This is a genomic window from Cupriavidus sp. 05L411 (assembly GCF_056398045.1).
The window spans coordinates 168,533-277,324 of the sequence record NZ_JBFTOQ010000001.1; the positions used below are offsets into that span (position 1 = coordinate 168,533).

A 108,792-nucleotide genomic window follows, 5' to 3' on the forward strand; every position below is an offset into this window, starting at 1 on the left:
AAGCCAATCTGAATCATTAGGAGCCTGGCCCCACGGTTTTTTCCGGCATACCTCGCTTAATCCAGTCCTCGTATTCCAGGAAGTTGTGTGTATCAATGACCCATACAACTAGGAGGGTATTAATGGCCGCTAGCAGCGTAATCCCCCAAAGCGCTGGACGACTCACACGAAATATCAAGGAAAGAAATATTGAGCAGATTGAGAGGGCATCCAAATAATGAGGGGTTAGGCTGACATGATTGACGTCAATTTGAAAAACGCGATGTGCAAGAAACATCAACGATATGATGGTCGGGGACGCAGCAATAGCAACAAATATATTTTTCATGGGGTTGGCTCAAATGATTGGGATGGATAGCGGGAGCCATTCCCGAATCTTCCGTTCTGCCCTCTGTGAAATGGAAAAAGATAAACGTTCTCGGAATCGGAGTATATTCTAGAATATTTGTCCGGTCTGTTTGAAAAATCGGAGAATGCTGGTTGTCCGGTTGTCTTGACCTTCTGCGTATCGGAAAAAGCTGCGCTGGCGTCCATTCTCTGCGCTCGCCAGTCCGCGATGTATTACAACCATAGAGGACTAGTTCGCCCGTTTTTCGCCACGGCAATACCGGCAGTCGCATCTACTCGGCTTTATCGAGGGTGCCATCGCCTGTGCCAGGTATGGCGGCGAATTCAAGGCCGCTACTCTCGCCGCCCGGTTTGCTTGCGTGCGTGAATAAGTGACCTTCGGCGATAACACGTCCGTCCTGATTGGCGACACTGGCTATGCGATCCCAGGCGGCAAGAAAATCGGCTTCTGTTAGCACTTCTATTGCAATGTAGGTATCTTTTGATTGATCCCATTTGCTAGAATTTCTTATTTCTCGTTCTTTGGTTTCGGCTGCCTTTTTGAAGGAATGGTATTTGTCATAGTAATATATGGAAAAATATAAAAGTGGTGGCCTGACGGGAGCTTTGATGGGGTTTCGATCTTGCGCTGGCGTCATTTTTCCATTTTTTACTGAAATTGCTTCGTTTCCCATTTTTTCCCTAGAAAATTTCCAGTCGTACGGCTTCTGCGCTATCGCTTCCGATTCGCTGCGTAAACCCATGAGAGTCCGTGCGGCCATCGATCCCCCCACCTGAATACGTGAGGCGATAACGCCGATTGGCAAGTGGCTCGCCCGTTTCCTCGTCCTCGATCAGAAAGTGCTGGTCGTAAGCAAAAGGACTGGAGGTGGAATCGTCATAACCAAAGGCGCTAAATGTATCGCTGGCATACTCGCTGCCAGCCATGTCATCGCACCAGCTATTGCCGGAAAGGGTCGCCACGATTCGCGGAGGCCTTGCGCACTTGCACAGCACCATGTCACCGTCTGCGGCTGTTTCGCCCATGAAATTGATTCGACGAGGGCCGCCTGTTTTTGCGATTCTGCCAATGCTCTTACAAGCCTCACAATAGGCATCCCCGCCAATGAGCGCGACCTGATGGCCGCTCCCGAAGGTGCAGACTCGTCCGGCATACGGGAGAATCCTGCCGCCGGTCGAGAGAGCATCACCTACACAAGCAACTCTGCGTTCCACGGTTAAGCCCCTGCGCTTTGATATGACGGATCAAGCAGGCCGAAAATGGGCTCGCCGTCGAGTTCATGACATTCCAATGGCGTGATAGGGCTGGACACTATGGTGTCGCCATTGCTCAGAGGGCTCCCGACAATCGCAACGGGCATGTCTTCTACCTTCATAGCGCTGCCAGCGCCCGCGACAATCACCGCGGTACTGCCGTCTGGATACCGAAATACAGCGCTGAGTGATCGGATTTTCGAGCTGTCGCGGTGGAATCAGGCAGACCAGGACAAGGTGATTCTGTGGTTCGGTCACACGTCTGGCAATACGCGGCAATCACTACGCGATGGGTTGACCAGAATCCGTGACATTATGGGAAGCTTGCGTGAAAGGAACTTTGACCGCCATTCAGAAGAGGGACTCCGGCGCGTGGGGTGTGTACCGCGTGCCCGCGATGGGGAGATTGAAGCTACCGCGAGTGTTTGCAAGCCGGATGGCACTTACCCCATTTTTGTCGGCCCAAAATTCTGCCGTCTGGATCACGAGCAGAATAGCCCAGAGGGAATCCCCTTCGATAAGGATAGTAAGCTAACAGTACTCATTCATGAGGTTTCACATTTCCCGGAGGCGATGAACTCTGAAGGCAAGTGGTACAGCATTCTCCTGTCAAGGCTTCGGGCCAAAGCGCGCAATCAGTTTTGCATCGTCAATGCAGATAACATCGCATACTACGTGACGAACATCCCAAATTGGAGCTACAGGCCGCCAGCATGGAGACCGTGATGAAAAAGCTGCTCGTTGCATTCGTATTGCTCTGTGTGTTGCCTGCCTATGCCTGCCGGCCTGCATTCTTGACGCACGAACCCATTTTCGAGCGTGGGGCGGCGAAGCTCTCCGCTCCCGAAATTGCTCGGCTGGCCGCGTGGCGCAGTGATACGCGGCAAGCGTTTCCCGCGGGCTTTGACGTATTCATGTCGCTCTGGCAGAACGAGAGCGCCGGAATCTCCAGGAAGCTTGCCGAAGCGCGTGCACGTTGGCTTGCCGATCTGCTTGAGCACATGGATGTCAACGGCGCGGACATTCACCAGCCAGAGATTCGCGACATCGACAACCACTACGCTCCATCAGCGGATGCCGCCACGTTCCTGAACACCGTTACGATAGCTGTAAACCCGCGATGCCCGCACGCATGTTGCGACAAAGCGAGTCGGTGAGTTGTTCTCCGTGCCTACGTGGCCGTGTCCCCTGGTGCGGGGGCGCCCTGGGCCGGCTACCCACCTGCAGGCAGTGTCCCTGACGCTCTCTAAATAACCTCAGACAAGGCCTTGGCGAAGGCAGGGAGAAAACCGGCCATGCCGCGGTCTCAGGCGCGCAAATAGCCTTCGGCCAGCGCCACCCAGCACGCAGCGCCAAGCGGAATCAGCTGGTCGTTGAAATCATATCCGTCGTTGTGCACCGAGCAGCCCACCCATTCGCCGGTGCCATTGCCCAGCGCAAAATAGCAGCCCGGCGTCCTCTCCAGCATCCACGCGAAATCCTCGCTGCCCATCTGCATCGACGGCGACACCTGGATGACCTTGTCGCTGCCCAGCACGCTGGCCACGGCCTGCCGTGCGATGGCGGTTTCTTCCACGGTATTGCAGATCGCGGGCGCCAGGCGTTCATAGGCGATGTCTGCCGTCACGCCGCACGAGGCGGCCTGGTGCGTCACCACCTCGCGGATGCGGGTCTCAAGCAGGTCTCGCACCTGCGCCACGGTGGCGCGCACGCTCAGCTTCAGCGTTGCGGTCTCCGGGATGATGTTGTAGGTGCTGCCGGCCTGCATCTCGCCCACGCTGATCACAGCGGCGTCGACCGGTGCCACATTGCGCGCCACGATGCCTTGCAGCGCCACCACGGTCGATGCGAGGGCCAGCGTGGGATCGGTGGCGCGGTGGGGCATGGCGCCATGGCCGCCCTTGCCGCGGAACGTGATCGTGGCGCGGTCCGAGGAGCCGCCCATCGGGCCGCTTTGCACGACCGCCATGCCCACCGGCAGGCCGGGCGCATTGTGAAAGGCGTAGATCGCATCGCAGGGGAAGCGCTCGAACAGGCCGTCGTTCATCATGGCCAGCGCGCCGGTCATGCCTTCCTCGTCGGGCTGGAAGATCAGGTTGAGGGTGCCGTCGAAGTGGCGCGTGGCGGCCAGGTACTCGGCCGCGGCCAGCAGCGTGACGGTGTGGCCGTCATGGCCGCAGGCGTGCATGCGTCCTGCTACCTGGCTGGCATAGGGCAGGCCGGTGCGCTCCTGCAGCGGCAGCGCGTCCATGTCGGCGCGGATGCCGATGGTGCGCGCGCCGTTGCCCACCTTTAGTTGCGCCACCAGCCCGTGGCCGCCCACGGTGTGCACGCTATAGCCCCACTCGCGCAGCAGCGCGGCGGCCATCTCGGCGGTGCGTGGCACGTCGGCGCCAAGCTCCGGGTGGGCGTGGATGCGGTGGCGCAGTTCGGCGAAGCGCTCGGCGGATTCGGTCAGTGCCGGCGGGATGTTTCCTGGGTGCTTGGTCATGGCTGCAGGGTGTGTGTCGTGATGTCGGACGGGTTGGGTTTTGCGCCGCGGGTCAGTCGCGCCCAGGGTGGCTGGGGAACAGCGCCAGCGCGGTCAGGCTGATGCAGGAGGCCGCGATCAGGTATCCGGCAGGCGCCATGTTGCTGCCCGTGGCGCTGATCAGCCAGGTCACGATCAGCGGGGCGAAGCCGCCGAACACGGTCACGCCAAAACTGTACATCACTGACATGCCGGTGGCGCGTTGGTGGCGCGGCAGCGCTTCCATCATCAGGGCGGCCCCCGCGCCGCTGCCGACCGAGCCCAGGGACACGGCCCCGCCGATCAGCGCCATGGTGAGCGCCAGGCTGGGGCCTGCGGAGAGCAGCGTGAAGTTGGGATAGACCAGCGCCAGCGAAGTCAGCCCTCCCGCAAACAGCAGGGGCTTGCGGCTCGGCAGCCGGTCGGCCAGCAGGCCGAACAAGGGCGCCATCACCAGCATGGCAGCGCCTGCCGTGCATGCCGCCAGGAAGGCGGTGACAGATGGCATATGCAGAGCGCTCACCAGGTAAGTGGGCATGTAGAACACCATGATGTACATGGATGCGGTGCTGCCGGTCATCAGCAATGTGCCCAGCAGCAGCGTGCGGCCATGCTCGCGAAACACCTTGCCCACGCCGCCATGCGTGCTGCCGCCTTCGTGGGTTTCTTGCAGGTGCCGGCGGATATACATGCCAACCGGCGCAATCAGCAGGCCAAGCATGAACGGCAGGCGCCAGCCCCACGCAAGCATGGCGTCGGGGCTGAGCAAGGCCGATACCGCAGCACCGGTCAGCGCGCCCAGCAGCGCGGCACCGCCTTGCGTGGCGGCTTGCCAGCTGACCAGGAAACAACGGTTGCGCTTGCTGGCGGACTCAAGCAGCAGGGCCGATGCGGCGCCGATTTCCCCGCCAGCCGACAAGCCTTGCAGCAGCCGGCCGACGACCACCAGCACGGTGGCGGCCACGCCGATGCTGGCATGAGTGGGCGTGAAGGCGATCAGCGCTGTGCCTGCCGTCATCAGCACGATGGTGAGCGTAAGCGCCGCCTTGCGGCCGCGCTGGTCGGCCAGGTTGCCGATCAGCGCGGCGCCCAGGGGACGCATCACGAAGCCGATACCAAAGGTGGCGAAAGACAGCAGCAACGATGCCAGCGGGCTGCTGGATGGGAAGAACAACTTGCCGATGGTGGCGGCAAAGAAGCTATAGACCGTGAAGTCATACATTTCCAGCCCGTTGCCGATGGCGGCGGCAACGATGGCGCGGCGCGAGTGCGGGCGGGCGGCAGTGGCGGGCACGGCGCCGGCCGGATGGCCTGGTGCGGTGTGGGCGATGGTCATGCTGTCCTCCTCGGGTGGGGTAGATGGGCAGCGGGTGCGGCGTGGCCCCGTTACTCTCGGTGTGGGGGCATGGTAGGGGCCGCGCGCTGGATAAGCACTTCGCTTTTTTTCATGGGTATGAGCATTGGGAATCAGGGGTCGGCCGCCGATTGGGCGCGCGGCGTCAGGCAATGGGCTTGTTTTCATTGCCCTTCGATTTGATTGTTACCCGTAACTAATTGATTGTTATGGGTTTTAATCGGGGGTGGGTTTGCGTCATGCCGGGCCAGCGCGTTGCCGGCGCATGCGGGGCCGCTCACTGGGCGGCGGGGTTGCCCGGTGGCGGGTAGTGGTCCGCCAGCGCTTGCAGCACGGCGTCGTGCAGGCGCGCCGCCGCCCATGTCAGCACATGCCGGTCGCGCGTGACCAGGGAGATGATGCGGTCGGGCACGGGCTCGGCGACCTCGATGAAATCCATCCGCTCGGTGATGTACTTGCTGCCAAGCGACTCGCTGGAAAGCAGGATCAGGGTGTCAACCTGCCAGCACAGGTCCAGCGCCAAGCCCATCGATGTGCATTCGACCACCCGGCCCGGCACCGCCAGGCCGTTGCCCGCGAACAACTGATGAAAAGGCGAGCTGGCATCGGACAGTGGGTCCAGCGCGAGCCAGTCCGCCTGCTGCAGCACGCGCACCGAGCGTGCCGCGCGCAGCGCATGCCCGCGCCGGGCACCGATCACGGTCGGCAGCCGGCACACCTGGGTGCAGTCCAGCCCGCGATCCAGCGGCAGCAACTGCGAGGTCACCGCGAAATCCATGGTGCCCTCGCGCAGGTGCTCCAGCAACTGCGCCGGACGCATTTCCAGCACCCGCAGCCGGGCGTTCGGGAACTCGCGGCGGAAGGTGCTCAGGCAGGCCGCCATCGGCCGCATCAGCGCCGTGACCGGCGTCACCCCCACGGTGATCTCGCTTTGCACCGTGCCTTTCATGTCTTCCAGGTCTTCGCGCGCGCGGCGCACATTCTCGCTGATCAGCCGCGCATGCGAGACCAGCCGCTGCCCATAGGGCGTGAGCTGCACGCCCTTGCTGGAGCGCACAAACAAGGTGGCGCCGACGCTGCTCTCCAGCTCCTTGATCGCCTTGCTCAGCGCGGGCTGCGTCAGGTGAAGGATGCGCGAGGCTTCCTGGATGCTGCCGGTTTCGGCAATGGCGGCCAGGGCGCGCAGCTGGTTGAGCTTCATGTGGTGGCCTGCTGGATCGTGGGCGGACATGTTAATGGCAAAGCGGGCGGCGCGAAAGGATGGGAGCCTGGTGCCGTGATCCGCGTGCGAGGTGGCCTTGGGGTGGCCTTTGGGGTGGTCTTGAGGTGGCTTTCAGCCGGGCGCCGGAACCGTTGGCATGCTCCTTGCGCGGGGAACTGCATCCGGCTTGCGCTAGAATGGCAAGCCTAGCCACTGCAAGCAATCATGATGCGCTGCCATCCCGGCGTGCCTGATTCATCTTGCGTTAGTGCGTGCGCACCGATATTGTGCATCGGTGCACCGCCGACGAAGCTGCGCCGCAGTAGCCATCTTTTTCTCGCAGCGCTTCGTCTGCCTTACTCTCAATATCCCATGCAGCTTGACGACACCAACCCGCAAAACTCCTTCCTGAACACCACGCGCAAAGAGCGCAAGCGTGTGCAGGTGTACTTGGTCAGCGGCATCCGGCTCGTCGGCTCCATCGAGTCCTTCGACGCATTCGTGGTGATGCTGAGCACGCCCGGCGGCATGCAGACCATCTACAAGCGCGCCATCTCGACGATCCAGCTGGATACCGGCACGCGTCCTCCCGGCGGCGGTGGCGGCGCACGTCCGCCCGGCGCAGGCCCGCGGACGCCGGGCTCGGGCCCCCGTCCGCCGCGTGTGTCTTCGGAAGGCAACGCCCAGGCACCCCTGGTGGTCACGCGCAAGCGCCGCGCCATGGCGCCAGGCGGTTCAGACGAGTAATGCTGGCTGTCCTGGCCGGGCGGGGCGGCCTGCTACGTTCCGCCTGACCCGCCCATTGCCGGAACTATTGTGTGCCGTCGCGCAGCGCGCCGCGCGCCGCCGCCAAGCAGCATGCCGGCTCTTTCCCTTCTGCCTTCCTTCCGCTAAGAACGCGTGCTGCATCCATGCGCCTTAGCGGCGCGTCCCCGGTCGAAAACAGATGGCTCGCGCTGTGCGCAATGGCCACGGCAGCGCAGGCGTAGCCGTGCGGTGTCTGTCAATTGTGCCAATTGCGTCCCGGCCGGGAGGCCGGGGCCTTGCGAAAGGCGGTGAGACCGCCTTGCGTCAGTTGCCGGCGGTTGCTGTCAGTTGCCGACGCCGAGCAGCTCGACTTCAAAGTTCAGCGTGGCGTTCGGCGGGATCGTGCCGGGCACGCCGCGCGCGCCATAGGCGGTCGGGCCCGGGCACACCAGCTTGGCCTTGCCGCCAACCTGCATCTTCTGCACGCCTTCCGTCCAGCAGGGAATGACGCGGTTCAGCGGGAACGAGATCGGCTGGCCGCGCTTGTAGGAGCTGTCGAACTCGGTCCCGTCGGTGAGCGTGCCGCGGTAGTGCACCTTGACCACATCGGAGGCCTTCGGCGTGGCGCCGGTGCCCTTGACAATGGTCTGGATGGACATGCCGGACGGCAGGGTTTCCGCGGCCGGGGCGGCAGCGTGGGCGATGGACGCCATGCCCAGTGCGGCGAGTAGCAGTGCAATCTTCTTCATGTGTGTGCTGGCAGAGTGGAGGGGGAAATTGGCCGGTCGCGCCGGCCCGAAAAGCAGCATCTTAAACCGGGAATGGGATCCCTCCGGGTTTGTCCGCCGCCGCCGACCTGGCCGCCAGGCCTGCCAAGCCACTCAATGGCAAGGCACCACGGCACCACGGCATCAAGGCATGACAGGCGGCCGGTAAGGCAGCGTCGAAGCAAAGGCCCACAGCATGAACAGCACAAGCGGCGCGTGGACCAGCAACTGGGTGAAAGTAAATCCGACCACGTCCTTGGCCCGGATCCCCAGCACACCCAGCAGCGGCAGCATCCAGAACGGGTTGATCAGGTTGGGCAGCGCCTCGGCGGCGTTGTACACCTGAACCGCCCAGCCCAGGTGGACTTGCAGTTCATTGGCAGCCTGCATCACGTAAGGCGCCTCGATGACCCATTTGCCGCCACCCGATGGCACGAAGAAGCCCAGCACGGCGGAATAGACGCCCATCACCGCGGAGAACGATTCCTTGGTGGCGACCGAGACGAAAGCCGATGCCAGGTGGTGCGACAACGTCTTGCCATCCATGCCGGCCGCCTTGGTGAGGATGAACGCGATGCCGCCGTACGGCGGAAACTGGATCAGCACCCCCGCGGTGGATGGCACGGATCTGGCCACGGCGCGCAGGAAGCGCTTCGGACGCCAGTTCAGCAGCATTCCCAGCATCAGGAACAGGAAGTTGTAGGTGTTGAGGTTGGAGATCGCGAGGATCGGGTCCTTGGTGGTGAACTCATGCACCAGCCAACCGGCGCCGAGGGCGACGATCAGCAGGGTCAGCAAGGGGCTGTACTCCAGCCATTCGCCGGGGCGCGTGGGGCGGCCAATGCCATCGCCGGCATCGTCGATTTCCACGCCCATGTCCTGCGCGGTGCGCGCACGCTCGCCCGCCGGCGCTGAAAAATACGCTACCAGCAAGGAAGCGATGATCAGCACGGCCGTCATCGCCATCGATTGCCACAGGAAAATGGTCTGCGAAAACGGAATCACGCCGGTGATATCCAGCAGCGACTTGGGCAGGCTGGCGGGGTTGGCCTGCAACTGCGCAGCGGACGAACTTAAGCCCAGTGCCCAGGTGGCACCCATCCCCAGGTAGGCGGCGGCGCTGGCTGCGCGATAGTCCACGCGCAGCCCGGTGCGTCGTGCAATGGCCCGCACCAGCAGCCCGCTGAAGATCAGGCTGATGGCCCAGTTGAGCAGGGAGGTCAGCAGGCTGACCAGCGCGACAAAGGCGATGGCGCCGCGTGCTGTGCGCGGCAGGGCGGCTAGCCGCTCGATCAGCAGGCAAGCCGGGGGCGAGGCCGCCACGACATAGCCCGAGATGGCCACCACCGCCATCTGCATGGTGAACGGGATCAGGCTCCAGAAGCCGTCGCCAAATGCGCGGGCCACGCCTTGCGCGGGCGCGCCGATGGCCATCGCGCCAAGCGCCACGACGATCACCGCGATGGCGGCGAAGATATACGAGTCGGGGAACCAGCGCTCGGACCAGTCGGTGACCTTGACGGCCAGGCGCTCCAGTCCGCCGCGGCCCGGGTGGTCCGGGTGTTCAGGCTGGTCCGTTGTGTCCAGGGATAGGGGGGTGCTTTTCATGCTTGTCTCCTTGCATTGCCATGGCTTTCTGCGCGCGGCGTGGTGTGCGGCGAGCCTTCGAATCCTTCGTAGGCCATGACGGCGGCCGCGAGGTCTTCCAGCGCGGTGCCGACGGCCTTGAAGAGGGTGATCTCCGTGTCATCCGCGCGGCCGGGATGGCGCTGCTGGCACAGGTCCGCGAGCGTGGCCCGGATGTCGGCGGCCTTGAGCACGCCAGCTTCGATGGGGTGGAGCAGGTCGCCGGCCTTGAGCACGGCTTCGCTGGTATCGACGAAGACGGAGGTTGACTCGAAGCAGCCGTCGTCGGCCTCGCGCATGGCCGGCGTGAAGCCGCCGATCAGGTCCAGGTGGGTGCCGGGCCTGAGCCACGCGCGCTGCACGAGCGGCGAGGTGGAGAGCGTGGCCGAGGTCACGATGTCAGCGTCTTCGCAGGCGGCGGCGATCGTCGGGACAAAGCGCGCCTCGAAGCCGTCGGCCAGCAGTCTTGCCGCCAGCGCTTCGCCTTGGCTCGCGTTGATATCCCAGACGGCAACGCGCTGGATCGGCCTGATGGTGCGATAGGCATGGGGCAGCAGGCTGGCAACGCGGCCCGCGCCGAGCACCAGCATCGACGAAGCATCATGGCGGCTCAGGTAAGAGGCCGCCAGCGCCGACGCGGCGGCGGTGCGCCTGGACGTGATCTCGTTGCCATCGATCATGGCCAGCGGCTTGCCGGTGCACGCATCGTGCAGCAGGTAGGTCGAGTACAAGCCCGGCAGCCCGGACAGCGTATTGCCCGGGTAGATGGTCACGGTCTTCACGCCGAGATAGGCGCCGGCCTGCCACGAGGGCATCAGCAGCATCGTCCCCGGCGCCGCGCCGTGCGGATCGATGACATGGCTGTGGCGCTGGGGGACCTCGCAGCCGCGGATAAACGCGTCGCGCAGGGCGGGCACGAGTTTGGCGAACGGCAGCAGCGCGCGGGTGGTGTCGGAGTCGAGTATCAGCATGTTGGCTTGGGTGGGGTTGAAAAAAGGGCGGCGGCGGGCGCGATCACGCGTTCAGCACGATGTCGCTGGCGGGCACGGCCTGGCACGCCAGGCACATGCCGGCATCCTCGGGCTCCTCGCCATGCAGGTGCCGGATGCGGCCCGACACGACCGAAACCGCGCAGCTCTCGCACTGGCCGACCCGGCAGCCGCTGGGCAGTGCCAGGCCGAGTTTTTCAGCGAAGCCCAGCAGGGGGCCGTCCGCCGAGCGCCAGGTGCCGATGGTGCCGGACCTGGCGAACACCACATTGAACTGCTGGCCTGGCCCGGCCGCCACGCGCTCGGGCGAGCGGAACACTTCGCGCAAGATGTCGGCGCGCGGCACGCCACGCTCGGCGAGCGCATTGGCGAAGGCGGTCATCATTGGCGCGGGGCCGCACATATAGACGAGCGGGCGCTGGCCGAGCAGTCCGGCGGGGACATGCTCGGCGCTGACGCGTCCGGCCACGTCGTAGTCGACGCCGGGCACGTCGCCTTGCGCGGGACGGTCGTAGAAGTTGACGACCTCCAGCGTCGGCAGGGTGTGCCGCAGCGCCCGGATGCGTGACCGGAACGCATGGGCCAGGCCGTTCTGGTTCGCGTACAACAGCAGCATCCTTGGCGGATCGGCGAGCCCGGCCAGCGATTCGAGCAGGCAGATAAACGGCGTGATGCCGATCCCGCCGGCCAGCAGCACCAGCGGGCGCCGGGTGCGCACCGGCATGACAAAGGTGCCGGACGGCGCGCGCAGCGAGACGATGTCGCCAACCGCAAGGCACAGGTTGATATGCGACGAAGCGCGCCCGAACACGGCCTCGCCGGTATCGGTCAGGCCCGCGGCGCGGCGCACGGAGATCGAGTAGCCGCGCCGCGCCGGCAAGACGGCGGGGCCGGTCAGCGAATACGAGCGCACGATCTCTTCGCCGGCGGGCGGCACGGTGAGCTTGATCGTCACATGCTGGCCCGGCAGGAAGTCCGGCAAGCCGCCACCATCCAGGGGCTCCAGGCATACCGACATGACCTCGCGCGCTTCCTTCGCCAGGCTCGCGACGCGAAAGGCGCGATAGCCGTCCCACCGGCGGCGCGTTACGTCGAAAGCCGGATCGGGCTCGACGTTGCAGCGGTAGGCCCGCAGCGGCACGGAGCCGCTGACCGGATCGATGCTGTCCGCGGCGATCAAGCCGTTGTAGTTGCTGTTGTTCTCGCCCGTGACGCCGAGCGCGGTCTGCGCAAGCGCATCGCAGCGCTGCCACCAGCCAAACTCGCCGACCACCACGCGGGGATGCAGGCCTTCCCGGACCTTGGCGATAAACCTTGCGCTGCCGATGGACGTGGTCACCCGGATCGCATCGCCGCTGGCAATCCCGCGCGCGGCCGCCAGCGCGGCCGGAATTTCCGCTTCGGGTTGCAGTGCGCGGCGCCGCAGCGAGGGCAGCCCGCGATGCTGGCTGTGGCAGTAGTAGCCGCTTTTGGCCGAGGTCAGGACGAAAGGATAGGCGCCGCCGGCAGTGTCGTCCGCTTCTTCGGGGCACTGGCCGGCGCGTGGCAGTGGCGGATAGCCGTGACGCAGCAGCTGTTCCGAGTACAACTCCACCAGCCCCGTTTGCGTATGGAAGGCGCGCTCACGCGGCCGGCCCGCATACTTGCGCTCCACGTCGGCAACGGGCACGCGGATGCCTTCCGGCTGCTCGCGCAGCCTGTCCACCGTCAACCCCGAAGGGGCGAGCATATGATTCCATCCCGCCTCCAGGCTGCCGCCAAAGAACGCCTGCCCCATGCCCAGCCTGACGGCGAGATCGAACACGATGTCGTTGTCCGAGCGCGACTCGCCGCGCGGCGACACCATGCGCTGGCGCAACTGCACCAGTTGCTCGGCCTCGGCGGAGATCTCGAAACCGATGCGCAGTCCCTCGCGCTCCCACGGCGTGTTGACCGGCAGCAGGATATCGGCGTAGCGGGAACTGGGGGTTTCGAATAAATCGCAATGGACATAGAAGTCCAGGCTGCGCAGCGCGCGCTCGCCGTCTTCCACATCGGCTTGCGAGAGCAGGGGATTGGTGCCGAATGCCATCAGCGTGCGCACGGCGTAGGGCTGCGCGTGCAGGATCGCCCGGTAAAGGTCGCGCGCGGTGACCCATCCCTGCGCGGGCGGCCCGAGCGGCCTCGCGTCATAGCCCAGCGCCTTGCTCTTCTGCGCCGGCGGCAGCAGGTCGAAGCTGCTGACCGGGTTGTACGGGGGCTTTTGAAAGATCCGGTTGCCTCCCGGCTTGTCGAAACTGCCGGTCAAGGCATAGAGGCAGGCGATTGCCCGGTCCGTCTGGGTTGCGTTGTCATGCTGGCCAACGCCAGACCAGGCGTGATAGGCCACGCGCCTGGCCGAGCCGAACAGGCTTGCCGCATGGCGGATATCCGCCTGCGCCACCCAGGTGAGCCGCGCGGCTACGTCGACGGGGTAACGGGCGCATTCGCCGGCATACAGGTCGAAGGCGGGACGGCAAGCGAGCGTGGCCGTGGCTGTGGCGTGGCCCACTTCGAATGTGCCTCTTAGCGCGACATGCTCGAAATCCCGCCCGGCCAGCGCCGACGACGGCCGGGCTTGTCCGGCATGGGCGTCCCAGACCAGGTAGGCATCGCCATCGGCCAGCCCCAGGTCGCGGCCCCGCAGGAAGCGCGCGTTGTCGCAGCGCACCAGCAAGGGGCCATTGGTCCATTGCCGCACGAAGGCCAGGTCGAACGCATTGGCTTCGATCAGCAGGTTGGCGATCGCCATGGCGAGCACGGCGTCCGTGCCTGGCCGCACGCGCAGCCATTGCTCCGCCTGGCCTGCCAGCGCTGTCTCCCTGGGGTCCACCACCAGCAGCTTGGCGCCGGCGGCCCTGCCAGCGCCAATCGCTTCGGCTTGCGACAGCCAGGTGTTGGTCGGGTTATGGCCCCACAACACGATGAGTTCGGCGTTGCGGTAATCGGCGGTCGGCATGCCGCAGCCGAAGGTGAAGGCGTGCGCATAGTCCTTGTGCCAGTTGCAGATTTCCGTGGCGTAGCAGGTGTTGGGACTGCCAAAGAGCCGGATAAGCCGCTCGATCCAGTCGATGCTGTCGGACAGCGGCGTGCCGCTCGGCGTGGTGACGGCAAAGGCGACCGATTCGGCGCCGCCCTCGCGCCTGGCCTGGAGCAGGCGCTGCGCAACCTCGGCCAGGGCCTGCTCCCAGCTGATGCGCTGCCAGCCGGGATCCGCATCGGTCTTGGGGGTGGTCCGCCGCATCGGATACAGCACGCGGTCAGCGCTATGGACCAGTTCCGGCGCGGATTTTCCCTTCATGCACATGGCCTTGCCCGTGGGGTGCGCGGTGTCGGGGCGCACTGCGATCAGCGCATCGTTTGCCACCACGTTCACCGTGCCGCATCGGGAGCGGCACAACGTGCAGTAGCCGCGCTTGTCTTCCTGAATCATGGTTGTCACCGCATCTTGTCTCCTGACCGGATGCTAGCTAGCATGAGGAAGTATTTCTAATTCATAATTTCGACATAGCAATATCGGAAGAATCGATGCTTCCCACTTTGAAACAACTGCAGCATTTCGTGGCCATCGCCGAGACAGGACAGGTGTCGCGTGCGGCGCTTCGTTGCCATGTGTCGCAGTCGTCCATGACGGCCTCCCTGAAGAGCCTGGAGGAAGCGGTAGGCGTGCAGTTGTTCACCCGGCACGCCAGCGGCGTGCGCCTCACCGAAGCCGGTACGCGTTTCCTGCGGCATGCGCAGCAGATCGAGGACGCCGTGCTGGATGCGGTGGAAGCGGTCAGCGTGGCGCCGGTAGACATCGCGGGCACGGTGCGCCTGGGTGTGACCGAAACCATCACGGCCTATGTGCTGCCCGGCTTGCTGGAGTCCATCGAGAGAAAGTTCCCCCGGCTGCGGCTTGAGTTGCTGGAGCGGGAACGGCATGACATCGAGCGAGGCATCCTGCGTGGCGAGATCGATATTGCCCTGCTGCTGGTTTCGAACCTGCCTGGGCTCGACCATGTCACTTGCGAAACGCTGCTGCGCTCGCCAAGGCAGCTATGGGGCCATCCCGAGCATCCGCTGATGATGGCGGACCGCATCGGCCTGGCGGACGTGGCGCGGCATGACTACATCCTGCTCGACATGGACGAGCACATTGCCACGGTTGGCAAGTACTGGGGGCAATATGGACTGGCGCCCCAGGTCCGCTACCAGAGCTGCTCGATCGAGGCGGTCCGCAGCTTGGTGGCGGCCGGGCGCGGCATCGCCATCCTGTCCGATCTGGTCTACCGGCCGTGGTCGCTGGAGGGGCAGCGCATCGTGCGGCGCGGGATTGCCGACAAGGTGCCGTCGATGGATGTGGGGCTGGTATGGAAGCGGGCGCCCGCCACCCCGGGCAATGTGGTGGCGCTGGCGGACTACCTGCGCAGCGCGCTCAAGGGCAGCGAGAAAGCGCGCATGTGAGCCGGCGGGCCCATGCCAGGATCAGCGGCCGGCGCCGGATTCCCGAAGTCGCAAGGGCGGGCCCGGTTCGCCGGTCATCGCCGGCTCCCAGTCCTTGCGGAATATCCGTTGGAGTTCCTTTTCCGCAATGATCCCTTTGCTGCACAGGGGGCATTTGAGCACGGTCAGGAGGAAAGATGAACTTAGCTCGGGCGTATCTATCTCGAACGTTGCCACCGACAAATCAGATTTCCTGCAGCTTGGACATAGCATGATGGGAGCGAGGCAATGGCAGATCAGGGGGCACGAGCGAAGCATCGCTTGCGCTCGCCAGGTTCTTGCTGGCGCGGCGGGCAGCGGGTATCGCCATAGGAGCAGAATACGCAGCAGTCCCCGGCCTTGGGTTTCAGCACGGCGTTGCAGTGCCCGCACGTGTAGCACCACAGGCACGCGTCGGTGGGCATGTCCTCGACGCTCCGGTGTCCGCAATGTGGGCAGGTGATGGTCGACTGCAGTAGGGCGGCGCGCATCCCCTTTCCTTAAGGCCGGCTTGCACGTAGTCTAGGTGCGTACTCAGGTACGGAGTCAAGCGATGGAATTGACACTGACGATCGGGCAGGTGGCCAAGGCGGCGAATGTCGGCGTGGAAACGGTGCGTTACTACCACCGGTGCGGCCTCTTGCCGGTGCCAGAGCGAGCGCATGGCGGCATCCGGCAATATTCACGTGAAAGCCTGCAGCGGCTGAGCTTCATCCGCAGAGCCCAGGCGCTTGGATTCACGCTGGATGAAATCCGCGCCTTGTTGCAACTCAATGACGGCAGCACGTGCGGGACCGCGCGTGCGCTGGCTGAACGCAAGCTCCAGGCGGTGGAAGCGCGCCTGCGGGAGTTGCAGGCGCTGCGTACCGATTTGCACAGGTTGATCGGGCAATGCCACGCCAATGGCGGCACTGGCTCGTGCCCCTTGATTGCAACACTGTGCGCGTCCAGCTAGCCGTCCAGCCATGCGACGCCAGTAGCACCCGGCGGCAAACTTGGCTAGAGTGGGAACCTCATACAGTTCGCGTCAAGCATGAGGATACCCATGGAAGCCCAGCGCCTGCAGTTCCCGGGAAGTGATGGTCAGCAACTCTCCGCGCGGCTGGATTTGCCAGTTGGCCCGGTGCGCACCTTTGCCTTGTTCGCCCATTGCTTCACTTGCGGCAAGGACGTGCTGGCGGCGACGCGTATCGCGCAGGCGCTGACGGCACACGGCATCGCCGTGCTGCGCTTTGATTTCACCGGCCTTGGCGGCAGCGGCGGCGATTTCGCCAATACCAATTTCTCGTCCAACGTGGCCGACCTGCTGGCGGCGGCGGACTATCTGCGCCAGCACCACCGGGCGCCGGCCTTGCTGATTGGCCACAGCCTGGGCGGCGCGGCGGTGCTCAGCGCCGCGCACGGCATCCCCGAAGCCAAGGCGGTCGTCACCATCGCCGCGCCGAGCGATCCGAGCCATGTGGTCGGCCTGTTCGGCGACCAGGCCGCGCGCATCGAGGCCGATGGAGAGGCGGAGGTCCGGCTTGCCGGCCGTCCGTTCAAGATCAAGCGGCAGTTCATCGAAGACGTGGCCGAGCAGAAGCTGCTCGATAGCGTAGCCAAGCTGCGCAAGGCGCTGCTGGTCATGCATGCGCCGCAGGACGACACCGTCGGCATCGATAACGCCACGCAGATCTTCATTGCCGCCAAGCATCCCAAGAGCTTCGTCTCGCTCGACCGCGCCGATCACCTGCTCACGCGCAAGGCCGATGCTGTTTACGTGGCCAACACCATCGCGGCATGGAGCCAGCGCTATCTCGACATCGATGCCCTGGATGTGCCGGCCGCGGTGGCCGAGGAAGGGCTGGTGCGGGTGGAGGAAAGCCACGCCGGCAAGTACCAGGAGCGCATCACCGCCGGGCCTCATCACTTGCTGGCCGACGAGCCCGTTTCGTTTGGCGGCCTCAACGGTGGGCCCGCGCCTTACGACTTGCTGCTGGCGGGGCTGGGCGCCTGCACCGCCATGACCATGCGCATGTATGCCGATCGCAAGGGCTGGCCACTGGAGCACGTGGCCGTGACGCTGCGCCACGAGAAGATCCACGCGACCGATTGCGCGGAGTGCTCCACCACCGAAGGCAAGATCGACTGGATCGAGCGGGAGATCACCATGCGCGGCCCGCTGGACGAGGCGCAGCGCGCGGCGCTGCTGGAGATCGCCGACAAGTGCCCGGTCCACCGGACCCTGCATTCGGAGGTGGTGGTGCGCACCCATCTGGCGGAGACTGCCGCCGGGTAGGCCGCCGGCACGAACCGGAAGAGGCGGCCCTCGGGTTGTCCCTTCCGGTTTTTCTTGGGGCTTCTCAGAGGAAGGTTGTCTCGATCCTCGACGCACCCTTGAGGAACAACGTCACCGGCGTGCGCTCGCAGATCTGCGCGAGCCGCTCGCGCTCGGCCTCGCCCAGTTCCACGCCGCTAAGCCGGACTTCGCGCCGGATGAAGCGTGCCTCATCCTTGCCCTGGAAGACCGCCGTGACTTCCACATCGGCCACGGGCCACTGTTTCCTCTGCATATACATTTTCAGCGTGATGGCGGTGCAGGACACCAGCCCGGACAGCACGAAGGCAAAGGGCGGCGGGCCCTGGTCCGTGCCGCCCAGCCCGGCGGATTCGTCACCGACCAGTGCGTGGCTGCCAGCCTGCAGGTGCACCAGGTAGTTGGCATCGACCGAGCCGATCCGGGCGGTGGCTTGGGAGTTTGACATGGTATTTCCTGGGGTTGTTGGTGCAGAGGTTTGTGTGGATTATGCGGGTTGTGCTCAATATTATGCGGGCGCGCGCCGGAGGGAAAGGCTCTTCTCGGCATATTGCCCGCTTGTCATCGGCACAGGGGCCAGGGCACCGTACCCATCCGAGGTCCCCGGTGGCCAGGGCGCCTACACTGTAGCCATCACTTCAAGACCAGGGGCACGCATGGAAGCATCGCAAGTCTTGCCGTTGCTGCTGCATTTCGACCAGCATCTCGGCCCTGCCATCGCGCAATATGGCATCTTGGTCTACGGCATCCTGTTCGCCATCGTGTTCTGCGAGATCGGGCTGTTGCCGCTGTTCTTCCTGCCTGGCGATCCGCTGCTGTTCCTCTGTGGTGCGTTCTGCGCGGCGGGCACGCTCAAGCTATGGATCCTGCTGCCGGTGCTGCTCATCGCCGCGGTGGCCGGCAGCCTGCTGAACTACGCCATCGGCAAGGCCATCGGGGCCCGTGTGTTCACGGGCGGCTACCGATGGATCAACCGCGACGCACTGCGCAGGACGCATGACTTCTACCAGCGCCACGGCGGCCTGACTTTGCTGCTGTCCCCCTTCGTCGCCGTGGTGCGCACCTTTGCCCCGTTCGTCGCGGGCGTGTCCGCCATGTCCGCGACGCGCTTCGCGCTGGCCGCGAGTGCTGGCGCCACGGTGTGGGTGGTGTCGCTGCTGGCCGGCGGCTATCTCTTCGGCAATGTGCCGCTGGTGCGCGACCACATGAGCGCCATCGTCCTGCTTGGGCTTGCGCTTGGGCTGGGGTCGCTGGTGGTGGCGAGTGCGTGGCGGGCTGTGAGGGGGAGGCAGGGGGCGCGGGGGTGAGTCGTTTTCGGTTGGGTTCTTACACTGCGTCCCTCGATTCGCCCGCTTTGCTCGTGCTCCACAAGATGCACACCAGCAACAACACCTGCACCACCAGCCGGATACCCAGCAGGCTCGGCGGAATCTTCGGGAATAGCTCGGGGTGCTGCCACATGTAGACATTGGCCGGCGTGACCGCAAGCGTCAGCAGTGCCAGGCCGTATCCCGCCGCTCGCCGGGTGGGCAGCCACAGCACCCCCAGCGCGCCCAGCAGTTCGAACACGCCGCTCACCAGCACGGCGGGAGCAGGGTAGGGGATCGATGGAGGGACGATGCTGACGAACAATGGCGTCAGCATGAAGTGCCCGAGCCCGCCGAGGGTGAACCATACGAACACAAACAGCAGCCCGGCGCGTTTTGCTTTGCTCATGAACGTCCTTGTCGGTGCGCGTACGCAATCCGGAGGGTTTCATCCGGGGCAATCTCTGGCCGCGCCGCCGGCAGGGACGGCTCGCCAGCGATGGACCAACTGGCGTCGTCGGTCCGGTCGGGCACCCTGTGCTCCCCCACGTAGAAGGTGTCCAAGAAGGATACCTTGCGCTTTGCACCGTTTGAATGTTCCACCTGTTTCAATCCAGGGGCGGGGTCCCGGGGCCGAACGTGGGCACGGTCCTACATGGCCAAGTGCAAGCATCGCGCCCCGTAGCCAATGCGGCCCGGCGGGCCGGCAGCGAGGTCGGTCAGAGGCCACTTGGCGCAGGCGGCTGGCCAGGCAGGCCTCCCAATTCGAGATTGCTCTCCAACCTTCATCGTTTTGTCATCCGCACCACCCAGAATGCGCTCACTGTTGATGCAAGGAGTGTGGGATGACGCATGCGATTGAAGTGCGCGGCCTGTCCAAGTCGTTCCAGGCGGGACGCAAGGCGCTGGATAACGTGAGCCTTGCCGTTGCCCCTGGTGAAATGGTGGCGCTGCTGGGTGCCTCGGGCTCCGGCAAGTCCACGTTGCTGCGCCACGTGGCGGGGTTTATCGCTGCCGATGCGGGCGGCGCTGGCGAGGTGCTGGTCAATGGCCGGGCCATCCAGCAGGGCGGCCGGCTGGCGCGTGATGTGCGTGCGGCAAGGGCAGAGATCGGTTTTGTATTCCAGCAGTTCAACCTGGTGGGCCGCCTGCCGGTGATCACGAACGTGCTGACCGGCATGCTGCCGCGCGTGCCGCTGTGGCGCAGCCTGATCCGCTTCTTCCGTGTCGGCGAGATCGACGCAGGGCTCGAAGCGCTTGCCCAGGTTGGTATAGACGACTATGCCTTTCGGCGGGCATCCACCTTGTCGGGCGGCCAGCAGCAGCGCGCGGCCATTGCCCGCACGCTGGTGCAGAACGCGCGGGTGATCCTGGCCGATGAGCCGATCGCTTCGCTGGATCCGGAATCCGCGCGGCGCGTGATGGAGTTGCTGGCGCAGATCAACCGAGCGCGCCGCGTGGCGGTGGTGGTGTCGCTGCACCAGGTGGATGTGGCGATGCGCTATTGCCCGCGCGTGGTCGCGCTGCGCCATGGCAAGGCGGTCTACGACGGCCCGTCCGCCGCACTGACCCCGGCCATGTTGCGCGAGCTGTATGGCACGGAAGCCGCCGAGCTGCTGCCCGACGGCGCGGGGCTGGAGGTTGCCGCGCCCGCCATGCCGCACGGCGGCCTGGCGGCGGCCTGATTGACCCCGGATTTCTTCGTCATGTTTCCCGCAAGCACCCCCAACAAGGTTTTTCCTCGGAGTTCCCTCATGCTGCGCAGAACCCTTTTCGCCCTGATCGTCACGAGCGCCGCTGGCGCGCTCTCGCTGCCCGCCTTTGCCCAGGAAGGCAAGGTCCTCAACATGGGCTTTATCTCGACGGAAACCTCGTCCAACCTGAAGTCCGCCTGGCAGCCGGTGGTCGATGACCTGAGCAAGCAGCTGGGCGTGCAGGTCAAGCCGTTCTTCGCTTCCGACTACGCTGGCATCATCGAAGCCATGCGCTTCAACAAGGTGCAGATTGCCTGGTTCGGCAACAAGTCCGCCATCGAAGCGGTGGACCGCGCCAACGGCGAGGTGTTCGCCTCGGTGATCGACAAGGACGGCAACCCCGGCTACTGGTCGCTCCTGATCGTCAACAAGGATAGCAACCTCAAGACGCTGGATGACGTGCTCAAGCAAGGCAAGTCGCTGAGCTACGGCGCGGGCGATCCGAACTCCACCTCGGGCACTGCCGTGCCGGGCCACTACCTGTGGGGCGCCCACAAGATCGAGCCGAAGACCTTCTTCAAGACGGTGCGCGTGAGCAATCACGAAACCAACCTGCTGTCGGTGCTGAACAAGCAGGTCGACGTGGCGGTCAACAACACCGAGAACATGGAGCGTTACCGCATCAACACCGGCAAGAATGCCTATGACCAGGTGCGCGTGCTGTGGAAGTCGCCGCTGATCCCGGCGGATCCGCTGGTCTACCGCAAGGACCTGCCGGCCGATGTCAAGGCCAAGGTGCAGACCTTCTTCGTGAACTACGGCAAGGGTGCCGACGCCGCGCGCGAGAAGGAGAACCTTGCCAAGCTGACCTACCAGGGCTTCCGCGCGTCCAACGACAACCAGCTGGTGCCGATCCGCCAGATCGAGCTGGCCCGTGAGAAGACCAAGATCGAGTCCGACACCACGATGGCTGCGCCGGACAAGGAAAAGCGCCTTGCCGACCTGAGCAGCAAGCTGGCTGAGCTGGACAAGATCGCCGCCAGCGCGCAGTAACGCGCCCATCGTCGGCCCGCCCCAAAGCCGGGGCGGGCCGCACACCGTCGCCTCACCTTTGCTTTAGCCCGAGTATTCATGCATCCTTCCGCCAACCCCACCATGATCCCAGCCACTCCGCCTCGTGCCGTCCGTCCGCCGCGTGCCAGCCTGCCTGTCATGTTCGTCTGGGCGGTGGTGCTCGCCTTGCTGGTCATGTCGTGGCAGGGCGCCGACATGCGTCCGCTCGACCTGTGGCGGGACTCCGGCAACATGGCGAAATTCGCTGCCGACTTCTTCCCGCCCAGTTTCCGTGACTGGCGCATCTACCTGGACGAGATGCTGGTGACCGTGCAGATCGCGATCTGGGGGACCTTCCTGTCCATCGTGTTTGCCGTGCCGCTGGGGCTGGCGTGTTCCGCCAATATCGTGCCGGCCTGGGTCTACCAGCCGATGCGCCGCGTGATGGATGCCTGCCGCGCCATCAATGAGATGGTGTTCGCCATGCTGTTTATCGTGGCGGTGGGGCTGGGCCCCTTCGCCGGCGTGCTCGCGCTGTGGGTGCACACCACCGGCGTGCTCGCCAAGCTGTTCTCGGAAGCCGTGGAGGCCATCGACCCGCGCCCCGTCGAAGGCGTGCGCGCCACTGGTGCCAGCGCGCTGGAAGAGGTGGTCTACGGCGTGATCCCGCAGGTGCTGCCGCTGTGGATCTCCTATGCGCTGTACCGCTTCGAATCCAATGTGCGCTCGGCCACGGTGCTTGGCATCGTCGGCGCGGGCGGCATCGGCACCGTGCTGTGGGAGATCATCCGCAGCTTCCAGTATGCCGAGACCTGCGCGGTGATCATCATCATCGTTGGCTTTGTCACGGTCGTCGATTTGCTGTCCGCCCGGATCCGCAAGGCGCTGGTTTGACAGCGGCCTCAAGCCGCCTCAAGCTGCCTCACGACACCAGCCCGCACACACAAATCATCATGACGATCCTCAGGCGCATCGAAATCCTCTTTTCCGGCCACGGTACCGCCTTCTACGGCGGCGAGGCCATCACCCAGACCGAACATGCGCTGCAGTGCGCGCAGCTGGCCGAGCAGGCCGGCGCCCCTGAGCCGCTGATCGTTGCCAGCCTGCTGCACGACCTCGGCCACCTTGTGATGTCCGAGGACAGCACCATCGATCTGCGCCACCAGGAAGTCGGCGCAGACCTGCTCGCGGTCGGGTTTGGGCCGGAGGTGACCGAGCCGGTGCGCATGCATGTGGCCGCCAAGCGCTACCTGTGCGCTACCGAGCCGGGCTACCAGGCCACCCTGTCGCCTGCCTCGCAACACAGCCTGGCACTGCAGGGCGGCCCCTTTGGCGCCACCCAGGCGGAGGCGTTCGTCGCCCATCCCCACGGGCCGGCAGCTGTGCGCCTGCGCCGCTACGACGACCTGGCCAAGGTCGTCGGCCTTGTCACGCCGCCGCTGGAACACTACCTGCCGATGGTGGCGCGCTGCCTGCGCCGCGCGCCCTGACCGGCATCGCACCTAAGCAATCTCACTCGAAACCGATATCCGCATGGACCTGCCAGAAGCACGCCGCACCAGCGGCGGCCCGACCCTGCACGAAGTGACCGGCACCGATGCCGAACTGCTGCAGGTCGCCGCCTTGCTCTCCGAAATGGACAACGAGACGCCGCTGCCTTTGCAGCGCATGCGCGCGCTGTTCGCCCAGCTCAAGGCGATGCCGCACTATCGCTGCTACCTGATGCGCAGTGGCGCCGGCGAAGCGCTCGGCACGTTCTGCCTGCTGGTGTTCCCGGTGCTGGCGCACGACGGCCGCAGCGAGGCCATCGTGGAAAGCGTGGTGGTGACCCACGCCGCGCGCGGCACCGGCGTAGGCACGGCCATGATGCACGCCGCCATGCGGCTGGCCGAAGAGGCGGGCGCCTCCAAGCTGGCGCTATCGTCCAGCGCGCGCCGGCTGCAGGCGCATCAGTTCTACCGGCGGCTTGGGTTTACGGAGCACGGGACCAGTTTTAGCGTCGGGTTGCCGGTGGCGGCGGTGCACCTCTGATTGCATCCCATGCGCCGATAGGCATGGCCGATCAAGCCGCATCTCGAACCGGCTCGCTTACCCGCGAGCCGGGGGCGACCGGCGCAACCACTGAGACGTAGTCGCTCAGTATGACCGTGAAGTCCACATTCTTGGATGTGTAGCGCTTGATCGGGATACCTGCCGAGGCAAGTACCTCGTTCTTTTGCGCATCACGGCGCTTGGCTTTTTCGGAGCCATGCGAGGCGCCATCGAGTTCGATGACGTAGAGCGGGCGCAGTGTCTTGCGCTCGCAAACCAGGTAATCCACATATTTCTGTGAGAACTGGTTGCGCGCTTCCCGAGCCTTTCCCTTGTGCTGCACAAACGCCGACATCGAAACCTGAGGGAAGACATGCGCGTTTCGCAGCGCCATTACCAGCCGGTCATATAACTCAATCTCGTCCTGCCGCATAAACGGCGCCTTTCGAGCAAACTGGAATCCCTTGGACGTTGGGGAGCCGCCTCCGCGTTTTGCTTTGAGCGCAGAATTCACGACCAGTACAATGACGAACAGTATTGCAATGCCGAACAGTGCTTTCATGCGGTCTCCAGCGTAATTGCTATGTCGGAGATTCTATCGCAGCGCCGTTCACACGCTAGCGCGTAGCACTCGCTTGCCGCTTGCCCCCACTCCGCCTCACCGTCTCCCCCCCGGCCCCGGGAGCCTTTTCCGCCGGCGGCTCGATACTTTCGCGAAAACGTTGCGTGACGGCGGTTTCGGCCAGCGCGTGATACGCCAGGGAAATGCCGATCGAGGCATCCGGCGGCAGGTCGGAGATCGGGCGGAACACTACGCGGCCCGATGAGTGGGATGCGTTGACCGATGGCACCAGGGCGACCCCGAGCCCGCTATCCACCAGGCCTACCACGGTCTGCACCTGCACGGCTTCCTGCGCGATGTAGGGGCTGATGCCGGCGCGTGCGAACAGGTGCGACACCGCGGCTTGCAGGCCGCCGACGCGTGAGGGCGTGTAGCCGATCAGGGGACAGTCGGCGAGGTCGTGCAAGGCGACCTGCTTCTGCTTGGCCAGTGCGTGGCCGCGCGGGAGCGCGGCACAGAATACGTCGGTCTGGATCAGCTGGAAGCGGACGTTCTCCGGGCGGGCGGTGGGCACGCGCACGAAGCCCACGTCGAGCGTGCCGTTTTCCACCAGCGATAGCAGTTCGAGGTTGGTGCCTTCGCGCAACTCCAGCTTGACCTGCGGGTGGCGCTTGGTGAACGCCTGTATCAGCCGGGGCAGCAAACCGAACGTGACCGAGCCGATAAACCCGATGCGTAGCCGTCCGGCTTCGCCGGTGGCAGTCGCACGCGCGGCCGCGCTGACTTCTTCCGCATTCTGCAGGCATTTCCTGGCGGCTTGCAGGGCGGCTTCGCCGGGGGCGGTCAGCCGTACCCCGCGGGCAGTGCGCTCGAACAAGGGCGTGCCGAGTTCTTCCTCCAGTTTGCGGATGGCGACGGAAAGCGGCGGCTGTGCCATGAAGAGCCGCTCTGCCGCCCGGCTGAAGCTGCTGGTCTCGGCGACGGCTACGAATTGCTTGAGTTGACGCAGGTCCATCCATATACCTCGTGTATAGCTAGGTGCATGTAAAGTATTGGATTAAGTATATGACATTGCTTACGATTGTTTCTGAAACAGGCACAAAGAAGCCGAGGGCGCCGAACACACGTTTGGCCGCGCCTGACCTCAGACCGGAGACAATCGATGATCAGCACGAAACGCTGGCTTGCCGCTGCCGTTGCGGCCACCGCCGCGCTCACCTTGCCCGCGCTTACCCTGGCGCAGGCTTTTCCTGCCAAGCCCGTCAAGATCGTCGTGCCTTACCCGCCGGGCGGCACCAATGACATCGTGGTTCGCCTGCTGGCGCAGAAGCTGGGTGACAGCATGGGCCAGCCGTTCGTGGTCGAAAACAAGCCCGGCGCCTCCGGCAACCTGGGCGCGGAGCAGGTTGCCCGCGCGGCGCCCGACGGCTACACGCTGCTGCTGGTGACGACGGGCCATTCGATTCACCCTTCGCTCTACAAGAACCTGCGCTACAACATCAAGACCGATCTCACGCCGGTGAGCGAGCTGACGCGCGGCCCGATGCTGGTGATGGTGACCCCGTCGCTGCCTTACAAGACGGTGCGGGACGTGATCGCCGCGGCCAAGGCCAAGCCGGGATCGATCAACTTCGGCTCGGCGGGCAACGGCTCGTCCACGCACCTGGCTACCGAGCTGCTGAGTTCGATGGCCGGCGTGAAGATGACCCACATCCCGTACAGCGGCAGCGCGCCTGCCATGGCGGACGTGATGGCAGGCAATGCCCAGCTGGTGATGGACCTGATGTTCTCGGCGCTGCCGCAGGTCAATGGCGGCAAGCTTCGTGCGATCGCCATCACCGGCGCCAAGCGCTCGCCGCTGCTGCCTAATGTGCCAACGGTGGCGGAGTCCGGCGTGCCAGGCTTCGAGACCCTGGCGTGGAACGGGCTGATGGCGCCGGCAAGCACACCCAAGCCGATCATTGACAAGCTCAACGCCGAGATCCACAAGGCGCTGGACGCGCCGGAGATGAAGGAGCGCCTGCGCGCCCAGGGCTTCGAGCCGTCGCCGGGCACGCCGGAGCAGTTCGGCGCGTTGATCCGCTCGGAGATCGACCGCTGGGCAAAGGTCGTCAAGACGTCCGGCGCCAAAGTCGAATAAGCCAGCCTTGCGAAGGCCGGGGCGGGTGCCGCCCCGGCCCGATCGGCTCCGCTTTCGGTCCTCTTCCGCTCCGTTTTCGCTCCCCTTCCGCCGCCACTGTTTTTCTTGAAAGCGATCTCGCCATGCCAGACCGTCATCCCCTTGTTCGTCTCCTTCGTCCGCGTTCCGTCGCCGTCATCGGCGCCTCGGACGATCCGCTGCGCATCGGCGGCCGGCCTATCGACTACATGCGCAGCAAGGGGTACCAGGGCCGCCTGATGCCGGTCAACCCCAATCGCGCCACCATCCAGGGCCTGGAAGCCTACGCCAGCGTGGCCGACTTGCCGCAGACGCCGGACGTGGCCATCGTGGCGGTGGCCGCCAAGCTGGCGCCCGACGTGGTGGCGGAACTAGCGGCACGCGGCACGGCGGCGGCCATTGTGTTTTCCGCAGGGTTTGCCGAGGCCGGGGACGAGGGCGCGCAGATCCAGCAACGCATGGTGGCTTCGGCGCGCAAAACCGGCATGCGCCTGCTTGGCCCGAACTCGCTGGGCGTGGTCAATCCCGGGACCGGCTTTTACGGCAGCTTCACCTCGGTGGTGGAAATGGGCTTTCCGGTGGCGGGGCGGGTCGGCATTGCCAGCCAGTCCGGCGCGTATGGCAGCCACATCCTGGGCATCGCGCGCGATGCAGGCATCGGCGTGTCGGCCTGCGTGATGAGCGGCAACGAGAGCGACATCAGCCTGGGCGACATCGTCCACGCCATGGTGGACGACGACAACACCGATGTGATCGCGGTCTACTCCGAGGGCATACGCGACGGGCAGCGCCTGATGCAGGCGCTGGAGGCCGCGCGCAAGGCGCGCAAGCCGGTGGTCATGATGAAGGTCGGCACCAGCGCGGTGGGCAGCGCTGCGGCGCAGTCGCACACGGCCTCGCTGGCCGGCAACGACGCGGTGACCGATGCCGTGCTGGCCGAGTTCGGCGTGGTGCGGGCGCGCTCCACCGAGCATATGCTCGACGTGGCACGGCTGGCCACGCGCCGCATCTATCCCGCCAACAATTCCCTGGGCGTGATTACCGTCAGTGGCGGCGCCGGCGTCATCATTTCCGATGCGGCGGAAGTGGTTGGCTTGCCGATGCCGGAGATGCCCCCGGCGACCCAGGAGCGCCTGAAAGCGTTGCTGCCCTTTGCCGCGCCGCGCAACCCCGTGGACTGCACGGCGCAGTTCCTGAACGACATGACCATCGCGGGCCGCTTCACGCAAGCGGTGGTGGCCGAGGGCGGCTACCAGTCGGTGCTGGGTTTCTTTACCTACACAGGCGGCGCCGACTCGATCGCGCCGCGTCTGCGCGAGCAGCTAAAGGGCGTGCGCGACAAGCATCCGGACCGGCTGTACCTGCTGTCGGTGCTGGCCTCGCCCGAGCGTGTGCGCGAGTACGAGGCCGACGGCTTTTCCGTGTTCGAGGATCCCACCCGCGCGGTGGTGGCCATCGAAGCCATGGGCCGTTTTGGGCAAGCGTTTGAGCGCGCTCCCGGCTTGCCGCCGCCCTCGGTGCCCGCGGTGGCGCTGCCCGACAGCATGCCTGGCGAGGCGCAGGCCAAGCGCGTGCTGGCACAGGCTGGCATCGCCGTGGCCCCGGAACGCGCTTGCGCCACGGCGGGCGAGGCGGTGACGGCGGCCGAGGCGTTGGGCTATCCCGTGGTGCTCAAGATCCTGTCGCCGGACATCCAGCACAAGTCGGAGATCGGCGGCGTGCTGCTGAACGTCACCGATGCCGAAGGCGTGCGGGCTGGCTTCGACCTGTTGATTGCACGCGGCAAGGAGGCCGTGCCGGGCGCGCGCCTCGAAGGCGTGCTGGTCGCCAAACAGCTCAGCGGCGGCGTGGAATGCATTCTTGGCATCCAGCGCGATCCCGTCTTTGGCCCGGTGGCCATGTTCGGGCTGGGCGGCATCTTTGTGGAAGTGATGAAGGACGTGGTGCTGCACCGTTGCCCGTTCGGCGAGGACGTGGCCGAGCAGATGATCCGCTCCATCAAGGGCGCGCCGCTGCTGCTGGGCGCGCGCGGCAAGCCGCCAGTGGATATCAAGGCGCTGGCGGGCACGCTGGCGCGGCTGTCTGTGTTTGCGCACCAGGCCGGCCCGCGCCTGCAATCGGTGGACCTGAATCCGGTGTTTGCGATGCCGCAAGGACAGGGCGCCTTTGCCGTCGACGCCGTGATCGAGGTGACGGAGCTGCCCCGATGATTCGCGACGCCGAAACCCTCAACGCCCTGCTCGACAGCATCCGGCGCTTCGTGCGCGAGGAACTGGTGCCGGCCGAGCGCCAGGTCGACGAAACCGACGAGATCCCGCCGCGCATCGTGCAGGGCATGAAGGACCTCGGCCCGTGCGGCATGACCATCCCGGAGGCGTACGGCGGGCTGGAGCTCACTACCGAAGAGGAGGCGCTTGCCGCCATCGAACTGTGCCAGACCTCGCCGGCGTTCCGCTCGCTGATCGGCAACACCCAGATCCAGCAGATCGTTATCGCCCGCAACATGATCCGCGGCGCCGCGGCGCAGGCCTGACGCCGTCACCATCGAGCAGACAACACGCCATGCCACTCGACCCCAAGCATCTCCTCAGCCGCCAGTTTGCGCCCGTGGAGCAAGCCTACAGCGCGCGCGACAGCATGCGCTACGCGCTGGGCATCGGCCTGGGCGCCGATCCGCTGGACGTTGGCCAGTTGCGCTACGTCTATGAGCACGCGCGCGGCGGCCTGCAGGCGCTGCCCACGCTGGTCAACGTGCTGGGTTACAGCGGCTTCTGGGCCGACCAGCCGGACACCGGCATCACCTGGCGCAAGCTGGTGCACGCCGAGCAGGCATTCATGCTGCACCGGCCGTTGCCGGCGCAGGGGCGGGTGGTTGGCCGGAACAAGGTCACCGCGCTGTACGACAAAGGCCCGGATAAAGGCGCGTTGATGATGCAGGAGCGCCAGGTGCATGACGCGGCCACCGGCGAGCTGCTGGCCACCGTCACCCAGACCACCATGCTGCGCGCCGATGGCGGCTTTGCCGCCGGCGGCGCCACGGCGGGCACGCCGCCGCCGCCGCATGCGATGCCCGAGCGCGAACCGGACGCCGTGTGCGATCTGGGGACGCTGCCGCAGGCTGCGCTGCTGTACCGGCTCAACGGGGACTTCAATCCCTTGCACGCCGACCCGGCGGTGGCGCAAGCGGCCGGGTTCTCGCGGCCCATCCTGCATGGCCTTTGCACCATGGGCATTGCCATGCACGCCGTGCTGAACACCGTGCTGGCCTACGACGCCGCAACGGTGCGCGGCATGCGGGTGCGCTTTACCGCCCCGGTATTGCCCGGCGAAACGCTGCGCACGGCGATCTGGGTCGATGGCCCGGTGGTGTCGCTGCGCACCACGGCGTTGGAACGCGGCGTGGTGGTGCTCAACGCCGGGCGCGTGGACCTGAGCCAGCCGCCGGCTCCAATCTGACGCTGCTCGCGCAGCCATCCCAACACACGTATTCCGAGGAGAACCGAATGGATCTGCAGATCAAGGACAAAGTCGCCATCGTCACGGGCTCGGCCCGCGGGCTGGGCGCGGCTACGGCACGCCACCTGGCACAAGAGGGCGTCAAGGTGGTGATCACGGACATCCTGCGCGAGCAGGCCGAAGCCACGGCCGCCGCGCTGCGCGCCGATCGCTTGCAGGCGCATTGCATCGTCGCCGACATCACCAAGGGCGCCGATGTGCAGCGGCTGGTGGATGAAACCGTCGCGCATTTTGGCGGGGTGCACATCCTGGTCAACAACGCCGGTTTTCCGCGCGACAAGTACCTCGTCAAGATGACCGAGGAGGACTGGGACCTGGTGATGGAGGTCATGCTCAAGGGCGCCTTCCTGGCTACCAAGGCCGTGATGCCGCGTTTGATCGAACAAGGCTGGGGGCGGGTCATCAATATCAGCTCGCGCGCGCACTTCGGCAATCCCACGCAAGCCAATTACGCGGCGGCCAAGGCCGGGCTGATCGGCATGGCCAAGGCGCTGGCGCTGGAGGAAGGGCGCTACGGCGTGACGGTCAATTGCGTGGCGCCTGGCTTCATGGAAACCGAGATGGTGCAGGCCTTGCCCACCTACGAGGCCATCAAGGAGCGGGCCGTCGCCGCGCAGCCGATCAAGCGGGTTGGCCGGCCGGGCGACATCGCCGATGCGGTGGCCTTCCTGGCGTCGGAGCGCGCCAGCTTTATTACCGGCGAGGTGCTGCACGTCACCGGTGGGCGCTATGGCTGAGATCTCGGCAGGGCCGGTGCGTTGCTCCGCCAAAGACGGCATTGCCACGCTGACGCTGGACAACCCGCCGCTGAACGTGGTTTTCCGTGGCCTGACCGAGGCGCTTGACCGTGCGCTGGACGCGCTGGAACGCGATCCCGCCGTGCGCGCCGTGGTGCTGACCGGCGCCGGCACCCGTGCCTTCTGCGCGGGATCCGATATCGCCGAGTTCCGGCCGCTGATGCGGCCCGGGCAGATCGTGCCGGGCAAGCTTGCGTTGCAGCATGCGGTGTTCGGGCGGCTGGACGATTTCCCGAAGCCGACGGTGGCGGCGGTCAATGGCCTGGTGTTCGGCGGTGGCCTGGAGATCGCGGTCTGCTGCGACCTGATCGTGGCGGACGAGACGGCGCGCTTCGCGCTGCCCGAGATCAAGCTGGGCGTGTTCCCCGGCAGCGGCGGTCCGGTGCGCGTCACGCGGCGCGTGGGCGAAGGGCGCGCCAAGGAGCTGATGTTCCTGGGCGAACCCATCGATGCAGCCACCGCGCTGGCCTGGGGCCTGGTCAACCGCGTGGCCCCGCCGGGCCAGGCGCTGCAAGCGGCATTGGCGCTGGCCACAACACTGGCGCAGCGCCCGCCGCTGGCGCTGGCGCTGTGCAAGCAGGCCATCGACCTGAGCTTTGACACTACCGAAGACGAGGCCATGCGGCGGGCGCTGCCGCTATCGGACCGCGTTTTCAGTTCCAAGGAAGCGCAGGAGGGCGTGCGTGCCTTCTTCGCCAGGGAAACCCCGCGGTTCGGCACTGACGAACTGCACCAAGAAGAGAGGATGCCATCATGAAACGAGCCGCCATTGTCTCTCCGCTGCGCACGCCCATCGGCGCGTTCGGCGGCAGCCTGCGCAGTATCGCTGTCGAAGAACTCGGCGCCACCGTGGCGCGCGCCGTGGTCGAGCGCACGGGCCTGGATCCGGCCCGTATCGAGGATGTGGTGTTCGCGCATTCCTACGCCAACGGGGAAGTGCCTTGCACCGGCCGCTGGGTGGCGCTGCAGGCCGGCTTTCCGATCAGCGTTGCCGGCATGCAGCTGGACCGCCGCTGTGGCAGCGGCCTGCAGGCCATCGCCACGGCTGCGATGATGGTGCAGACCGGCGCCGCCGATGTCGTGATGGCCGGCGGCGTCGAGAGCATGAGCAACGTGGAGTACTACACCACCGACATGCGCTGGGGCAAGCGCGCCGGCACTGTGAAGTTCCACGACCGTCTGGAGCGCGGGCGCGAGCGCTCGCAGCCCGAAGCCCGCTTCGGCCGCATCTCCGGCATGATCGAGACCGCCGAGAACCTGGCACGCGACTACGGCATCTCGCGCGAGGAGGCCGATGCCTTTGCGCTGCGCAGCCACCAGCGCGCCGCCGCCGCTTGGTCCAGCGGCAAGTTCGCGCAGGAGGTGGTGCCGGTCAGCGTGCCGCAGCGCAAGGGCGAGGCGCTGATCGTGAGCGAGGACGAGGGCATCCGTGGGGATCTCACCATCGAGCAGCTCGCACGGCTCAAGCCCCTGATGAAGGACGGCATCGTCACTGCCGGCAACGCCTGCCAGCAGAACGATGCCGCCGCCGCCTGCCTGATCGTGGCCGAAGACAAGCTGGCAGCGCTTGGCCTGGCGCCCATCGGCTACCTGCATAGCTGGGCCGTGGCTGGTTGCGAGCCGTCGCACATGGGCATTGGCCCCGTGCCAGCCGTCAAGAAGCTGTTCGGCAAGAACGGGCTGGGCTTCGACGACATGGGCCTGGTGGAACTGAACGAAGCCTTTGCCTGCCAGGCGCTGGCCTGCGCCAAGGGCTGGGGCTGGAACGATCCGGATCGCTTCAATGTGAACGGGTCCGGCATCTCGCTGGGGCATCCGGTGGGCGCCACCGGCGTGCGCATCATGACCTCGCTGATGCACGAGCTGGGCCGGCGCGGTGCGCGCTACGGCCTGGAAACCATGTGCATCGGGGGCGGGCAGGGCATTGCCGCCGTATTCGAGCGCGCCTGACGCCGCCACTACGCCACTACGCCATTACGGACCGGACCGCTCCCATGACCTACCCATTCCTCAACCGGCTGCGCGTGATCGAAAGCTCGGCCTTTATCGCGGCGCCACTGGCCGGCCTCACGCTGGCTCAGTTCGGCGCTGACGTGATCCGCGTGGACATGATCGGCGGCGGCATTGACTACATGCGCATGCCGCGCATGCCGCAGGCCGGCGGCAAGGGACGCAGCCTGTACTGGACCGCGCTGAACAAGGGCAAGCGAAGCATCGCGGTCGACCTGCGCAAGCCCGAAGGGCGTGAACTGGTGCAGGCGCTGGCGACGGCGCCCGGGCCGGATGCGGGCGTACTGCTGACCAATATCGGCACGGCGTGGCTCGCGCACGAGGCGCTGGCCGCGCGGCGCGCGGACATGATCAGCTGCACCATCCAGGGCAACGGCGATGGCAGCACGGCGGTGGACTACACCGTCAATTGCGCCACCGGGTATCCGGCTGTCACCGGCGGCGGGTCGCGCGAGCGGCCGGTCAACCATGTGCTGCCGGCCTGGGACATTGCCTGCGCCTACCAGGCCGCCTTTGCCGTGGTCGCCGCGGTGGAGCAGCGCCGGCGCACGGGCGCAGGCGCGCAGCTGAAGCTGGCGTTGTCCGACATGGCCTTCACCATGCTGTCGCATCTCGGCCTGCTGGCCGAGGCCGAATTGCTGCAGCAGGAGCGGCCGTCGATCGGCAACCACCTGTATGGCGCCTTCGGCCGCGACTTTGGCACGCTGGACGGCGGCCGCCTGATGGTGGCGGCGATCTCGGCGGGGCAATGGAAGGCGCTGGTGGAGGCTTGCGGCATCGCCGGGCAGGTGACTGCGCTGGAGCAGCGCACCGGCCTGAACCTGGGCGACGAGGCCGATCGTTTTGCCTGCCGCGAGGCCATTGCCGAGCTGGTCGCACCCTGGTTTGCCACCCGCACGCAGGCCGAGGCAGAGCGCCTGCTGGAAGCGCGCAAGGTCTGCTGGGGCCGCTACAGCACGGTCGGCGAGTTGCTGGCCGGCGATCCGCGTGTCAGCCTTGCCAATCCGGTGTTCGAGCGCATTGTGACCCCAGGGATCGGCGAGCATCTTGCGGCCGGCGCGGCAGTACGGGTTGCGTCGATGGAGCGCGAGGCAACGTTGCCGGCCGCGTTGCTGGGCACGCATACCGACCAGGTGCTGCATGAGGTCCTGGGGCTGGATGGTGCCGCCGTCGGCCGGCTGCATGATGCCGGGGTGGTGGCGGGCCCGGAGCTGGACCCTACGGTTGGTGCTGATTCTGGTGCTGGCGCGTGCGCTCGTGCGTGAGCCGCATCAACGCACTTGCCGCATCCTCCAGCGCGCCGCTGTTGTCGATCACCGTCAGCCGGCACCCCGCCGGCACTGCGAACGGCTCGCCCGCGCGCTGCAGGCGCCGCACGATGGCTTGCTCGTCCTCGCGGCCGCGCAGCCGCAGGCGCTCTCCCAGCACATGCAGGCGCACGCTGACCTGCACGGCGTGCAGGGCCGGATAGCGCGCGTGGGCGGCGGCCAGGTGCTCGCGTGACCCGTTCACGACCACGCACAAGCCCTGCGCCAGCCAGTCGTCAAGCTCGGTCCCAATGCCGTAGCACAAGCCGTGGCTGCGCCAGTGCAGCGCAAAGCCGCCTTGCGCCACGCGGTGCTCGAACGCCGCGGGGGTGATCGCCACGCTGTCTTCATCGGCGCTGCTGGCGCGGGTGATGCAGCGTTGCGCCACGCGTACGCTGGCATCATCCTGCAACTTGTCGCGCATCACGCGCAGCAGCGAGTCCTTGCCGCTGCCGGAGGGGCCCATCAGGTAAACCAGGCCGCTGCCGTCCGGGGCTTCGGCACAGGGCGCGGCGATGTCGGCGCGCGCCGTGGTGCGCATGGCCTTGGCGCTCATGCCGTGGCTTCCAGCAGAGCCGCTCCGGCGGCATCGGTGGTGCTGCCGTCAAAGCCATAGTGGCGGGCGGCCAGGAAGGGCGCATCCGGCGCGCTTTGCACGAACAGGCTGACGTCGCGTACCGTCATCGGCTGCAGCAGCAGCGGGCCGCTCGCGGCCTGCAGCATGGCGATGGCGCTGTCCTGCTCGGTTTCGTCGAGCAGCCCCGTGAGCGTGATGTGGAAAATAAAGGTCTCGAACGCGTACGGGTAGCCCCACGCTTCCAGCATGCGCCGGGCTGGCTCGCTTAGTTGCCCTGGCTTGCGGCGTGCCAGCTCGGCAGGGGTGGGCGGCGCGCGGAAGCTGTCGAACTCGCGCACCGCTGCGTCTGCCAGCTCGTGCATGCGCGCATTGGCGCTGGCGTCGCCGCCGAGGCACCAGGCCAGGAAGCCCCGCAGGTTATGCAGCACTAGCGGTACGGCGAAGGGCTGGCGGTCCAGCGCGAAGGCGCGCATGGCGGCGTCCAGCCCGGCCGGCGTCTGGCTATCCGCCAGCCGGAACGGGGCCTTGAGCGTGGCATGCAGGCCATAGTGGGCCGGTGCTTCAGTCCAGCGGGCGATGTGGGCAATGTGGCGGGCATCGTCGGGTACGGTACGCGCGATCGCCGCGCCTGTTTCGGCGCTGCGGCCCAGCCATTGCTCGCCTACCAGCCGAAAGGGCGCGGCGGGATTGAGGTAGATGGCGTAGCGGTAAGCCTGTGGCAGTGGATTGTTCGACATCGGGCTCGGCATCCTGGACATGCGGGTCAGGCCGCGCGCCGCTCGCCGCTGGCCTGCACCAGCGGGAAGGCACGCGTGGCGTGGTGCAGCACACCGCCGACAATGGCGGCGCAGACCTGGGGCAGGGCGGGATCGCGGTCGTCGACGATGATGGCGTCGGCACGCAGGCCGGGGCTGAGTGCGCCGCGGTCGTTCATGCCGGCGGCGCGCGCCGGGTTGCGCGAGATCAGGTCCCAGGCGGCCGGCAACGGCAGCACGCCGAGCTGTGCTACGCGGAATGCAGCTTGCAGGGGCGCCGGGTAGTAATAGTCGGAGGCCAGCACGTTGCACAGCCCGGCGGCGATCATCTCGGTGGCATCCGGGGCGCCGGTGTGGCTGCCGCCGCGGATCACGTTGGGCGCGCCGAATACAGCGTGGTTGCGCAGCGCGTGGGCGGCGCGGGCCACATCCACGGTGAGCGGGAATTCCGCCACGGTGCAGCCTTGCTGGTGGTAGCGCTGGCGGGTGGCGGCGTCGCCGTCGTCGTGCGAGGCGACCTGCAGGCCGGCGGCGCGGGCGGCGGCAATCAGCCGGGCCACGCCTTCGGGCACCTCGCTTGCCTGCGCGGCGGCTTGCTCCAGGCGCTGGCGGAAGATGACCGTGTCGCACTCCGCGCGGTCCGCGTACTGCGCCAGCTTGCGCGCATCGTGCAGGCGGGTGGCCATCAGCGGCAGGTGGTCGTTGATGGCCAGGAAACGCACCTTGCCGCTATCGATCCAGGCCAGCGCGGTTTCCAGCCCGGCCAGGTGATGTGCCTCGAAGCGCAGGTGCACATGGTGTTGCGCGCCAAGGGTGCCGCGCATGCGCTCCAGGCCGTCGAACATGCGCTGGGCGTAAGCCTCGCCGCGCAGGCCGCCTTCCCACGATAGCGTCACGCCGTGCAGCTCCGTGGTGATGCCATGCGCGAGCAACTGGCGGTCCACGTCGAACAGCGCGCTGGTGTACGGAAAGCTCACGCCGGGGCGCGGCATCACGGCACGCTCGAAGGCGTCGCCGTGAATGTCCACAATGCCGGGCAACACCAGCAGGTCGCCCGCATCGAGGGCAGGTCCTGCCGTGTTGGCCGGCCCCGCCAGGCAACCGTCACGGAACGCGAAGGCGGCCGGCGCAATGCCGTTGGCGGTGAGAACGCGGCGGCCGCTCAGGCCGGCAAGGGTGGGGTGAGATGCGTGATTGGTATTCATGCTGGCGACCTTAGCGCGGGCAGATGACAAACAGATGTCTAGACCAATTTGATCGGTAGGGCGTGTGTTCCAAACGGCGGGCGATTGCGCATTTTAGTCCTGGTCGGCTACGGTCAGCTGGACCCAGTCGCCGGCAAAGCGCACCACGCTGTATTGCAGCGGCGCGCCCTCCAGGTCGACGTTGAGCGCCTCCACCTGCAGGATCGGCCGCGTCTTGGGCTGGTTGAGCTGGCGGGCCACCGGCGCCGTCGGCATGGCGGCGGTGATGCGCGACCACTTGCGCGTGTAATCGGTAATGCCGTAATGGGCGAACGCCTTGGAGATCGACAGGCGCGCGCGCAACTCGGCGTCCATGTCGGGAAACCGCGTGGCATCGAAATAGTGCTCGGCCACGTCGATGGTGCGGGCTTCAGCCTTGCCCAGCATCTGCACGCGCAGGATGGGCGCGCTGCGCGCCAGGCCCAGGTGCTTGGCAATCTCGGGCGCGCGCAACGTTTGCGATTCCAGCACCTCGATGTGCCCGCGCATGCCCTGGCTGGCCAGGTTCTGCGAAAAACGCGTGCGCCGCCCGATGGCGTAGTCGATGGCGTGTTCCTGCACGAAGGTGCCGCGGCCTTGCTCGATGCGCACCAGCCCGTTTTGCTCCAGCTCGCCCATGGCGCGGCGGATGGTATGGCGGTTGACGGCGAAACGCGTGGCCAGCTCCGGCTCGGGCGGCAGGCGCTCGCCCGGGACATAGAGCTTGTTGCGGATGTCGAGCGCCAGGGCCTCGCCGATCTGGCGCCATACCGCAACTCCCGAACCCCGCTCGACTTCCTGTTCCACCATCGTGCCCTGCCTTTTCGTCATCCTGCGTTAATCATTTGCATGCTTCAATAGGATGCGATTGTGCCTCAACCTGGCCATGCCGTGCACGGGGCCGAAGCGCACGGCAGGGCGTCATGAAAGCTTCATCTGGCTGTGTTGTAGTTCGGCCATGGATGGTATTCTACATCTAAACGTATAGACGTATAGGGGATGTGAAATGGATCGAACCGATACCGAAGCCGGCACGCAGGCAGGGGCGGCGGCCCAGCAGCAAGCGGCTCAAGCGGCTCAAGCAGCCCGCGCCGCCTGGCTGCGTGTGCTGGCTCTGGCCGCTCCGGATGCCCTGGCGCAGGCCGTGGGCCGCCTCGGCGCGCTGCCGGCCCACCGCCTGCTGCGCAAGCCGGAGAGCGGCATGGCCATGGTGCGGGGGCGCGCCGGCGGCACGGGGGCGCAGTTCAACCTCGGTGAGGTCAGCGTGACGCGCTGCGCGGTGACGCTGGAGCCGGGCGTGGTCGGGGTGGGATACGTGCAAGGCCGCACCCACGCCCAGGCGGAGCAGATCGCCGTGCTGGATGCGCTGCTGCAGTTGCCCGATTGGCATGCGCGCGTGCAGGCCGAAGTGGTCGCGCCGCTGGCCCGGGCGCGCACGGCGCAAGGCGAACACAAGGCCGCCGTGGCGGCGCAGACAAAGGTGGAGTTTTTTACCATGGTGCGTGGAGAGGACTGAGATGCCAGGCCAAACGATTGCCGCCCAGACGGCTGGATACGACAACGTGCCCCCGGCGCGGCACGGCGCGCTTGCGCCGATGCTGTTGCCCGGCTTTGACGATGCGGTGCAATCGGCGCAGCGGACCTTCCGCGCCGCGCTGCATGCCATGTCCCACCCTGGCAGCATCGGCGAACTGGCCGAGGCGTGCGGTGTGCCGCAGGGCTTGTCCCCGGCCTTGAGCGCGCTGCTGCTCGCGCTGGTCGACAGCGATACGCCGCTGTGGCTGCCGCCCGAGACGCCCGAAGGCGTACGCGCCTTCCTGCGCTTCCATTGCGGCTGCCCGCTGGTGGCGCAAGTGGCGCAGGCGGCCTTCGTCGCGGTGCCGGCCGGCCATGCCATGCCCGATCTGGTGGCTTGCGCCCAGGGCGATCCGGCGTACCCGGATCGCTCCGCCACGTTGCTGATCGAGGTCGCATCGCTGAGCGGCGGCCCCGAGGTCACGCTGCGCGGCCCGGGCATCGAGACCCACGCCACGCTGGCCGTGCAAGGCTTGCCGGCCGATTTCTGGACCCAGTGGCAGGCTAACCATGCGCGTTTCCCGCTCGGCGTGGACGTGCTGCTGACCAGTGGCGGCGCCCTGTGCGCGCTGCCGCGCACCACCCAAGCGGAGGCTTGACATGTACGTTGCCGTCAAAGGGGGCGAGCGCGCCATCCTCAATTCGTACCGCATGCTGGACGATTACCGCCGCGGCGACCGCAGCGTGCCGGAGCTGACACTGGCGCAGGTGCGCGAGCAAATGCCGCTGGCCGTGTCGCGCGTGATGGCCGAGGGCTCGCTGTATGACCCGCACCTGGCCGCGCTGGCGATCAAGCAGGCCGCGGGCGACCTGATCGAAGCCGTGTTCCTGCTGCGCGCCTATCGCACCACGCTGCCGCGCTTTGGCTATTCGGTGGCGCTCGATACCGGCGCCATGCGCCTGCAACGCCGGATCTCGTCCACCTTCAAGGATGTGCCGGGCGGGCAGGTGCTGGGGCCAACCTACGATTACACCCAGCGCCTGCTCGACTTCACGCTGGAGGCCGAGCGCGACAATGCGCCGCTGCCGGCTGCGGCAACCACGCTGGATGCGCGCATGCCACGTGTGACGGATCTGCTGCGCCAGGAATCGCTGATCGAGCCGGAGACCGTGCCCGAGCACGATCCCGCGCCGCCCGACCTCACGCGCGAGCCGCTGGCGCTGCCCGCGGCGCGTCCGGCGCGCTTGCAGAACCTGGCCCGCGCCGATGAAGGCTTCCTGCTGTCGATGGGCTACTCCACCCAGCGGGGCTACGGCAACTCGCACCCGTTCGCTGCCGAGATCCGCTACGGCGAGGTGGAAGTGGAATTGTTCGTGGAAGAGCTGGGCTTTGCCGTGACCATCGGCGAGATCGAGGTCACCGAATGCCAGATGGTGAGCCAGTTCGCTGGCAACGCGCAGGAAGGGCCGAGCTTTACGCGCGGCTACGGCCTGGTGTTCGGCTATGGCGAGCGCAAGGCCATGTCGATGGCGCTGGCCGACCGCGCCATGCGCGCCGCCGAACTGGGCGAAGCCGCCGACGCGCCCGCCAACGACGTGGAGTTCATGCTCTACCACAGCGACAACGTGGAGGCCTCCGGCTTCGTGCAGCATTTGAAGTTGCCGCACTACGTGGATTTCCAGACCAATCTCGAACTGCTGCGCCGCCTGCGCGCCGAGCGCGGGCAGGGCGTGCCGTCCCCGGCGCCCACGCCGCCCGGGCAAGACGATGCCGTCATCTCCCAAGTGCTGGCGCAGGAGGCCATCGCATCATGACCGACACCAATGCCAACACCGTCGTGCGCGACGAACACTACAACTTCGGCTACCTGGACGAATCCACCAAGCGCATGCTGCGCCGCGCGCTGCTCAAGGCGGTGGCGATCCCCGGCTACCAGGTGCCCTTCGGCAGCCGGGAGATGCCGCTGCCCTACGGCTGGGGCACCGGCGGCATCCAGGTCACGGCCTCCATCATCGGCGCAGACGATGTGCTCAAGGTGATCGACCAGGGCTCGGACGACACCACCAACGCCATCAATATCCGCCGTTTCTTTGGCCGCGTGACAGGCGTGCAGACCACCGAGCGCACCGCACAAGCCACGATCGTGCAGACCCGCCACCGGATTCCGGAAACGCCGCTGGCCAAGGGCCAGATCATGGTGTTCCAGGTGCCCATCCCGGAGCCGCTGCGCTGGCTGGAACCGAGCGAGACCGAAACCCGCACCATGCACGCGCTGGCCGAGTACGGCGCGATGCATGTCAAGCTGTACGAGGACATCGCCCGCCATGGGCGCATTGCCACCACCTACGACTACCCGGTGATGGTCAACCAGCGCTACATGATGCGGCCGTCGCCGATCCCCAAGTTCGACAACCCCAAGCTGGACTACAGCCCGGCGCTGATGCTGTTCGGCGCGGGGCGTGAGAAGCGGGTCTATGCGGTGCCGCCCTTTACCAGCGTGAAGAGCCTGGACTTCGACGACCATCCGTTCGCGGTGGAGACGTGGGATGGCTGCTGCGAGCTATGCGGCTCCACCGACAGCTATCTCGATGAAATCATCACCGACGACGCGGGCGGGCGCATGTTCGTCTGTTCCGATACCGAGTACTGCGTCACCCGCCAGGAGCAGGGTGAGACCGGGCCCGGCGGCACGGCCGCCAACGCACGCAAGGAGGCCGCATGAGCCGCTCCGATCCGCACCAGCCGCTGTTGTCCGTGCGCGGCCTGACCCGCACCTGGGACGGCGTGCACGGCTGCCACGATGTCAGTTTCGATCTGTTCCCCGGCGAAGTGCTGTGCGTGGTGGGCGAATCCGGCTCGGGCAAGAGCACCTTGCTGCAGGCGGTGTCCTGGCAGGCCGCGCCGGAATCCGGCAGCGTTTGCTACGACACCCGCGAGCAAGGGCTGGTTGACCTCGCCACGCTGTCCGACGCCCGGCTGCGCCTGCTGGCGCGCACCGACTGGGGCTTCGTGCGCCAGAACGCGCGCGATGGCCTGCGCATGCGGGTGAGTGCTGGCGCCAATATCGCCGAGCGCCTGATGGCGGTGGGCGGGCGCCATTATGGCGAGCTGCGCGAAGTGGCTGGCACGTGGATGGAAAAGATGGAGCTCGACCTGGGCCGCCTGGACGATGCGCCGACCAGCTTCTCCGGCGGCATGCAGCAGCGCTTGCAGATCGCCCGCAACCTGGTGACGCATCCGCGCCTGGTGTTCATGGACGAGCCCACCGCCTCGCTCGACGTCTCCGTGCAGGCCCGCCTGCTCGACCTGCTGCGCCGGCTGGTGGCGGACCTTGGGCTGGCTGCCATCATCGTCACCCACGACCTCGCCGTGGCGCGCCTGCTGGCGCACCGCACGCTGGTGATGCAGGGCGGGCGCGTGGTGGAAAGCGGCCTGACCGACCAGATCCTCGACGACCCGCACCATCCGTACACCCAGTTGCTGGTGTCTTCCATTCTGCAGGGCTGATCATGACGCAAGACGCCTACCACCATCCAAGCACGGCCGCCGACGCCCAGCGCATCCAGGTGCGCGGCCTCGGCAAGACCTTCATCCTGCACAACCAGGGCGGCACGCGCCTGCCCGTGCTGCAGGCCATCGATTTCGACGCTGCCGCCGGCGAATGCCTGGTGCTGGCCGGCAGTTCCGGCGCGGGCAAGAGCACGCTGCTGCGCTGCCTGTACGGCAACTACCTGGCCACCGAAGGCAGCATCCGCATCCGTGACAACGACGCGTGGGTGGAGCTGACCCGCGCGCCGGAGCAACGCATCCTGCAATTGCGGCGCGAGGTGATCGGCTATGTCAGCCAGTTCCTTCATGTGATCCCACGCGTGAGCACGCTCGATGTGGTGGCCGAGCCGCTGCAGCAGCGCGGCGCCAGTGCCGACGAAGCGCGCGAGCGTGCCGCGGTGCTGCTGGCGCGGCTGCAGGTGCCGGGCCGGCTGTGGAGCCTGCCGCCCGCGACGTTCTCGGGCGGCGAGCAGCAGCGCGTGAACATTGCGCGCGGGCTGATCGGCGGCCATCCGGTGCTGTTGCTCGACGAGCCGACCGCCTCGCTCGACGCGGATAACCGCGCGGTGGTGGTGGCGCTGATCCGCGAAGCGCTGGCCGAGGGCCGGTGCCTGGTCGGCATCTTCCACGACGAAGCCGTGCGCGAGGCGGTGGCCACCAGGCTGCTGCCATTGCACCCGCCGACTGTCATGGAGGCTGCGCCGGCGGGCAAGCTTGCGGCTGTCGCGGGCTGAGCCATTCATCCTTCTCGTATTCACTCGTTCCCAATCGTTCCCAATCGTTCCCAATCGTTCCCGGAACCGACCATGCTTCCTGCTTACCTGACTCATGCACGGATCGTCCTGCCCGACGGCGTGCTAGCCGACAGCGCCTTGCTGATCGACAACGGCCACATCGCGGCCATCGAGCCCGATGCCGCCGCCGTGCCGCGTGCCGCCCAGGTGATCGACCTGCGTGGCCAGACACTGCTGCCCGGCCTGGTCGACCTGCATTGCGACGCCATCGAGAAAGAAGCCGAGCCGCGCTCGCGGGTGATGTTCCCGCTGGATTTTGCCGTGGCGCAGATCGATCGCCGCAACGCCGCCGCGGGCATCACCACGCCTTACCACGCGGTCTCGTTCGCCGGTAACTCGTTCGGCGTGCGCAACTTCGACACGGCCGGCGAGCTCGTGCGCGCCGTCGCCGCCTTTCGCGGCCACAGCCTGGTGGATAACCGCATCCATTGCCGTTATGAAGTCACCGACGCCAGCGCGTTGCCGGTGCTGGAGCAACTGGTGGAGTCCGGCCTGGTGGACCTGGTCTCGGTGATGGACCATTCGCCCGGGCAGGGCCAGTTCAAGACACTGGAGGCCTACCTGGCCTACATGATGGGCAACCACGCCATGAGCCGCGAAGAGGCCCATGCCGCCGCCGCCAAGAAACTGGTGGAGAAGGACGGCGCACTGGATCGGGTTGAACGCCTGCTGGCACTGGCCGCGCGCACAGGGGTGCCGGCCGCGAGCCATGATGACGACTCGGCACAGCGTATCGCCACCATGCATGCGCTGGGCGTGCGCATGAGCGAGTTCCCGATCAACCTAGAGACGGCGCAGGCCGCCAAGGCAAAGGGGCTGCCGACCATCCTTGGCGCGCCCAACGTGCTGCGTGGCCAAAGCCAGAGTGGCTCCATGCGTGCCATCGACGCCATCAACGCCGGGGTGGCGGACTGCCTGTGCTCGGACTACCAGCCGTCCACGCTGATTGCCGCTGCCTTCGCCGCGGAACGCCTCGCTGGCCTGAGCCTGCCGCAGGCTGCCGCGCTGGTCAGCGCCAACCCGGCCGCCGCTTGCGGCTTGTCCGATCGCGGGCGCATCGGGGCCGGGCTGCGTGCCGACCTGGTGGCGGTCGCCATGGTGGCCGGCCAGCCGCTGGTGACGCATACGTGGTCATCGGGCCGGCTGGTATTTGCCGCGCGCTATCCGGCGGGCGCCGTGGTGCCTGACAGCGCGGGCGTGGTCCAGATGCCGGCGCCCGGCGCACCAGGCGAACCAAACCGCGCGGCGGCATGATCATGGCGGCTGATATTGGCAACGTGTGGGCCGAATCGCCGCAGGCGGGCGGCGTGGCCGCGGTAAGCCTGAGCGCCACGCACACCTTCAGCAAGACGGTTACGCCGGTCATCCGCCTGCTGGCCGGGCTGGGCGTGGAGGGTGACGCGCATCTGGGGGAAACCGTCAAGCACCGTTCGCGCGTGGCGGTGGACCCCAGCCAGCCGAACCTACGGCAGGTTCACCTGCTATCGGTGGAACTGCAGGCGATGCTGCAGGCCGCCGGCCATGCAGTGGCGCCCGGCGCGCTCGGCGAGAACATCACCACGCAGGGCATCGACCTGCTGGCGCTGCCAACCGGCGCGCGGCTGCACCTGGGCGAGACCGCGCTGATCGAGATCACCGGGCTGCGCAATCCCTGCGCGCAGATCGAGCGCTTCCAGCCGGGCCTGCTTGCGCGGGTGTTGGGTCGTGACGATGAAGGCAAGCTGGTGCGCAAGGCCGGCATCATGGGCATTGTCCTGGCCGGCGGACTGGTGCGCGCGCACGACGCGATCCGCGTGACGCTGCCGCCCGAGCCTCACCGGAAGCTGGATCGGGTTTGAGCAGGACGCGAGGATGAGGGTAGGGGTGAGGGCGGATCAGCCCTAGCGATGCGACGCGCGGACGGTTCCGTGGTGGGAGCCGTGCCAGTCGCCCGGTATGTCGGGGAAGATCTCGCACTCGCCGCGCACGATCAGCTCCACCGTCGCGCAGACGCCCTTGACGCCACGCGGGCCTACGCAGACCAGGCTATGCGGATGTTCCGAATGATTGGGAATGGCGTACACGCGCATCCCTTCCTGATACAGGGGATGGGCGGGCAGCCTGGCGTTGAGCAGTTCGACAAAACGCAAGGGGCTTACAACCGGCTTTTCCATCTTGCTCTCCCATGGAGCATGGGCGCGACCTCCGGCGGGCTCCGGATGGGCCGAAAGTGCTTAGTGAACGGATTGGACGGGAGGCGGGGGGAGCCTTCCGTCCACGTCACCTGCACAAACCAGGAATGTGGCCAGGACGCCGCGGCAGGCGCGGAATGCGGCGCAAAAGCCGCTTGCCGCGGCGATCGATTCAAGGGGCCACGCCGTAAGGTTAGGCGATTTATTGGCGGGATCAAGCTTGCCGTCGGCGTAAAAGAGCTAGTGGGATGAAGGCGGCACTCAGTGGCCGCCACCGCCGCTCGGGAAGCCGGGCTGGCGGGCTGAGGTATATTCCACGGGTGGCAGATACGCGCCTCCTACCGATTTCCTTTTCCGCATGAACGTTACGCCACCCCTTGCCACCGCTGGTGCTGATCCCAAGGCCGCTTCCTTCGCCGCATTGCGCGCGCACTACGATGGCGTGGTCCTGCCGCTCTGGACCGGGCCGGGCTGGAACGCCACGATGCAGCTGCCCTATGAGGCGCTGTCCGGCACCGACCAGCAGCCATTGCCGGTGACGCGTTACCGCGCCATGGCCTGCGCGCGCCAGCTCTATGTATTTTCGCAGTGCGATGGCGCCGATGGGGCCGCCCATGCCGCGCGCCTGTTCGCATCGCTCGGGGGCCGCTTTGCCGATGGCGGGCAGGGTGGCTTCATCTACAGCATCGATGCGCAGGGACAGCCTCTGGATACCACCAAGGACCTGTACACCCACGCCTTCGTCGTCTTTGCCTGCGCGGCGTACTTCAAGCGTTCAGGCAGCACGCAGGCGCGTGCTTTGCTGGACGGCACCACACGGCTGATCGAGGCGCGTTTCGCCACCGCGGATGGCCTGTACCATGCCGCGCTAGCGCGAGACTTTCGCCCGCTAGGCGGGCCGCCCCAGCAAAACCCGATCATGCACCTGACCGAGGCCTACCTGGCGGCGTTCGAGGCCACCGGGGAGCGCTTTTACACGGACCGGCTGGCGGGCATTGCCACCGCCGTGCTGGCCACCTTTGTCGATCCGGCGACGGGTTGCATTGCCGAGTTGCCGATGTGCACCGATCGCGCTGGCAACCGGGTCGAGCCCGGCCATCAGTTCGAGTGGTTCTCGCTGCTTGCCAGCGCGCCCGCGTTGTTCGAGGGCTCCGGGCTCGCGCAAGCGCTGGCACGCGCCTTCGGCTTTGCCATGCAGCATGGCGTTGACACCAGCACCATGGGCGTAGCCGCGGCGCTGCATCTGGATGGCTCGCCCAGAGACCCGATCCAGCGCATCTGGGCGCAGACCGAATTCGCGCGGGCGCTGGCGGTGCGCGGCGACAGCGTGGCGCTGGCGCACCTGCAGGCCTGGCTGAAAGCCTACCCGGCGCGATTCCTGCACGCGGGCGGCTGGCATGAGTGCCTCTCGCCTGCCGGCAAGGTGGAGCGCGCGGAGATGCCTTCGACCACCCCATATCACCTTGCCACGGCTTACCAGGCGCTGCCGCGGGATTGACGCCCTGGCCGGTCAGCCGGCCGCGCGGCTGAGCAAGCGGTCGAACTCGCTGCGCACGATACGGTAAGACTCGCCGGAAAAGCCTTCCAGCCCGGCTCGGTCGATCACGGTGATATGGCCGCGGCTGTGGCGGATCATTTGCAGCTCCGCCAGCTTGCCCACCGCCTCGGTCACGCCCTCGCGGCGCACGCCGAGCATGTCGGCAATGGTCTGCTGGGTCACGTCGAGCTCATTGCAGGGCGAGCGGTCCAGCGCCAGCAGCAGCCAGCGGCACAACTGCGTGGTCAGGGAGTGGTGGCGGATGCAGACGGCCGTCTGCGACACCTGCGTGAGCAGCGCCTGCATATACAGCAGGGTCATGCGCTGCAGTGTGGGCAGCTCGGAGTAGATCGCGCGCAGCTCGCTCGCGGCAACGCGAAACCCGGCGCCGCTCCTGCGCACTTCGATCCGGTTGGGCATGGTCTCGGCGCCGGTCAGCGCGGGCAGCCCCACCAGTCCCTCGCGGCCCACGGAGGCCAGTTCCACGGTGGCGCCGCTTTCCTGCAGCGACATCATCGAGATCACCGCCGTGCTCGGAAAATAAAGATGCCGGATGCGCTGGCCGGAGTCGCTCAGCAGTTGCCCCGTGCGCAGGTTGACGCTGTCCAGGCGTGGCAGGAGCAAGCGGCGCTCGTGTGGTGGCAAGGCGCCCAGCAAGTGATTGCCGGACAAATCCAGTTCGGTGTTGGTCATCCCGTTGTCTCCCCAAGTCGAAAGGTCGCGGCTGCTGCGCCAGCCGTTTGGTTTTTTCTCTGTTCGGTATGCCACGCAGCCGGGGCTTGACCCGTTAACGTATTAAGCTTCATGCGTGCGCTTGCCGACAGTGGCCGGAGGTTGGAGATCGCCTCGGTATTGGGGGGATATGCTTTTGGCTGGATTCAACCCTGGGTTCATACTTTTGACGTAGGCGGGTTTAAGTGGGCTTAGGTGGCCCGGGCGCCGCACGGGGAGGTGGCGGACGGATCGGCGCAAACAATCTGAAAAAAACCTGTAAGTTCCTGTGGGTGGCGGCGACGAATGGGCACATTCACCCAGTTGGAGATTGCCATGTACCCGAACCTCACCAAGTCGTTCACCAAGTCGCTCACCAAGTCTCTGTTCGCCGCGGCCATCGCCGGCGCCGTGCTTGCCCTGGGCAGCGCCCAAGCTGCCAGCCCCTCTGCCCATGGCACCGCCAGCGTGCGCGACGTCTACAGCGACGGGGCGCGCACTGCGCCCGTGAACGCCTTCACCGATGGCGCACGAGGTGGGCGGTTCGATGCGTTCACCGATGGCGCCCACGCCCGCATGATGGATCCCTTTACCGATGGCGCGCGCATTGCTGGCCTGGACCGCACTGGTCCCTCCGCAGATCCTGCGCGCAGCATCGACCCGTTCGTCGATGGCGCGCGCAAGCTCGATACGTTCACCGATGGCGCCCGCATCGCCGGCCTGGATCGCGCTGGCGTATCCGCAGATCCGGCGCGCAATATCGACCCGTTCGTCGATGGCGCGCAGAAAGTGGCTGGCATGGATACCCGCGGCGTTTCGGCGTCGCCGGCCCGCAGCTTCAACGTGTACCAGGATGGCGCGGATGCGTGAGCCGCGCGCGGCCCAATGCGCCGGGGCCGGCTACTCGTCCAGCCAGGACCCGCGCAGATCGCTCTTTTGCAGCAGTTGCAGCAACGTTTCGGCGGGCCGGCTCAGGCGGCCCGCGCGCAGCGAGATGAATTCCACCTCCGGCAGCGCCGGCAGGCTGTCGCCGTTGACCAGCGGCGACAGCCCGCGCCCGGACAGGTATTGCGCGCGCACGGTAATGCCCAGCCCGCCGCGCGCGGCGGCGATGCAGCCTGAGTGACTGCTGCTGGTGCAGACGATCTGCCAGCGCATCCCGGCCTTGGCCAGCGTATCGAGCACGATGGCGCGCGTAACACTGGGCTCGGGCACCAGGATCAGCGGCAGCGGCTGGCGCAGGTCCGCCACCGTGCCGGGCCGGGCTAGCCACTCCAGCTTGCCCCTGAACAACGGAGACCCGCGCCGGTCGCCTTCGCGGCGCTTGCCGATCATCAGGTCCAGCGCGCCGGCATCCATCAGCTCGTAGAGCTTGCCGGTCATGCCGATGGTGATTTCCAGTTCCACATCTGGATGCGAGTTGCGAAATGCCGCCAGCACATTGGGCAGGGGGCCCAGCGCGAGGTCATCGGAAGTACCCAGGCGCACGCGGCCCTGCAGGCGCGGCGCATTGAACTGGGACTCCGCGCGCGCAATGGCATCCAGGATCAGCCGCGCGTGCGCCAGCAGCGCCTCGCCGTCGGCGGTCATGGTCAGGGTGTGGGTATCGCGCACAAAGAGCCGGCGCCCGACGTGCTGTTCCAGGCGCCGGACGTGGTCGCTGACGCTGGATTGGGAGAGGCCGAGCTGGCGCCCCGCGTCGGTAAAGCTGTGCGCGGCGGCTACGGTGGCGAAGGTCTTGATCCAGACAGGATTGAGCATGCCGCATTGTCATCGGATTTTCCGATGACAGTCAATATACCTAGCAGGGTTCCCGATTGGCATGGCCGGTATTAACATCGGCTGCATTCCTGGCACTGGATTTGCCCCGACCGCTTCTTGCACGGTCCATTCCAGATGCCGCGCCGGTCATTGTCCCTGATTGCCGGCACTTGCCTCGAGACGTACCAGATGACCCGCCAAACCTCGCAAAAGGCCATGTTGTGGATCGTCGCAGCGGGCTTTTTCATGCAAACGCTCGACACCACCATCGTCAACACCGCGTTGCCCGCGATGGCGCGCAGCCTCAACGAAACCCCCCTCGACATGAAGCCCGTGGTGGTGGCCTACACGCTGACCATGGCCATGCTCACGCCGGCCTCGGGCTGGCTGGCCGACCGCTTCGGCACCCGTCGCGTGTACTTCGCCGCGATCCTGATCTTTGTGCTGGGCTCGCTGTTCTGCGCGGGTGCGCAGAGCCTGGACCAGCTCGTGATTGCCCGTGTGATCCAGGGCGTGGGCGGCTCCATGCTGCTGCCGATCGGCCGGCTGGCGGTGCTGCGCAGCGTCTCCGGCGAGCATTACATCGCGGCGCTGGCCTTTGTCTCGGTGGCGGGGCAGGTCGGGCCGATCTTTGGCCCGGTGCTGGGCGGCTGGATCGTGCAGTCGGTGGCCTGGCACTGGATCTTCCTGATCAATGTGCCCGTAGGCGCCATCGGGATGCTGGCGGTCTTGCGCTACCTGCCCGACCACACCGTTGGCCGCGCGCCACCGTTCGACTTTGTTGGCTGCGGCTTGTTGTCGCTTTGCATGGTGGCGTTCTCGCTGGCGCTGGACACTCCGCACGAGGCAAGCCATGCGGCATGGAGCGGCAGCCTGTTCGCGCTGAGCCTGCTGTCCGCGCTGCTTTACATCCCGCATGCGCGGCGCCGTCAGAACCCGCTGTTCCGGCTGGCGCTGTTCCGCGAGCCCAATTTCACCGTGGGCCTGGCCGGCAACCTGGTGTGCCGCATCGGCTCGGGCGCGGTGCCGTTCCTGATGCCCTTGCTGCTGCAGTTGCAGATGGGGTATTCCCCGCTGCATTCGGGGCTGATGCTGCTGCCGGCCGCACTGGCCGGCGTGGTTGCCAAGCGCTGGATCGTGCCGCTGGTCAAGCGCTTTGGCTATGACAGTTTCCTGCTGGTCAACACGGTATTGGTAGGTGGCTCGATCGCTTCGTTCGCCGCGATTGCGCCGGGCTGGCCCGTGGGCCTTGCCATTGCGCAGCTCGCCCTGTTCGGGGCCACCAACTCCATGCAGTTCGCCGCCATGAACAGCGTGACGCTCAAGGGCTTGAGCGTGGAGGACGCAGGCAGCGGCAACAGCCTGTTCTCGATGGTGCAGATGCTGGCAATCGGCCTCGGTGTCACCATCGGCGGCGGGCTGGTCAGCATGTTCACAGCCCAGCTGGGCGTGGCCGGCACAGCTTACCGGCTGGCGTTCTTTGCCGTGGGCATGATCACGCTGCTATCGGCGCTGGTGTTCCGCCGGCTCGATGCCGAGCCATTCGACAAGAGCCGAGGTCCGGCCAGGGTCGCCAGCCGCTGATGCGCCATGGCGGGACGCGACGCGTCGCGCGCCGGCTTGCCCCGTCATCACTCAGTCACGCCGTTCTCATGCAGCAGCCGCTCGCACTCGTCGAGCAGGTCATGCGCAAAGGCCGACTGGTAATTGGGGTCCAGCGCTTCCATCATTTCGTGGGCGGTGTACAGCCCGGCCTCGCGCGAGAGCGTGCCGGCGAGCTGGCGCGCGAACTGATCGCTCAGTTGCGACAGCAAGCGCCGCTCGGCCAGCGCCAGTTGCAGCTTGGAGCGCGACAGCCACAGGCTCGCCAGGGTGGCGCCCTGGGCATCGGTCATCCATTGGCGGTGTTCGTAGAATGCCGACAAGCGCTCGGCGGCGAGCGCAAACAGCAAGGCCTTGCGGGTATTGAAGTCGAGCTTGAGCGCGGGCGCTGGCGTGGGTGCGGAAGCAGAAGCAGAAGCGTCGGGAGGAGAGGTTTTCATGTTGACTTGCAAATCGTGCGGTGGGGCGCGAGCCTACCACGCTATCCGATGTCGGGGCGACGTCCGTGCGGGTCAGGATTTCCCGGCCGCCGCGAAGCGCGCATTCAGCCAGGCGCCGATCGCCTTGATCTCTTCCATGCAGACCGAGTGCGACATGCGGTAGGTGTGCCATTCCACCTTGCAGCCCAGTTTTTCCACGGTCTCGCGCGCCAGCAGGCCGAGCTGCACGGCCACCACATCGTCCTCGGTGCCGTGTCCGGCAAAGATCGGCGTGGCGCGGTTGGCTTCGCTGAACTCGGCGGCAAGCATTGCCGGCGCGGGGATATAGGTGGAAAGGGCAATGATGCCGCCCAGCGCTTCGGGATGCGTCAGGGCTGTGGTATAGGCCACGGCCCCGCCTTGCGAGAACCCCGCCAGCACCACGCGGTGGCTGGGCACACCGCGCTGGTTCTCCCGCGCGATCAGGGCGCGGATGGCGTCGCGGGAGACCCGGATGCCGGCCTCGTCCGCATGGCGGCGGGCGTCATCGAGCGACTGGATATCGTACCAGGCCGGCATGACGTAGCCGCCGTTGCAGGTAACCGGGATGGCCGGCGCATTGGGAAACACGAAACGCACGCCGGGCGCGGACGCCAGGCCCAGCTCCGGCACCACGGGCACGAAATCGCTGCCGTCGGCGCCGAGCCCGTGCATCCAGATGACCGACCACGTGGGTGACGGCGTGGTTTCGATTTCAATGGCTGGCAGCAGTGCGCTCATTTCGATGTTCCTTGTTCCCGGATCCTGATCGGGCCCCCTTGCCGGCACGGCGAGCGCGCTGGGCGCCACTGCCCGGTGCGGGGCAATGTGTCTGTGCGGATGGCATGGGGGTGGCCGCGTGAGGCGGCAAGTATCGCACAGCGCCGGCGCGGTGCCGGCGGCTGGGCAATCGGGAACGCTTCAGCAAGCGCCGCGTGTCATGCGAGCGGATAGCCGCGGCGGCTTCAAGCCGCGCGGCACGGCATGACGGCAAACCGTCAGGCTGCTGAAGGTACGGTAGGCACCGTGATGAGGCCGGGCGCGGAGCGGGGCGCTTGTGCATGCTCCGCGGCGACGGGGGCGCGCCGCTTGTCCACGACGCTCTCGACGCCGGAGGCGGTCACCTCCTCCAGGAAGGCGACCAGGTCGCGGTAGTAGTCGACCTGCATCTGTGCCTCCAGCAGGCGACGCTCGGCTTGGAATAAGGTAAGCCGCATTTGCTGCAATTCCCTTGCTGCGATTTTCTCCGGGGTGGGCGGACTAAACATGTCTGCAAGCGAACGCATGGCAACCTCCCGCTATCGACGGCTTCGAATTGAAGCTCCTGCCATGCAACCAATATAGTAAATAAACGCGCATTTCAGGCCCTGTCGCGCGCCGTCCACACAGTCGATTGCCGGCGCGCGGCGGCAGGAGTAAATTGATCGCCCGGTGTTTGCAAGGCAGCTGGCAATGCTTACATGGCAAGCGTTCCCGGCTCCGGTTGTTTGATTTTTTCCAGGTAGCCGTGGATCTGCGCGACCACTGCCGCGCCTTCGCCCACGGCCGCCGCAACCCGCTTGGTGGAACCCGAGCGCACGTCCCCGATTGCAAAGATGCCTGGCACACTGGTCTCCAGCGTGGATGCCGGCATGGTGCCTTCATGCGCCGTGTCTGTGCCGGTCAGCACGAATCCCTTCGCGTCCACGCGCACATTGCAGCTGGCGAGCCATCCCGTATTGGGATCGGCGCCGGTAAACAGGAACAGATGCCGGACCGGCACCTCGGTCACGCGATCGCTATCGCGCGAGCGGTAGCCGATGGTGGCCAGGCGTTCTTCCCCGCCCAGGGCTACGATCTCCGTTCCGGTATGCAGTTCGATATTGGGTTGGGCCGCGATGCGCTCGATCAGGTAGCGCGACATGCTGGCCTCCAGCCCCGATGCCCGGATGAGAATGTGCACGCGCTTGGCGTGCGCGGCCAGGAACACTGCGGCCTGCCCTGCGGAATTGCCGCCGCCCACCAGCACGACTTCTTCGCCGCTGCACAGGCGGGCTTCCACCGGGGACGCCCAGTAGTAAACGCCGCGTCCTTCATAGCGATCGAGTGCCGCGATGGCGGGGTGGCGATAAGCCGCGCCGCTGGCAATGACCACGGTCCGGGCCGCAATCTTGCGGCCATCGCTCAATTCGATGCGCTGCGGATGCGCGCCGCAATGCAGCGCGCTTACCTGCAAGGGGATGGCAAGGTGCGCGCCGAACTTCTGGGCTTGCACAAAGGCCCGGCCGGCCAATGCTTGACCGGAAATACCCGTGGGGAAGCCCAGATAGTTTTCGATGCGCGAGCTGGCGCCGGCCTGGCCGCCTGGCGCAAGGCTGTCGAACACCGCAACGCACAGGCCTTCGGAAGCGGCATACACCGCGGTGGCCAGACCCGCCGGACCGGCACCCACCACGATCACGTCGTAGATATAGTCCGGGTCGAATTCGGGCAGCAGGCCCAGGCAGGTGGCAAGCTGGCCCGCGTCCGGGCAGCGCAGCACCGCGCCGCCGGGGCAGATCACCAGCGGAAAATCGCCGGGCGCGGCGCCGGTGAAATCGAGCAGGGCGCACGCATCGGGATCGGTATCCGCGTCGACCACGGTATGGGGATAGCCGTTGCGCCGCAGGAACGCCTGCAGGTGCAGCAGGCGCGCGTCGCTGCCGCGGCCCAGCAGCGTCGGACCATTGCCGCGCTCGATCAGGCCAACGCGGCGCAGGATCAGCGCACGCATGATGCGCTCGCCCAGTTCGGCTTGCGCGACCATCAGCGCGCGCAGCCGGTCGGGTGGAATCGAGATGGCCTCGATGTCCTCCAGCGCCAGGCCGTCGACCAGCGCGGGCTTGCCCGATAGCTGCCCCACTTCGGCAAGGAAGCTGCCCGGTCCGTGCTCGCCGACCACAGACGCACGGTCTCGCGCGTCGCGCTGCAAGACGCGCACGCGGCCCCGCAGTACCACCACCATGCCGTGGGCAGGGTCGCCGGTGCGAAACAGGTATTCATTGGCGCGCCACTGCCGCGGTGTGCCGAAATGCTGGAGCCGCACGATCTCGGCGGCGGTAAGCAGGGGCCACATCTGGTGGCGCCGCGACTCCATCGGCGAGAACGCCGCGGTGGCTGCCTCCTGCTCGATGGCCAGGCCTGCCGCAACAATGGCTTGCGGGTCAGGGGGTTCCAGGCTTCCGATAGCGTTGTCTGCGCTCATGGCTGTAGGGCCTCTCCCGGTGGCACCGCGCTGGCGCCGGTGCGGATGAGTCGAGTGCTGCTGGTGCGTGCGCGGGGACGCCCGGAGAGTGTGCTCGTGATGCCGCGATGCGGCAATCCTTCGTTGTCCGCGCACCCCAAAAGCGTAGTACACGCGGGGCATCAAAGGGCCATGGTGCAAAATAGTGATCTATGAGTTTCTTTGTGGTTGGCGCGGCTTATGCGGTTGGTGGATATCGTCAGTACAACCTAGTAAAAACCCTTGACTATCTACTTACAGGTAGATAAGATGTGTTCCATGGATGCCGCAGCAAGGTAACGCTAAACAGACATGGCCCAGCCAGCCGGTTTCCAATGCAGCAAACAAGTAACAAAGACGAAAGTCATTTTTTTTGCTCCGCTTCTCTACCTAGTGATAGGTAAGAAGGCAGAAAAAACGACGAACCAGCTAAAACCCGGTCCCCGCGGCCAAAGCAGACCCCCGGACCCATGCTTCGATTGGAGAACATCATGAACACCAAGCTTTTTGCCAAGTCCCTGCTCACCGCCGCCACCCTCGCCGCAGCATTCGCTGCTGGCCATGCCCAGGCCGCCGCAACCGTTACCGCCGACAAGTACGGCTATGAATACCGCACCCGCGACGTCTACAGCGACGGCGCCCGCAGCGGCAAGTTCGATACCTTCACCGAAGGCGCACGCGCCGGCAAGGCCGATCCGTTCACCGATGGCGCCCGCGTTGGCAAGACCGACCCGTACACGGATGGTTTCCGTACCGTCGCGGGCCTGGATCGCAGCGGCGTGTCGTCTGAACCCAGCCGCAAGTTCGACCCGTACACCGACGGCGCCCGCAACGACAAGCGCAACCCGTACTTCGACGGTGCCCGCAGCGGCGCACGGGACGTCTACACCGACGGCGCAAGGGCCTGAGTCAAAGAGCCGGTACCTCTCAGGTCTCAATGACCGAGGTGCCGGACTGCATGCATCACCCCGTGGCGTCACCGTAACGACGCGCGGATACCAGGAGCGCATCATGAACCGTTGGCAGAGTTTCCGGATGTTGGCAGGCTGGGCGCTGGTTTGCGTTGCCAGCGGCTCCATGGCCACCGTAGTGGCACAGGCACTGCCGGCCTGAGGGTTCCCCGGGATCCACAGCATCCGTGGTAAAGAAGGCATATCGCAGCGTCCCACGCTGCCTGCGAATCGGCGCGCCCACTGTGGCGCGCCGAAGCTTTTTCCAGTCCCCGTGAATCCAGTCCGCATCCCTGCGCCTCGCTAGCTTGCCAGGCGCTTGCTCCATCCGCGCACAACGCCCGTTGTCAGGGCGGTGCCGGCCAGGATCACGCCGCAGCCCAGCAGCATCGAGGTGGAGATGCGCTCTCCCAGGAACAGCGCACCCCACAACACACCGAAGGCCGGGATCAGGAATAGCGCGGTCATTGCCCGCGCGGGTCCCGCCTTGGCGATCAAGCGAAAGAAGAGCACATAGGCCAGCGCGGTGCAGGCGACAGTCAACGCGCCCAGCGCCAGCCACGCGTGCGCGCTTGGCTGCGTGGCCGGCCACAGCCAGGCTGCAGGCGCGCACAGCAGCAGAGCCGATGCGAACTGGCTGCCCGCTGCCACCGTCAGCGGCGGCACGTCCGCCAGGTACTTGCGGGTGAAGTTGGCGGAGAAGCCATAGAGCAGGGCAGCGGCCAGGCAGGCCAGCGCAGCCAGGCCGGCGGCCTTGCCCGCGGCGCCGTGCTGCAGTCCGGCCTTATCCCACACGAGCCACAGCACGCCGGCGAAGCCCAGGGCCAGCCCGGCTATGCGCGGCGCTTCCAGGCTTTCACGCAGCCACAGCCAGCCGATCAGCGCGGTAAACAGCGGCGTGGCCGCGGTGAACATGGCGGAAAGCCCGGCGGGAATGGTCAGCGCGGCAAAGCTGAACAGCACGAAGGGCAGCGCGGAATTCGTGATCCCTACCACGGCGATCGCCCACCAGCGGCGGCGCAGGCAGGCCAGCCCGCCACGCCAGGCCAGCAGCGGGAGCAGCAGCAGGGCCGCACCGCCGGCGCGCGCGCCCGCCAGCGGCACGGCGCCGAACTCACCCGCACCCAGACGGATAAACAGGTAGGAGGCGCCCCACAGGGCGGCCAGCGACAACAACATCGAAAGCTCGGAGCGTTTCATTTCCAGGCACCTCATGGGGGATGACAGGGCCAGGATAAGACGGCAAACTGGTACCGGAAAAGAGCCAGAAATTATGAAATTGATGGATCCAGAGTTCGCCTTCCCGATCCGCTTGCCGGCACCCGGCTCGCGCCATTTGCTGCGCGGCCTGCACGGCCAGCTCAAGGAGGCAATCCTGGACGGGCGCCTGCGCCCCGGCTTGCGCCTGCCTGCTACGCGCGCGCTGGCCCAGGCCTGTGGCGTGTCGCGCAACACCGTGGTGGCCGCCTACGACCTGCTGCTGAGCGAGGGCTATGTGGTGGCGCGCGACCGCGGCGGCACCTATGTGGCGGGGCTGTTGGCGCCCACGCGCGAGCTAGCCCCGCAGCCTGGCGCGCCCGAGGATGAGCGCCGGCTAGCCGCGTTCTGGCGCACGCCGCCCTTGCCGCCTCGGGAAGCTTCGCCGCTGGTGCCGCGCTTTGATTTTCGCGTAGGCGTGCCCAGCCTGTCGGCATTCCGGGCAGACCTGTGGGGGCGCCTGACGGCGCGCGCAATGCGGACGATGGCCCATGCGCCGGTGGCCTATGCCGACCCGCAGGGGCAGCCCGCGTTGCGCGAGGCCATTGCCAGCCACGTCTCGTTCGCGCGCGCGGTCGCCTGCCAGGCTGGCGACGTGGTGGTCACGGCGGGCGCGCAGCAGGCCTTCGACCTGCTGGCCCGCGTGCTGGTGACACCCGGGCGCACCGTGGTGGCGATGGAGGACCCGGGCTACCCGCCGGCCCGCGCAGCCTTTGCCGCCGCCGGCGCCAGGATCGTGCCGGTGCCGGTGGACGCGCAAGGACTGATGGTGGACCGGCTGCCCGCCGATGCGCGGGTGATCTACGTCACGCCATCGCACCAGTTCCCCCTCGGCCATGCCATGTCGGCGGCGCGGCGCGCGGCCTTGCTTGCGTTCGCGCAATCGCACGGCGCGGTCATCGTCGAAGACGATTACGATGGCGAGTTTCGCCACGCAGAGCGCCCGCTCGACGCCCTGCAGACCCTCGATCGCGCCGAATCCGTATGCTACGTCGGGACATTCTCCAAGAGCCTGTTTCCCACGCTGCGGCTGGGCTTCGTGGTGGCCCCACGGTGGGCCCGGCAGGCGCTCACGCTGGCCAAGCAGTGCAGCGACTGGCATTGCGCTGCCACCGCGCAGGACACGCTCGCCGCCTTCATCGCCGAAGGGCACCTGGCGCGCCACGTGCGCAAGATGCGCCGGCTTTATGGCGTGCGCCGCCAGCTGCTGCTGGATACGCTGCGCGCGGATTTCAGCGGCCGGCTCGATCCGGTGCCCTGCGCCGCCGGGCTGCATCTGGCCGCGCTATGCGTTGGTCATGCCGATCCCGAGCCGCTGGCGGCGCGCGCCAGGGAGCAGGGCATTGGGGTCTGGACCACGCAGGAGTACTACCTTGGCCCGCAGGATCGCGCGGGCTTGCTGTTCGGCTTCGGCGCGATTGACGAGGCGGGCATCGCGGCGGGGCTGAAGGCGCTGCGCAAGCTTTGGTGAGGGCCGGCGCGGTCGAGGCCAAGTGCCGCCTCCACACGATCGGTGAGCCACGGCAGCGTCGGTTCCGTTGAGCCCTGTGCGATGGCATCTGTGTTGGTCGCGCCCAAATACATCACCCGCGGCCTGCCAGGTATTCTTTCAATGCATCCCTTCCAAGCTGATACGTTGCCTGCTCCCGGTGCACAGAGAAACCCAGTTGCCGGTTAATCGAGAGCATGGCCGCGTTGGCATTCGCGTTGTTGGTGGCGACCATCCGCACCTCGGGATGGCGTTGTCGAACAAGCTTGAGCATGCGGGCCTTGACCGCCTTGGCCAAGCCGTGGCCTCGCCAAGGCCGCGCGACGGCGGTCAGGTCCTGGCGAACACGATCCGGGAAGCGTTGGTCCCAGCTGGCATCGCACACGGCAACCACTTCGCTGGCATCGCGCAACATCACCATGAAGTGCTCGCCGCCGCGCCGGTCCATCTCGGCATACCAGGCCGGGTAGCTTGCAAGCTCGTAGCGCAAAGGGGGCATGTCAAGGGTCCCTAGCGGCTGTTCGTTCAGCAGCGACGTCAACGGTTCCATCAGCGGTTCGAGCGTAGCCATTGGCACGCGCCCCGCATGGATTTCCCAGGATAGTTTCGGGGAGCGTAAGACGGGAGGCTCGACCCATCGATCTAGTTCATCCCAGTCCACCTGGTCGAACAACAGGCGATTCTCGACATGGCGCAGCTTGCAATCGGCACCAATCCGCGCCATGAATGCGTGCCCGTCGGGCAAGTGAACCTTGGCTGTCGCGATGCCCTTGGCTTGCCGGTCCATGAAGTGCGCCAGCCCTTTGAGAAGGGCCCTGCCGATGCCTTGGCGCCGCTGATCGAGCAGCACCCCGCCCGCAACGTCCACGTGGTCGAGGTAATCCTCGCTGCCGGGTGACCCTGCGCGACGATGAGAAAGGGTCAGGATGCCAACCGTCTCGCCATTGCGCAGGGCAAGCAAGCGCTGGGTTTCGAAGATCGGGTGCTGCTGGCGCAGGACATCTTCTGCCTCGTGGTCCGGCATGACCGGATCTTCCGGGAAGTCTTGACCTAACCGAAGCCGCCGAAACGCGTGAAACTGCTGCCATTGCGCAGGGGTTGCGGCTGTGGGGTCAAGGCGATGGAGTTCCACGGGTGCACGATCGGAGGAGAAATGGGACATGGGCCGGAATCCGACTTCGAGGCGATATGCTCGGCACGCGAGCCTATCACAGCGTGAGCATGATCACCCCGATGGTGCGTACTCCGCGCTAACTCCGCGGTGACTGCGGCGCCTTCTTCGGCGGCGCGCCAAGGGCGCCGGACGCAGCGGCTTGCACGATGCGGCGGAAGGTGGGGCATTCCATGTGGCTAGGCGCCGGGCAGGCGGCGGCGTGGCGCAGGCCGTCGCGCATGGCGCTGAGCTTCTTGATCGTCCTGTCCAGTTCATCCGCCTTGGCCGCGAGCATCTGCCGGTCGATACGCGGCTGCCCCTGCGGCGCGAACATGAGGGCAATTTCGTTGAGCGAGAAGCCGGCGGCGCGCCCCAGTGCGATCAGCGCCAGCCGTTCCAGCACGCCGGCATCGAACAGGCGGCGCAGCCCGCGCCTGCCGGCAGAGGCAATCAGCCCCTTTTCCTCATAGAACCGCAGCGTCGATGCGGGAACGCCGGACTGCTGCGCCACTTCGGCTATGTCTAGGCTTTTCACCCTCTTGACCTCAAGTCGACTTGAACTGGCACAGTCTAGCTTCCGCTCCCTGGGGCAGCAAAGGAAAACGATCATGGACGTCACACAACAGGCCGAAAGCGAGCAGGCGGCGCTCTGGAGGGGCCGCTCCGGGCGCGCCTGGGCCGAGGCGCAGGCGCCGCTCGACCAGATGTTCAAGCCCTTCGAAGACCTGCTCGTCAAAACGGTCTGCGCCGGAGCCGGGCACCGGGTGCTGGATGTGGGCTGCGGTACGGGCGCCACCACGCTCGCCATAGCGCGGCGGCTCGGCGCGAAGGGCCGTTGCACCGGTGCCGACATCTCGGATCCAATGATCGCCGCTGCGCGGGCGCGCGCCGAACGCGAAGACATCACCGCATCCTTCATCCGCGCCGACGTGCAGAACCATGCCTTCGAGCCCGCAAGCTTCGATTTGATCATCTCGCGCTTCGGCGTCATGTTTTTCGACAACCCGGTCCTGGCCTTCAAGAACCTGCGCCACGCCGCACGGGACGGCGCAGATCTCTGCTTTATCGCGTGGCGCAGTGCCGCGGAAAATCCGTTCATGACGACGGCCGAGCGCGCCGCTGCGCCGCTGCTGCCGAGCATGCCCGCCCGCCGGCCAGGTGCGCCAGGGCAGTTCTCCTTCGCGGACGGGCATTGGGTCTCTTCCGTGCTGGAAGAGAGCGGCTGGGCCGAGATCGACATCCGGCCGCTCAACGTGGAATGCACCTTCCCCGAGAGCGAACTGGTCGGCTACCTCTCCCGGCTCGGCCCCGTTGGCCTGATCTTGCAGCAGGCGGACGAGCAGACGCGCGCGCAAGTCATGGAAACGGTCCGCGCCGCCTTCGATCCCTATGTGCACGGCCCCGAGGTTCGCTACACCGCGGCTTGCTGGATGGTCGGCGCCCGGGCGCCTGCGTCAGCCGCCCCGATGGAGGCAGCCAATGCCTGAAGCAATCGACTATCTGATGTTTGCGCTGCTGATCGGTGCGGGCGCAACGGTGGTGATGGACATCTGGGCGGCCGCCCGCGAGCGGCTGCTCGGCATTCGGCCATTGGACTATGCGCTGGTGGGCCGCTGGCTCGCCCATCTGGTGCGCGGGCGCGTTTGTCACCACCCCATTGCGGCTTCCCCGTCCGTGCAGGGCGAGCGCCTGCTTGGCTGGATCGCCCACTACCTGATCGGCATCGCATTTGCGGCTACGCTGCTGGCCTTTTGGGGCCTTGGCTGGGCGCGTCATCCAACGCTTGGCCCGGCGCTGATGGTGGGAATCGGCAGCGTGGCGGCACCGTTTTTCGTGATGCAGCCAGCCATGGGGGCGGGCATTGCCGCCAGCCGTACTCCGCGCCCGGGCGTCGCGCGCTTGCATAGCGTCGTCACGCACGGGATATTCGGCCTGGGCCTTTATGGGGCCGGCTGGGTGGCAAGTTGGCTGGACACGCTTGCATGGCGGAGTTTCTGGTAGCGCTTGCGTGCTCATCTGGTCCCCAATCCGATGGGCGCTGCCAAAAAGCGATTCAGCGGTTTATCCGCATAATCCATCGAAACTATCCATTTACCTTATATTGCCGCGCTCCCTACACTTTGCGCCAACGCCCCCCTTAGCAGGGCGTACGACAAGAGAGGAGCAAGTATGGAGACCACCTTGGCGCGCCGCACGGCGGCGCTGGCGCTAGCTTTGCCGTTGCTCGCCTGCGGCGGCAACGACGAGAGCGCAAACACGGGCACCGCCGTCACGTCCACCGCGGCGGCCACCCCGGGCATGACGCTGACCATCACCGCGCGGGAAGACATGCCCGGCACCTACGGCAACGTAGGCGCCTACGAAAAGCTCACCGGCACGCTCAAGGGCGAGGTCGATCCCGCCGATGCGCATAACGCCATCATCCAGGACCTGGCGCTGGCCCCGGTGAATGGCCGCGGGCTTGTGGAGTACACCACGGAATTCGTCATGCTCAAGCCCAAGGACATGAGCAAGGCGGGTGGCGTGCTGCGCTACGACGCGCCCAATCGCGGCAATATCCTGACCATGCCGAACCCCACCGCGGTGCCCGGGGATTCGCTCTACTTCGAGCGCGGCTACGTGCTGCTGTACTCGGCCTGGCAGGGCGATGTGCCGAAGAGCTCGGCGGCAAGGCTCACGCTGGCGGTGCCGGTGGCAAAGAACAAGGACGGCAGCAGCATTACCGGCCCGTATGCGGCGGAGCTGATCCCGAGCGTGGCCAGCCCGTCGATGAGCCTGCCGGGCGGTGTGTTCAACAGCACGATGATTCCCTATGCGCCGGCCAGCCTCGACAACACCTTGCCGGGCTACACGCTGACGCGGCGCGTAAACGAGACCGACCCGCGCGTAGCGATTCCCGCCACGGACTGGAAGTTCGCCACCTGCGATAACGCAGGCAACCCCTTCCCAGGCAAGGCCGACGCTGCGAACATTTGCCTCAAGGGCGGCTTCGTGCCGGGCTACCTCTACGAGATCACCTACGTGGCGAAAGACCCGAAGGTGATGGGTGTGGGCCTGGCGGCGCTGCGCGACACCATCACGTTCTTCCGGCACCAGGCCGCGGATTCGGCGGGCACGCCCAATCCGGTGGCGGGCGCGGTGCGCTTTGCCATCGGGCAGGGCACCTCGCAATCGGGCAACGCGATGAAGACCTTCCTGCATCTTGGCTTTAACCAGGCGCTGGATGGCAGCAAGGTGTTCGACGGCATCTACGCGCATGTGGCCGCGCGCCAGACCAATATCAACACGCGCTTCGCCGTGCCGGGCGGCGGCGGTGGCCTGCGCACCGACCATCGCGCCTTCGGGCAGACCGCGCCGCGCGGGCTGGCCGCCGACTACCAGGACACGCTGGCGGGCCGCAGTGGCGGCGTCATGCAGCGCTGCACCGCTACGCAGACTTGCCCGAAGTTCTTCCTCGGCCTGTCGGGCACGGAGTTCTGGCAGTTGCAGGGCTCGCCGGTGCTGACCGATCCCTACGGCTTTGCCGACCTGAAGCAGCCTGACAACGCGCGCATCTACTACTACGCCAGCACGCAGCACGGCGGCAAGTCGCCTGTGATCAGCTACGCGCCAGCGTCGACGGTGTACCCGGCGGGTTCCATGGTCGATTTTGCCGATACCTTCCGCGCGCTGTTCGTCGCGCTGGAAGACTGGGTGGCTCGTGATGTCGCGCCGCCGGCCAGCCAGGTTCCGGCCATCGCCGATGGCACGCTGGTGCGGCCCGATCAGCTGACCTTCCCCGTGACCAAGGGCATTACCTGGGCCGGCGCGGGCAGCAATGCCGCGATTCCCGCGCTGCAGTACCTGGCGCGCTATAACGGCTTCCCGCTGCTCGACTACGGCCCGACCTATCGCCCGCAGGATGAGTCCGGCATCCCGACCTTGCTGCCGCCGTCGTACATGGGACGGGACTACGCCATCATGGTGCCGCAGGTGGACGCGCAGACCGGGCTGACCAAGGCCGGCATCCACGGCGTCGACGTGGACGCGCCAGTGGGCACCAGCCTGGAGTTCAACTACGTGGCCACGCCGGGCATTGTGGATCTGGTCAACCTGAGCGGCAGCTACATTCCCTTCCACAAGACCGAGGCCGCGCGCATTGCGGCTGGCGATACGCGGCCCTCGCTGGAGTCGCTCTACACCGACCAGGCCGGCTATGTGGCCAAGGTACAGAGCGTGGCCGCCGGGCTGGTGGCCAGGCGCTTCTTGCTGCAGGCGGATGCCGACCGGCGCGTGGCGAACGCGCAGGCGAATCCCGTGTTGCCCTGAGCGAAGGGGCCTTTGAAGGGGCTTTTGAAGGGGCTGTGATGCGGCGGGCGGGGCGCTCCGCCCCGCCTAGCCCGGAAGCCTCGCTGCGGTTCCTGCGCCTTGCCATCCGGGGTCCGCGGCAAAGCGCTCCGCAAGGAAGTCCAGCATGGTGCGCAGGATTGCCGGCATTTGCCGGCGCGATGCGTAGACGCCGTGGATGCCAAGCGCTTGCGGTTGCCACCCGGGCAGCAGGGCCACCAGTTGTCCGCTGCGCAGCAGCGGCGCGGCAGAGTAGAGCGGCTGCATGGCAATGCCGGCGCCCGCCACCGCGGCGGCCAGCAGCACGGTCGATTCATTGGCGCTGAGGTTGCCCTGCACCGGCACCGCCAGCGTTTCCCCCGCGCGTTCCAGTTGCCACAGGCTCTTGCCGAAGTACGAGTAGGTGAGGCAGTTGTGCATGGCGAGGTCCCGCGCCTGGCGTGGCATGCCGTGGGCGGCGATGTAGGCAGGCGCGGCGCAGATCACCGAGGCGCAACTTGCCAGCGGGCGTGCGATCAGGTTGGGGTCGAGGTCGTTGGTGATGCGGATCGCCAGGTCGATGCGTGCCTCCACCAGGTTGACTGCCTGGCTGCCGATATGCAGGTCGACGGCGGTTTCCGGATAGCGCTTCAGGTAGGCCGTGACGGCCGCGGCCAGCACGGACTCGGCCAGCGATTGCGCGCAACTGATGCGCAGCATGCCGCGCGGCATGCCCGCGCGCTCATGCTCGGGCCGCGCCATCTGCGCGGCGATCTCCAGCATCTGATGGCAGCGCAACAGCGCTTGCTCCCCGGCGGGTGTCAGGCTCAGGCTGCGCGTGGAGCGGTGCAGCAGGCGTTGCTCGGCCCAGGTTTCCATCTGCGCGAGATAACGGGTGACCATGGCGCGCGACATGTCCAGCGCCTCGGCGGCGGCCGTCATGCTGCCGCGTTCGGCAATGGCGACGAAGACTTCGGCGGCGGTGATGCGGTCCATGGGATGGGTTGGCGGGCGGCGTTGGTGTAGCTTGTCGCCCTATTTAATCGATTAATGCAACAAAGATGTCCATTCTATGGGGTTTTTGTACCGGTCTGTGCAAATTAAGCTGGCGGCTTCCTTGATCCCAGCCATGTGAGACTCCCGATGCCCTCCAGCCTGACCCTGAACCGATTCGTGCGCGGCCTCGCCACCGCCTTGTGCCTGGGCATCGTCGCCAGCACGCCCGCAGTGGCCGCATCCACGCTCAAGCTGGAGGTCTACAACCCCGGCACCAAGAGCATTTTCCCGGTCTCGTCCGAACTCGTCACCGGCGCGCACGACGCGGTGCTGATCGACGCGCAGTTCCAGCGCAACGACGCCGAGGGGCTGGTTGCGCGCATCCGCGCCAGCGGCAAGAACCTCACCACCATCTACATCAGCCACAGCGATCCGGATTTCTACTTCGGGCTGGACGTGCTCAAGGCCGCGTTCCCGGCGGCCAGGATCGTCGCCACGCCGCAAACGGTGGCGGCCATCCAGGCATCCATGTCGGGCAAGCTGGCTTACTGGGCCCCGATCCTGAAGGACAATGCGCCCAAGGCGCTGGTGCTGCCCGAGCCGCTGGCCGGCAAGGCCATCGAGCTCGAGGGCAGCAAGCTGGAAGTGCTGGGCCTGGACGGCCCGGCGCCGGAGCGCACGGTGGTGTGGATTCCGTCGCTCAAGACCGTGGCCGGCGGCGTGGTGGTCTTCGGCAAGAGCCACGTCTGGGTGGCCGATACGCAAACACCGGCCTCGCGCCAGCACTGGATCGCCATGCTCGATCGCATCGCGGCGAAGAAGCCAGCGCGGGTCGTGCCCGGGCACTATCTGGACGATGCGCCGCAGACGCTGGCGTCGGTGCGCTTCACGCGGGATTACCTGCGCACGTTTGAGCAAGAGGCGGCGCGCGCGCCGGATGCCAAGGCGCTGAGCGCGGCGATGCAAAAGCACTATCCGCAGCTGGGCGGCCTGGACTCGCTCGATCTGAGCGCCAAGGTCATCAAGGGCGAAATGCAGTGGCCTGCAAAATAACGGCGGTGCGCCAAGCCGCGTTTCGCGTTTCGCGATGCGCATGACGCCAGCATCAAATCTCAGGAAGCATTGATCATGTCCGGTCTCACCCTGCATTACATCTACGATCCGCTGTGTGGCTGGTGCTACGGCGCCGCGCCGCTGGTGCGTGCCGCGCGCGACGTGCCTGGCCTCGCGCTCGCGCTGCACGGCGGCGGCATGCTCACCGGCGCCAACCGCCGCCGCATCACGGCGCAATGGCGCGACTACGTGATGCCGCACGACCGCCGCATCGCCGCGCTCACCGGCCAGCCGTTCGGCGAGCGCTATTTCGAAGGCTTGCTGCGCGACGAGAGCGCGATGATGGACTCCGCGCCGCCCACCACCGCGATCCTGGCCGCGCAGGCGCTGGGCGGCGTCGAGGCCGCCGCCGGCCTGCTGGCGCGCCTGCAGCATGCGCACTATGTGGACGGGCTGCGCATTGCCGATGCGCAGGTGCTGGCCGATCTTGCCGGGCAGGCCGGACTGGACTCGCAGCGCTTTGCCGGCCTTTGTCTGGACATTGGCGGTGACAAGACGCAGGCGCATATGGCTGCCAGCCGCGCGCTGCTGAACCGTCTGGGCGGGCATGGCTTTCCCACGTTTGCGCTGCAAAACGGCACCGGTCAATTTGCGGTGCTGGACGTGGGCCCGTTCCTTGGCGACGCGGGGGCGTGGCAGGAGAGCCTGGCGCGGGCGGTTGCGCAGCAGGGCGGGCGCATGGAGGCGGGCAGCCAGGATGGAGCGGGCGGTCCGGCTTGCGACGCGCAGGGTTGCGCTTTGCCGGCGCAAGGGTAAACTTCGCGGCCGCATTGCCGTTATACCAATCGACGTCCCGGCACACAGGCTGCGCCGGTTCCGTCGATTGTCGTTTGCACGCGGCTTGTCCTTTCGTCGGGACGAGCGCTGCACGAGACGGCATCGACCCTACACCCGCACCCTACATGCCGCACATCCAAGGCCCTCCCGGAGAGACCGAACTTTTTCGCACGCTTGTACTCGGAGTGACCGATTACGCGATCTACGCGCTGGATCCCGCCGGAACCGTGAGCAGTTGGAACCCCGGCGCGCAGCGGGCCAAGGGATACACCCGGGATGAAATCCTGGGTGCGCATTTCTCGTGTTTTTACACGCCGGAGGATCGCGCCGCAGGGCTGCCCGAGCAGGCGTTGCGGCAGGCGCGCGAGACAGGCCGCTTCGCGGTGGAAGGCTGCTGGCGCTTGCGCAAGGATGGTTCCCGCTTCTGGGCCCACGTGCTGATCACGCCGATCTTCGATCGCAAGGGCAAGCAGCTTGGCTATGCCAAGGTCACGCGCGACATGACGCAGCAAAAGGCCGACGCCGAGCGCATTGCGGAGGTGACGCGCACGCTGGACCTGGCTCTTGCGAACATGTCGCAGGGGCTGTGCCTGTTCGATCCGCATGGCACGATCATCCTGACTAATCGCCGCATGGAAGACATCTTCCGCGGTGCGGGTGCGGCGCTGGTGCCAGGCGCGGATTTTCTCGCCCTGTGCCGTACCATGGCTGGCGTGCGCGAGAGCGAAATCGCGGCACCCAGCGTGCTCGCCAGCCGCCTTGGCGGCGATATGCAGGCCGAGGCCCGTCAGTCCGACGACCGCGCGGAGCAATACGCGCAAGCGCTTTGCGAGCGGCACCGCGAGATCCTGCGCCGCCACCAGCAATGGCGCAGCGTGGAAGCGTTGCCAGACGGGCGCGCCATTGCGCTGTCGCACAGCGCCATGGCCGACGGCTCGTGGGTGACCACCTGCGAGGACGTGACCGAGCAGCGCCGCATCGAAGCCAAGATCCAGTATATGGCGCGCCACGACGGCCTTACCGGCCTGCCCAACCGCAGCTATTTCAACGACTACCTGGACGAAGAACTGCAGCGCGCGCAAAGGCAGGGCAGCCGGGTGGCAACGCTTGGCATCGACCTGGATCGCTTCAAGGAAATCAACGACCTGCACGGGCATGCGGCCGGCGACACCGTGCTGCGCGCGGTGTCCCAGCGCATCGCCAGCCAGCTGGAGCCGGGCGAGTTCATCGCTCGCATCGGCGGCGATGAGTTTATTGCCGTGAAGCGTTTCGAGCGGCAGGCCGAGCTGAGCGACTTCAGCGCGCGCCTGGTGACATGCCTGAGCGAGCCGGTGCGGCTCGATGGCTTTGACCTGACCACGGGCGCGAGCATCGGGATTGCGATCTATCCCGGCGACGGCACCCATCGCGACCAGCTGGTCAGCAATACCGACCTGGCGATGTACCGCGCCAAGGGCAGCTTGTCCGAATCGATCTGCTTCTACGAAAGCCGGATGGACGAGGCCGAGCGCGAGCGGCGTGCGCTGGCAGGCGAGCTGTGGACCGCCATTGCCGCCAACCAGTTCGTGCTGGACTATCAGGTGCAGACTGCCATTGCCAGCGGTGAGGCCATCGGCTGCGAGGTGCTGTTGCGCTGGCATCACCCCGAGCGCGGGCTGATCGCGCCCGACAGCTTCATCCCCCTGGCTGAAGAATGCGGCGCCATCCTGCCGATCGGCGAGTGGGTGCTGCGCACCGCATGCCAGGAAGCCGCGCAGTGGACGTTCCCGCGCAAGATCTCGGTCAACCTGTCGCCGGTGCAGATCACCCACGGCAACCTGGTCACGCTGGTGGCGCAAGTGCTGGAGGAGACCGGGCTGGCGGCGGGACGGCTGGAACTCGAAATCACCGAATCGACCATCATCGGCGACAAGGAGCGGGCGCTGGACATATTGCGCCGCATCAAGGCGCTGGGCGTGACCATTGCCATCGACGATTTCGGTACGGGCTACTCGTCGCTCGACACGTTGCGCTCCTTCCCGTTCGACAAGATCAAGCTGGACCGCACCTTTATCGCGGAAATTTCCGACAGCCAGCAGGCCAAGGCCATCATCCGCGCCATTCTGGCGCTGGGCCAGAGCCTGGCGATCCCGGTGCTGGCCGAAGGCGTGGAGACCGACGAGCAACTCAGCCTGCTGCAGGCCGAGGGCTGCGACGAAGCGCAGGGATTCCTGCTCGGGCGCCCGCAGCCGCTCGAGCATTTCCGCCGCGCCCACGCCGTGGTCGGGCCGCGGCTGGTGACGACGCAGACACCGGAACGCTAGGCGGCGCATCCGGCGCATGCGATGCATCCTGTGCGCGCATGTTGCGATCCGTGCGCTTGACGCGCGGTCCGGGCCGCACGCGGCGCCTTTGCGCGGCGGTGGAACTCGCCCGCCCGCCAGCCACTCTCATTGCTTGTCGGCAGCCTCCCGCGCTGCCACACGGGTAAAAACCGGGAGTGGCCGTGGCACCACGCATCACCGTCGAAGGCGGCCAGCCGGCCGGCCAGCCTCATGTGCGCGAGGTGGGCGACCCCACCGGTGGCCAGACACTCGCCCCGCACCGCCTGGCAGGCTGCGCCCACGCCGATCCGCTCACGCCCGCCGATCGCTACCAGGAGTTGTTCGTGGCGGTGCAAATGGGGCGCATTTTTCCCGACAGCAAGACCTTCACCGACGCCATGCCCCGGCAGGACCCGGCCACCATCCTGGCCGCCTACCGCGCTCGCGCCGGCGCTCCCGGCTTCGACCTTGCCGCCTTTGTGGACGCGCATTTCGTGCTGCCCGAGGTGCCGCGCAGCTGCTACGAGTCCGACCCCAACCAGCCGCTGGCCGACCATATCGACGGGCTGTGGGCGGTGCTGACCCGCCATCCCGCGCAGCACCCGCCGCAATGCTCGCTATTGCCGCTGCCGCATGCCTACGTGGTGCCGGGCGGGCGTTTCTCCGAGCTCTACTACTGGGATTCGTACTTCACCATGCTGGGCCTGGCCGCCAGCGGGCAGGGCGGCTTGCTGCGCGGCATGGCGGACAACTTCTCCTACCTGCTCGACACCTATGGCGTGATCCCCAACGGTACCCGCAGCTACTACCTGAGCCGCTCGCAGCCGCCGGTGTTCGCGCTGATGGTGGAGCTGTTCGAGGACCAAGGCGTGCAGCCCGAGCTGGATTTCCTGCCACAGTTGCGCAAGGAGTACGCCTTCTGGATGCGGGGCGCCGACTGCCTTGCGCCGGGGCAGGTGTGCCGGCGCGTGGTCAGGCTGGCCGACGGCAGCCTGCTGAACCGCTACTGGGACGAGCGCGACACCCCGCGCGAGGAAGCCTATATCGAAGATATCCGCACGGCCGCATTGGCGGCGCGGCCGGCCGCCGAGGTATTTCGCGACCTGCGCGCCGCGGCCGAATCGGGCTGGGATTTCAGCTCGCGCTGGCAGGAACCCGGCGGCGGGCTGGAGTCCGTTCGCACCACGGCGATCCTGCCGGTGGATCTCAATTGCCTGTTGTTCAAGCTGGAGCACAAGCTCGCCGAACTGGCCCAGGCCGCCGGCGATGCCGACGCACCGGTCTTCGCCCAGCGCGCGCAGGCCCGCCGGGAGGCCATCGACCGGCTCATGTGGCGCGAGGCCGAGGGCGCCTACTTCGATTTCGACTGGCAACGCCACCGCGCCCGCGCCAACCTGACGGCGGCGACCGTGGTGCCGCTCTACGTCGGCGCGGCCACCCCCGAGCAGGCAGCGCGGGTGGCGCAAACCGTGGCCGCGAGGCTGCTGCAGCCCGGCGGCATTGCCACCACGGAGCACGTCAGCGGCCAGCAGTGGGACTTGCCCAACGGCTGGGCGCCGCTGCAATGGCTGGCGATTGGCGGGTTTGCGTGTTCCGGGCAAGCGGCGCTTGCGCACGAGATCGCCCATCGCTGGCTGGTGACCGTGGCAAGCCTTTACCAGCGTGAGTACAAGCTGGTGGAGAAATACGCCCTGCAGCTCACAGAGGACGGCGCCGTAGGCGGCGGGGGCGGCGAGTATCCGCTGCAGGATGGCTTTGGCTGGACCAACGGTGTGGTGCGCAGGCTGCTACAGGAGCACCCTACCCATGTGGCGTGCCGCTGCCGCGCAGGCGTGAAGTCCGTGCATCCATGAAGGCATGAAGGCATGAAGGCATGAGGGCATGAGGGCATGGCTTCAGCGATGGCTGGCACTGGTTGCCGCTTGCCACCGCGCCACCGTGCCAGCCAGCCAGGCTGGATCATCGTGCGGCAAATCGTGCCCCGCCCAGGGATGGCGGCGGTGCTGCGCACCCCAGGCTTCGGCCAGGCGCGCAGAGCACACCGGATCGACCAGATGATCCGCCGCCGACGACAGTACCAGCGTCGGGCAGGCCGGCGGCGCACCCGGCGCGTGATAGCGTGCCGCGGCCCATAGCTGGCGCAGGGCATTGGCCCGGCTTACCGGTGCGCTGCTGCGAATCGCGCACCATTGCGCCACATCCGTCGCGAAGGCCGCGCTTGCGTTGCAGGTCAGCCGGTAGATGATGCGCTCGCAGTAAGAGGCGTGGTGCCAGCGCAGCGCCATGCCCAGCAGTGCTGGCCAGTTGCGCGGCGGCAGCCGCTCGGCCACGCTGCAAAAGGGCCGCATGCTGGTGTTGACCAGCACCAGCGCGCCGATCTCCTCCGGGTGCTGCTGCGCCCATTGCGCCGCCACCATGGCGCCCAGCGACATCGCCAGCAGCCGGTACGGCCGCGCCAGCCCCTGCCTGGCGGCACGCTCGCGCAGGAACGCCACCATGGCAGCTACGTTGGCTGGCGCGCGCCCGGCCGCCTCAACGCCATTGCCAGGCAGGTCCAGCATGGTGACGGGCCCGATGCCGGCGTGGGTCTGCAGCACGCCCGGCAAGACGCCCCAGTGGCGGGTTTCGCGTGTCAGGCCGCGCAGCAATATCCAGTCGCTCATCCGGGCGGCCCCCAGGGCCACTGCGCGTTGGCGCGGTCGAGCAATTCCTGGCGGCGTTGCCCGCGTGGCAGCCAGCGCTCGGGCGCATAGGCCACGCGGGCCAGGAAATCCAGCAGGTTGGCATGCCGGCGCAGCACGCGGGCGGTGCGGTGCGCCTTGACCGGGTTGAAGAATCCCTGGCGCGAGAACAACTGGCGGGGATTCTTCTTGATCCACAGCCAGGAACCCAGCTCAAGCGTCATCGGCAGGAAGATATTGCCGGGCGGCGTGTGGTCGTAGGCCCAGTCCCACAGGTCGCCGTGCAGCAGGTATTGGCGGCTCTGCGGCTCGAAGGCATAGCCATGGTGGGGATGCGCCTGCTCGAACATGGTCTTGAGGGCAAACATTTCGGGCAGGTGCGGCATTGGCGCGGCGGTGCGCGCGTAGGGAAACCAGATGCTGTCGCCCCAGCCGTAGCCCGAGTGGCAATCCAGCGCGAAGCTCAAGGGCCGGCCCTGCAACTGCTGCGCCACCACTTGCAGCATGGCTGTGCTTTCCACCTCCATGGGCGCACCGCGCTTGCCTCGGTACCACGGCAGCCATGCCCCCACGCGCTGGCCGCCAGCCAGCGGCGGCACCCGGCCAACCGCGTCCTGCGGCGCGTTGCGCATCAGGTCCACGCCATTGGGGTTGGCGCGCGCGCCCGCCCACATGCCGCCCGGGTTGACGATCGGCATGAACAGCAGCCGCACGGATTGCAGCTGGCGCTCCAGCAGTTCGTCCCACTCCAGGCGCCACAGCAGCATGCGCATGTAGTCGAGCAGCAGATGCGTGCCGATGCGCTCCAGGCCATGGATGCCGGCAAAAAAGCCGATGGCGGGCGCGTGCGGATCGTTCGACCCGATGCTGGCGGTGTACAAGGGAAAGCACTGGCCGCCTGCCTGCACCTCGCCAACGCGGCAGGCATCCAGGCGGCTGGCGCCGGCTTCCAGGATGCTCTCCAGTTGCTGCATTTCAGCAAAACTGCCTGCGTTGGATGGCTGCGCCATGGGCGAGGGCGGCTCCTTGGGGGGGGGCGATGCGATGGTCGATTGTCAGGGCGTCAACGTCAATATAGGCGCTGGCGGCCAGTCAGGTTACAAAAGCGTGCCCGCCATGATCCCCCGGTTTTGTGAAAGCCCCGTGACTGGCGCCGGGTGTCACGGGTGTCACGGGTGTCAGGCCGTGGCCAGCGCCGGCTCGGCCGAAGCAAACAGCATCAGCAGGGGCCAGCCGCGCGTGTTGGCCAGCGCGCGCAGCGCGGCGTCCGGGTTGGTGGCCACTGGGTGGCTCACGGCTTCGAGCAGCGGAATGTCGTTGCGCGAGTCGCTGTAGAACACGGTACGCTCGAACTGCGCCCACGCCATGCCGAGCGATTCCAGCCACTGCGCCACACGTGTGATCTTGCCCACCCCGAAACTCGGCACGCCGTCTACCGCGCCCGTGAAATTGCCCGACGCGTCGCGCCCGGCGTCTACCGCCAGCAGGTGCGCCACGCCCAGCGCCTCGGCGATCGGCTCGGTGACGAAGCGGCAGGTGGCGGTGACGATGCAGCAAAGATCGCCGGCGTCCTGGTGCGTGGCCAGCAGCGCGCGCGCCTCGGGGCGGATGGCCGGCGCGATCACGTCGCGCATGAAGCCGCTGCGCAGGCTCTCCAGCTGTGCGTGCGGATGACGCGCCAGCAGGCCCAGGGCGAAGGCGGCGTGGCGGTGGAAGTCCAGGTGTCCGGCGCTGTACTCGGCCAGCCACAGCGCGTTGTTGGCCTCGACTTCGGCGGCATCCGCCGCGCCGGCCTCCACCAGGTAGCGTGCCCATTCATATTCGCTATCCAGCGGTAGCAAGGTGTGGTCGAGGTCAAACAAGGCAAGGCAGGACATGCGCCGTCTCCGGTCGGAAAAGCGGCAAGGATGCCCACTGGCAATGACCCACGGATGAAGCGCGGCGCAAGAATCCCGATGCGGCTATCAGGGATTTTTGCCGCCTTTGGCGAAGTTGCCGGAGTTGCCGGAGTTGCCGGAGTTGCTGAGGTTGCCGATAGCGCCTACGCCGCCTTGCGCGGCGCGAGGCAATCCAGGAAGGCCCCGATCAGCCGCGTATGCGTGCGGCCCTGCAGGCAATAGAGGTATTCGTGCAGCACGGGCGGCTGGCTGGCAAACGGCACAACGCACAGCGCCGGGTCGCGCGGCACTTCCCCCAGCGGCACCACGCTTGCGCCAAGGCCCTGGCGAATGGCTTCGTAGATGGCTTCGCGGCTACCGATGACGGTGCTGGCCGGCAGCGGCAAGCCGGCGTCGTCCAGCGCGGTCTCGGTGGCCTTGCGCGTCATCGAGCCGTGCTCGCGGATCAGCAGGTGGCAGGTTGCCAGCTGCGCCAGGCTGACGCTGGGCGCGCGCGCCAGCGGGTGGGCGGGGTTGACCACCAGCACCATTGGGTCGGTAGCCAGCGTAATGCGGGCTAGCCGATCGTCCTCCACGGCGTGCGAGGAGACGGCGACGTCGATGCGGTACTCGATCAGCGCATCCAGCATCTGCTGCGAGTTGCCGATATCGATGCTGATCTCGATGGCGGGATAGCGTTCGCGAAACGCGGCTACGCTCTTCAGGATGTAGTAGGGGCCGGTAGCGCCGATGCGCAGATGGCCGAGATGCAGGTTGCCGGCGTTGCGCAGCAGGAAATCCGCGCTGCCTTCGTGCTGCATCAACTGCTCCACCACCGGCATCAGGGCCACGCCGACGTCGCTCAGGTCGACCCGGCCAGCGCGCCGGTAGAACAGCTCCACGCCGTAGTTCTCTTCCAACTGGCGGATGCGGCCCGTGACCGTGGGCTGGCTTACGCGAAGTTGCTTGGCGGCGGTGGTGATGCTGCCTTGCCGTGCCACTTCATAGAACGTCGTCAGCAGGTCGCCGAGCATGGGGGTTTTCCGTGGGAATAAGGCAAGCACGCCAGTCTAGCGGCGTTTTATGACAGTTCATGTGACAGCACACCATCGCGCTGCCGTTGGCGCGGCAGTGCGATGGTGCAAAGGATGGAAAGCGCGCGGGCGTCGGCAGGAGCAGGTGTTCCTGCCGACGCCCGGCTTCGCTCAGGGCACAGCCCGTGCTGGCTTGCCCAGCGCGGGGTCGGACACCCCGTCGGCGCCGGTTTCCAGGCGGCCGGCAAAGCGGCGCCGGAAGCTGCCCTGGGTGGTGGTCACGACGAAGTCGTACCAGTTGCCCTGTAGCCCGACGGGCCAGTGCTGGTCGAGCTGCTTGCCCGCCGGGATGTCAAAGGTCCAGGGGCCGTCGTCGCGGTAGGCGGCGGGCGTGACGGTGAAGGTGCAGGCCTTGGTGCCGGTATTGATCATGGTCAGGTAGACGGCGGCATTGGCGATGTCGTAGCACACCCGGATTTCCGGCGCGGTGCCGCCCGCGGCGACCACGGTGCTCACGTCGCCCTGGAAGGCGCGGTGGAAGCCGTTCGGGCCCAGCACCCACAGGTCGTATTTGCCGTTGTCGGCGGTGAAGACGTCCCAGCTGTCATTGACCTGTTTGCCCGGCTCCACCGCATAGCGGCGCGGCACGCGGTCCAGGTGCAGGCGGTCGTACACGTGGAAGACGGCGGCGGCCGTGCCGGTGTTGCTCAGCAGCAGCCACATGGCCTTGGCGCCCGGATCCTCGCGGCCGCTCACATGCAGCTCGTAGGGCAGCGCGCGCGAGGGCCGCGTGCCCACCGTCTGGGTGGCAGGGTTGGCGCTCTGGAATGCCACAGTGGGCAGCGCAACCGGTGCCAAGCCTTCCTGAACCGTGCGCACGCTGTCAGCAGCGGTCTTGGTGCGGTTGGGGATGTTGGGCAGCGCCGCGCTGTTCGGGCTGACGAAGTTGAACGCCGACAGCATGTCGCCGCAGATGGCGCGGCGATATGGGCTGATGTTGGTCTCGGCGACGCCGAAGCGTGCCTCCAGGAAACGCAGCACCGAGGTGTGGTCGAACACCTGCGAGTTGACCCAGCCGCCGCGGCTCCACGGCGAGACCACATACATCGGCACGCGCGGGCCAGGGCCGTAGGGGTGCTTGTCCGTGTGGTACTCACCGTCGGTAGCGACGGTGGACTTGCCGGCGAGCACGCCGTTGGTGTCATAGGCAGGCGCGCAGGGCGGCGGCACATGGTCGAAGAAGCCGTCGTTCTCGTCGAAGTTGATCAGGAGCACGGTCTTGCTCCAGACGGCCGGGTTGGCCGTCAGCGCATTGAGCACTTCCTGCGTGTACCAGGCGCCTTGCACCGGGCTGGAAGGCCCCGGGTGCTCGGAGTAGGTTGCCGGTGCCACGATCCACGATACCTGCGGCAGGCTGCCCGCGGCGATGTCGTCCTTCAGCGCTTGCAGGAAGCCGCCGTCCGGCATGGTGTTGCCGATGCCCTTGATAAGCGGGTTGATGACGTCGTCGGCGATGGTATAGGCCGGGTAGGGGCTGCCATTGGACGTATTGCCCCGCGCCTCGTTGGCCTTGCGGTACTGCACGAAGCCAGCCAGCGGGTTGTCGGTGAAGTTGTCCGGCATGTTCTGGTACAGCTTCCAGCTCACGCCCGCCGCCTGCAGGCGTTCCGGATATGTGGTCCAGCGGTAGCCGCCGGTGGAAGCGCCCATGGAGTCGCCGCTGTTGTCGATCACCGGGCCGCCATTGGCGCCGGTGGGGTCGTTGGTGCCGGTCCAGTGGAACAGGCGGTTGGTGTTGGTGCCGCCATGGAAGCCGCAGTGGTAGGCGTCGCACAGCGTGAAGGCGTTGGCGAGTGCGAACTGGAAGTCCAGCTCGGTCTGGGTGTAGTAGCCCATCGACTGGGTGTTCTTGTAGGTGGGCCACTTGTTCATGCGGCCCAGGTCCCAGGCGTTCTGGGCGTCGGGGTAGCTGTGCGGCGTGCCGCTGACGCGTTGCGCATTGCCGGCCGTGCTGTCGAGGTGGTACGGCTGCACGATGCGGTTGGTGTAGGCCTGCTGCCAGACATTGAGGCCGCCAGCCAGCGGGATCGGGAAACGATCGCCAAAGCCGCGCACGCCCTGCAGGGTGCCGAAGTAATTGTCAAAGGAGCGGTTTTCCTGCATCAGGATCACCACGTGCTCCACATCGCGAATGGTGCCGGTGGCGTTGTTGGCGGGAATCGCCAGCGCGCGGCGGATCGACGGCGGGAAGGCGGCCAGCGCCGCGGTGGCAGCGGCGCTGCCGCCGGCCATCTTGAGGAATTTGCGTCTGCTGTGAAGGCTCATCTTGGTTTTATGCTGGACTGTTTGGTTCGTGCGGTGCGCAGGGCCGGTGCCCTGCGGTGCGCTGCTGTTAGGGACGAGTCGCCGCTGTTCTCGGCTGCTCGTTAAGGCGCGCAGCGCAGCTGCGGCGTGGCTGCGGGCGGCTGCCCGGGCTGCGCAGGATCGGCGGGCTTGCTGTCGGTGGAGTCGCCGCCGCAGGCGGCAAGCGCGGCGCACAGCGCCAGTGCCGCCAGCCAGCCTGGCCGGGCAAAGAAGGAGATCGAAGGCTTCATGATGATGTTTGCTCTCGGGGTAAATGGGTATCAAGGGTTGAGCGTGGACAGCGGCTGGCGCGAGCCGGTGATGGTCTGCAGCTCGGCCAGGCTGAGCTGGCGCGTCCACATGGCCAGGTCGTTGAACTCCATCACGCCCTTAAGCGCGCCGCCGTTGTTCGGCACATAGGCATGCGTGGCATCGTCATTGAGGCCCCAGGCCTTGGTGGCCAGGCCGTTGAGCTTGGTCACGTCGGTGTTGGCGATGGCCTTGTTTTCAGCCTTTTGCAGCCCGAGCACCGGGTCGATGACGTAGGCGCTGAACGTCTTGGCCGTGGCGTTGATCGACAAGGCCAGGTAGGTCCACTGGTTGGCGCTGAACGTCATGCCCGTGATGTCGTCGCGCTTGCCGCCGCTGCCGATGTTGAAGCTCACCGAGCAGTTGCCCCACAGGCCGATCGCGATGCCCGGGTTGCTGCCGGAGGTCCAGTCCTTGTTGGACAGGATCGGCTCGCCGGTGCCGTTGCCCTGGGTGCAGTCGGACCTGAACCAGAAGCCGATGGTGAATTGCGGGGCGAGTGCGATATCGGCGCCGCTCTGCGTGAGCCGATAGGCATCGATTCTCGAATCGACCTTCAGCGCCTTGCCGCCGAAATTGTCGCTGCTCAGCGAGCCGCCATCGGTGCCGGGGACCCAGGGGCCGATGGTGGTAGTGCCCTTGCTGTCGGTTGCCGGCAGCGTCTCGAAGCTGTAGTAAGCGGCCAGGTTGTTGCGCAGCGTGTCGGCCAGCACGACCGGCTTGGCGTAGTTGATCTGCGCCAGCAACGCGGTGGGCACACCGTTGCGCACCAGCGTGTAGTTGAAACGGTACACGCCGCTGGCCGGCGCGGTGATGGTCTTGTCCTCATAGGTGGACGTGCCGGCCGGCAGCGTGGCGATCTGCACGCCGTCGCGCAGCAGCGTCATGTCGCCGCTGGCGGTGGTGGGGTTCTGCCATGACAGCACCAGCGAGGTGTTGGTGCTGCCCACCACGGACTGCAAGGCCCGCACGCCCGCAGTGCCGGCCAAGGCCGAGCCGTCGATCTGGTACGAGGCGGCGGGCAGGGCCACGCCGACGTGCGCGAGCATGGTGGGCAGCAGGTCGGCCTCGGTCGGCAGTGCCGCCAGCGCGTCCGCATTGGCGGGCGCGGCCGGCAGGTTGCTGGCCACCGCCGTGTTGAAGGGCTTGTTGAGCGCGATGAAGGTGGTGCGGTTTGGCACCGTCGGCAGCGTGGTGGTGGAACCCGTCGCGTCCAGACCATGACTGGTGGTCACGGCGACCAGCCAGTCTTCGTTGGCATTGGCCGCGCGGCGAGCCTGCACGGCGGCCAGCAGCTTGCCGAGTGTCTGGTCGAAGGCGGACAGCGCGGTAGCGTAGCTGCCGCCCTGGAAGCCTTGGGCGGCAGCGGCCAGGCCGGGTGCGCTGAACTGGGTGAAGACCACGTCGTAGCCGGACTGCACCAGCTTCACGCCCTCTTGCGCCACGCAGTTGTCGTCAGCGGTGCAGTCGCGCACGGAGTCGAGATTGCCCGCGGCCACGTCGGCCTTGAGCAACGCCGGCAACACGGGCGCGCTGGTAGCGGCGCCGCGGCGCAGCGCGCTCGAGCCGGCGCTGGCGCGCAAGTACTGAAACAAGCTCGGCGTGCGCAGGCCTGCGGCCGCGGCTACGTCGTCGCTGACGCCGTGGCGGTTCGCCCAGTTGCCGGCGAGGACGGTGGCCCAGCTCGGACCGGCAAGCGGAACCTGCTCGGTGGTGGTGCCGAGCCGGCCGCCGGTCGATGCTGGCGTGATCGACAGCGTGGCCAGGTTGGGCAACGTGCGCTGGGCGATGCCGTTTTGCAGCTGGCTATAAGTGGCGCCGTCCACGCCGACCAGCAGCACTTTCTTGCTGGCAACTCCACTGCCGCCCGTGTTGTTCTGATCGGGGGCTACCACTGCCGGCGAGTCGCTGCCGCCGCCGCATGCCGCTACCGTGCCCGCCAGGGCCAGGCCACATGCCATGCGTGCCTGCTGTTTCCATGCCATATCCGGTTCCTCTTTTCTGTTATCCAACGCGGCGCGCCGCTCCGGCGGCGCGTCCGATCACGCTCCCCGTGACGCGTTGGCAGAGTAAGAAAAGGGGTTGTCATGCGGGTGACAGGGAGGCAAAGAATGCTGATGCGCCCATTTGTATTCTTGATGGGACAGGCACGCAGAAGCACAGACCCTGCCTGGATGGCGGGTTGGGGGACAAAAAAACGAGGAAAGCGCGGCGCCAGGAATGGCCGCAGAGCACGACGAAGGGAGAGGAAGCGAGGCGTAAGGTGAGGCGTAAGGCGGGAAGTACCGCGAGGAGCGAGGATCAAGCGTGCCGCGTCGCCCTTGTCATGGCGACGAGGGCAACGCGGCGGCGGCGAGCGCCGCGAATGTCAGGCCTTGGCTGCTTGCGAGGCCGCGCCGCTGGGCTGCGTGCCGGGGCGCCGGACCATCAACGCCAGCAGCGCAGCCACCACGCACGCCGCGCCCGCGGCGTACAGCGCCGGTGTGTAGGTCAGCAGCAAGGTACGGGTAAGGCCCGCGCCAAATGCAGCCGTGGCCGCGCCGACCTGGTGGGCGGCAAAGATCCAGCCGAACACCATCGGCGCGCGCTCCTTGCCGAATACCGAGCCTGCCAGCCTGACCGTGGGCGGCACCGTGGCGATCCAGTCCAGGCCATAGAACATGGCAAAGATGGACAAGCCGTACAGCGTGAACGTGGAGTGGGGCAGCCAGAACAGCGACAGGCCGCGCAGGCCGTAATACCAGAACAGCAGCTTGCGGCAGTCATAACGATCCGACAGCCAGCCCGAGAGAATGGTGCCGACAAAGTCGAACGCGCCCATCATCGCCAGCGCGCCGGCGGCCGGCACGGCGGCCATGCCGAAGTCCGCACACAGCGAGATGAAGTGCGTCTGGATCAGGCCGTTGGTGCTCAGCCCGCAGATGAAGAAGGTGCCGGCCAGGATCCAGAAGGTCTGGTTGCGGGCGGCGTCGCGCAGCACCACGAAGGGCCCGCGCAAGGTCAGCGGCGCGGGCGCGCTGGGCGGTGCCGTGGCGGCTTGCACGTGCACGGGCACTTCACCGAACGCAGCCAGGCCCACGTCGGCCGGACGGTTGCGCATGAAGCAGAACACCAGCACGGCCAGCACCGCGCAGGCGCCCAGCACCGGCAGCACCGCGATGCGCCAGCCCATGTGCTCGATCAGCCAGGCGGCCACGGGCAGGAACGCCAGCTGGCCGGTGGCCGAACTGGCGGTCAGGATACCGATCACCAGCCCGCGGCGCGCGCTGAACCAGCGGCTGGCGACCACGGCCGCGAGCACCAGCGCGGTCAGGCCAGAGCCAACGCCGAGCATCAGGCCCCAGGCAATGAACAATTGCCACAGCTCGGTGGCCACAGTGGCCAGCGCCATGCCGCCGGCAATCAGCGCCAGCGCCGCCCACACCACGTTGCGCACGCCGAAACGCTCCATCAGGATCGCTGAGAACGGGGCCATCAGGCCGAACAGTGCAAAGCGAAACGCGAGGATGGATGAGATCTGATCCGTGTCCCAGCCCATCTCGCGCGTCAGCGGCTTGAGGAAGGCGCCGGGCAGGCCGAGCGCGGCCGAGGTGGTCAGCATCACGCAGAAGGTGATGGCGGCGATCAGCCATGCGTAGTGGATGCCGCGCCGATCGAGCCGGCTGGAAAGTGCTTGAGCGAACATGGGTCGGGTTCCGGGGGGCGTTTGGTTTGTCTTGGGGCGTTGGCCCTTGCTGTTACTGCGGATTCGGGCTCAGCAGCATGTCGCGCGCCGCGGCCAGGATGTCTTCGGAAAGGGCATCGCCCTCCGTGGCACGTGCCAGCGTCATGGCGCCCACCAGCATGGCCAGCTGTCCCAGCGCCAGCTTGCGGCGCTCGGCCGGGTCGGCGTGCTCGACCGTCTTCATCCAGTCCTCGACCATGACCTTGAGGCCGTCAATATAGACCTGGCGCACCGGCTTGTCCGCCGGCTCGCGGGCAATGTCGCCGGCGAGTGCCACCGCCGCGCAGCCATCGCCGCGGTTGGCGCAATGCGCCGTGGTGAGGTAGGCCTCAACCAGGCTGGTGCGCATCGCTTGCTTGTCGCCTTTGGCGCGCTCGATGCGGCGCGACCAGCGCCGCGCGGATTCCTCGAAGGCGCGCTTGCTCGCCAGCGCGGCCAGCGCGTCCTTGGACGCGAAGTGCCCATAGAAGCCACCGTGCGTGAGGCCGGCGCTGGCCATCAGTTCGGCCACGCTCACGCCGTTCAGGCCGCGCTCGCGGAATAGCTTGGAGGAAGCCTGCTCGATGGCTTCCCTGTGCTTGTCTGCCTGCTCTCGTGATGCGCGCGCCATATCGGGCTCTCCTGTTGAAACTTTGCTTGACCGGATTTTATATGACGACCATAATTTATTCAATAGATGTTGCCATCATTTAAACCGGCGTCGCCGCGCGGCATCGCAGATGCGGGCGGCGTCGCTTTTCTGTTCCTCTGTATCAGGAGAATCCGTCATGCAGAACCTGTTCGATCTCACCGGCCGCGTTGCCGTCATCACCGGCTCCACCAAGGGCATGGGCCTGGAAATGGCCCGTGCGCTGGGCACCTCCGGCGCCGCGCTCGTGGTATCCGGCCGTGACCAGGCCGCTTCCGAGGCGGTAGCGGCCGCACTGGAGGGCGAGGGCTTCAAGGCCAAGGGCATCGCTTGCGATATCGGCAACGTTGCGAGCGTCCAGGCGTTTGCCAGGCAAGCGCTGGATGCCTACGGCCGCGTGGATGCGCTGGTGCTGAACGCGGCGGGCAGCGGCACGGCGGGCGCGCTGCTGAGCCAGGGCCCGGAAGTGTTCGAGCAGGCCATGGCGGGCAATGTGCGAGGCAACCTGGTGCTGGTCAATGCGTTGGCGCCGCAGATGGTCGAGCGTGGCGACGGTGCCGTCATTTTCATGTCGAGCATCGCCGCCAAGCGCGGCTCGGCCATGCTCGGCATGTACAGCATCACCAAGGCCGCAACGGACGGCGCGGTGCGCAGCCTGGCGCTGGAGCTCGGGCCGAAGGGGATCAACGTGAATGCGATCAACCCCGGGCCGGTGCGCACGGAGTTCTCGCGCGAGGCGCTATGGGGTAACCCGGAACAGGAGGCACGCCTGGCCGCCGCGATTCCGATGCGGCGGATCGGCGAGGCGAAGGATGTAGCGGGACTGGCGGTGTTGCTGGCATCGCCAGCCGGGCGCTTTATCCACGGCCAGAGCATTGGCGTGGATGGTGGACTTTCGGCGTGAGCCGCTGAGGGTCAAAGGTCAAAGATAAACGGTCAAAGGACCGCGCCCCGAAGATGCCGGGGCGCCGGGCCGCAAACGCCCCTCAGCTATGCATGCCTGCCAGCCGCATCAGCAGGCGCAGCAGCAAAGCCGCCACGCCTAGCGCAGCCACGCTGGCCACCCAGATCAGCGCCATCCAGCCGACCCGCTTGAGCCACGGCCTGGGCGCATCATCCGGCGGTCGCCGGCGGTGCTGCGTCGCTGGCATCAGTGATACCCCTCGCCGTGTTTCACCTTGCCTCGGAACACGTAATAGGCCCACACCGTGTACATCAGGATGAAGGGAATGATGAACAGCGCGCCCACCAGCGCAAAGCCCTGGCTTTGCGGTGGCGAGGAGGCGTCCCAGATCGAGATATCCGGCGGCACGATATTCGGCCATACGCTGATCGCCAGCCCGCTATAGCCCAGGAAGACCAGCGCCAGCGTGTACATGAACGGCGCGAGGTGCGCATGCTGCTGCAACGAGCGGATCAGCCGGTACATGGCAAACGCCACCAGCAGCGGCACCGGCGAGAACCAGAACAGGTTGGGCAGGCTGAACCAGCGCTCGGCAATGCGCGGCTGCGACAGCGGCGTCCAGACGCTGATGACCGCAATGACAGCCAGCAACACCCAGGCCAGCTTGCCGGTGAGTTCCAGCATGCGCTCATGCAGCTTGCCTTCGGTTTTCATGATCAGCCAGGTGCTGCCCAGCACGGTGTACGCCACCACCACGCCAATGCCGCAGAACAGCGGGAAGGGCTGCAGCCAGTCCAGCGGGCCGCCCGAGAAGGTGCGCCCGGTCACCTTGATGCCGTCGATATACGCGCCCAGCGAAACGCCCTGGAAGAATGCCGCCACCAGCGAGCCGCAGATAAACGCCTTGTCCCAGACGTGGCGCTCGCGGTCATTGGCCTTGAAGCGGAACTCGAACGCCACGCCGCGAAAGATCAGCCCCAGCAGCATAAAGATCAGCGGCAGGTAGAGCGCGCTGAGCACCACCGAGTAGGCCAGCGGAAACGCGGCCAGCAGGCCCGCGCCGCCGAGCACCAGCCAGGTCTCGTTGCCGTCCCACACAGGTGCCACCGTGTTCATCATGACGTCGCGGTCATGGCGGTCCGGCACGAAGGGATACAGCATGCCGATGCCCAGGTCGAAACCGTCCATCACCACATACATCATCACGCCAAAGAAGATGATGACGGCCCAGATCAGAGAGAGGTCGATGCCCATGATGATCAGCTCCTGCTATCGGCCAGGCGGTTGGTGGAAGCGACCGCGCCAGGTACATCGCCCGGATCGTCCACCGCGGAGAGCGGTCGCGCCGGCGTGCCTTCCACGGCGTGTCCGCCGTCGGGTTCCGGATCGCCCTCATGCTCGACCGGGCCTTTGCGCACCAGCCGCATCATGTAGGCGATGCCCACGCCGAAGACGAAGAAATAAGCCACCACGAACAGCGCGAGCGAGAACGCCAGTTCCGGCACGCCGTGCGGCGAGACCGCGTCGGCGGTGCGCATCACGCCGTAGACGACCCACGGCTGGCGCCCGATCTCGGTGGTGAACCAGCCGGCCAGGATCGCGATCAATCCGGTCGGGCCCATCCACAGCGCCATGCGCAGGAACGCGCGCGCGTGGAACAGCTTGCCGCCACGGCGCAGCAGCAGGCTCCAGAGGCCGAGCAGGATCATCAGCATGCCCAGCCCCACCATCAGGCGGAAGCTCCAGAAGATGATGGTGGAGTTGGGCCGGTCTTGCGGCGCGAACTCTTTCAGGCCCTGGATCTGGCCATCCAGGCTATGGGTGAGGATAAGGCTGCCCAGGCGCGGGATTTCCACCGCAAAGCGGGTTTCCTCGCGTGCCATGTCGGGCCAGCCGAACACGATCAGGGGCAGCGGCTCGTCGCCGTGGTTTTCCCAGTGGCCTTCGAGCGCGGCGATCTTGGCCGGCTGGTGCTTGAGCGTGTTGATGCCGTGCATGTCGCCAATGACGGCCTGGATCGGGGCCACGATCAGCAGCATCCACATGGCCATCGACAGCATCTTGCGGATGGCCGGGTTATCGCGCCGGCGCAGCAGGTGCCAGGCGGCGGAGGCGCCCACGAACAGCGCGGTGGCGAGGAAGGCCGCCACGCTCATATGCAAGAGGCGGTACGGGAACGACGGGTTGAAGATCACCGCCAGCCAGTCCACCGGCACCACGCGGCCATCGACGATCTCGTAGCCCTGCGGGGTTTGCATCCAGCTATTGGAGGCCAGGATCCACGTCGCCGAGATCAGGGTGCCGAGCGCCACCATCAGCGTGGCGAAGAAATGCAGCCCTGGGCCGACCCGGCTCCAGCCGAACAGCATCACGCCCAGGAAGCCGGCCTCCAGGAAGAACGCGGTCAGCACCTCGTAGGCCAGCAAGGGGCCGGTCACGCTGCCGGCGAAGTCCGAGAAGAAACTCCAGTTGGTGCCGAACTGGTACGCCATCACCAGCCCCGAGACCACGCCCATGCCGAAGTTGACGGCAAAGATCTTGGACCAGAAGTGATAGAGGTCGCGGTAGACCGTGTCTTGCGTGCGCAGCCAGCAGCCTTCCAGCACGGCGAGGTAGCTCGCCATGCCGATGGTGATGGCCGGGAAGATGATATGGAAGGAAATCGTGAAGCCGAACTGGATCCGTGCCAGGTCGAGCGCGCTCAAGCCAAACATGTCGTGATCTCCTTGGGGCATTGGGAACAGGCTTGGCCGGCCAGTTCGGGTGCGGTCCATTCACGTTGCGTTTCCGGCGCACGCGTACATAGAGTAGACCACAGGCCGAGCGCATAGAGGTGCCCTTTTTCGTGGGCTGACTGGCGTGGCGAAAGGCCGAGGGAGGTTGCTCGCAAAAGGAAACCCGCCGAGGCGGCCGGGTTTGATGCAGGGATGTCCATGGATGGGGCAGCAGTGAGGCTGGGAGATTGGCGGCATGCCATGGACAACATGCTACCGGTAGCTTGCGGTGGATAACAGAAGCAACGGCTCAGAAAAAGACCGGATCAGATTTGAGGGGGCGATGCAGGTACGGTGAGACGCAGACGCCACAGCCAGCATGGCATGTCCCAAACAGACGGATTCACTGTCCGGGGTCTCATGCATTGTCAACCCTGACTACGCCGGCAACCTGACAGTTCCATGCGCGTTCAGACCAGCCAGTCCCGACCTGGTGAAGCGTTGGACCAAGGTCCCATTGTCTTCGCCTGCCATGGAACCCACTCTTAGGGGAGGCACTACTGGTGTGTCAAGGAGAGCGGAATGAACAGCAAGCATTTTCTGGTCGCGGCCGCGCTGGCGGTGATGGCGGGTTCGGCGCTGGCCCAGCCCGAAACCCAGGTGGAGGTCAAGAAAGCACCGGGCCAGGTGACCATGTCAGGGACCGCCAGGGTCACGGCCACGGTGGTTGCCATCGAAGCGGCCACCAGGACAGTTTCGCTGAAGGACAAGAAGGGCAAGGTGGTCAGTCTGGTGGTGGGTGAGGACGCCCGCAATTTCGACCAGTTGAAGGTCGGCGACGTGGTGACCGCTGAGTACAAGGAAGCCATCACCCTGACGCTCAAGAAGCAGGGCGGCGGCAAGAGTGCGGTCAGCGAGCATGAGTCGATGGACCGGTCCGCACCGGGTGCCAAGCCGGGTGGCACAGCCGGGCGCGAGGTGACGATCCTGGCCGATGTCGTTGCGATCAATGCCAAGACCAAGATGGTTACCCTGAGAGGACCTAAGGGCAATACGCTGGACCTGATGGTTGAAGACCCCGAGCAGATGAAGAACATCAAGAAGGGCGACCAGGTCCAGGCCGTGTACACCGAAGCCGTAGCGGTATCCGTGGAGCCTGCAGCCGGAAAGTAGCGCTGGCGCGCGGGCTGCGGGGGCTGCGCTAGACGGCCGATACCGAAGCGGCACCACCCGGCGAGCCATCCAGCACCGGCGGCGCGGTGACGATCGACTTCAGCCCGGGCTGCGCCGCGCGCAACTGGTCCAGCCGCGGCAGCGGACGGCGCAGCGCATCCGACCCTGCAAAGGCTTGCTCCATGGCATGCGCCACGGCCAGCGTATGGTGATCGGCGCGGAAGCGGCCCACCACCTGCAGCCCGAACGGCATGCCGGCATGGTCCAGGCCGCAGGGCAGGCTGATGGCGGGGTGGGTGGTGAGCGTGACCACGTAGGTAGGGGCCAGCCAGCGGTAGTAGTTCTCCTGCTTTTCGCCGTTGATGGTCTCGGCGTAGAGGCTGGTCCACGGGAACGGCGACACCGGCGTGGTTGGCGACAGGATCACGTCGTAGTCTTCAAAGGCGGCCTGGAAGCGGCCCAGGATGCGCGTCTGCTCGGCTTGCGCCCAGGCGCTGTCGACCAGCGACATGGCCGCGCCCATCTCATAGTTGGCGCGCGTGTTCGGGCCCAGGCTCTGCGGATCGCGCTGATAGGCCTCGTGCATGCCGGCGACAAAACTCTCGGCGCGCAGCACGTCGAAGCAGCGGTGCGCGTCGCCCAGGTCGAACTGGATCTCGTCGCAACTGCGGAACAGGTGCCGCATGGCGGCAATCTTGTCGCGAAAGACCTGCCGGATCTGGTTGTCGACCGCGCACACGCCGAAATCCTCGGTCCAGCCCACCCGCAGCGAGCCCAGGTCGACATTGGCGGGCAGCAGGAATGACATCGGGTCGAGCGCATAGGTGAGCGGGTCGCTGGCCGAGACGCCGGCCGAGGCCGCCAGCTGCAGGCAGGCATCGGCCACGGTGCGGCCCATCGGGCCGACTACGGAAATGGGCGTCCAGCCCAGCAGCTTGCGCGAGCTCGGCACCACGCCAGGCGACGGGCGGAAGCCCACCACGCCGCATTTGGCGGCGGGGATGCGCAGTGAGCCGCCGGTGTCCGAGCCGGTGCAGACCGGCAGCATGTCGGTCGCCAGCGCGGCAGCGGAGCCGCCCGAGGATCCCCCTGCATTCAGGTTGGGGTTGAAGGGGTTGCCGGTGGCGCCCCACACCGCGTTGCGCGAGTTGGCGCCCGCGCCCATCTCCGGGATGTTGGTCTTGCCGGTGACGATGGCGCCGGCCGCGCGCAGCCGGGCCACCAGCACGTTGTCGGCGCTGGGCACGTTGTCGCGGTACAGCGGCGAGCCATAGGTGGTGAGCAGGCCGGCCGTGGCTTCCAGGTCCTTCACGCCCAGCGGCAGGCCGTGCAGCAGGCCCAGCGGCGCGCCGTCGAGCACGGCGCGCTCGGCCGCGCGGGCTTCTTCGCGGGCGCGTTCATAGCAGGTGGCGGTGATGGCGTTGATAAAGGGGTTGACCGCCTCGATGCGGGCGATGCACGCCTCAAGCAGCTCAACGGGCGAGATCTCCTTGCTGCCGATCAGGCGGCGCAGCGCCACGGCGGATTGGGCAAGCAGGTTATCGGTCTGGGTCATGGTGAATTCTCTGGCAGGTGGGGGGAAGCGCCGCGTCGGCATGGCAGGTGCGGCGGCGAGGCATCCGGATCGCGCTAGCGGCTCAGCCCGCGCGCCGACACCGGCCACAAGCAGGCCACGGCCTGCCCGCGCACGCCAACGATCTCGTCGTACAGGTTGAGGGTGGGGTCGCAATGGCCGGGCACCAGCAGCACCTGGCTGCCGAGGCCCGGCAGGCCCGCCGCATTGGTGCCGGGCACGGGCTCGACGATGCCGTGCTCGTCGTTGGCCGCCACATAGGCCAGCGCGTGGTCCTGGCCATTGGCGCCCCACACCAACGGCAGGCCAGAATCCACCGCCATCGATTTCAGGCCCGCGTCCAGCACAACGCGCGGCGAGGGCCGCGTTGCCGCCGCCACGCTCATCACGGTGGTGGCGATAAACAGGCTGTGCTCGAAACGCAGCGCGCCGCCGTAGTCGTTGCGGCCGTAGTCGGCGTCCATGAAGATATAGGAGCCGGGCTGGATTTCGGTATAGACGCCGCTCTTCAGGTCGAACTCCACGCTGCCGCTGCCGCCGCCCGTCACTGTGGCGCAAGCCACGCCGGCCTCGGCTAGTTCGGCGACGATGGCGGCGGTACGCGCCGCGGCGTCGGCTGCAGCTTGCCGGCGCGCAGCGTAATCGCGCACATGCTGGATGCCGCCGTGATACGCCTGCAAGCCGCGGAACGCTAGTTGCGGGTGCGCGCCGATGGCTTGAACGAGGCGCAGCGCGGCAGGCGCGTCGGCCACGCCGCAGCGTCCCTGGCCCACGTCGATCTCGACGAACACTCCGATGCTGCTGCCGGCCTGCGCGGCGGCTTGCGCCAGCGCGGCGACCTGGCGCGCGTCATCCACGCAAACGCTCATCCGTGCATGCCGCGCCAGGCGGGCCAGCAGCGCGGCCTTGGCCGCCCCGGCAATCTCGTTGCTGATATGGATGTCCCTGACCCCCGCCTGCACGAACGGCAGCGCCTCGCTGACCTTCTGGCAGCAGATGCCGGCCGCGCCGCGCGCGATCTGCGCCAGCGCTATCTCCGGGCATTTGTGCGCCTTGGCATGCGGGCGCAGTTGTACGCCCGCGCGGTCGGCGGCCTGCTGCATCTGCGTCAGGTTGCGCTCAAAGGCATCGAGGTCGAGCATCAGCGCCGGCGTGTCGATGGCCGCCGCAGGCTGGCCGACGACGGCGCAGGCGCCAAGCTGCAGGGTGGCGGAAGTGGAGTCGGGGAGCGTCATATGTCGGGCTGTCTTGGGCTGTCTCGGATCGTTCTGGAGGGCGTGGCGCCGCCTCGGGGGCGGCGGTGCTTGCGATGATGTGGGCTGGAGGCGGGCGCTGTCAAACCGAGCCCGCCACGGGCCATTTGCGTGCGCTCAGTCCGCGGTGATGTTGGCACGCTGCGCAATGGCGCGCATGCGCGGCAGTTCCTTGGTGATCAGCGCGGTCACCTCCGCGCCCGTGCCATAGGACGGCTCGAAGCCATTGTCCAGCAGCTTCTTGCGCGTGTCCGGGTCGGCCATGGTCTCGGCCAGCGCCTTTTCCAGCTTCGCCTTCACCTCGGGCGCCAGGCCGCGCGGCGCCACCACGGCCAGCCAGGTATCCATATCGGTACCCGGGTATCCGCTTTCCGCCACGGTGGGCACGTCGGGCAGCAGGGATGAGCGCCTGGCGGTGGTGACCGCGATGGCCTTGACCTTGCCGGCGCGGATCTGCGGCACCGCGGCCGAGACGGTATCGACGGAGAATGGGATCTGGCCGCCGATCAGGTCGGTCATGGCCGGCGAGCTGCCACGGTAGGGCACGTGCAGCATCTTGATGCCAAGATCGTTCAGCAGCATCTCGCCGGCGAACTGCGCGGTGGTACCCGTGCCGAACGAGCCGTAGGAGAATTTTCCGGGTGTCGCCTTCACCGCCGCCGCGAGCTGCTTGAGGTTGTTGACCGGCACATCGCGGTTGGCCAGCAGGATCAGGCCTGTGCGCCCGGTCAGCCCGATCGGCTCGAAGCTCTTGAGCGGGTCATAAGGCAGCTTGGGATGGATGGCCGGATTGACCGTGAATGTGGTGCCCGAGCTGACCAGCAGCGTGTAGCCATCCGGCGCGGCCTTGGCCACCAGGCCGGCGCCCACGATGGTGCCGGCGCCCGGCCGGTTGTCGATCACCACGGTCTGGCCCAGGTGGTCACCGAGCTTCTTGGCCAGCAGCCGGCCGATCACATCGGTCGCGCCGCCGGGTGGGAAGGGGATCACCATCTGGATCGGGTGCGTGGGGTAGGCCTGGGCCAGCGCGCTGCCGGCGGGCACCGCCAGGCAACAGGCGGCCAGGCATGCAAGCTTGAAGGTATGGACGGGTTTCATGCTGACTCTCCTGCGTGCGACGATGGGGGGATGGATGCTGGCGGCGGGCGGCTCAGGCGGCGAGCGCGGCAGCCTTGTCCAGAAAGCCTTGGTACTCCGCTGGCGGCACGAACAGCCCGCCGGTGGTCCACACCAGATGCGTGGCTTGCGGCATCGTGGCTTCGAGCTGGTGCCGGGCCAGGTAGTCGCGCCCCGCCGGGCTCTCGCACAGCATGCGCGGCCCGCTGAAGCCGGCCGCGGCCGAGGGCTCGATGCGCAGCCCTTGCGTGCGCCATGCCATGGCCAGGTGCTCGAACAGGGTATCGTCCGCCACCGTGAACACGCCGGACAGCAGCGGGCGCATGACGGCAGCGGCCAGCTCGGACGCGCGCGGCACGGCTAGCCCGTCGGCCTGCGTGCTGTTGCTCAGGCCAAAGTCATAGACGGACGGATTGCCTGCGCCAGCCATCATCTGCACCAGGAAGCAAGGCGACTGGGTCGGCTCGGCAAACACACAGTGCACGTGCGGCCCAAACAGTTGCCGCATGCCGAAGGTGATGCCGGCCGGCGCGCCGCCCACGCCGCAAGGCAGGTAGACGAAGAGCGGGTGCGCGGCATCGACGCGGATCGCCTGCGCGGCCAGTTGCTGGCGCAGGTGCAGCGCCGCGGCGCTGTAGCCGAGCAGCAGCGACAGCGAGCGCTCGTCGTCCACGAAGTAGGTGAACTCGTCCTGCTGCGCCTGGCGGCGGCCGGCGGCGACGGCGTCCTCGTAGTCGCCAGCATGCTCCACGACTTCCACGCCACGGTTGCGCAGCCGCGCCTTCTTCCATGCCTTTGCATCCGACGACATATGCACGGCCGCGCGAAAACCCAGCGCCGAGGCCATCACGCCAATGCTCAGGCCAAGGTTGCCGGTGGAACCCACCGCCACCTGGTAGCGCCCGAACAAGGCGCGCGCCGCCGGCTCCCTCAGTGCCAGGTAATGCTCCGGCCCGTTGCAGCCAGGGCCAAGCAGGCCATGGCGCAGCGCCAGGTTCTCGGCAAACTCCAGCACCTCGTGGATGCCGCCGCGTGCCTTGATGGAGCCTGCCACCGGCAGGCTGTGGTCTGCCTTGACCCACAGCCGGCCCTGGCTGTGTGGCAGCCCAAGGGCCGCCTGCATCGATGCCGCGGCCACCAGGGGCGACTCGATGACGCCATGGGTCTCGGCCAGCTCGGGAAACAGCGCCGATAGCAGCGGGGCAAAGCGGGCAAAGCGCGCCTGCGCGGCCTCGACATCAGCTAGACTAATGCTGTGTTCGCCGGCGGCCTGGACGGGCGGCGGCGTCCCGGCGCGCGCCGGATTGCACCAGAGCAACGGCGTGGCGGCGGCCAGGCTGGCGCGCAGCGCTGCGGCATCGTGCGGGCCGGTTGCGGTTGATGGGTTCGTGGCTAAAGGCTGGTTCATCACAAAGGGATAGGCTGCTGCGGGTTCCTGGGTGACTTCATTGTTGGCCTGCGCGGATTCGCTGGCAATCCATTTATATTTAGCGAGGCATTAGTTTGACTAATGGTTGGCTGAGAGCAGACATGCGTATCGGCGGCCACTTATGAACCCCTTGTTATGAATTCCTTGTCATGAGCACCTTGTTATCGTCTTCCTTGCTGAGCTGGCTGCGCTGCTTCGAGGCGTCGGCGCGCCATTGCAACTTCACCCACGCGGCCACGGAACTGTGCGTGACGCAGGGCGCGGTCAGCCAGCAGGTGAAGCAGCTGGAGCAGTGGCTGGACCGGCCCTTGTTCCTGCGCACGCCGCGCGCGCTGGTGCTGACGCCCGAAGGCGAGCGGTTGCGCTTTGTGCTGCGCGAGTCCTTCCAGGCTATCGAAGGCACGCTTACCCAGCTACGCAAGCCGCGCGAGGCCGGCCCCATCGCGCTGAGCTGCGCACCGTCGTTTGCCATGCGCTGGCTGACGCCGCGGCTGGGCGATTTTTTCCGTGATCACCCCGAGGTGGGCCTGCGCGTCTACGGCGAGTTCCACGCGCTGGATCGCACCCGGATGGTGCGCGACGGCATTGACGCCGCCGTGCGCTTCGACCTGGGTGGCTACGAGGACCTCAAGGCCCGGCTGTTTCTCGACGAATGGCTGCTGCCGGTGGCAAGCCCCGCCTTCCTGGCCGCGCATCCCGAGTTGCGCAGGCCACAGGACCTGAGGGGTGCCTGGCTGCTGCACGACGTGAGCCCGTGGGACGGCGCGCAAGCCTTCGAGGAATGGCGCCACTGGCTGCAGATGGCGGGGGTGGAGGCAGAGGTGGGCGAACTTGACGCGGGCCAGCGCTTCAACCTGTCGCAGCTGGCCGTGGGGGCGGCGCTGGCCGGGCAGGGCATCGCGATGGGGCGCTCGGCGCTGGTGCTGGAAGATATCGAGGCAGGCCGCCTGGTCGACCTGTTCGGCATCCATGCGCGCTCGCAGGCATCTTACTTCTTCGTCTGCGCGCATGGGCAGACGCCGCCTATCGCCATGGTGGAGGATTGGCTGGCTGCCGAGGGCGCGCGCTTCGAAGCGGCGCGGGCCAAGGTGCTCGACGTGCAGGCACGCGGCGCGAAGGCCGCCGGAAGGTGACAAAGCGCTCAATCCCCGGCATAGTTTGCGGCTTTCGTGCCGCATAGCGCGGCTTTCCGTCTTTCCGGTTTTCGGGCGTTCGAGTTACCGATGGAATTTCCTGTCCTGATCCTGGCGCTGGGCGCCGTCGTGGCCGGCTTCGTGCAAGGCTTGTCCGGGTTTGCCTTCGGCATGGTGGCCATGTCCTTCTGGGTCTGGACCGTGGAGCCGCGCCTGGCCGCGACGATGGCGGTGTTCGGCTCGCTGACCGGGCAGGTGGTGGCGGCGGTGACGGTGCGGCGCAGCTTTTCGCCTCGGCAGCTGCTGCCCTTCGTGGCCGGCGGCATCCTGGGCATTCCCATCGGCGTGGCGATCCTGCCAGCGCTCAATCCCAGCGTGTTCAAGGCTTGCCTGGGCGGGCTGCTGGTCATCTGGTGCCCGTTGATGCTGATGTCCAGGCAACTACCCCACATCCGGGCCGGCGGGCGGGTGGCTGATGGCGTGATCGGCGCGGCCGGGGGCATCATGGGCGGCATCGGCGGCTTTACCGGCGTCATCCCCACGCTGTGGTGCACCCTGCGCGGGCTGGCCAAGGACGAGCAGCGCGCCATCATCCAGAACTTCAACCTGGCCACGCTGGCGGTGACCATGGCGACCTATGTCGGCACCGGCATCGTCACGCGCGACATGCTGCCCATGTTCCTGGTGGTGGGGCCGGCCATGCTGGTGCCCAGCATCCTTGGCACGCGGCTGTACATCGGCATCAGCGAGATCGCATTTCGCAGGATCGTGCTGAGCCTGCTGACCGCATCCGGCGTGGCGCTGCTGTCTGCCTCGCTGCCGAAGCTGCTGGGGACGTTGCACTGATTGACCACTGAGCCCTGGGCCCTGGGCCTGTGTGCGCAGCGGCTCAGGTGTGAAAGGTCTCGGTTTCGGTTTCCGCCTCCGCCTGCTCTTGCGCATCGAGGCTGCTGCGCTCGAACTCCGCGATCACCTGCGCGCCGAGCAGCAGCAAGGTGGCGGCAATCTCCAGGCTCAGCAGCACGACGATCGCGGTGGTGAGCGAGCCATACACCACGCTCACCTGCGACAGCGTGGCGAAGTACCAGACCAGCACGTGGCGCGAGACCTCCCACAGCAGCGCGGCGCTCACCGCGCCAATCAGCGCATGGCGCACCGACAGGCGGCCCACCGGCATCACCAGGTAGAGGGAGGCCAGCAGCAGGATCTCCCCCGCCAGCCCGAGCAGGTAGAGCAGGGTGCCGGAGACCCGGTCCAGCGACAGGTCATGGCCCAGCACTTCCACATGCCGCTCGCCAAACGCCTGCAGGCTGCCCGAGACCACCGTCACCAGCAGCAGGCCGACGCTGAGCACGACGATGTAGCAGTACGGCAGCACCGCCGATACCAGGAAGTGCCGGCGGCGGATCGCCACCCGGTGCACAAAGATCACCGACATGGCGTTCTCCAGTACCGTGAACGCCAGCGAGCTGAAAAAGATCATGCTCGCCAGCAGCACCCAGCCGATCACCCCGCGGTTCGCCAGGAAGTTGGCCAGCTCGCCCACCAGCGCGCGGGATTGCCCCGGCAGCAACCATTCCAGGTAGCGCGACAAGGTGGTAGCAGCGATTGCGGCTCGATCACATGGGACAGCGCGATCACCATCAGGATCAGCAAGGGCACGATCAGGATCAGCAAGGGCACGATCGACAGCAGGGCGTAGTACGCCACCGCGCCCGCGAGCAGCAAGCCCTGGTTGGCTCGGAAATGCCGGAGCGTGCGCAGCACGAAGCGCCCTGGGTGCTTCAGCATCAGTCGGGCACGCGCGTCGAGTATCTGCATGGCAGAGGATGGGTCAGCAGTTCGTCATGGCAGGGACAGCAGGAAAAAGCGCGGGCCACGGCGCATTGCGGGTTGGGAGGTCTGGTAGGTCTGGTAGGTCGGTCTGCTAGGCAGGTCTGGCAGGTCGGTCTGGCAGGGAGGCCACTTTCGCGGCGCATCCGTGTTCTCTCAATGTGGTGCATCGCGCGCTGCACGGCAAGCCGTGGTTGTCCTACACAGGCTTGCGGCATTCTCCGACAGAAACGCCGGCGGGCAAGACTATGCTTGGATGAGGCATGGCGCGCGCCGCGCGCACATGCCTGTTGCATCGCCGGCATTCACGAGACACGCACGCGACCATCACGACAGGAGCCGCAACCCCATGGCTGATCTGAACGCCGGCCCCGCTGCGCAAAGCCAGTCGTCCGTCTCCGCGGATGGCGTTGGCGGCGCCGGCGAAGCCCGGCAGGCTGCTGCTGCCAGCCAGCCGCCGGCGCCTGACGCCGCAGCTGAGGGCGCATCGGCGACCCAGCCTGCCCTGGCCGCAACCCTTCCCGTCGTCCCGGCCAGGCGCGGCGACCTGGCACTGACCATCCTCGCGGTGCTCGCGTCGCTCTACACGCTGCACCTTGCCAGCGCTTTTGTGATCCCCGTGGTGCTGGCGGTGGTCGTCGCCTACATGCTCGATCCGCTGGTCACCCTGCTGTGCGGACGGCGCATCCCGCGCGTGCTCGGCGCCTCGCTGGTGCTGCTGGCGCTGCTGGCCGGCGTGGTCTGCTGCGCATACCTGTTGCAGGATCAGGTTGCCGGCCTGATCGACCGTTTGCCGGAAGTGGCCACCAAGCTGTCGCGCTCCGTGGGCGCCTTGCTCAGCGGCGACGACTCGATGGTGCAAAAGATCCGGCGGGCGGCCACGGTGCTGGGAGGCACCGGGCAAGCGCCGCCCGTGCGTGGGTCCCAGGTCGTGGTGGAGCGCGCCGGGGATTCGCTCAACAATATCCTGCTGGCCGGTTCGGTCGGCGTCTTTGCCATCGCCGGGCAGGCCGCGGTGGTGTTGTTCCTCGCCTTCTTCATGCTGGTGTCCGGAGACATGTTCAAGCGCAAGTTCATCAAGATGGCGGGTACCACGCTGTCGCAGAAGAAGATCAGCGTGCACATGCTCGACGAGATCAACCGGCAGATCCAGCGTTATATGGTGATGCTGCTGGTCACCAACGCCATGGTGGGCGCGCTGACCTGGTTCCTGCTGAAATGGCTGCAAGTGGATAACGCCGGCACGTGGTCGCTGGCCGCCGCGGCGTTGCACCTGGTGCCTTACTTCGGTGCGGTGCTCATTGCGGTTTGCATCGGGCTTGCCGCCTTCATGCAGTCAGGTGACTTCGCGCTGGCGGCAATGGCGGCAGGCGGCTCGCTGCTGGTCGCCACGCTGATCGGCGCGCTGGTGACCACCTGGATGACGGGGCGCATGGCCAAGATGAACGCCGTCGCGGTGTTCGTCGTGCTGCTGCTCTTCACCTGGCTATGGGGCACCTGGGGCGTGCTGCTGGCGATTCCCATCGCCGTGATCGCCAAGGTGGTGGCGGACCATGTGGAGGGGCTGGAAGTGGTGGCGGAGTTTCTGGGCGAGTAAGGATTGGCTCAATCCGCAGCCACAAAGCGCGCCACCAGGGCCGCCACATCGGGCGGGACCGCATCCGCCGCGCACGCCCGCAGATGCAGCGTCTGTCCCGTCGGCAGCGTCATGGCCGCATCCCGCTCGCCAAAACGCAGCGTGCCTTCGGCAAACACGCGCTCCTGGCAATCTCCCTGGCTCATCGACACAAACTGCAACGGCAGCGCTTGCTGCGGGCCATCGCCCGCGGCTATCCACAGCCACTGGTATTTGCGCGAGCGCGGCGCGTCGGCGGGCAAGCCGAGGTGCTTGATTTCCAGCACTGCGCCCGCGGCTGCGGTGAAGGCAAAGAGAATCTGGTAGGGGGGAGAGGCTGCAGGGGGTTGCGTCATGGCTGGCTGGGTATCTGCAGGAAACTGGAGCGTGATTCTACCCGCAGCCGAGCGCGCCAGCGTCGCGCAACCCGCGCATATCGATAGGCGAACACCTTCATTCCCTGCCCATGGGCGCGGCGCTAACATCGCTGCCAAGCGAGCCGGTATCACAAGTGCCGGTCGCGCCTTGATAACAGCGGCCAGCTTGCGCCCCGCCGCGCATCGGCGCGGCGCGCGAAGAGCCGCAACCCTGAGTGTGGAGCCTGCATGCAACGCCGTAGTCTATTCAAATCCATCGCCCTGGCCGCCGCCATGATCGTGTTGCCCGCCGCGCACGCCGCCGACCAGGTGGTGCGTCTTGGCACCATGAGCGGCCCCGACGCGCAGATCTGGGAGGTCGTGCGGACCGTGGCCAAGCGCAGCGGCCTGGAAGTGAAGATCATCGAGTTCAACGACTATGCGCAGCCGAATGCGGCGCTGGATGCCGGGGACCTGGACGCCAACAGCTTCCAGCATCGGCCCTTTCTCGACAGCCAGATCGAGGCGCGGCACTACAAGATCGCCAATGTCGGCCTGACGTACGTGGCGCCAATGGGCTTTTACTCGAAGAAGCTCAAGTCGCTGAAGGCACTGCCGGACGGCGCCAAGGTGGGCATCCAGAACGATCCCTCCAATGGCAACCGCGCGCTGCTGCTGTTGCAAAAAGAAGGCCTGGTCACGCTGCGCGATGGCGCCGGCAAGAACGGCAAGAACGCCACGCCGCTCGATATCAAGGCCAATCCCCGCAAGCTGAAGATCGTGGAGCTGGACTCGGCCATCCTGCCGCGCTCGCTCGATGACCTGACCGTGGCTTCCATCAATACCGACTACGCGGTCAAGGCCGGCCTCAGCCCGGCCAAGGATGCGATTGCCACCGAAGACCTGCGCGGCCCCTATGCCAACCTGATCGCGGTGCGCACGCAGGACAAGGACAAGCCGTGGGTTAAGCCGCTGGTGGCGGCCTACCAGTCGCAGGAAGTGCGCGACTTCCTGGCCACGCAGTTCAAGGGCGCGATCCTGCCGGCGTTCTGACGGCGCGCGCGTTCGAGGATAGCGCCGGCTATGCGGCCAGCGCTTCCTCGACAAACAGCAGGCGGTCATTGCCCCAGAACAATTCGTCGCCGACGAAAAAGCTCGGGACACCGAACACGCCGCGTGCTACCGCGGCCTCGGTGGCCTGTTTCAGCGCGTCCTTTACCGCCGGGTCATCGATCATCCCCAGCACCTGGCGCGCGTCGAACCCGGCGGCGGTGAGCGCGGCGCCAATCTCGGCGGGGTCGTTCAGGTTACGTTGCTGCTCCCACATGGCGGCGAAGATCGTCTCCACATAGCGGTGGAATGCGGCTTCGTCCTGCAACTGGAAACCGATCGCGGCGCGCATCAGCGCCAGCGTATTGACCGGGAAATGCGGATTCTGCTGCAGGTTGGCACCGTACCGGCGCGACCAGCGCGCGGTGTCGGTCTTCGACCAGCGGCCCTTGGCGGGGATCTCCGCGGGGCTGTGGTTGCCGGTGGCCTTGAACACGCCGCCCAGCAGGATGGGCCGCCATACGATCTGCGCGCCGGTGCGCTGTGCCACGCGCGGCAATTCCTTGTAGGCCAGGTAGGAATACGGGCTGCCGAAGTCGAAATAGAATTCCACTTGCTTGCTCATGTCGTCGTCTCCGCTTGTTGTGGTGTTTTGTTGTTGATGGCTTTCATGGTCTTGAGGCTTTGGCCCGCAGGGCTTACCACGGCTCGATCCACGGGCGGATATCCAGCTCGTGCGTCCACGCGTCGCGCGGCTGCTGGTGCAGCATCCAGTAGGTGTCGGCGATGTGTTCCGGGTTGACGATGCCGTCGTCCTGCTTGGTGGCGTAGCGGTCGGGGAAGTTCGAGCGGATGAAATCGGTGTCGATGGCGGCGTCCACCACCAGGTGCGCTACGTGGATATTCTTCGGCCCCAGCTCTCGCGCCATGCTCTGGGCTAGCGCGCGCAGGGCATGCTTGGCGCCCGCAAAGGCGCTCATGCCATCGCGCCCACGCAGGCTGGCGGTAGCGCCGGTGAAGAAAATGGAGCCGTGCCCACGCGGCAGCATCACGCGGGCGGCCTCGCGCCCCATCAGGAAGCCGCCGAAGCAGGCCATCTCCCAGACCTTGAAGTACACGCGGGAGGTGGTTTCCAGCACGGAAAACCGCACATTGGCGCCGATATTGAAGATCGCCACCTCCAGCGGCGCGATCTCGCGCTCGATGCGCTCGATCAGCGCCACCGTCTCGTCCTCCTTGCGGGCATCGCAGGCAAAGCCGTAGGCCTCGCCGCCCTCGGCGCGGATCTGCTCGACCAGCGGCGTGAGCTTGTCGGCGCTGCGGCGCGTCACGCAGGCGATATAGCCCTCGCGGGCAAAACGGCGCGCAATGGCGCCGCCAGTGGCGTCGCCGGCACCTACCACGAGGATGGCTTTCTTGTTGGACATGAATTGTCTCCAGTATTGGAATGATCCGCCGGCCATGGCCGGGCGGGCTTTCTGCGTTCGCGCCCACGCTGGCCGCTTCCATTGGAAGTGGATCCGGCATAAGATAAACGATCGTTTAGTAAACGAACGTTATGGTATGAATGCGGGTCGCGTCAAGCGGCATCTGCCCCAGGACAATCTCAGGAACTGCAATGCGTTATTCCGCAACTCACAAAGCTGCCACCCGCGAGCGGGTGCTGGAGGCCAGCGGCGCGCTGGTCAAGCGCGAGGGCTTTGCGTCGACCGGCGTTGACCAGCTGATGGGCGCCGCCGGCCTCACCGGCGGGGCGTTCTACAGCCATTTCGATTCCAAGCAGGCATTGCTGCGCGAAGTGATCGAGCGCGAGCTGCAGCGCAGCCGGGAGCTGTTGCTGCCTGACGGGGAGGGCGGCGATGGCGCCTGGCTGGCAAGGATGCTGGATTGCTACCTCACCATGGGCCATGTGCGGCATCCGGAGACGGGTTGCCCGTTGCCCAGCCTGGGCGCGGAGATCGCCCGCGCCGATGCGGACACGCGCCAGGCCTGCGAGGACGGCATGGTGGCCATGCAGCTGGAGCTGGCGGTAAGGCTGGGGAGCGGGGAGGCAGCCTGGGGCGTCATGTCCCAGTGCGTCGGGGCGCTGATGCTGGCGCGCACGGTGGCCAACCAGGATGTGGCCAGGGAGATATTGAAGGGGGCACGGACGATGTTGGAGCGTGCTGGCGGTGCCGCGGGTGACTTGCGGGTGTAGCGCAACGCGCTTTGTTTTAACATGCGGGCTGCACATTCAGACAGGACCCCCGCCGATGAGGAACGTCATCCTGATTCCCGTTGTTTCGGCCTTGCTTGCCTTTGGCAGCGTGGCCTGCGCCCAGGTCGATGACAAGTCCAAGCCGCAGGCGCTGATCCAGACCGTGACGCAGCAGTTGTTGCGTGAGGTGCGCACCCGCGCGGTCGCGCCGGGCGATATCCAGCGCATCACGACGATCGTGAACAAGGACATCCTTCCGTACACCGATCTGAACCGCACCACCCAGCTCGCCATGGGCCGTTACTGGCGCACCGCAACGCCGGTGCAGCAGCAACAAGTGGTGGAGCAGTTCAAGCTGCTGCTGATCCACACCTATGCCGGCGCTATCGCGCAACTCCGCCCGGACCAGCAGATCGAGTATCCGCCGTCGCGCATCGAGCCGGCCGAGACGGACGTGGTGGTGCGCACGGTCGCCACCAATATGAAAAGCGGCCAGCCTGTGCAGATCGACTACCGTCTTCACAAGACGCCGGAAGGCTGGCGCGTGTATGACCTGAACGTGCTGGGCGCCTGGCTGGTGCAGACCTATCGGCAGCAATTCAACGACAGGATTCAGCAAAGCGGGGTGGATGGGCTGATCCAGTCACTGACTGAGCGTAATGAGCGGCTTGTGTCTGGCAGGCAGTAGGGGATGCCAAGGGGCCTGCGGGCTGTATGCCTTGGATCCGGAACGACGGTCCGGCTGCTCGCAGCACCCGTCCGCCCAGTCAGGGTAAATCGCCGCATGACCCCGGCGATTCGTCGGCCCGGCACCACCGGCCAGAATCCGGGCACACAGCGGCCCTTGCACCGTTCAGCCAGACTTGCTCGTCATTCCGTTGCGACGAGGTCGAAGGGGCGGTGTCGAAGGCAACCTGAAGTGCGTGCGCAACATGGGTATCTTCGATGGGAAGCTCCCAGGTCAGGAATAGCTGGATGCAATCCTGGTCGGGCGGAAAGTCGGCCGCGTTAAAACTGCCGCTGTGGCGTTGAATCACGCCATGGGGCTGGCAAGTATCGAATATCACCGCCGTACCCCGGGACAGGGGAATTCGAAGACCCAGCGAGGGAAAATGCAAGTCCTGGTCCCTGTCTTCGCTCAGGAAGAGATTGCAAAAGGCCGCACCGCCATACTGCGCACCATCATGGTGGTACCTCGCGCCGCGGCAGGCCATGAGGGCGACGTCGCTGCCGGCAAGCACCCCGGGCAGTCCAAGCGCGCACGCCCAATCGGACGCCGCCTGCACGCAGTGCACGTAGTCCGGCCAGCGCGCCCGCGCTCGTGCCAAAGGCATTGCCTCGACATCCCCGGGTTCCAGGACCAGCCGGGACGATATCTCCCGTGCCCAATCTGCAAGCAGACGTGTAGGGGGTACGGGCACGTCGACCGTGCCGGATAGCACGATGTCACTGACGCATCGACTGCGGATGGCATCGCCACTCCAGAAAAAGGAAGTGAGGAGGTCTTGTGCTCGATGCGGTTGAAGGTGGTGGTTCATCTGTACCCGTGTCATGCGGCTGTCTCGATACTCTAGCGGATCGTAGCGCGTCGGCCGCTGTTGGCCACTGATGTGTACCCTGGCGATAAGAACACGGGTCACGTCATCCGCTTGTGTGCCTTGCCATTTTCCTTGTCGTGCAAGTACGGGGCTTGTGCACACTGCTGCGTTGTGAGGTGCGTGACCGGAAGGGCCGAACTTCGGGCCTTGCTCTGGCTCTATTGGCCGGGCGAAATGGGGCGAGAACGCGCCGGTTGGGACGGCTGTAAGCGGTTCCAGCTCGTTCGCCACTCGTGACTTCTCCGGCCCGGGGCTAGCCGATTACATGGCCATCGGCGTCATAAACCTCGCAATCGTCGCCTTGTACTTTCGCGTTGAGCCTCTGCGCCAACTGCCACATCTTGCCTAGAATCTCGCCATCCGGATTCTTGACTACCACGTTGCCCTGCTGGAAATCGAGCCAAGCCATGTTTCCACCATTGCCGTTTCCCGAATAGGTGCTCCAAACAGCCAACCCATCGCCCTCTACCCGCAAGGTGCTCCCATCTTTGAGGGCCACACTCGCGTTGCCATCCAGGCGCATATCCGGATCGGCCTGAACCAGGTCCTGCCACTCCTCAATATCAATATCGGAGCCCCTCTCGTCAAACCAATTTGACTTGCGGGTGATGTAAACGTCGTAACCCATAATGCAGCCTCAATTTCCGCAGTCTTCAGTGGTCGCATTATCAATGATCTGGCGAGTTCGGTCGAGGTTGCCGCCAGGCAGAGAGAGACAACAGAGCAGTCAAGCGCCCTGCGGCTCGCCCAGGGCTTTGTCAATCGCAATACCGATCGTGACGTCAACTTTCCGGATGGCGGCCCGGTGCACGCCTACGGCCTGAACATGCAGGACGTCTCCATTCAGCCAGAAACAGCTGCCCAAAAATGCCAAGCTCACCAGCATGCACGCCTGCTGCCGGGCGAGGGGACGGTCGAAGCCGTATGGTAGTGTCCCGCTATATTTCCCTCCACACGCCTATCGAGGTCGCAATGAAAGTCAAACGCATCGTTGCAAATATCAGCACGCAAGCCGTAGGCGACGCGAAGGACTTCTACGGGAGAGTATTTGGCCTCGACCTGCTGATGGATCATGGCTGGATTGCCACGTACGGGTCGTCGGAAAGGATGGAGGCGCAGATTAGTTTCGCTTCGCAAGGCGGATCGGACACGCCAACGCCGGATCTATCGATCGAAGTGGACGACATTGCCGCTGCACTTGAGCGCGTGAAGGCGGCAGGGATTCCCATCGAGTACGGGCCGGTCGACGAACCATGGGGCGTACGGCGCTTCTATGTTCGCGATCCATTTGGCAAACTGATCAATGTGCTCGCTCACGCCTGACGCGGAGGTCTGCTACGGGGGCGGGTGCGCTGGCAATGGCAGGCAACCGCCAAAGTCAGCCAATTCCCGCCAGCCTTCGGGCGTCGAGCATCATGTTCGCGCCCAGCACAAGCAGAACCGCGCCCATGGCCCAGCGCTGGGCCAGCAGGAGTCCCGGCCGGCGGGACAGGAGGGTTGCCATGCTGCCAGAGCAGATTGCCACGGCGCCGTTGACGGTGGCGAACGCGATAATCAACGAGGACCCGAGCACGAGCGATTGCTCGAGGACGTTGCCGTTCCGATAGTTGATGAACTGCGGCAGAACTGACAGGAAGGTCATCGCCAGCTTGGGATTCAACAGGCTGGTGGTGGCGCCCATCGCGAACAGCCGTCGGGGGCGTTCGTGGGGCAGGTCGCGGACTTCCAGCGGGGAGCGGCCACCAGGCTTCACGGCCTGCCACGCCAGATAGAACAGGTAGGCAGCGCCCACCGTGCCCAGGATGCTGCTGGCGTAGGGCACGCTCAGGAAAAATGCCGTGATGCCAAACGCCGCGCCAAACATATAGAAAAGGTATCCGAGCATGACGCCAGCCAGGGACACAAGCCCGGCCTTGCGTCCTTGCGCAATGGAGCGTGACATCACGTAGACCATGTTCGGGCCCGGCGTCACGGCTAGCATGCCCCCAACCGCTAAAAATCCGTAGATCGATTCCGTACCGTGCATTTTCGGGGTTCCCCAGTGGACATCGACTGCAGTATCCACTTGGTGAGTGGCCAAGTAAAACGGGTTAAACTGAGGTTTTTGTTCAGATTTTCTGATTAATATGAAAAAGCTCGATCTGGACGTCATTGAGATGGTGGTGGCGGTTGCCGACACCGGCTCGTTTGCGCGGGGGGCGGAGACCGTACACCGGTCCGCGTCGGCGGTGAGCATGCAGATCAAGGCGCTTGAGGAGTCGCTCGGGAAGCCGTTGTTTGTGCGGACCACGCGGCACGTGACGATTACCGCCGAGGGAAAGACGCTGCTGGACTATGGCCGTCGCATGCTCGCGATGCGGGAGGAGGCGTGGGCGTCGATCGTGCGCCCGGAGATGAAGGGGCGCGTCACCATCGGCGTGCCTGACGACTACGCATCATCGTTGCTGCCGTCGGTCCTCAGACAGTTCGCGGTGGCGCACCCGCGTGTGGAAATCCGGGTGATCGGCATGCCTAGCAGTGCGCTCGTGCCATTGCTCAAGGACAACACGCTCGACCTGGCCTGCCTGACCAAAGCCAAGGGCATCGCCGGCGAATTCATCCGGTTCGAGCCGATGGTCTGGGTCGGGTCGGCCGTAAGGAAAGTGTGGAACGAGCGCCCGCTGCCCATCGCCGTTTTCGCCCATGGCAGCACGGCGCGCGCCAATGCCATCAGCGCGCTGCAGCGGGAGAACATCAAATACCGCATGTCCTACGAAAGCCCGAGCCTGCTGGGCCTTGTCAGCATGGTCGAAGCGGGGCTTGCGGTGGCCCCCCTGGCGAGATGCAGCGTACCGGGGCATCTTGTTCAGCTATCCCAGAGCGATGGCTTGCCGCCACTGGCCGAACTCGAAATCGTCCTCGCCCGCAGTTCCCGGTCCGCTCGACCTCCCTGCGATTATCTTGCCGAGCAGATCCTGGTTGAATTGAGAACCTGAGGAAGACCTGAGCGATCACGCATGGTGAAGCGTCCATCGACGCATGGAGAGGGGCAGGTCAGTCTGTGGCGGGTGTCAACGGCGGCAGCTTCCACGTGCCATTCATCGCCGCCTCGCTTGGCCCGCAGGCTTGGCCATGGTGCTGCAGTTTTGTGTTGTAGTTCTCGATCATCGGGAATGCATAGATATAGGCATCCCTCGCGATGGCACGGGTTTCGTCCTGCAGTTCTCGCCGTGTGAATTAAGCCTTGTGGCGAGCGCGATATCCGGAATGGGTGAGTCAGGCGGCACTTTCGGCTGATTTCACTTTCTACCCCGTCCGATATGAAATCTTTCAACAGGCATGCCGCGCGGCGCCATTGCGCGCTATGTTCAACTCCGAAGTACCGCTGCGTGCCGCGTGCCGCGTGCCGCGTGCCCCGGTGGCCTCCGAGTTATTTCGCATCCACGCTTTTTCACTTGTCAGGACAGCCATGCCAAATCGTCGGTTGATTTCCCGTTCCCTGCACGCGCAGAGCCTCCTTGGCGCGGCCATGCTTTTCGCACCGCTCGTCCACGCCGCGCCGCCGGGCTCCGTCGGCATGGCAGAGGAAACCGTGATCTCCGGGCGCATCGTCTCGATCGACCCGGAATCGAAGGCGGTGCTGGTGCAAGGCCCGCGCGGCAATGTCGCCGAGTTGATCGGCGGCGACGAAGTCAAGAATTTCAAGCAGATCAAGAAGGGCGACATGGTCACGCTGACCCGCGCGGCGGCCGTGGTCACCACGCTGGAGCCGGTCGATAGCAAGGACACGCCGCTGGCGGAGTCGGTGGAGCGCACCGCGCGCGCTGGCGAGGGCGACAAGCCTGGCTTTGCGCGCGAGATCACAACCACGGTGACGGCGGAGATCACAAAGGTCGATGCGAAGAACCGTACCGTGACCTTCCGTGGTCCGCGCGAGACGCTGCGCACGGTGAAAGTCCAGGACCCCAACATCGACCTGGGCAAGCTCAAGGCGGGCCGCCTGGCCAAGCTCGTCTATCGCGAGGTCATCTCGATTGTGGTGACGTCGGCGCCGAAGTCGTAAGGCGCGCTGACAAGCCGGCTGGTCTGGCCGACTTGCGCATCGGTGCGCCACTCGGCGCCGAGCGAATTGATCCACATGCGGCGGTAGCTGGCGTTCAGGTTGAAAAAGGCATCCCCGCGAAAATCCGTGCTCAGCCCCAGTCCGAAGCGCAGGTAGTTGGGGTCGTAGGACTTCTCGATCGCGTCGACCGAGAGAACGCGCTTGCCCGGCTCCTCGAGAAAACGGTAGTTGACGTGCTCGAAGTCGCCGGTGCCGAACAGGCGGCGCATGTCCTGGTCAAGCTGATCCTGATGGATTGGCTCGCCGGGCTTAGTTGCCTACGCCTCCACAAGCGCCTCGAAGCGCAGGGCAAGAAAGTCGATCAGAGCACGCACCGCAGGCAGCAGGCCCCGGCGCGAAGGGTACACGGCATGAATGACGCCGCCCTTTGGCCGCCACTCTGGCACCAGCATGACCAGCTGGCCTTGTTTCAACTCGTCCTCCACCACCATGCTCGGCAGCGCCACCGCGCCCACCCCGGCCAGTGCGGCCAGGCGCAGGGCCAGCATGTCGTCGGTGACCAGCCGCGGGCTATGGCGGATTTCCACGCTGGCGCCCTCCGGCCCCTGCAGCCGCCAGCTATGCGTGGGCTGCGGCGGGCCCCAGTCCAGCGTGGGCAGCTCGGCCACGTCGGCCGGCACGGCGGGCATGGTGCGGCCCGCCAGCAGCGCGGGGCTGGCCAGCAGGCACCACGCGCGGGTGGCCAGCGTGCGCATCACCAGGTCGCTGTCGCTCAGAGGCGGCACCCGCACCCGGATCGCCACGTCGATGCGCTCGGCAATCACGTCCACGCGGCGGTTGGTCGCCTCGAGATGCACGATGACCTTTGGGTAGGCCGCCATGAATTCAGCGATCATGGCGCCGATCCGAGCGTGCAGCAGCGCCACCGGGCAGGTCACCCGCACGATGCCCTGGGGCTCCGAGTGCGTCAGGTCGATGGCCTGCTGCGCGGCATCGGCCTCCACCAGCATGGCCTTGCAGTGCGTGTAGTAGCTCTGCCCGATCTCGGTCACGGAGAAATGCCGCGTCGAGCGCTGGATAAGGCGCGTGCCCAGGCGTTCTTCGAGTTCGCCCACGCGGCGGCTCAGCTTGGACTTAGGGATGCCCAACGCACGGCTTGCCGGCGCAAAGCCCTGATGGTCCACCACCTGGGCAAAGTAGAAAAGGTCGTTGAGGTCGGGATGCATCGGGTCATCGTCCTATCAATAGGACACTGAGGATAGCGCATGGAGGCTACCGGCGTTCCTGCCGCAGGCCTAAGCTGGTCTTCGTCAGGGGCAAAGCCAGCCCGCCACCGTTCAGGAGTTCCCATGAAGAAGATCAGCGGCACCTACCGTGCCCCGCATGCCCATTGGGTGGGCGACGGCTTTCCCGTGCGCACGCTGTTCTCGCAGCAAAGCCTTGGCAGTCACCTGAGCCCCTTCCTGATGCTCGACCATGCGGGCCCGGCTGAGTTCTCGCCTGCCGCCCGGCGGCGCGGCGTGGGCGAGCATCCGCACTGCGGCTTCGAGACGGTGACCATCGTCTACCAGGGCGAGTTGGAGCATCGCGATTCCACGGGGCAGGGCGGGCGCATCGGCCCCGGCGACGTGCAATGGATGACGGCAGCGTCCGGCATCCTGCATGAGGAGTTCCACTCGGAGGCCTTCACCCGCACCGGCGGCACGCTGGAAATGGTGCAGTTGTGGGTGAACCTGCGCGCCAGCGACAAGATGGCCGCGCCCGGCTACCAGACCATCGTGTCGGCGCAGATCCCGTCGGTGCAGTTGCCCGGCGGCGCCGGCCAGGTGCGCGTGATTGCGGGCGAGTATCGGGGCACAGGCGAAAGCGCACGCGGGCCGGCACACACCTTCACGCCAATGGACGTATGGGACGTACAACTGCGCCACGGCGCGGACGTGGACCTGCCTGCTCCCGAGGGGCGCACCGTGGCACTGGTGGTGCTGCGCGGCAATGTGCTGGTCAACGGCAGCGAGGCCGCCCAAGCCGGGCAGATGGTGCTGCTCGATCGCGCGGGCGCCGGATTCGCGCTGGCGGCCACAAGCGACGCGCTAGTGCTGGTGCTGCATGGCGACGCCATCGACGAGCCGGTGGCGACCTACGGGCCGTTCGTGATGAACACCGAGGAAGAGATCAAGCAAGCGCTGCTGGATTTTCGCAGCGGCCGCTTCGGGCAGATCGAAGCGGCGTAGTCAGCGTCGGACGCTAACCCGTTCGACGTCAATCGCAAATCGTGAGTCAATGAAAGGAGATTCTCATGGCAACCCCCTACAAGCGCCTGGACAAGAGCCAGGCCGCCGTCCTCCTGGTCGATCACCAGGCCGGCCTGCTATCGCTGGTCCGCGATATCGAGCCGGACAAGTTCAAGAACAATGTGCTCGCGCTGGCGGATCTGGCCAAGTATTTCAACCTACCCACCGTCCTCACCACCAGCTTCGAAGATGGCCCGAACGGGCCGCTGGTGCAGGAGCTCAAGCAGACCTTTCCCGATGCACCCTACATTGCGCGCCCCGGCCAGATCAATGCCTGGGACAACGAGGATTTCACCAAGGCGGTCAAGGCCACCGGGCGCAAGCAGTTGATCATCGCGGGCGTGGTGACCGAAGTCTGCGTGGCTTTCCCGGCATTGTCGGCGATGGCCGAAGGCTACGAAGTATTTGTGGTCACGGATGCATCGGGCACCTTCAACGAGATCACCCGCAACGCCGCATGGGCCCGCATGGAGCAATCCGGGGCGCAGATGCTGAGCTGGTTCGGCGTGGCCTGCGAACTGCACCGCGACTGGCGCAACGATATCGAAGGGTTAGGCACGCTGTTCGCCAATCACATTCCCGACTATCGCAACCTGATGGCGAGCTATAGCACGGTGAAGGCTGGCAAGTAGCGTTGGACATACAGCCCCGCCCAAAAGGGCGAACCGGGTCGGGGCTGGGACGGGCCCCGCTTCTTGGTCCATGGCGCACGCATCTGCTGCTCACATTGCGCTACACAATGCAAAATTCTTGTTAAAAGTGGTGCGATTTCGGACTTGTCCGATGTGAATGGCGAACATTCTTCGGTGGCCTGACCCGCTACCCCGTGTTTGCGTTGGTTGACGTGTTGTCGCTCGCGGGCCCCTCACCTTTATCATTGCCGCGCACTGCGGCCCAGACATGGCAAACGAATCGACCGGCAAGGGCGGTCAGCAATCCTATTTCCTCGAGGTGCCCGGTGCGGCCAGTGCGGCCGAGCTGTCGGCGGAGTCAGGGATTCTGGTAAACAAGCCAACATCAAGGCGCCGCCTGGATACGAGCTTGCACACCGTCCCTGGTTCGAGAATGATGCTGGTCTGCAAAAATGCCAAGCTCCAGTTCTCCTGGTACGGGAGAGCTTAGTCTGCCGAAACCGGGCGCACTTCCGTAGGTGAGGAGCGATGTCTAAAGCGCGCGTAATTGGAACATCAATAGATGCTATCCGTGCTGCTGAGGCTGAATTGGGATGCACGCTACCCAGATCTTTCTCGGATTGGCTCTGAGTGAACAATGGGAGATCTTTGGTTCCACGACGCACATGCTCGTGCCGCTGGCGCGGCCGGACGAAATGCTGGTCGAAGCCGCGTTCCTGGCCACCGGGACCGACGGGCGGTTTATGCAGGTGCCAGCCAAGACCCGCCACGCCCGTCAACGGTATGTCGAAAATGGAGAGAATTGAATGATGGCAAAAGATTATTCGGTCTGGGACATTGATGAGTTGGTGGCGGCGTACGCCAACGTCCCTGACCTAGTCGAGACCGTGAGAGCGGGTATGGAGGCGTTGTTCAAGTTTATGGAGACCGAGGGTTTGCTTACATGTCGTGTCACCGACGAGCAAGGTCAGGTGGTTAAACGGCAGATCATGGCAAGCCAGATAACAGAGGAAGGCAACCGACTCAGCAGTGGCCCCAAAA

109 protein-coding genes and 3 pseudogenes (1 of these 112 running past the window's edge) are annotated in these 108,792 nt (G+C 66.3%); 56 read left to right on the forward strand and 56 right to left on the reverse strand.

What is annotated here, in order from left to right; all coding sequences use genetic code 11:
* Positions 1-16 precede the first annotated feature (16 nt).
* The 3 genes from AC1DQR_RS00760 to AC1DQR_RS00770 all read right to left on the reverse strand — a co-directional run bounded on the left by AC1DQR_RS00760 (position 17) and on the right by AC1DQR_RS00770 (position 1,374).
* Positions 17-328, reverse strand: a complete 312-nt coding sequence (locus AC1DQR_RS00760) for a hypothetical protein (RefSeq protein ID WP_416052346.1) — start codon at positions 326-328, stop codon at positions 17-19.
* A gap of 292 nt (positions 329-620) precedes the next feature.
* Entirely contained in the window at positions 621-1,022 is a 402-nt protein-coding gene (locus AC1DQR_RS00765) for a hypothetical protein (RefSeq protein WP_416052347.1), read from the reverse strand.
* Positions 1,023-1,029: 7 nt separating this feature from the next.
* Positions 1,030-1,374, reverse strand: a complete 345-nt coding sequence (locus AC1DQR_RS00770; RefSeq protein WP_477132338.1) for a hypothetical protein — start codon at positions 1,372-1,374, stop codon at positions 1,030-1,032.
* A gap of 333 nt (positions 1,375-1,707) precedes the next feature.
* Here AC1DQR_RS00770 and AC1DQR_RS00775 point away from each other — a divergent pair, with 333 nt between their 5' ends.
* Together AC1DQR_RS00775 and AC1DQR_RS00780 are read left to right on the forward strand one after the other, a co-directional pair.
* A complete protein-coding gene (locus AC1DQR_RS00775) occupies positions 1,708-2,328 on the forward strand; it encodes a M35 family metalloendopeptidase (protein ID WP_416052349.1) in 621 nt (206 codons plus the stop codon).
* Positions 2,328-2,759, forward strand: a complete 432-nt coding sequence (locus AC1DQR_RS00780) for a hypothetical protein (protein ID WP_416052350.1) — start codon at positions 2,328-2,330, stop codon at positions 2,757-2,759. The genes AC1DQR_RS00775 and AC1DQR_RS00780 overlap by 1 nt, the downstream gene beginning before the upstream one ends.
* 149 nt (positions 2,760-2,908) lie before the next feature.
* Here the strand turns inward: AC1DQR_RS00780 and AC1DQR_RS00785 are convergent, their stop codons facing one another.
* From AC1DQR_RS00785 to AC1DQR_RS00795, 3 genes are all read right to left on the reverse strand, one after another.
* Entirely contained in the window at positions 2,909-4,093 is a 1,185-nt protein-coding gene (locus tag AC1DQR_RS00785; RefSeq protein ID WP_416052351.1) for a M20 aminoacylase family protein, read from the reverse strand.
* 52 nt (positions 4,094-4,145) lie between these two features.
* Complete coding sequence (locus AC1DQR_RS00790; RefSeq protein WP_477132339.1) at positions 4,146-5,447, reverse strand: MFS transporter; 1,302 nt, start codon at positions 5,445-5,447, stop codon at positions 4,146-4,148.
* 295 nt (positions 5,448-5,742) lie between these two features.
* Entirely contained in the window at positions 5,743-6,666 is a 924-nt protein-coding gene (locus AC1DQR_RS00795) for a LysR family transcriptional regulator (protein ID WP_477132340.1), read from the reverse strand.
* Positions 6,667-7,038: 372 nt separating this feature from the next.
* On the opposite strand from AC1DQR_RS00795, the gene hfq reads away from it, so the two are divergent.
* Positions 7,039-7,413, forward strand: a complete 375-nt coding sequence (gene hfq / locus AC1DQR_RS00800) for an RNA chaperone Hfq (protein ID WP_006163828.1) — start codon at positions 7,039-7,041, stop codon at positions 7,411-7,413.
* Positions 7,414-7,757: 344 nt separating this feature from the next.
* Here hfq and AC1DQR_RS00805 read toward each other — a convergent pair whose 3' ends face one another.
* The 4 genes from AC1DQR_RS00805 to AC1DQR_RS00820 form a co-directional block, all read right to left on the reverse strand.
* Positions 7,758-8,162, reverse strand: a complete 405-nt coding sequence (locus AC1DQR_RS00805; protein ID WP_416052354.1) for an FKBP-type peptidyl-prolyl cis-trans isomerase — start codon at positions 8,160-8,162, stop codon at positions 7,758-7,760.
* A gap of 162 nt (positions 8,163-8,324) precedes the next feature.
* A complete protein-coding gene (locus AC1DQR_RS00810; RefSeq protein WP_477132341.1) occupies positions 8,325-9,788 on the reverse strand; it encodes a short-chain fatty acid transporter in 1,464 nt (487 codons plus the stop codon).
* Positions 9,785-10,777, reverse strand: a complete 993-nt coding sequence (gene lhpI, locus AC1DQR_RS00815; protein WP_477132342.1) for a bifunctional Delta(1)-pyrroline-2-carboxylate/Delta(1)-piperideine-2-carboxylate reductase — start codon at positions 10,775-10,777, stop codon at positions 9,785-9,787. Before lhpI ends, AC1DQR_RS00810 begins: the two co-directional genes overlap by 4 nt.
* 43 nt (positions 10,778-10,820) lie before the next feature.
* A complete protein-coding gene (locus tag AC1DQR_RS00820) occupies positions 10,821-14,246 on the reverse strand; it encodes a molybdopterin-dependent oxidoreductase (protein WP_477132439.1) in 3,426 nt (1,141 codons plus the stop codon).
* A gap of 95 nt (positions 14,247-14,341) precedes the next feature.
* On the opposite strand from AC1DQR_RS00820, the gene AC1DQR_RS00825 reads away from it, so the two are divergent.
* On the forward strand, positions 14,342-15,259 hold the full coding sequence (locus tag AC1DQR_RS00825) for a LysR family transcriptional regulator (protein WP_477132343.1): 918 nt from the start codon (positions 14,342-14,344) through the stop codon (positions 15,257-15,259).
* Between the two features lie 275 nt (positions 15,260-15,534).
* Here the strand turns inward: AC1DQR_RS00825 and AC1DQR_RS00830 are convergent, their stop codons facing one another.
* Positions 15,535-15,768, reverse strand: coding sequence for a GDCCVxC domain-containing (seleno)protein (locus AC1DQR_RS00830; RefSeq protein ID WP_416052358.1), 234 nt, complete (start codon positions 15,766-15,768; stop codon positions 15,535-15,537).
* A 62-nt stretch (positions 15,769-15,830) separates the two neighbouring features.
* Between AC1DQR_RS00830 and AC1DQR_RS00835 the strand changes: the two genes are divergently transcribed.
* Positions 15,831-16,232, forward strand: a complete 402-nt coding sequence (locus AC1DQR_RS00835) for a MerR family transcriptional regulator (protein WP_416052359.1) — start codon at positions 15,831-15,833, stop codon at positions 16,230-16,232.
* A 90-nt stretch (positions 16,233-16,322) separates the two neighbouring features.
* Positions 16,323-17,555: a bifunctional alpha/beta hydrolase/OsmC family protein gene (locus tag AC1DQR_RS00840; RefSeq protein ID WP_416052360.1), complete on the forward strand. Its 1,233-nt coding sequence runs from the start codon at positions 16,323-16,325 to the stop codon at positions 17,553-17,555.
* Positions 17,556-17,619: 64 nt separating this feature from the next.
* On the opposite strand, the gene AC1DQR_RS00845 is transcribed toward AC1DQR_RS00840, so the two are convergent.
* On the reverse strand, positions 17,620-18,021 hold the full coding sequence (locus AC1DQR_RS00845; protein ID WP_253929250.1) for an OsmC family protein: 402 nt from the start codon (positions 18,019-18,021) through the stop codon (positions 17,620-17,622).
* A 208-nt stretch (positions 18,022-18,229) separates the two neighbouring features.
* On the opposite strand from AC1DQR_RS00845, the gene AC1DQR_RS00850 reads away from it, so the two are divergent.
* On the forward strand, positions 18,230-18,880 hold the full coding sequence (locus tag AC1DQR_RS00850; RefSeq protein WP_416052361.1) for a VTT domain-containing protein: 651 nt from the start codon (positions 18,230-18,232) through the stop codon (positions 18,878-18,880).
* Positions 18,881-18,899: 19 nt separating this feature from the next.
* Here the strand turns inward: AC1DQR_RS00850 and AC1DQR_RS00855 are convergent, their stop codons facing one another.
* Positions 18,900-19,289, reverse strand: a complete 390-nt coding sequence (locus AC1DQR_RS00855; protein WP_416052362.1) for a DoxX family protein — start codon at positions 19,287-19,289, stop codon at positions 18,900-18,902.
* 436 nt (positions 19,290-19,725) lie between these two features.
* On the opposite strand from AC1DQR_RS00855, the gene phnC reads away from it, so the two are divergent.
* The 5 genes from phnC (at position 19,726) to AC1DQR_RS00880 (ending at position 23,658) form a co-directional block, all read left to right on the forward strand.
* A complete protein-coding gene (gene phnC, locus AC1DQR_RS00860) occupies positions 19,726-20,565 on the forward strand; it encodes a phosphonate ABC transporter ATP-binding protein (RefSeq protein WP_477132344.1) in 840 nt (279 codons plus the stop codon).
* 69 nt (positions 20,566-20,634) lie between these two features.
* Positions 20,635-21,627, forward strand: coding sequence for a phosphonate ABC transporter substrate-binding protein (gene phnD / locus AC1DQR_RS00865; RefSeq protein WP_416052363.1), 993 nt, complete (start codon positions 20,635-20,637; stop codon positions 21,625-21,627).
* Positions 21,628-21,729: 102 nt separating this feature from the next.
* Entirely contained in the window at positions 21,730-22,521 is a 792-nt protein-coding gene (gene phnE, locus AC1DQR_RS00870; RefSeq protein WP_477132440.1) for a phosphonate ABC transporter, permease protein PhnE, read from the forward strand.
* 59 nt (positions 22,522-22,580) lie between these two features.
* Entirely contained in the window at positions 22,581-23,117 is a 537-nt protein-coding gene (locus tag AC1DQR_RS00875; protein WP_416052364.1) for a phosphonate degradation HD-domain oxygenase, read from the forward strand.
* A gap of 43 nt (positions 23,118-23,160) precedes the next feature.
* A complete protein-coding gene (locus tag AC1DQR_RS00880) occupies positions 23,161-23,658 on the forward strand; it encodes an N-acetyltransferase family protein (protein ID WP_477132345.1) in 498 nt (165 codons plus the stop codon).
* A gap of 31 nt (positions 23,659-23,689) precedes the next feature.
* On the opposite strand, the gene AC1DQR_RS00885 is transcribed toward AC1DQR_RS00880, so the two are convergent.
* Positions 23,690-24,220, reverse strand: coding sequence for a DUF2726 domain-containing protein (locus AC1DQR_RS00885; protein WP_477132346.1), 531 nt, complete (start codon positions 24,218-24,220; stop codon positions 23,690-23,692).
* 55 nt (positions 24,221-24,275) lie between these two features.
* Entirely contained in the window at positions 24,276-25,235 is a 960-nt protein-coding gene (locus AC1DQR_RS00890) for a LysR family transcriptional regulator (RefSeq protein WP_416052367.1), read from the reverse strand.
* Positions 25,236-25,382: 147 nt separating this feature from the next.
* On the opposite strand from AC1DQR_RS00890, the gene AC1DQR_RS00895 reads away from it, so the two are divergent.
* The 8 genes and pseudogenes from AC1DQR_RS00895 to AC1DQR_RS00930 all read left to right on the forward strand — a co-directional run bounded on the left by AC1DQR_RS00895 (position 25,383) and on the right by AC1DQR_RS00930 (position 33,966).
* Positions 25,383-26,360, forward strand: a complete 978-nt coding sequence (locus AC1DQR_RS00895) for a tripartite tricarboxylate transporter substrate binding protein (RefSeq protein ID WP_477132347.1) — start codon at positions 25,383-25,385, stop codon at positions 26,358-26,360.
* Positions 26,361-26,482: 122 nt separating this feature from the next.
* A complete protein-coding gene (locus AC1DQR_RS00900) occupies positions 26,483-28,588 on the forward strand; it encodes an acetate--CoA ligase family protein (RefSeq protein ID WP_416052369.1) in 2,106 nt (701 codons plus the stop codon).
* Positions 28,585-28,851: pseudogene (locus tag AC1DQR_RS00905) on the forward strand (acyl-CoA dehydrogenase family protein); the annotation flags it as partial. The gene AC1DQR_RS00900 and the pseudogene AC1DQR_RS00905, both read left to right, overlap by 4 nt.
* A gap of 89 nt (positions 28,852-28,940) precedes the next feature.
* Positions 28,941-29,834 carry a MaoC/PaaZ C-terminal domain-containing protein gene (locus AC1DQR_RS00910; protein ID WP_416052370.1) on the forward strand — a complete coding sequence of 298 codons (894 nt, stop codon included), beginning with the start codon at positions 28,941-28,943 and terminating at the stop codon, positions 29,832-29,834.
* 47 nt (positions 29,835-29,881) lie between these two features.
* The gene (locus AC1DQR_RS00915; protein WP_416052371.1) at positions 29,882-30,631 is read left to right on the forward strand and encodes an SDR family NAD(P)-dependent oxidoreductase; all 750 of its coding nucleotides are present in this window, start codon (positions 29,882-29,884) and stop codon (positions 30,629-30,631) included.
* Complete coding sequence (locus AC1DQR_RS00920) at positions 30,624-31,448, forward strand: enoyl-CoA hydratase/isomerase family protein (RefSeq protein ID WP_416052372.1); 825 nt, start codon at positions 30,624-30,626, stop codon at positions 31,446-31,448. The genes AC1DQR_RS00915 and AC1DQR_RS00920 overlap by 8 nt, the downstream gene beginning before the upstream one ends.
* Positions 31,445-32,641, forward strand: a complete 1,197-nt coding sequence (locus AC1DQR_RS00925; protein WP_416052373.1) for an acetyl-CoA C-acetyltransferase — start codon at positions 31,445-31,447, stop codon at positions 32,639-32,641. The genes AC1DQR_RS00920 and AC1DQR_RS00925 overlap by 4 nt, the downstream gene beginning before the upstream one ends.
* A gap of 44 nt (positions 32,642-32,685) precedes the next feature.
* Positions 32,686-33,966, forward strand: coding sequence for a CoA transferase (locus AC1DQR_RS00930; protein ID WP_416052374.1), 1,281 nt, complete (start codon positions 32,686-32,688; stop codon positions 33,964-33,966).
* Here AC1DQR_RS00930 and phnN read toward each other — a convergent pair.
* The 4 genes from phnN to phnF all read right to left on the reverse strand — a co-directional run bounded on the left by phnN (position 33,920) and on the right by phnF (position 37,373).
* Positions 33,920-34,549: a phosphonate metabolism protein/1,5-bisphosphokinase (PRPP-forming) PhnN gene (phnN, locus tag AC1DQR_RS00935; protein WP_416053248.1), complete on the reverse strand. Its 630-nt coding sequence runs from the start codon at positions 34,547-34,549 to the stop codon at positions 33,920-33,922. The two genes, AC1DQR_RS00930 and phnN, sit on opposite strands and share 47 nt — an antisense overlap.
* Before the next feature lie 11 nt (positions 34,550-34,560).
* The gene (locus AC1DQR_RS00940) at positions 34,561-35,322 is read right to left on the reverse strand and encodes a DUF1045 domain-containing protein (protein ID WP_416052375.1); all 762 of its coding nucleotides are present in this window, start codon (positions 35,320-35,322) and stop codon (positions 34,561-34,563) included.
* Between the two features lie 26 nt (positions 35,323-35,348).
* Positions 35,349-36,545: an alpha-D-ribose 1-methylphosphonate 5-triphosphate diphosphatase gene (locus AC1DQR_RS00945; protein WP_477132348.1), complete on the reverse strand. Its 1,197-nt coding sequence runs from the start codon at positions 36,543-36,545 to the stop codon at positions 35,349-35,351.
* Positions 36,546-36,638: 93 nt separating this feature from the next.
* Positions 36,639-37,373, reverse strand: a complete 735-nt coding sequence (gene phnF, locus AC1DQR_RS00950) for a phosphonate metabolism transcriptional regulator PhnF (RefSeq protein WP_477132441.1) — start codon at positions 37,371-37,373, stop codon at positions 36,639-36,641.
* 196 nt (positions 37,374-37,569) lie between these two features.
* Between phnF and phnG the strand changes: the two genes are divergently transcribed.
* The 8 genes from phnG (at position 37,570) to AC1DQR_RS00990 (ending at position 44,260) form a co-directional block, all read left to right on the forward strand.
* A complete protein-coding gene (gene phnG / locus AC1DQR_RS00955; protein ID WP_477132349.1) occupies positions 37,570-38,079 on the forward strand; it encodes a phosphonate C-P lyase system protein PhnG in 510 nt (169 codons plus the stop codon).
* A gap of 79 nt (positions 38,080-38,158) precedes the next feature.
* Positions 38,159-38,737, forward strand: coding sequence for a phosphonate C-P lyase system protein PhnH (gene phnH, locus AC1DQR_RS00960; RefSeq protein ID WP_477132442.1), 579 nt, complete (start codon positions 38,159-38,161; stop codon positions 38,735-38,737).
* Between the two features lies 1 nt (position 38,738).
* Entirely contained in the window at positions 38,739-39,893 is a 1,155-nt protein-coding gene (locus AC1DQR_RS00965; RefSeq protein WP_416052378.1) for a carbon-phosphorus lyase complex subunit, read from the forward strand.
* Positions 39,890-40,801 carry an alpha-D-ribose 1-methylphosphonate 5-phosphate C-P-lyase PhnJ gene (locus AC1DQR_RS00970; RefSeq protein ID WP_477132350.1) on the forward strand — a complete coding sequence of 304 codons (912 nt, stop codon included), beginning with the start codon at positions 39,890-39,892 and terminating at the stop codon, positions 40,799-40,801. The genes AC1DQR_RS00965 and AC1DQR_RS00970 overlap by 4 nt, the downstream gene beginning before the upstream one ends.
* Positions 40,798-41,586 (forward strand): phosphonate C-P lyase system protein PhnK, encoded by a 789-nt coding sequence (gene phnK, locus AC1DQR_RS00975; protein WP_416052380.1) that lies wholly within the window; start codon positions 40,798-40,800, stop codon positions 41,584-41,586. Before AC1DQR_RS00970 ends, phnK begins: the two co-directional genes overlap by 4 nt.
* A gap of 2 nt (positions 41,587-41,588) precedes the next feature.
* Positions 41,589-42,362: a phosphonate C-P lyase system protein PhnL gene (gene phnL, locus AC1DQR_RS00980; protein WP_477132351.1), complete on the forward strand. Its 774-nt coding sequence runs from the start codon at positions 41,589-41,591 to the stop codon at positions 42,360-42,362.
* A gap of 72 nt (positions 42,363-42,434) precedes the next feature.
* Positions 42,435-43,676, forward strand: a complete 1,242-nt coding sequence (locus AC1DQR_RS00985; RefSeq protein ID WP_416052381.1) for an alpha-D-ribose 1-methylphosphonate 5-triphosphate diphosphatase — start codon at positions 42,435-42,437, stop codon at positions 43,674-43,676.
* A 2-nt stretch (positions 43,677-43,678) separates the two neighbouring features.
* On the forward strand, positions 43,679-44,260 hold the full coding sequence (locus AC1DQR_RS00990) for an MOSC domain-containing protein (RefSeq protein ID WP_477132352.1): 582 nt from the start codon (positions 43,679-43,681) through the stop codon (positions 44,258-44,260).
* Between the two features lie 42 nt (positions 44,261-44,302).
* Here the strand turns inward: AC1DQR_RS00990 and AC1DQR_RS00995 are convergent, their stop codons facing one another.
* Positions 44,303-44,575, reverse strand: coding sequence for a hypothetical protein (locus tag AC1DQR_RS00995; RefSeq protein WP_174423701.1), 273 nt, complete (start codon positions 44,573-44,575; stop codon positions 44,303-44,305).
* A gap of 376 nt (positions 44,576-44,951) precedes the next feature.
* Here AC1DQR_RS00995 and AC1DQR_RS01000 point away from each other — a divergent pair, with 376 nt between their 5' ends.
* Positions 44,952-46,091, forward strand: a complete 1,140-nt coding sequence (locus AC1DQR_RS01000) for an AGE family epimerase/isomerase (RefSeq protein ID WP_416052383.1) — start codon at positions 44,952-44,954, stop codon at positions 46,089-46,091.
* Positions 46,092-46,103: 12 nt separating this feature from the next.
* On the opposite strand, the gene AC1DQR_RS01005 is transcribed toward AC1DQR_RS01000, so the two are convergent.
* Entirely contained in the window at positions 46,104-46,823 is a 720-nt protein-coding gene (locus AC1DQR_RS01005; RefSeq protein WP_416052384.1) for a Crp/Fnr family transcriptional regulator, read from the reverse strand.
* A gap of 354 nt (positions 46,824-47,177) precedes the next feature.
* Between AC1DQR_RS01005 and AC1DQR_RS01010 the strand changes: the two genes are divergently transcribed.
* Complete coding sequence (locus AC1DQR_RS01010; RefSeq protein WP_477132353.1) at positions 47,178-47,711, forward strand: copper resistance protein CopQ; 534 nt, start codon at positions 47,178-47,180, stop codon at positions 47,709-47,711.
* 30 nt (positions 47,712-47,741) lie between these two features.
* Here AC1DQR_RS01010 and AC1DQR_RS01015 read toward each other — a convergent pair whose 3' ends face one another.
* On the reverse strand, positions 47,742-48,602 hold the full coding sequence (locus AC1DQR_RS01015; RefSeq protein ID WP_043354809.1) for a LysR family transcriptional regulator: 861 nt from the start codon (positions 48,600-48,602) through the stop codon (positions 47,742-47,744).
* 135 nt (positions 48,603-48,737) lie between these two features.
* On the opposite strand from AC1DQR_RS01015, the gene mdtD reads away from it, so the two are divergent.
* Positions 48,738-50,186 (forward strand): multidrug transporter subunit MdtD, encoded by a 1,449-nt coding sequence (gene mdtD / locus AC1DQR_RS01020; RefSeq protein ID WP_477132443.1) that lies wholly within the window; start codon positions 48,738-48,740, stop codon positions 50,184-50,186.
* A gap of 47 nt (positions 50,187-50,233) precedes the next feature.
* Here mdtD and AC1DQR_RS01025 read toward each other — a convergent pair whose 3' ends face one another.
* From AC1DQR_RS01025 to AC1DQR_RS01040, 4 genes are all read right to left on the reverse strand, one after another.
* Positions 50,234-50,644 carry a hypothetical protein gene (locus AC1DQR_RS01025; RefSeq protein WP_416052386.1) on the reverse strand — a complete coding sequence of 137 codons (411 nt, stop codon included), beginning with the start codon at positions 50,642-50,644 and terminating at the stop codon, positions 50,234-50,236.
* A gap of 72 nt (positions 50,645-50,716) precedes the next feature.
* Positions 50,717-51,403: an alpha/beta hydrolase gene (locus tag AC1DQR_RS01030; RefSeq protein ID WP_416052387.1), complete on the reverse strand. Its 687-nt coding sequence runs from the start codon at positions 51,401-51,403 to the stop codon at positions 50,717-50,719.
* 257 nt (positions 51,404-51,660) lie between these two features.
* Positions 51,661-51,948, reverse strand: a complete 288-nt coding sequence (locus AC1DQR_RS01035) for a hypothetical protein (protein ID WP_253929278.1) — start codon at positions 51,946-51,948, stop codon at positions 51,661-51,663.
* A gap of 170 nt (positions 51,949-52,118) precedes the next feature.
* Complete coding sequence (locus AC1DQR_RS01040; protein WP_477132354.1) at positions 52,119-53,885, reverse strand: FAD-dependent oxidoreductase; 1,767 nt, start codon at positions 53,883-53,885, stop codon at positions 52,119-52,121.
* A 509-nt stretch (positions 53,886-54,394) separates the two neighbouring features.
* On the opposite strand from AC1DQR_RS01040, the gene AC1DQR_RS01045 reads away from it, so the two are divergent.
* The gene (locus AC1DQR_RS01045; protein WP_416052389.1) at positions 54,395-54,811 is read left to right on the forward strand and encodes a hypothetical protein; all 417 of its coding nucleotides are present in this window, start codon (positions 54,395-54,397) and stop codon (positions 54,809-54,811) included.
* 345 nt (positions 54,812-55,156) lie between these two features.
* Here the strand turns inward: AC1DQR_RS01045 and AC1DQR_RS01050 are convergent, their stop codons facing one another.
* Entirely contained in the window at positions 55,157-56,053 is an 897-nt protein-coding gene (locus AC1DQR_RS01050) for a DMT family transporter (RefSeq protein ID WP_416052390.1), read from the reverse strand.
* 82 nt (positions 56,054-56,135) lie between these two features.
* On the opposite strand from AC1DQR_RS01050, the gene pdxR reads away from it, so the two are divergent.
* On the forward strand, positions 56,136-57,581 hold the full coding sequence (gene pdxR / locus AC1DQR_RS01055) for a MocR-like pyridoxine biosynthesis transcription factor PdxR (RefSeq protein WP_416053252.1): 1,446 nt from the start codon (positions 56,136-56,138) through the stop codon (positions 57,579-57,581).
* Positions 57,582-57,693: 112 nt separating this feature from the next.
* Here pdxR and AC1DQR_RS01060 read toward each other — a convergent pair whose 3' ends face one another.
* Positions 57,694-58,761 (reverse strand): GNAT family N-acetyltransferase, encoded by a 1,068-nt coding sequence (locus tag AC1DQR_RS01060; protein WP_477132355.1) that lies wholly within the window; start codon positions 58,759-58,761, stop codon positions 57,694-57,696.
* A gap of 88 nt (positions 58,762-58,849) precedes the next feature.
* Positions 58,850-59,287 carry a helix-turn-helix domain-containing protein gene (locus AC1DQR_RS01065; protein ID WP_416052391.1) on the reverse strand — a complete coding sequence of 146 codons (438 nt, stop codon included), beginning with the start codon at positions 59,285-59,287 and terminating at the stop codon, positions 58,850-58,852.
* Between the two features lie 73 nt (positions 59,288-59,360).
* Here AC1DQR_RS01065 and AC1DQR_RS01070 point away from each other — a divergent pair, with 73 nt between their 5' ends.
* From AC1DQR_RS01070 to AC1DQR_RS01080, 3 genes are all read left to right on the forward strand, one after another.
* A complete protein-coding gene (locus tag AC1DQR_RS01070; protein WP_416052392.1) occupies positions 59,361-60,239 on the forward strand; it encodes a class I SAM-dependent methyltransferase in 879 nt (292 codons plus the stop codon).
* Complete coding sequence (locus tag AC1DQR_RS01075) at positions 60,232-60,753, forward strand: DUF2938 domain-containing protein (protein ID WP_416052393.1); 522 nt, start codon at positions 60,232-60,234, stop codon at positions 60,751-60,753. Before AC1DQR_RS01070 ends, AC1DQR_RS01075 begins: the two co-directional genes overlap by 8 nt.
* A gap of 168 nt (positions 60,754-60,921) precedes the next feature.
* Positions 60,922-63,060 carry an alpha/beta hydrolase domain-containing protein gene (locus AC1DQR_RS01080; RefSeq protein ID WP_416052394.1) on the forward strand — a complete coding sequence of 713 codons (2,139 nt, stop codon included), beginning with the start codon at positions 60,922-60,924 and terminating at the stop codon, positions 63,058-63,060.
* Positions 63,061-63,126: 66 nt separating this feature from the next.
* On the opposite strand, the gene AC1DQR_RS01085 is transcribed toward AC1DQR_RS01080, so the two are convergent.
* Entirely contained in the window at positions 63,127-64,053 is a 927-nt protein-coding gene (locus AC1DQR_RS01085) for a LysR family transcriptional regulator (RefSeq protein ID WP_416052395.1), read from the reverse strand.
* 147 nt (positions 64,054-64,200) lie between these two features.
* On the opposite strand from AC1DQR_RS01085, the gene AC1DQR_RS01090 reads away from it, so the two are divergent.
* The 4 genes from AC1DQR_RS01090 (at position 64,201) to treF (ending at position 70,099) form a co-directional block, all read left to right on the forward strand.
* Positions 64,201-65,106 (forward strand): MBL fold metallo-hydrolase, encoded by a 906-nt coding sequence (locus tag AC1DQR_RS01090; protein WP_416052396.1) that lies wholly within the window; start codon positions 64,201-64,203, stop codon positions 65,104-65,106.
* 75 nt (positions 65,107-65,181) lie between these two features.
* The gene (locus AC1DQR_RS01095; RefSeq protein WP_477132356.1) at positions 65,182-65,922 is read left to right on the forward strand and encodes a DsbA family protein; all 741 of its coding nucleotides are present in this window, start codon (positions 65,182-65,184) and stop codon (positions 65,920-65,922) included.
* A 206-nt stretch (positions 65,923-66,128) separates the two neighbouring features.
* A complete protein-coding gene (locus tag AC1DQR_RS01100) occupies positions 66,129-68,246 on the forward strand; it encodes a sensor domain-containing protein (RefSeq protein WP_477132357.1) in 2,118 nt (705 codons plus the stop codon).
* A gap of 182 nt (positions 68,247-68,428) precedes the next feature.
* Complete coding sequence (gene treF, locus AC1DQR_RS01105; protein ID WP_416052399.1) at positions 68,429-70,099, forward strand: alpha,alpha-trehalase TreF; 1,671 nt, start codon at positions 68,429-68,431, stop codon at positions 70,097-70,099.
* A gap of 42 nt (positions 70,100-70,141) precedes the next feature.
* Here the strand turns inward: treF and AC1DQR_RS01110 are convergent, their stop codons facing one another.
* The 9 genes from AC1DQR_RS01110 to AC1DQR_RS01150 form a co-directional block, all read right to left on the reverse strand.
* On the reverse strand, positions 70,142-70,909 hold the full coding sequence (locus AC1DQR_RS01110; protein WP_416052400.1) for an alpha/beta fold hydrolase: 768 nt from the start codon (positions 70,907-70,909) through the stop codon (positions 70,142-70,144).
* Positions 70,906-71,937 carry a M14 family zinc carboxypeptidase gene (locus tag AC1DQR_RS01115; protein ID WP_416052401.1) on the reverse strand — a complete coding sequence of 344 codons (1,032 nt, stop codon included), beginning with the start codon at positions 71,935-71,937 and terminating at the stop codon, positions 70,906-70,908. The genes AC1DQR_RS01110 and AC1DQR_RS01115 overlap by 4 nt, the downstream gene beginning before the upstream one ends.
* A 168-nt stretch (positions 71,938-72,105) precedes the next feature.
* Positions 72,106-72,804, reverse strand: coding sequence for an HAD family hydrolase (locus AC1DQR_RS01120; RefSeq protein WP_477132358.1), 699 nt, complete (start codon positions 72,802-72,804; stop codon positions 72,106-72,108).
* A 164-nt stretch (positions 72,805-72,968) separates the two neighbouring features.
* Complete coding sequence (locus AC1DQR_RS01125) at positions 72,969-73,838, reverse strand: LysR substrate-binding domain-containing protein (RefSeq protein ID WP_416052403.1); 870 nt, start codon at positions 73,836-73,838, stop codon at positions 72,969-72,971.
* Positions 73,839-74,009: 171 nt separating this feature from the next.
* Positions 74,010-76,163 (reverse strand): phosphocholine-specific phospholipase C, encoded by a 2,154-nt coding sequence (locus tag AC1DQR_RS01130; protein ID WP_416052404.1) that lies wholly within the window; start codon positions 76,161-76,163, stop codon positions 74,010-74,012.
* Between the two features lie 101 nt (positions 76,164-76,264).
* Positions 76,265-76,432: a hypothetical protein gene (locus tag AC1DQR_RS01135; RefSeq protein WP_416052405.1), complete on the reverse strand. Its 168-nt coding sequence runs from the start codon at positions 76,430-76,432 to the stop codon at positions 76,265-76,267.
* A gap of 30 nt (positions 76,433-76,462) precedes the next feature.
* Positions 76,463-78,475, reverse strand: coding sequence for a hypothetical protein (locus AC1DQR_RS01140; protein ID WP_416052406.1), 2,013 nt, complete (start codon positions 78,473-78,475; stop codon positions 76,463-76,465).
* Positions 78,476-78,858: 383 nt separating this feature from the next.
* Positions 78,859-80,175 (reverse strand): MFS transporter, encoded by a 1,317-nt coding sequence (locus AC1DQR_RS01145; RefSeq protein ID WP_416052407.1) that lies wholly within the window; start codon positions 80,173-80,175, stop codon positions 78,859-78,861.
* Between the two features lie 52 nt (positions 80,176-80,227).
* Positions 80,228-80,824, reverse strand: a complete 597-nt coding sequence (locus AC1DQR_RS01150; RefSeq protein WP_416052408.1) for a TetR/AcrR family transcriptional regulator — start codon at positions 80,822-80,824, stop codon at positions 80,228-80,230.
* Between the two features lie 157 nt (positions 80,825-80,981).
* Between AC1DQR_RS01150 and AC1DQR_RS01155 the strand changes: the two genes are divergently transcribed.
* Entirely contained in the window at positions 80,982-81,746 is a 765-nt protein-coding gene (locus AC1DQR_RS01155; protein ID WP_416052409.1) for an SDR family NAD(P)-dependent oxidoreductase, read from the forward strand.
* Between the two features lie 82 nt (positions 81,747-81,828).
* Here AC1DQR_RS01155 and AC1DQR_RS01160 read toward each other — a convergent pair whose 3' ends face one another.
* The 3 genes from AC1DQR_RS01160 to AC1DQR_RS01170 are packed head-to-tail and all read right to left on the reverse strand — an operon-like array spanning position 81,829 to position 84,460.
* Complete coding sequence (locus AC1DQR_RS01160; protein WP_416052410.1) at positions 81,829-81,993, reverse strand: DUF2474 family protein; 165 nt, start codon at positions 81,991-81,993, stop codon at positions 81,829-81,831.
* A complete protein-coding gene (gene cydB / locus AC1DQR_RS01165) occupies positions 81,993-83,000 on the reverse strand; it encodes a cytochrome d ubiquinol oxidase subunit II (RefSeq protein WP_416052411.1) in 1,008 nt (335 codons plus the stop codon). Before cydB ends, AC1DQR_RS01160 begins: the two co-directional genes overlap by 1 nt.
* A gap of 5 nt (positions 83,001-83,005) precedes the next feature.
* Entirely contained in the window at positions 83,006-84,460 is a 1,455-nt protein-coding gene (locus tag AC1DQR_RS01170) for a cytochrome ubiquinol oxidase subunit I (protein WP_416052412.1), read from the reverse strand.
* Between the two features lie 582 nt (positions 84,461-85,042).
* Between AC1DQR_RS01170 and AC1DQR_RS01175 the strand changes: the two genes are divergently transcribed.
* Positions 85,043-85,633 carry a hypothetical protein gene (locus AC1DQR_RS01175; protein WP_416052413.1) on the forward strand — a complete coding sequence of 197 codons (591 nt, stop codon included), beginning with the start codon at positions 85,043-85,045 and terminating at the stop codon, positions 85,631-85,633.
* Positions 85,634-85,661: 28 nt separating this feature from the next.
* On the opposite strand, the gene AC1DQR_RS01180 is transcribed toward AC1DQR_RS01175, so the two are convergent.
* The 4 genes from AC1DQR_RS01180 to AC1DQR_RS01195 form a co-directional block, all read right to left on the reverse strand.
* Positions 85,662-87,188 (reverse strand): amidase, encoded by a 1,527-nt coding sequence (locus tag AC1DQR_RS01180; protein ID WP_416052414.1) that lies wholly within the window; start codon positions 87,186-87,188, stop codon positions 85,662-85,664.
* Between the two features lie 74 nt (positions 87,189-87,262).
* Positions 87,263-88,441 carry a DSD1 family PLP-dependent enzyme gene (locus AC1DQR_RS01185; RefSeq protein ID WP_416052415.1) on the reverse strand — a complete coding sequence of 393 codons (1,179 nt, stop codon included), beginning with the start codon at positions 88,439-88,441 and terminating at the stop codon, positions 87,263-87,265.
* Positions 88,442-88,576: 135 nt separating this feature from the next.
* Complete coding sequence (locus AC1DQR_RS01190) at positions 88,577-89,557, reverse strand: Bug family tripartite tricarboxylate transporter substrate binding protein (protein WP_416052416.1); 981 nt, start codon at positions 89,555-89,557, stop codon at positions 88,577-88,579.
* 52 nt (positions 89,558-89,609) lie between these two features.
* Entirely contained in the window at positions 89,610-90,983 is a 1,374-nt protein-coding gene (locus AC1DQR_RS01195) for a D-serine ammonia-lyase (RefSeq protein ID WP_416052417.1), read from the reverse strand.
* Between the two features lie 170 nt (positions 90,984-91,153).
* Between AC1DQR_RS01195 and AC1DQR_RS01200 the strand changes: the two genes are divergently transcribed.
* Together AC1DQR_RS01200 and AC1DQR_RS01205 are read left to right on the forward strand one after the other, a co-directional pair.
* Positions 91,154-92,137, forward strand: a complete 984-nt coding sequence (locus AC1DQR_RS01200) for a LysR substrate-binding domain-containing protein (RefSeq protein ID WP_416052418.1) — start codon at positions 91,154-91,156, stop codon at positions 92,135-92,137.
* A gap of 90 nt (positions 92,138-92,227) precedes the next feature.
* The gene (locus AC1DQR_RS01205; RefSeq protein ID WP_416052419.1) at positions 92,228-92,983 is read left to right on the forward strand and encodes a sulfite exporter TauE/SafE family protein; all 756 of its coding nucleotides are present in this window, start codon (positions 92,228-92,230) and stop codon (positions 92,981-92,983) included.
* A 43-nt stretch (positions 92,984-93,026) separates the two neighbouring features.
* Here the strand turns inward: AC1DQR_RS01205 and AC1DQR_RS01210 are convergent.
* Positions 93,027-93,958, reverse strand: a pseudogene (locus AC1DQR_RS01210) (YihY/virulence factor BrkB family protein).
* Between the two features lie 361 nt (positions 93,959-94,319).
* Between AC1DQR_RS01210 and AC1DQR_RS01215 the strand changes: the two are divergent.
* On the forward strand, positions 94,320-95,567 hold the full coding sequence (locus tag AC1DQR_RS01215) for an AI-2E family transporter (protein WP_416052421.1): 1,248 nt from the start codon (positions 94,320-94,322) through the stop codon (positions 95,565-95,567).
* 8 nt (positions 95,568-95,575) lie between these two features.
* Here the strand turns inward: AC1DQR_RS01215 and AC1DQR_RS01220 are convergent, their stop codons facing one another.
* Positions 95,576-95,941, reverse strand: a complete 366-nt coding sequence (locus AC1DQR_RS01220; protein WP_477132359.1) for a hypothetical protein — start codon at positions 95,939-95,941, stop codon at positions 95,576-95,578.
* A 249-nt stretch (positions 95,942-96,190) separates the two neighbouring features.
* Between AC1DQR_RS01220 and AC1DQR_RS01225 the strand changes: the two genes are divergently transcribed.
* On the forward strand, positions 96,191-96,994 hold the full coding sequence (locus AC1DQR_RS01225; RefSeq protein WP_477132360.1) for a MetQ/NlpA family ABC transporter substrate-binding protein: 804 nt from the start codon (positions 96,191-96,193) through the stop codon (positions 96,992-96,994).
* Between the two features lie 28 nt (positions 96,995-97,022).
* Here the strand turns inward: AC1DQR_RS01225 and AC1DQR_RS01230 are convergent, their stop codons facing one another.
* Both AC1DQR_RS01230 and AC1DQR_RS01235 read right to left on the reverse strand, forming a co-directional pair.
* A complete protein-coding gene (locus AC1DQR_RS01230; protein ID WP_150985586.1) occupies positions 97,023-97,616 on the reverse strand; it encodes a 2-hydroxychromene-2-carboxylate isomerase in 594 nt (197 codons plus the stop codon).
* Positions 97,617-97,689: 73 nt separating this feature from the next.
* Positions 97,690-98,418 carry an SDR family oxidoreductase gene (locus AC1DQR_RS01235; protein ID WP_150985585.1) on the reverse strand — a complete coding sequence of 243 codons (729 nt, stop codon included), beginning with the start codon at positions 98,416-98,418 and terminating at the stop codon, positions 97,690-97,692.
* A gap of 191 nt (positions 98,419-98,609) precedes the next feature.
* Between AC1DQR_RS01235 and AC1DQR_RS01240 the strand changes: the two genes are divergently transcribed.
* A complete protein-coding gene (locus AC1DQR_RS01240) occupies positions 98,610-99,188 on the forward strand; it encodes a TetR/AcrR family transcriptional regulator (protein WP_416052424.1) in 579 nt (192 codons plus the stop codon).
* A 55-nt stretch (positions 99,189-99,243) separates the two neighbouring features.
* Positions 99,244-99,876 carry an MlaC/ttg2D family ABC transporter substrate-binding protein gene (locus tag AC1DQR_RS01245; RefSeq protein WP_477132361.1) on the forward strand — a complete coding sequence of 211 codons (633 nt, stop codon included), beginning with the start codon at positions 99,244-99,246 and terminating at the stop codon, positions 99,874-99,876.
* A gap of 79 nt (positions 99,877-99,955) precedes the next feature.
* Here AC1DQR_RS01245 and AC1DQR_RS01250 read toward each other — a convergent pair whose 3' ends face one another.
* The 3 genes from AC1DQR_RS01250 to AC1DQR_RS01260 all read right to left on the reverse strand — a co-directional run bounded on the left by AC1DQR_RS01250 (position 99,956) and on the right by AC1DQR_RS01260 (position 101,672).
* The gene (locus AC1DQR_RS01250) at positions 99,956-100,741 is read right to left on the reverse strand and encodes a hypothetical protein (RefSeq protein ID WP_477132362.1); all 786 of its coding nucleotides are present in this window, start codon (positions 100,739-100,741) and stop codon (positions 99,956-99,958) included.
* Between the two features lie 298 nt (positions 100,742-101,039).
* Complete coding sequence (locus tag AC1DQR_RS01255) at positions 101,040-101,414, reverse strand: hypothetical protein (protein ID WP_416052427.1); 375 nt, start codon at positions 101,412-101,414, stop codon at positions 101,040-101,042.
* A 99-nt stretch (positions 101,415-101,513) separates the two neighbouring features.
* Positions 101,514-101,672: a hypothetical protein gene (locus AC1DQR_RS01260; protein WP_416052428.1), complete on the reverse strand. Its 159-nt coding sequence runs from the start codon at positions 101,670-101,672 to the stop codon at positions 101,514-101,516.
* An 86-nt stretch (positions 101,673-101,758) separates the two neighbouring features.
* On the opposite strand from AC1DQR_RS01260, the gene AC1DQR_RS01265 reads away from it, so the two are divergent.
* On the forward strand, positions 101,759-102,109 hold the full coding sequence (locus AC1DQR_RS01265; protein WP_416052429.1) for a VOC family protein: 351 nt from the start codon (positions 101,759-101,761) through the stop codon (positions 102,107-102,109).
* A gap of 55 nt (positions 102,110-102,164) precedes the next feature.
* Here the strand turns inward: AC1DQR_RS01265 and AC1DQR_RS01270 are convergent, their stop codons facing one another.
* Entirely contained in the window at positions 102,165-102,812 is a 648-nt protein-coding gene (locus tag AC1DQR_RS01270) for a LysE family translocator (protein WP_309404295.1), read from the reverse strand.
* Between the two features lie 100 nt (positions 102,813-102,912).
* On the opposite strand from AC1DQR_RS01270, the gene AC1DQR_RS01275 reads away from it, so the two are divergent.
* Both AC1DQR_RS01275 and AC1DQR_RS01280 read left to right on the forward strand, forming a co-directional pair.
* Positions 102,913-103,761: a LysR substrate-binding domain-containing protein gene (locus tag AC1DQR_RS01275; RefSeq protein ID WP_416052430.1), complete on the forward strand. Its 849-nt coding sequence runs from the start codon at positions 102,913-102,915 to the stop codon at positions 103,759-103,761.
* A 533-nt stretch (positions 103,762-104,294) separates the two neighbouring features.
* On the forward strand, positions 104,295-104,828 hold the full coding sequence (locus AC1DQR_RS01280) for a hypothetical protein (RefSeq protein ID WP_416052431.1): 534 nt from the start codon (positions 104,295-104,297) through the stop codon (positions 104,826-104,828).
* Here the strand turns inward: AC1DQR_RS01280 and AC1DQR_RS01285 are convergent.
* Both AC1DQR_RS01285 and AC1DQR_RS01290 read right to left on the reverse strand, forming a co-directional pair.
* Positions 104,825-105,142 (reverse strand): annotated as a pseudogene (locus AC1DQR_RS01285) (patatin-like phospholipase family protein); the annotation flags it as partial. The gene AC1DQR_RS01280 and the pseudogene AC1DQR_RS01285 sit on opposite strands and share 4 nt — an antisense overlap.
* A 3-nt stretch (positions 105,143-105,145) precedes the next feature.
* Positions 105,146-106,054 (reverse strand): LysR family transcriptional regulator, encoded by a 909-nt coding sequence (locus AC1DQR_RS01290; protein ID WP_416052432.1) that lies wholly within the window; start codon positions 106,052-106,054, stop codon positions 105,146-105,148.
* Between the two features lie 123 nt (positions 106,055-106,177).
* On the opposite strand from AC1DQR_RS01290, the gene AC1DQR_RS01295 reads away from it, so the two are divergent.
* From AC1DQR_RS01295 to AC1DQR_RS01315, 5 genes are all read left to right on the forward strand, one after another.
* Positions 106,178-107,059, forward strand: a complete 882-nt coding sequence (locus AC1DQR_RS01295) for a pirin family protein (RefSeq protein WP_416052433.1) — start codon at positions 106,178-106,180, stop codon at positions 107,057-107,059.
* A gap of 65 nt (positions 107,060-107,124) precedes the next feature.
* Positions 107,125-107,751 carry an isochorismate family cysteine hydrolase YcaC gene (gene ycaC, locus AC1DQR_RS01300; RefSeq protein WP_416052434.1) on the forward strand — a complete coding sequence of 209 codons (627 nt, stop codon included), beginning with the start codon at positions 107,125-107,127 and terminating at the stop codon, positions 107,749-107,751.
* A gap of 268 nt (positions 107,752-108,019) precedes the next feature.
* Positions 108,020-108,241, forward strand: coding sequence for a hypothetical protein (locus tag AC1DQR_RS01305; RefSeq protein ID WP_416052435.1), 222 nt, complete (start codon positions 108,020-108,022; stop codon positions 108,239-108,241).
* Positions 108,242-108,344: 103 nt separating this feature from the next.
* Entirely contained in the window at positions 108,345-108,557 is a 213-nt protein-coding gene (locus tag AC1DQR_RS01310; protein WP_416052436.1) for a hypothetical protein, read from the forward strand.
* A protein-coding gene (locus AC1DQR_RS01315; protein ID WP_416052437.1) for a hypothetical protein crosses the window boundary here: on the forward strand, positions 108,558-108,792 show its 5' portion. Its footprint extends 101 nt past the window's final position; the window shows 235 of its 336 coding nt (coding positions 1-235); it begins with the start codon at positions 108,558-108,560; its stop codon lies off the right edge, out of view.

Bases quoted from the DNA above. Each gene is read 5' to 3' on its own strand.
- AC1DQR_RS00760 (WP_416052346.1), bottom strand. From the start codon at position 328: ATGAAAAATATATTTGTTGCTATTGCTGCGTCCCCGACCATCATATCG.
- AC1DQR_RS00765 (WP_416052347.1), bottom strand. From the start codon at position 1,022: ATGGGAAACGAAGCAATTTCAGTAAAAAATGGAAAAATGACGCCAGCG.
- AC1DQR_RS00770 (WP_477132338.1), bottom strand. From the start codon at position 1,374: ATGGGCGAAACAGCCGCAGACGGTGACATGGTGCTGTGCAAGTGCGCA.
- AC1DQR_RS00775 (WP_416052349.1), top strand. From the start codon at position 1,708: ATGTCTTCTACCTTCATAGCGCTGCCAGCGCCCGCGACAATCACCGCG.
- AC1DQR_RS00780 (WP_416052350.1), top strand. From the start codon at position 2,328: ATGAAAAAGCTGCTCGTTGCATTCGTATTGCTCTGTGTGTTGCCTGCC.
- AC1DQR_RS00785 (WP_416052351.1), bottom strand. From the start codon at position 4,093: ATGACCAAGCACCCAGGAAACATCCCGCCGGCACTGACCGAATCCGCC.
- AC1DQR_RS00790 (WP_477132339.1), bottom strand. From the start codon at position 5,447: ATGACCATCGCCCACACCGCACCAGGCCATCCGGCCGGCGCCGTGCCC.
- AC1DQR_RS00795 (WP_477132340.1), bottom strand. From the start codon at position 6,666: ATGAAGCTCAACCAGCTGCGCGCCCTGGCCGCCATTGCCGAAACCGGC.
- hfq (WP_006163828.1), top strand. From the start codon at position 7,039: ATGCAGCTTGACGACACCAACCCGCAAAACTCCTTCCTGAACACCACG.
- AC1DQR_RS00805 (WP_416052354.1), bottom strand. From the start codon at position 8,162: ATGAAGAAGATTGCACTGCTACTCGCCGCACTGGGCATGGCGTCCATC.
- AC1DQR_RS00810 (WP_477132341.1), bottom strand. From the start codon at position 9,788: ATGAAAAGCACCCCCCTATCCCTGGACACAACGGACCAGCCTGAACAC.
- lhpI (WP_477132342.1), bottom strand. From the start codon at position 10,777: ATGCTGATACTCGACTCCGACACCACCCGCGCGCTGCTGCCGTTCGCC.
- AC1DQR_RS00820 (WP_477132439.1), bottom strand. From the start codon at position 14,246: ATGATTCAGGAAGACAAGCGCGGCTACTGCACGTTGTGCCGCTCCCGA.
- AC1DQR_RS00825 (WP_477132343.1), top strand. From the start codon at position 14,342: ATGCTTCCCACTTTGAAACAACTGCAGCATTTCGTGGCCATCGCCGAG.
- AC1DQR_RS00830 (WP_416052358.1), bottom strand. From the start codon at position 15,768: ATGCGCGCCGCCCTACTGCAGTCGACCATCACCTGCCCACATTGCGGA.
- AC1DQR_RS00835 (WP_416052359.1), top strand. From the start codon at position 15,831: ATGGAATTGACACTGACGATCGGGCAGGTGGCCAAGGCGGCGAATGTC.
- AC1DQR_RS00840 (WP_416052360.1), top strand. From the start codon at position 16,323: ATGGAAGCCCAGCGCCTGCAGTTCCCGGGAAGTGATGGTCAGCAACTC.
- AC1DQR_RS00845 (WP_253929250.1), bottom strand. From the start codon at position 18,021: ATGTCAAACTCCCAAGCCACCGCCCGGATCGGCTCGGTCGATGCCAAC.
- AC1DQR_RS00850 (WP_416052361.1), top strand. From the start codon at position 18,230: ATGGAAGCATCGCAAGTCTTGCCGTTGCTGCTGCATTTCGACCAGCAT.
- AC1DQR_RS00855 (WP_416052362.1), bottom strand. From the start codon at position 19,289: ATGAGCAAAGCAAAACGCGCCGGGCTGCTGTTTGTGTTCGTATGGTTC.
- phnC (WP_477132344.1), top strand. From the start codon at position 19,726: ATGACGCATGCGATTGAAGTGCGCGGCCTGTCCAAGTCGTTCCAGGCG.
- phnD (WP_416052363.1), top strand. From the start codon at position 20,635: ATGCTGCGCAGAACCCTTTTCGCCCTGATCGTCACGAGCGCCGCTGGC.
- phnE (WP_477132440.1), top strand. From the start codon at position 21,730: ATGATCCCAGCCACTCCGCCTCGTGCCGTCCGTCCGCCGCGTGCCAGC.
- AC1DQR_RS00875 (WP_416052364.1), top strand. From the start codon at position 22,581: ATGACGATCCTCAGGCGCATCGAAATCCTCTTTTCCGGCCACGGTACC.
- AC1DQR_RS00880 (WP_477132345.1), top strand. From the start codon at position 23,161: ATGGACCTGCCAGAAGCACGCCGCACCAGCGGCGGCCCGACCCTGCAC.
- AC1DQR_RS00885 (WP_477132346.1), bottom strand. From the start codon at position 24,220: ATGAAAGCACTGTTCGGCATTGCAATACTGTTCGTCATTGTACTGGTC.
- AC1DQR_RS00890 (WP_416052367.1), bottom strand. From the start codon at position 25,235: ATGGACCTGCGTCAACTCAAGCAATTCGTAGCCGTCGCCGAGACCAGC.
- AC1DQR_RS00895 (WP_477132347.1), top strand. From the start codon at position 25,383: ATGATCAGCACGAAACGCTGGCTTGCCGCTGCCGTTGCGGCCACCGCC.
- AC1DQR_RS00900 (WP_416052369.1), top strand. From the start codon at position 26,483: ATGCCAGACCGTCATCCCCTTGTTCGTCTCCTTCGTCCGCGTTCCGTC.
- AC1DQR_RS00910 (WP_416052370.1), top strand. From the start codon at position 28,941: ATGCCACTCGACCCCAAGCATCTCCTCAGCCGCCAGTTTGCGCCCGTG.
- AC1DQR_RS00915 (WP_416052371.1), top strand. From the start codon at position 29,882: ATGGATCTGCAGATCAAGGACAAAGTCGCCATCGTCACGGGCTCGGCC.
- AC1DQR_RS00920 (WP_416052372.1), top strand. From the start codon at position 30,624: ATGGCTGAGATCTCGGCAGGGCCGGTGCGTTGCTCCGCCAAAGACGGC.
- AC1DQR_RS00925 (WP_416052373.1), top strand. From the start codon at position 31,445: ATGAAACGAGCCGCCATTGTCTCTCCGCTGCGCACGCCCATCGGCGCG.
- AC1DQR_RS00930 (WP_416052374.1), top strand. From the start codon at position 32,686: ATGACCTACCCATTCCTCAACCGGCTGCGCGTGATCGAAAGCTCGGCC.
- phnN (WP_416053248.1), bottom strand. From the start codon at position 34,549: ATGCGCACCACGGCGCGCGCCGACATCGCCGCGCCCTGTGCCGAAGCC.
- AC1DQR_RS00940 (WP_416052375.1), bottom strand. From the start codon at position 35,322: ATGTCGAACAATCCACTGCCACAGGCTTACCGCTACGCCATCTACCTC.
- AC1DQR_RS00945 (WP_477132348.1), bottom strand. From the start codon at position 36,545: ATGAATACCAATCACGCATCTCACCCCACCCTTGCCGGCCTGAGCGGC.
- phnF (WP_477132441.1), bottom strand. From the start codon at position 37,373: ATGGTGGAACAGGAAGTCGAGCGGGGTTCGGGAGTTGCGGTATGGCGC.
- phnG (WP_477132349.1), top strand. From the start codon at position 37,570: ATGGATCGAACCGATACCGAAGCCGGCACGCAGGCAGGGGCGGCGGCC.
- phnH (WP_477132442.1), top strand. From the start codon at position 38,159: ATGCTGTTGCCCGGCTTTGACGATGCGGTGCAATCGGCGCAGCGGACC.
- AC1DQR_RS00965 (WP_416052378.1), top strand. From the start codon at position 38,739: ATGTACGTTGCCGTCAAAGGGGGCGAGCGCGCCATCCTCAATTCGTAC.
- AC1DQR_RS00970 (WP_477132350.1), top strand. From the start codon at position 39,890: ATGACCGACACCAATGCCAACACCGTCGTGCGCGACGAACACTACAAC.
- phnK (WP_416052380.1), top strand. From the start codon at position 40,798: ATGAGCCGCTCCGATCCGCACCAGCCGCTGTTGTCCGTGCGCGGCCTG.
- phnL (WP_477132351.1), top strand. From the start codon at position 41,589: ATGACGCAAGACGCCTACCACCATCCAAGCACGGCCGCCGACGCCCAG.
- AC1DQR_RS00985 (WP_416052381.1), top strand. From the start codon at position 42,435: ATGCTTCCTGCTTACCTGACTCATGCACGGATCGTCCTGCCCGACGGC.
- AC1DQR_RS00990 (WP_477132352.1), top strand. From the start codon at position 43,679: ATGGCGGCTGATATTGGCAACGTGTGGGCCGAATCGCCGCAGGCGGGC.
- AC1DQR_RS00995 (WP_174423701.1), bottom strand. From the start codon at position 44,575: ATGGAAAAGCCGGTTGTAAGCCCCTTGCGTTTTGTCGAACTGCTCAAC.
- AC1DQR_RS01000 (WP_416052383.1), top strand. From the start codon at position 44,952: ATGAACGTTACGCCACCCCTTGCCACCGCTGGTGCTGATCCCAAGGCC.
- AC1DQR_RS01005 (WP_416052384.1), bottom strand. From the start codon at position 46,823: ATGACCAACACCGAACTGGATTTGTCCGGCAATCACTTGCTGGGCGCC.
- AC1DQR_RS01010 (WP_477132353.1), top strand. From the start codon at position 47,178: ATGTACCCGAACCTCACCAAGTCGTTCACCAAGTCGCTCACCAAGTCT.
- AC1DQR_RS01015 (WP_043354809.1), bottom strand. From the start codon at position 48,602: ATGCTCAATCCTGTCTGGATCAAGACCTTCGCCACCGTAGCCGCCGCG.
- mdtD (WP_477132443.1), top strand. From the start codon at position 48,738: ATGCCGCGCCGGTCATTGTCCCTGATTGCCGGCACTTGCCTCGAGACG.
- AC1DQR_RS01025 (WP_416052386.1), bottom strand. From the start codon at position 50,644: ATGAAAACCTCTCCTCCCGACGCTTCTGCTTCTGCTTCCGCACCCACG.
- AC1DQR_RS01030 (WP_416052387.1), bottom strand. From the start codon at position 51,403: ATGAGCGCACTGCTGCCAGCCATTGAAATCGAAACCACGCCGTCACCC.
- AC1DQR_RS01035 (WP_253929278.1), bottom strand. From the start codon at position 51,948: ATGCGTTCGCTTGCAGACATGTTTAGTCCGCCCACCCCGGAGAAAATC.
- AC1DQR_RS01040 (WP_477132354.1), bottom strand. From the start codon at position 53,885: ATGAGCGCAGACAACGCTATCGGAAGCCTGGAACCCCCTGACCCGCAA.
- AC1DQR_RS01045 (WP_416052389.1), top strand. From the start codon at position 54,395: ATGAACACCAAGCTTTTTGCCAAGTCCCTGCTCACCGCCGCCACCCTC.
- AC1DQR_RS01050 (WP_416052390.1), bottom strand. From the start codon at position 56,053: ATGAAACGCTCCGAGCTTTCGATGTTGTTGTCGCTGGCCGCCCTGTGG.
- pdxR (WP_416053252.1), top strand. From the start codon at position 56,136: ATGGATCCAGAGTTCGCCTTCCCGATCCGCTTGCCGGCACCCGGCTCG.
- AC1DQR_RS01060 (WP_477132355.1), bottom strand. From the start codon at position 58,761: ATGTCCCATTTCTCCTCCGATCGTGCACCCGTGGAACTCCATCGCCTT.
- AC1DQR_RS01070 (WP_416052392.1), top strand. From the start codon at position 59,361: ATGGACGTCACACAACAGGCCGAAAGCGAGCAGGCGGCGCTCTGGAGG.
- AC1DQR_RS01075 (WP_416052393.1), top strand. From the start codon at position 60,232: ATGCCTGAAGCAATCGACTATCTGATGTTTGCGCTGCTGATCGGTGCG.
- AC1DQR_RS01080 (WP_416052394.1), top strand. From the start codon at position 60,922: ATGGAGACCACCTTGGCGCGCCGCACGGCGGCGCTGGCGCTAGCTTTG.
- AC1DQR_RS01085 (WP_416052395.1), bottom strand. From the start codon at position 64,053: ATGGACCGCATCACCGCCGCCGAAGTCTTCGTCGCCATTGCCGAACGC.
- AC1DQR_RS01090 (WP_416052396.1), top strand. From the start codon at position 64,201: ATGCCCTCCAGCCTGACCCTGAACCGATTCGTGCGCGGCCTCGCCACC.
- AC1DQR_RS01095 (WP_477132356.1), top strand. From the start codon at position 65,182: ATGTCCGGTCTCACCCTGCATTACATCTACGATCCGCTGTGTGGCTGG.
- AC1DQR_RS01110 (WP_416052400.1), bottom strand. From the start codon at position 70,909: ATGAGCGACTGGATATTGCTGCGCGGCCTGACACGCGAAACCCGCCAC.
- AC1DQR_RS01115 (WP_416052401.1), bottom strand. From the start codon at position 71,937: ATGGCGCAGCCATCCAACGCAGGCAGTTTTGCTGAAATGCAGCAACTG.
- AC1DQR_RS01120 (WP_477132358.1), bottom strand. From the start codon at position 72,804: ATGTCCTGCCTTGCCTTGTTTGACCTCGACCACACCTTGCTACCGCTG.
- AC1DQR_RS01125 (WP_416052403.1), bottom strand. From the start codon at position 73,838: ATGCTCGGCGACCTGCTGACGACGTTCTATGAAGTGGCACGGCAAGGC.
- AC1DQR_RS01130 (WP_416052404.1), bottom strand. From the start codon at position 76,163: ATGAGCCTTCACAGCAGACGCAAATTCCTCAAGATGGCCGGCGGCAGC.
- AC1DQR_RS01135 (WP_416052405.1), bottom strand. From the start codon at position 76,432: ATGAAGCCTTCGATCTCCTTCTTTGCCCGGCCAGGCTGGCTGGCGGCA.
- AC1DQR_RS01140 (WP_416052406.1), bottom strand. From the start codon at position 78,475: ATGGCATGGAAACAGCAGGCACGCATGGCATGTGGCCTGGCCCTGGCG.
- AC1DQR_RS01145 (WP_416052407.1), bottom strand. From the start codon at position 80,175: ATGTTCGCTCAAGCACTTTCCAGCCGGCTCGATCGGCGCGGCATCCAC.
- AC1DQR_RS01150 (WP_416052408.1), bottom strand. From the start codon at position 80,824: ATGGCGCGCGCATCACGAGAGCAGGCAGACAAGCACAGGGAAGCCATC.
- AC1DQR_RS01155 (WP_416052409.1), top strand. From the start codon at position 80,982: ATGCAGAACCTGTTCGATCTCACCGGCCGCGTTGCCGTCATCACCGGC.
- AC1DQR_RS01160 (WP_416052410.1), bottom strand. From the start codon at position 81,993: ATGCCAGCGACGCAGCACCGCCGGCGACCGCCGGATGATGCGCCCAGG.
- cydB (WP_416052411.1), bottom strand. From the start codon at position 83,000: ATGGGCATCGACCTCTCTCTGATCTGGGCCGTCATCATCTTCTTTGGC.
- AC1DQR_RS01170 (WP_416052412.1), bottom strand. From the start codon at position 84,460: ATGTTTGGCTTGAGCGCGCTCGACCTGGCACGGATCCAGTTCGGCTTC.
- AC1DQR_RS01175 (WP_416052413.1), top strand. From the start codon at position 85,043: ATGAACAGCAAGCATTTTCTGGTCGCGGCCGCGCTGGCGGTGATGGCG.
- AC1DQR_RS01180 (WP_416052414.1), bottom strand. From the start codon at position 87,188: ATGACCCAGACCGATAACCTGCTTGCCCAATCCGCCGTGGCGCTGCGC.
- AC1DQR_RS01185 (WP_416052415.1), bottom strand. From the start codon at position 88,441: ATGACGCTCCCCGACTCCACTTCCGCCACCCTGCAGCTTGGCGCCTGC.
- AC1DQR_RS01190 (WP_416052416.1), bottom strand. From the start codon at position 89,557: ATGAAACCCGTCCATACCTTCAAGCTTGCATGCCTGGCCGCCTGTTGC.
- AC1DQR_RS01195 (WP_416052417.1), bottom strand. From the start codon at position 90,983: ATGAACCAGCCTTTAGCCACGAACCCATCAACCGCAACCGGCCCGCAC.
- AC1DQR_RS01200 (WP_416052418.1), top strand. From the start codon at position 91,154: ATGAGCACCTTGTTATCGTCTTCCTTGCTGAGCTGGCTGCGCTGCTTC.
- AC1DQR_RS01205 (WP_416052419.1), top strand. From the start codon at position 92,228: ATGGAATTTCCTGTCCTGATCCTGGCGCTGGGCGCCGTCGTGGCCGGC.
- AC1DQR_RS01215 (WP_416052421.1), top strand. From the start codon at position 94,320: ATGGCTGATCTGAACGCCGGCCCCGCTGCGCAAAGCCAGTCGTCCGTC.
- AC1DQR_RS01220 (WP_477132359.1), bottom strand. From the start codon at position 95,941: ATGACGCAACCCCCTGCAGCCTCTCCCCCCTACCAGATTCTCTTTGCC.
- AC1DQR_RS01225 (WP_477132360.1), top strand. From the start codon at position 96,191: ATGCAACGCCGTAGTCTATTCAAATCCATCGCCCTGGCCGCCGCCATG.
- AC1DQR_RS01230 (WP_150985586.1), bottom strand. From the start codon at position 97,616: ATGAGCAAGCAAGTGGAATTCTATTTCGACTTCGGCAGCCCGTATTCC.
- AC1DQR_RS01235 (WP_150985585.1), bottom strand. From the start codon at position 98,418: ATGTCCAACAAGAAAGCCATCCTCGTGGTAGGTGCCGGCGACGCCACT.
- AC1DQR_RS01240 (WP_416052424.1), top strand. From the start codon at position 98,610: ATGCGTTATTCCGCAACTCACAAAGCTGCCACCCGCGAGCGGGTGCTG.
- AC1DQR_RS01245 (WP_477132361.1), top strand. From the start codon at position 99,244: ATGAGGAACGTCATCCTGATTCCCGTTGTTTCGGCCTTGCTTGCCTTT.
- AC1DQR_RS01250 (WP_477132362.1), bottom strand. From the start codon at position 100,741: ATGACACGGGTACAGATGAACCACCACCTTCAACCGCATCGAGCACAA.
- AC1DQR_RS01255 (WP_416052427.1), bottom strand. From the start codon at position 101,414: ATGGGTTACGACGTTTACATCACCCGCAAGTCAAATTGGTTTGACGAG.
- AC1DQR_RS01260 (WP_416052428.1), bottom strand. From the start codon at position 101,672: ATGCTGGTGAGCTTGGCATTTTTGGGCAGCTGTTTCTGGCTGAATGGA.
- AC1DQR_RS01265 (WP_416052429.1), top strand. From the start codon at position 101,759: ATGAAAGTCAAACGCATCGTTGCAAATATCAGCACGCAAGCCGTAGGC.
- AC1DQR_RS01270 (WP_309404295.1), bottom strand. From the start codon at position 102,812: ATGCACGGTACGGAATCGATCTACGGATTTTTAGCGGTTGGGGGCATG.
- AC1DQR_RS01275 (WP_416052430.1), top strand. From the start codon at position 102,913: ATGAAAAAGCTCGATCTGGACGTCATTGAGATGGTGGTGGCGGTTGCC.
- AC1DQR_RS01280 (WP_416052431.1), top strand. From the start codon at position 104,295: ATGCTTTTCGCACCGCTCGTCCACGCCGCGCCGCCGGGCTCCGTCGGC.
- AC1DQR_RS01290 (WP_416052432.1), bottom strand. From the start codon at position 106,054: ATGCATCCCGACCTCAACGACCTTTTCTACTTTGCCCAGGTGGTGGAC.
- AC1DQR_RS01295 (WP_416052433.1), top strand. From the start codon at position 106,178: ATGAAGAAGATCAGCGGCACCTACCGTGCCCCGCATGCCCATTGGGTG.
- ycaC (WP_416052434.1), top strand. From the start codon at position 107,125: ATGGCAACCCCCTACAAGCGCCTGGACAAGAGCCAGGCCGCCGTCCTC.
- AC1DQR_RS01305 (WP_416052435.1), top strand. From the start codon at position 108,020: ATGGCAAACGAATCGACCGGCAAGGGCGGTCAGCAATCCTATTTCCTC.
- AC1DQR_RS01310 (WP_416052436.1), top strand. From the start codon at position 108,345: ATGCACGCTACCCAGATCTTTCTCGGATTGGCTCTGAGTGAACAATGG.